This is a genomic window from Verrucomicrobiota bacterium, from assembly GCA_038744685.1.
GTDB lineage: Bacteria > Verrucomicrobiota > Verrucomicrobiia > Opitutales > Puniceicoccaceae > Puniceicoccus.
The window spans coordinates 115,344-230,686 of sequence record JBCDMB010000004.1; the positions used below are offsets into that span (position 1 = coordinate 115,344).

General features: G+C 51.0%; 82 protein-coding genes and 2 tRNA genes (2 of these 84 cut by a window edge). 45 read left to right on the forward strand and 39 right to left on the reverse strand.

Features of this window, described 5'->3' with window-relative positions:
* Positions 1 to 341: the 3' portion of a PEP-CTERM sorting domain-containing protein gene (locus tag AAGJ81_04115; protein MEM0965325.1), read on the forward strand. Its footprint begins 187 nt before the window's first position; the window shows 341 of its 528 coding nt (coding positions 188-528); its start codon lies off the left edge, out of view; the stop codon is at positions 339 to 341.
* A gap of 224 nt (positions 342 to 565) precedes the next feature.
* On the opposite strand, the gene AAGJ81_04120 is transcribed toward AAGJ81_04115, so the two are convergent.
* Entirely contained in the window at positions 566 to 1,858 is a 1,293-nt protein-coding gene (locus AAGJ81_04120) for a hypothetical protein (protein MEM0965326.1), read from the reverse strand.
* 325 nt (positions 1,859 to 2,183) lie between these two features.
* On the opposite strand from AAGJ81_04120, the gene AAGJ81_04125 reads away from it, so the two are divergent.
* Both AAGJ81_04125 and AAGJ81_04130 read left to right on the forward strand, forming a co-directional pair.
* Positions 2,184 to 3,032: an SDR family NAD(P)-dependent oxidoreductase gene (locus tag AAGJ81_04125; protein ID MEM0965327.1), complete on the forward strand. Its 849-nt coding sequence runs from the start codon at positions 2,184 to 2,186 to the stop codon at positions 3,030 to 3,032.
* 264 nt (positions 3,033 to 3,296) lie between these two features.
* The gene (locus tag AAGJ81_04130) at positions 3,297 to 3,761 is read left to right on the forward strand and encodes a hypothetical protein (GenBank protein ID MEM0965328.1); all 465 of its coding nucleotides are present in this window, start codon (positions 3,297 to 3,299) and stop codon (positions 3,759 to 3,761) included.
* A 95-nt stretch (positions 3,762 to 3,856) separates the two neighbouring features.
* Here the strand turns inward: AAGJ81_04130 and AAGJ81_04135 are convergent, their stop codons facing one another.
* Together AAGJ81_04135 and AAGJ81_04140 are read right to left on the reverse strand one after the other, a co-directional pair.
* Positions 3,857 to 5,026: a nucleoside recognition domain-containing protein gene (locus tag AAGJ81_04135; GenBank protein ID MEM0965329.1), complete on the reverse strand. Its 1,170-nt coding sequence runs from the start codon at positions 5,024 to 5,026 to the stop codon at positions 3,857 to 3,859.
* On the reverse strand, positions 5,023 to 6,168 hold the full coding sequence (locus AAGJ81_04140; GenBank protein ID MEM0965330.1) for an NAD(P)/FAD-dependent oxidoreductase: 1,146 nt from the start codon (positions 6,166 to 6,168) through the stop codon (positions 5,023 to 5,025). Before AAGJ81_04140 ends, AAGJ81_04135 begins: the two co-directional genes overlap by 4 nt.
* Before the next feature lie 339 nt (positions 6,169 to 6,507).
* Between AAGJ81_04140 and AAGJ81_04145 the strand changes: the two genes are divergently transcribed.
* A complete protein-coding gene (locus tag AAGJ81_04145; protein ID MEM0965331.1) occupies positions 6,508 to 10,584 on the forward strand; it encodes a DUF3857 domain-containing protein in 4,077 nt (1,358 codons plus the stop codon).
* A 393-nt stretch (positions 10,585 to 10,977) separates the two neighbouring features.
* On the opposite strand, the gene ppk2 is transcribed toward AAGJ81_04145, so the two are convergent.
* Entirely contained in the window at positions 10,978 to 11,973 is a 996-nt protein-coding gene (gene ppk2, locus AAGJ81_04150) for a polyphosphate kinase 2 (GenBank protein MEM0965332.1), read from the reverse strand.
* A gap of 507 nt (positions 11,974 to 12,480) precedes the next feature.
* On the opposite strand from ppk2, the gene AAGJ81_04155 reads away from it, so the two are divergent.
* From AAGJ81_04155 to AAGJ81_04165, 3 genes are read left to right on the forward strand one after another with little or no spacing between them, the layout of a single operon-like run.
* Complete coding sequence (locus AAGJ81_04155) at positions 12,481 to 13,083, forward strand: hypothetical protein (GenBank protein MEM0965333.1); 603 nt, start codon at positions 12,481 to 12,483, stop codon at positions 13,081 to 13,083.
* On the forward strand, positions 13,004 to 14,560 hold the full coding sequence (locus tag AAGJ81_04160) for a DNA polymerase Y family protein (protein ID MEM0965334.1): 1,557 nt from the start codon (positions 13,004 to 13,006) through the stop codon (positions 14,558 to 14,560). The genes AAGJ81_04155 and AAGJ81_04160 overlap by 80 nt, the downstream gene beginning before the upstream one ends.
* A complete protein-coding gene (locus tag AAGJ81_04165; GenBank protein MEM0965335.1) occupies positions 14,529 to 17,645 on the forward strand; it encodes an error-prone DNA polymerase in 3,117 nt (1,038 codons plus the stop codon). Before AAGJ81_04160 ends, AAGJ81_04165 begins: the two co-directional genes overlap by 32 nt.
* Before the next feature lie 220 nt (positions 17,646 to 17,865).
* On the opposite strand, the gene AAGJ81_04170 is transcribed toward AAGJ81_04165, so the two are convergent.
* The 4 genes from AAGJ81_04170 to AAGJ81_04185 all read right to left on the reverse strand — a co-directional run bounded on the left by AAGJ81_04170 (position 17,866) and on the right by AAGJ81_04185 (position 21,860).
* Positions 17,866 to 18,459 (reverse strand): peroxiredoxin-like family protein, encoded by a 594-nt coding sequence (locus tag AAGJ81_04170; GenBank protein MEM0965336.1) that lies wholly within the window; start codon positions 18,457 to 18,459, stop codon positions 17,866 to 17,868.
* Between the two features lie 14 nt (positions 18,460 to 18,473).
* Positions 18,474 to 19,070 (reverse strand): NAD(P)H-dependent oxidoreductase, encoded by a 597-nt coding sequence (locus AAGJ81_04175; GenBank protein MEM0965337.1) that lies wholly within the window; start codon positions 19,068 to 19,070, stop codon positions 18,474 to 18,476.
* Between the two features lie 108 nt (positions 19,071 to 19,178).
* Positions 19,179 to 19,733, reverse strand: a complete 555-nt coding sequence (locus tag AAGJ81_04180) for a TetR/AcrR family transcriptional regulator (protein MEM0965338.1) — start codon at positions 19,731 to 19,733, stop codon at positions 19,179 to 19,181.
* A gap of 438 nt (positions 19,734 to 20,171) precedes the next feature.
* Complete coding sequence (locus AAGJ81_04185; GenBank protein ID MEM0965339.1) at positions 20,172 to 21,860, reverse strand: thiamine pyrophosphate-binding protein; 1,689 nt, start codon at positions 21,858 to 21,860, stop codon at positions 20,172 to 20,174.
* A 251-nt stretch (positions 21,861 to 22,111) separates the two neighbouring features.
* Here AAGJ81_04185 and AAGJ81_04190 point away from each other — a divergent pair, with 251 nt between their 5' ends.
* On the forward strand, positions 22,112 to 22,342 hold the full coding sequence (locus AAGJ81_04190; protein ID MEM0965340.1) for a hypothetical protein: 231 nt from the start codon (positions 22,112 to 22,114) through the stop codon (positions 22,340 to 22,342).
* Complete coding sequence (locus AAGJ81_04195) at positions 22,335 to 22,916, forward strand: hypothetical protein (protein MEM0965341.1); 582 nt, start codon at positions 22,335 to 22,337, stop codon at positions 22,914 to 22,916. The genes AAGJ81_04190 and AAGJ81_04195 overlap by 8 nt, the downstream gene beginning before the upstream one ends.
* A 293-nt stretch (positions 22,917 to 23,209) precedes the next feature.
* Here the strand turns inward: AAGJ81_04195 and AAGJ81_04200 are convergent, their stop codons facing one another.
* A complete protein-coding gene (locus AAGJ81_04200) occupies positions 23,210 to 23,509 on the reverse strand; it encodes a type II toxin-antitoxin system RelE/ParE family toxin (GenBank protein ID MEM0965342.1) in 300 nt (99 codons plus the stop codon).
* On the reverse strand, positions 23,509 to 23,754 hold the full coding sequence (locus AAGJ81_04205; GenBank protein ID MEM0965343.1) for a hypothetical protein: 246 nt from the start codon (positions 23,752 to 23,754) through the stop codon (positions 23,509 to 23,511). Before AAGJ81_04205 ends, AAGJ81_04200 begins: the two co-directional genes overlap by 1 nt.
* Before the next feature lie 116 nt (positions 23,755 to 23,870).
* On the opposite strand from AAGJ81_04205, the gene AAGJ81_04210 reads away from it, so the two are divergent.
* From AAGJ81_04210 to AAGJ81_04280, 15 genes are all read left to right on the forward strand, one after another.
* Positions 23,871 to 24,128: a hypothetical protein gene (locus AAGJ81_04210; protein MEM0965344.1), complete on the forward strand. Its 258-nt coding sequence runs from the start codon at positions 23,871 to 23,873 to the stop codon at positions 24,126 to 24,128.
* A 76-nt stretch (positions 24,129 to 24,204) separates the two neighbouring features.
* Positions 24,205 to 24,879: a hypothetical protein gene (locus AAGJ81_04215; protein MEM0965345.1), complete on the forward strand. Its 675-nt coding sequence runs from the start codon at positions 24,205 to 24,207 to the stop codon at positions 24,877 to 24,879.
* Between the two features lie 700 nt (positions 24,880 to 25,579).
* On the forward strand, positions 25,580 to 26,275 hold the full coding sequence (locus AAGJ81_04220) for a hypothetical protein (GenBank protein ID MEM0965346.1): 696 nt from the start codon (positions 25,580 to 25,582) through the stop codon (positions 26,273 to 26,275).
* A 456-nt stretch (positions 26,276 to 26,731) separates the two neighbouring features.
* Positions 26,732 to 28,162 carry a sulfatase gene (locus AAGJ81_04225; protein MEM0965347.1) on the forward strand — a complete coding sequence of 477 codons (1,431 nt, stop codon included), beginning with the start codon at positions 26,732 to 26,734 and terminating at the stop codon, positions 28,160 to 28,162.
* Positions 28,163 to 28,512: 350 nt separating this feature from the next.
* Positions 28,513 to 29,187, forward strand: a complete 675-nt coding sequence (locus tag AAGJ81_04230; protein ID MEM0965348.1) for a type II secretion system protein — start codon at positions 28,513 to 28,515, stop codon at positions 29,185 to 29,187.
* Positions 29,188 to 29,459: 272 nt separating this feature from the next.
* Positions 29,460 to 35,207, forward strand: coding sequence for a sulfatase-like hydrolase/transferase (locus AAGJ81_04235; protein ID MEM0965349.1), 5,748 nt, complete (start codon positions 29,460 to 29,462; stop codon positions 35,205 to 35,207).
* A gap of 128 nt (positions 35,208 to 35,335) precedes the next feature.
* Positions 35,336 to 37,654: a hypothetical protein gene (locus AAGJ81_04240; GenBank protein ID MEM0965350.1), complete on the forward strand. Its 2,319-nt coding sequence runs from the start codon at positions 35,336 to 35,338 to the stop codon at positions 37,652 to 37,654.
* A 13-nt stretch (positions 37,655 to 37,667) separates the two neighbouring features.
* Positions 37,668 to 40,088 carry a sulfatase gene (locus AAGJ81_04245; protein MEM0965351.1) on the forward strand — a complete coding sequence of 807 codons (2,421 nt, stop codon included), beginning with the start codon at positions 37,668 to 37,670 and terminating at the stop codon, positions 40,086 to 40,088.
* Positions 40,089 to 40,310: 222 nt separating this feature from the next.
* Positions 40,311 to 41,771 carry an MFS transporter gene (locus AAGJ81_04250; GenBank protein ID MEM0965352.1) on the forward strand — a complete coding sequence of 487 codons (1,461 nt, stop codon included), beginning with the start codon at positions 40,311 to 40,313 and terminating at the stop codon, positions 41,769 to 41,771.
* On the forward strand, positions 41,771 to 43,177 hold the full coding sequence (locus tag AAGJ81_04255) for a sulfatase (GenBank protein ID MEM0965353.1): 1,407 nt from the start codon (positions 41,771 to 41,773) through the stop codon (positions 43,175 to 43,177). The genes AAGJ81_04250 and AAGJ81_04255 overlap by 1 nt, the downstream gene beginning before the upstream one ends.
* A 36-nt stretch (positions 43,178 to 43,213) precedes the next feature.
* The gene (locus AAGJ81_04260; GenBank protein MEM0965354.1) at positions 43,214 to 46,183 is read left to right on the forward strand and encodes a glycosyl hydrolase; all 2,970 of its coding nucleotides are present in this window, start codon (positions 43,214 to 43,216) and stop codon (positions 46,181 to 46,183) included.
* Between the two features lie 31 nt (positions 46,184 to 46,214).
* Positions 46,215 to 47,621, forward strand: coding sequence for a sulfatase-like hydrolase/transferase (locus tag AAGJ81_04265; protein ID MEM0965355.1), 1,407 nt, complete (start codon positions 46,215 to 46,217; stop codon positions 47,619 to 47,621).
* Positions 47,622 to 48,114: 493 nt separating this feature from the next.
* Entirely contained in the window at positions 48,115 to 51,690 is a 3,576-nt protein-coding gene (locus tag AAGJ81_04270) for a hypothetical protein (GenBank protein ID MEM0965356.1), read from the forward strand.
* Complete coding sequence (locus tag AAGJ81_04275; protein ID MEM0965357.1) at positions 51,691 to 52,374, forward strand: hypothetical protein; 684 nt, start codon at positions 51,691 to 51,693, stop codon at positions 52,372 to 52,374.
* 141 nt (positions 52,375 to 52,515) lie between these two features.
* The gene (locus AAGJ81_04280; GenBank protein ID MEM0965358.1) at positions 52,516 to 53,721 is read left to right on the forward strand and encodes a glycoside hydrolase family 99-like domain-containing protein; all 1,206 of its coding nucleotides are present in this window, start codon (positions 52,516 to 52,518) and stop codon (positions 53,719 to 53,721) included.
* Here AAGJ81_04280 and AAGJ81_04285 read toward each other — a convergent pair.
* From AAGJ81_04285 to AAGJ81_04310, 6 genes are all read right to left on the reverse strand, one after another.
* Entirely contained in the window at positions 53,714 to 54,622 is a 909-nt protein-coding gene (locus AAGJ81_04285) for a helix-turn-helix domain-containing protein (GenBank protein ID MEM0965359.1), read from the reverse strand. The two genes, AAGJ81_04280 and AAGJ81_04285, sit on opposite strands and share 8 nt — an antisense overlap.
* 393 nt (positions 54,623 to 55,015) lie before the next feature.
* Positions 55,016 to 55,090, reverse strand: a tRNA-Arg gene (locus AAGJ81_04290).
* Between the two features lie 66 nt (positions 55,091 to 55,156).
* A complete protein-coding gene (locus AAGJ81_04295; GenBank protein MEM0965360.1) occupies positions 55,157 to 56,752 on the reverse strand; it encodes an ATP-dependent DNA ligase in 1,596 nt (531 codons plus the stop codon).
* A 23-nt stretch (positions 56,753 to 56,775) separates the two neighbouring features.
* Positions 56,776 to 57,774 carry an L-threonylcarbamoyladenylate synthase gene (locus tag AAGJ81_04300; protein ID MEM0965361.1) on the reverse strand — a complete coding sequence of 333 codons (999 nt, stop codon included), beginning with the start codon at positions 57,772 to 57,774 and terminating at the stop codon, positions 56,776 to 56,778.
* Positions 57,775 to 57,808: 34 nt separating this feature from the next.
* Positions 57,809 to 58,006 carry a 30S ribosomal protein S18 gene (rpsR, locus tag AAGJ81_04305; GenBank protein ID MEM0965362.1) on the reverse strand — a complete coding sequence of 66 codons (198 nt, stop codon included), beginning with the start codon at positions 58,004 to 58,006 and terminating at the stop codon, positions 57,809 to 57,811.
* 242 nt (positions 58,007 to 58,248) lie between these two features.
* Entirely contained in the window at positions 58,249 to 60,246 is a 1,998-nt protein-coding gene (locus tag AAGJ81_04310) for an ATP-dependent helicase (protein MEM0965363.1), read from the reverse strand.
* Positions 60,247 to 60,355: 109 nt separating this feature from the next.
* On the opposite strand from AAGJ81_04310, the gene AAGJ81_04315 reads away from it, so the two are divergent.
* The 5 genes from AAGJ81_04315 (at position 60,356) to AAGJ81_04335 (ending at position 66,948) form a co-directional block, all read left to right on the forward strand.
* Positions 60,356 to 60,431, forward strand: a tRNA-Lys gene (locus AAGJ81_04315).
* A 220-nt stretch (positions 60,432 to 60,651) separates the two neighbouring features.
* Positions 60,652 to 62,184: a family 16 glycoside hydrolase gene (locus AAGJ81_04320; GenBank protein MEM0965364.1), complete on the forward strand. Its 1,533-nt coding sequence runs from the start codon at positions 60,652 to 60,654 to the stop codon at positions 62,182 to 62,184.
* 160 nt (positions 62,185 to 62,344) lie between these two features.
* Complete coding sequence (locus AAGJ81_04325; protein ID MEM0965365.1) at positions 62,345 to 63,163, forward strand: methyltransferase domain-containing protein; 819 nt, start codon at positions 62,345 to 62,347, stop codon at positions 63,161 to 63,163.
* Positions 63,164 to 63,240: 77 nt separating this feature from the next.
* The gene (locus AAGJ81_04330; protein MEM0965366.1) at positions 63,241 to 65,529 is read left to right on the forward strand and encodes a DUF1800 family protein; all 2,289 of its coding nucleotides are present in this window, start codon (positions 63,241 to 63,243) and stop codon (positions 65,527 to 65,529) included.
* A gap of 18 nt (positions 65,530 to 65,547) precedes the next feature.
* Entirely contained in the window at positions 65,548 to 66,948 is a 1,401-nt protein-coding gene (locus tag AAGJ81_04335) for a DUF1501 domain-containing protein (protein ID MEM0965367.1), read from the forward strand.
* A gap of 236 nt (positions 66,949 to 67,184) precedes the next feature.
* Here AAGJ81_04335 and AAGJ81_04340 read toward each other — a convergent pair whose 3' ends face one another.
* From AAGJ81_04340 to AAGJ81_04360, 5 genes are all read right to left on the reverse strand, one after another.
* Positions 67,185 to 67,397 (reverse strand): hypothetical protein, encoded by a 213-nt coding sequence (locus AAGJ81_04340; protein MEM0965368.1) that lies wholly within the window; start codon positions 67,395 to 67,397, stop codon positions 67,185 to 67,187.
* 3 nt (positions 67,398 to 67,400) lie between these two features.
* Positions 67,401 to 68,720 (reverse strand): arginine/agmatine antiporter, encoded by a 1,320-nt coding sequence (gene adiC, locus AAGJ81_04345; protein ID MEM0965369.1) that lies wholly within the window; start codon positions 68,718 to 68,720, stop codon positions 67,401 to 67,403.
* A 56-nt stretch (positions 68,721 to 68,776) separates the two neighbouring features.
* Positions 68,777 to 71,071 (reverse strand): Orn/Lys/Arg decarboxylase N-terminal domain-containing protein, encoded by a 2,295-nt coding sequence (locus AAGJ81_04350; protein MEM0965370.1) that lies wholly within the window; start codon positions 71,069 to 71,071, stop codon positions 68,777 to 68,779.
* Between the two features lie 82 nt (positions 71,072 to 71,153).
* On the reverse strand, positions 71,154 to 73,400 hold the full coding sequence (locus tag AAGJ81_04355; protein ID MEM0965371.1) for an Orn/Lys/Arg decarboxylase N-terminal domain-containing protein: 2,247 nt from the start codon (positions 73,398 to 73,400) through the stop codon (positions 71,154 to 71,156).
* A 252-nt stretch (positions 73,401 to 73,652) separates the two neighbouring features.
* Entirely contained in the window at positions 73,653 to 74,483 is an 831-nt protein-coding gene (locus tag AAGJ81_04360) for an alpha/beta hydrolase (GenBank protein MEM0965372.1), read from the reverse strand.
* A gap of 106 nt (positions 74,484 to 74,589) precedes the next feature.
* On the opposite strand from AAGJ81_04360, the gene AAGJ81_04365 reads away from it, so the two are divergent.
* A complete protein-coding gene (locus AAGJ81_04365; protein MEM0965373.1) occupies positions 74,590 to 75,786 on the forward strand; it encodes a glycosyltransferase in 1,197 nt (398 codons plus the stop codon).
* Between the two features lie 71 nt (positions 75,787 to 75,857).
* Here AAGJ81_04365 and AAGJ81_04370 read toward each other — a convergent pair whose 3' ends face one another.
* Positions 75,858 to 76,535 carry a hypothetical protein gene (locus AAGJ81_04370; GenBank protein ID MEM0965374.1) on the reverse strand — a complete coding sequence of 226 codons (678 nt, stop codon included), beginning with the start codon at positions 76,533 to 76,535 and terminating at the stop codon, positions 75,858 to 75,860.
* Between the two features lie 269 nt (positions 76,536 to 76,804).
* On the opposite strand from AAGJ81_04370, the gene AAGJ81_04375 reads away from it, so the two are divergent.
* Positions 76,805 to 77,644 carry a hypothetical protein gene (locus tag AAGJ81_04375; protein MEM0965375.1) on the forward strand — a complete coding sequence of 280 codons (840 nt, stop codon included), beginning with the start codon at positions 76,805 to 76,807 and terminating at the stop codon, positions 77,642 to 77,644.
* On the opposite strand, the gene AAGJ81_04380 is transcribed toward AAGJ81_04375, so the two are convergent.
* The 4 genes from AAGJ81_04380 to AAGJ81_04395 are packed head-to-tail and all read right to left on the reverse strand — an operon-like array spanning position 77,641 to position 83,208.
* Positions 77,641 to 78,684, reverse strand: coding sequence for a Gfo/Idh/MocA family oxidoreductase (locus AAGJ81_04380; GenBank protein MEM0965376.1), 1,044 nt, complete (start codon positions 78,682 to 78,684; stop codon positions 77,641 to 77,643). The genes AAGJ81_04375 and AAGJ81_04380 overlap by 4 nt on opposite strands.
* A gap of 7 nt (positions 78,685 to 78,691) precedes the next feature.
* Positions 78,692 to 80,329, reverse strand: coding sequence for a divalent metal cation transporter (locus tag AAGJ81_04385; protein ID MEM0965377.1), 1,638 nt, complete (start codon positions 80,327 to 80,329; stop codon positions 78,692 to 78,694).
* A gap of 41 nt (positions 80,330 to 80,370) precedes the next feature.
* Positions 80,371 to 81,720 (reverse strand): DUF1080 domain-containing protein, encoded by a 1,350-nt coding sequence (locus AAGJ81_04390; GenBank protein MEM0965378.1) that lies wholly within the window; start codon positions 81,718 to 81,720, stop codon positions 80,371 to 80,373.
* Between the two features lie 24 nt (positions 81,721 to 81,744).
* A complete protein-coding gene (locus AAGJ81_04395) occupies positions 81,745 to 83,208 on the reverse strand; it encodes a Gfo/Idh/MocA family oxidoreductase (GenBank protein ID MEM0965379.1) in 1,464 nt (487 codons plus the stop codon).
* A gap of 576 nt (positions 83,209 to 83,784) precedes the next feature.
* On the opposite strand from AAGJ81_04395, the gene AAGJ81_04400 reads away from it, so the two are divergent.
* Positions 83,785 to 84,057 carry a metal-sensitive transcriptional regulator gene (locus AAGJ81_04400; GenBank protein ID MEM0965380.1) on the forward strand — a complete coding sequence of 91 codons (273 nt, stop codon included), beginning with the start codon at positions 83,785 to 83,787 and terminating at the stop codon, positions 84,055 to 84,057.
* Between the two features lie 31 nt (positions 84,058 to 84,088).
* Positions 84,089 to 84,871 (forward strand): ZIP family metal transporter, encoded by a 783-nt coding sequence (locus tag AAGJ81_04405; GenBank protein MEM0965381.1) that lies wholly within the window; start codon positions 84,089 to 84,091, stop codon positions 84,869 to 84,871.
* A 93-nt stretch (positions 84,872 to 84,964) separates the two neighbouring features.
* Here the strand turns inward: AAGJ81_04405 and AAGJ81_04410 are convergent, their stop codons facing one another.
* The 6 genes from AAGJ81_04410 to AAGJ81_04435 all read right to left on the reverse strand — a co-directional run bounded on the left by AAGJ81_04410 (position 84,965) and on the right by AAGJ81_04435 (position 90,034).
* Complete coding sequence (locus AAGJ81_04410) at positions 84,965 to 86,014, reverse strand: class I fructose-bisphosphate aldolase (GenBank protein MEM0965382.1); 1,050 nt, start codon at positions 86,012 to 86,014, stop codon at positions 84,965 to 84,967.
* Positions 86,015 to 86,274: 260 nt separating this feature from the next.
* On the reverse strand, positions 86,275 to 87,225 hold the full coding sequence (locus AAGJ81_04415; GenBank protein MEM0965383.1) for a DUF2314 domain-containing protein: 951 nt from the start codon (positions 87,223 to 87,225) through the stop codon (positions 86,275 to 86,277).
* A 60-nt stretch (positions 87,226 to 87,285) separates the two neighbouring features.
* On the reverse strand, positions 87,286 to 87,630 hold the full coding sequence (locus AAGJ81_04420; GenBank protein ID MEM0965384.1) for a hypothetical protein: 345 nt from the start codon (positions 87,628 to 87,630) through the stop codon (positions 87,286 to 87,288).
* A gap of 79 nt (positions 87,631 to 87,709) precedes the next feature.
* Complete coding sequence (locus AAGJ81_04425; protein MEM0965385.1) at positions 87,710 to 88,072, reverse strand: hypothetical protein; 363 nt, start codon at positions 88,070 to 88,072, stop codon at positions 87,710 to 87,712.
* Between the two features lie 14 nt (positions 88,073 to 88,086).
* Entirely contained in the window at positions 88,087 to 89,280 is a 1,194-nt protein-coding gene (locus AAGJ81_04430; GenBank protein ID MEM0965386.1) for a peptidylprolyl isomerase, read from the reverse strand.
* Positions 89,281 to 89,605: 325 nt separating this feature from the next.
* The gene (locus AAGJ81_04435) at positions 89,606 to 90,034 is read right to left on the reverse strand and encodes a GNAT family N-acetyltransferase (protein ID MEM0965387.1); all 429 of its coding nucleotides are present in this window, start codon (positions 90,032 to 90,034) and stop codon (positions 89,606 to 89,608) included.
* Between the two features lie 970 nt (positions 90,035 to 91,004).
* On the opposite strand from AAGJ81_04435, the gene AAGJ81_04440 reads away from it, so the two are divergent.
* On the forward strand, positions 91,005 to 93,746 hold the full coding sequence (locus AAGJ81_04440) for a 2-oxoglutarate dehydrogenase E1 component (GenBank protein ID MEM0965388.1): 2,742 nt from the start codon (positions 91,005 to 91,007) through the stop codon (positions 93,744 to 93,746).
* Positions 93,747 to 93,777: 31 nt separating this feature from the next.
* Positions 93,778 to 95,007, forward strand: a complete 1,230-nt coding sequence (gene odhB / locus AAGJ81_04445) for a 2-oxoglutarate dehydrogenase complex dihydrolipoyllysine-residue succinyltransferase (GenBank protein ID MEM0965389.1) — start codon at positions 93,778 to 93,780, stop codon at positions 95,005 to 95,007.
* Between the two features lie 137 nt (positions 95,008 to 95,144).
* Here the strand turns inward: odhB and AAGJ81_04450 are convergent, their stop codons facing one another.
* Positions 95,145 to 95,765, reverse strand: a complete 621-nt coding sequence (locus AAGJ81_04450) for a hypothetical protein (GenBank protein MEM0965390.1) — start codon at positions 95,763 to 95,765, stop codon at positions 95,145 to 95,147.
* A gap of 206 nt (positions 95,766 to 95,971) precedes the next feature.
* Here AAGJ81_04450 and AAGJ81_04455 point away from each other — a divergent pair, with 206 nt between their 5' ends.
* The 3 genes from AAGJ81_04455 to AAGJ81_04465 are packed head-to-tail and all read left to right on the forward strand — an operon-like array spanning position 95,972 to position 101,334.
* Positions 95,972 to 99,922, forward strand: coding sequence for a vitamin B12 dependent-methionine synthase activation domain-containing protein (locus AAGJ81_04455; protein MEM0965391.1), 3,951 nt, complete (start codon positions 95,972 to 95,974; stop codon positions 99,920 to 99,922).
* A gap of 24 nt (positions 99,923 to 99,946) precedes the next feature.
* On the forward strand, positions 99,947 to 100,294 hold the full coding sequence (locus tag AAGJ81_04460; GenBank protein MEM0965392.1) for a hypothetical protein: 348 nt from the start codon (positions 99,947 to 99,949) through the stop codon (positions 100,292 to 100,294).
* A gap of 56 nt (positions 100,295 to 100,350) precedes the next feature.
* Positions 100,351 to 101,334 (forward strand): Solitary outer membrane autotransporter beta-barrel domain, encoded by a 984-nt coding sequence (locus tag AAGJ81_04465; protein ID MEM0965393.1) that lies wholly within the window; start codon positions 100,351 to 100,353, stop codon positions 101,332 to 101,334.
* 261 nt (positions 101,335 to 101,595) lie between these two features.
* Here the strand turns inward: AAGJ81_04465 and AAGJ81_04470 are convergent, their stop codons facing one another.
* On the reverse strand, positions 101,596 to 103,143 hold the full coding sequence (locus tag AAGJ81_04470; protein MEM0965394.1) for a M20/M25/M40 family metallo-hydrolase: 1,548 nt from the start codon (positions 103,141 to 103,143) through the stop codon (positions 101,596 to 101,598).
* Positions 103,144 to 103,173: 30 nt separating this feature from the next.
* Complete coding sequence (locus AAGJ81_04475; GenBank protein ID MEM0965395.1) at positions 103,174 to 104,157, reverse strand: alpha/beta fold hydrolase; 984 nt, start codon at positions 104,155 to 104,157, stop codon at positions 103,174 to 103,176.
* A gap of 193 nt (positions 104,158 to 104,350) precedes the next feature.
* On the opposite strand from AAGJ81_04475, the gene tyrS reads away from it, so the two are divergent.
* A complete protein-coding gene (gene tyrS, locus AAGJ81_04480; GenBank protein ID MEM0965396.1) occupies positions 104,351 to 105,526 on the forward strand; it encodes a tyrosine--tRNA ligase in 1,176 nt (391 codons plus the stop codon).
* An 8-nt stretch (positions 105,527 to 105,534) separates the two neighbouring features.
* On the opposite strand, the gene AAGJ81_04485 is transcribed toward tyrS, so the two are convergent.
* The 4 genes from AAGJ81_04485 to AAGJ81_04500 all read right to left on the reverse strand — a co-directional run bounded on the left by AAGJ81_04485 (position 105,535) and on the right by AAGJ81_04500 (position 110,681).
* Positions 105,535 to 107,526 carry a glycosyltransferase gene (locus tag AAGJ81_04485; GenBank protein MEM0965397.1) on the reverse strand — a complete coding sequence of 664 codons (1,992 nt, stop codon included), beginning with the start codon at positions 107,524 to 107,526 and terminating at the stop codon, positions 105,535 to 105,537.
* A 44-nt stretch (positions 107,527 to 107,570) separates the two neighbouring features.
* Positions 107,571 to 109,121, reverse strand: a complete 1,551-nt coding sequence (locus AAGJ81_04490; GenBank protein ID MEM0965398.1) for a glycosyltransferase — start codon at positions 109,119 to 109,121, stop codon at positions 107,571 to 107,573.
* A gap of 3 nt (positions 109,122 to 109,124) precedes the next feature.
* Positions 109,125 to 110,216, reverse strand: coding sequence for a 3-dehydroquinate synthase (gene aroB / locus AAGJ81_04495; protein MEM0965399.1), 1,092 nt, complete (start codon positions 110,214 to 110,216; stop codon positions 109,125 to 109,127).
* Between the two features lie 138 nt (positions 110,217 to 110,354).
* Positions 110,355 to 110,681 carry a cupin domain-containing protein gene (locus AAGJ81_04500; GenBank protein MEM0965400.1) on the reverse strand — a complete coding sequence of 109 codons (327 nt, stop codon included), beginning with the start codon at positions 110,679 to 110,681 and terminating at the stop codon, positions 110,355 to 110,357.
* A gap of 93 nt (positions 110,682 to 110,774) precedes the next feature.
* On the opposite strand from AAGJ81_04500, the gene aspS reads away from it, so the two are divergent.
* The 6 genes from aspS to atpA all read left to right on the forward strand — a co-directional run.
* The gene (gene aspS, locus AAGJ81_04505) at positions 110,775 to 112,577 is read left to right on the forward strand and encodes an aspartate--tRNA ligase (GenBank protein ID MEM0965401.1); all 1,803 of its coding nucleotides are present in this window, start codon (positions 110,775 to 110,777) and stop codon (positions 112,575 to 112,577) included.
* A gap of 115 nt (positions 112,578 to 112,692) precedes the next feature.
* Positions 112,693 to 113,652 carry a F0F1 ATP synthase subunit A gene (locus tag AAGJ81_04510; GenBank protein ID MEM0965402.1) on the forward strand — a complete coding sequence of 320 codons (960 nt, stop codon included), beginning with the start codon at positions 112,693 to 112,695 and terminating at the stop codon, positions 113,650 to 113,652.
* A 104-nt stretch (positions 113,653 to 113,756) separates the two neighbouring features.
* Positions 113,757 to 113,981: an ATP synthase F0 subunit C gene (locus tag AAGJ81_04515; GenBank protein ID MEM0965403.1), complete on the forward strand. Its 225-nt coding sequence runs from the start codon at positions 113,757 to 113,759 to the stop codon at positions 113,979 to 113,981.
* Positions 113,982 to 114,055: 74 nt separating this feature from the next.
* Entirely contained in the window at positions 114,056 to 114,634 is a 579-nt protein-coding gene (atpF, locus tag AAGJ81_04520) for a F0F1 ATP synthase subunit B (GenBank protein MEM0965404.1), read from the forward strand.
* 9 nt (positions 114,635 to 114,643) lie between these two features.
* Positions 114,644 to 115,042 carry a F0F1 ATP synthase subunit delta gene (locus tag AAGJ81_04525; GenBank protein ID MEM0965405.1) on the forward strand — a complete coding sequence of 133 codons (399 nt, stop codon included), beginning with the start codon at positions 114,644 to 114,646 and terminating at the stop codon, positions 115,040 to 115,042.
* A gap of 25 nt (positions 115,043 to 115,067) precedes the next feature.
* Positions 115,068 to 115,343: the start of a F0F1 ATP synthase subunit alpha gene (atpA, locus tag AAGJ81_04530; protein ID MEM0965406.1), read on the forward strand. The gene runs 1,257 nt beyond the window's last position; the window shows 276 of its 1,533 coding nt (coding positions 1-276); the start codon lies at positions 115,068 to 115,070; the stop codon falls past the right edge of the window.

The window sequence follows — 115,343 nt, forward strand, 5'->3', positions numbered from 1 at the left end:
GTGTGACGCAGTCCGCCAATGGCTTTCCTTTAGGGTCGGTTAGTGGAGGCGATTATACCATTGGGCAGCCCACTGCCGGATTTGTTTGGGATGGTTCCATGGTTACCCAGTGGTTTCGGCGTAGTGGCGGTTCTACCAACGGGACAAATCTCTTTCAAACGGCTGACAATGTCTTGTTCTATGCGTTCAACGTCGGCCAATACGAACTGAGGAATGCCTTAAGTGGCGTGCCAATCGACAGTGCTTCGACGCTTTCGCTCACCGCGGTACCCGAACCTGCCAACTTCGTCGCTATTCTTGGATTGGTCGCACTTGGTTTTGTTTCGAGGCGTAAACGGTAGCCCAGGCTAAGAGGTTTCTTAGGCCAGGAAAGGGCAGATTTTGAGGGGTAAAGAAACCCATTTATAGGAATGGCCGCTCTTGCGCTCCGACAGCGATACGGGGATAGGCAACGCACTTCAACCCGCATGAACTTGTCCCGGGGGGAGTGCGCACCACGTCGCTCAGCTTCGTTGGAGGCACAGATTCAGGGTGCCCTAATGGTTTAACCTAAGAGCAAAGTGATCTAGTCCGGCAGTTTTACCCCAAGTCGTTTCGCCATGTCCTTGGCACTGTGCCAACGAGGGGTTCGCTCTTTAAGAAGATTTGCTCCTATTGGGGGCGTGGTTTCGATCGAGATAGTTCGAATTTTCAGGTAAGTGATCATCTCCGGAAGATGCCCGCTAACGCGTAGGAAGAACCACTCTCCCGGAACCAGAGTAACCATTCCGTCAGATTTGTACTGGTCGTTTGTTGGTGCCTCAAGTGCGGCCTCAAAATCCGTCCCCGTCTCTGGATACACAACACCGAAAAAGCGATTGTAACGATGCTTGCGCAGCGCGGGAGTTGTTCCCGTCTGCAAACTAGTGCGATCGCTGCCCGGGGCAGCGATCGTTTGGACAAACAAATAGTCGGAGCCGATGATCGAGTGTCGCCCGTTATGTGTAGCGGTCACTATTTCGCGCATGACGTCGCCACTCAACAGGTCCCTCTGTTGGACGCTGTTCCAGACGACTTCGAATGTGATATAGCGTTTCTTGTAGAGGACCAACGTGTTGCCACCCGAATGGCTGTTCGTTACGAACTCTCCATCCTTGTATGTTATGCTCAACCGTTGAGGAGCGTAGCCCTCTGCCTCAAGGTAGAGCGTGTAGTTGTCTGGCTCAAGATGGCTCAGGTCCATCCCCCAAGGACCAGGTGTGATCACCGCTAAATCATAAGGGGTGCCATTTGGGCCATTCAATGTTGCAATAATTTCTACGGAGCGACCGTCTTCTGTCTCGATCGAGAAATCTTCCAGTGACTGCTGCTGAGTGGTCCGCAAAGCCGGGCTGGTGGAGGTGCGTTTTTCTGGACGGTCTCTCTCCACTTCAGTCTCGTCCTTTAAATGCCTGGCTGCTTGAAGTTCATTTTCGAGACTCTTTCGTTTCAGATAACTGTCGGCGAAGCTTGTTTTTAATTCATCTACGCTTTCAAAAACGATAATCCTCTCGCCGTCGACAAGCCAATCTGCGCCAGCTGCCCTGATGAGGTGAGGCAGAGCCTTTGAGAAGGAATAGTTTCTAAGGCTGATGTTTAGGAGATTATCCTTCACGCTCGGAGCAATCAGAAGGGAATATCCGCGTTCTTCGGCGAAGTTCGACAACTCTTCGAATCTGACGCTTCTAAAACTAAAGTCCTCTACGGGTTCCTCTTCAGTAACCGGTCGAATTGAATATTGAAGAAGTTCCGATTCAAGTGCCGAGATCTCATTCTCTCCATTCAGCAACAATGGGGATGAGAAAAGTAAAGTGACAACAAGTAGTGAGCAGGATTTCATTTCGACCATCTTCCTACGCTTTGACGAATAGCCAATAACGCCTACTGAAATGATCAAAGAGACTGCAGAAGAGTTCGAGCCAAATTTTCGTTGTGTGAGATAGCAGTAATCAAGCACTACACCTCTTGACCCGTAGGCCGTCATGCTCTCAACAAACCTTTTCTACAGTTCGATGATCTCTTATTGCCTCTCCCACTGCTTCCGATTGCAGCTTCCGATTGTGTTTTCCTGCTTGTGTGGCTACCCGGACTGAGGGTGTTTAATAGGCAGCCTTAATTTCTTTCTAGACTATCCGGCCTTTTATGGGGAAGTAAGTAATATTGAGATGCGGAAAGTAGTCATGACAGGCGTTACCTCTGGTCTAGGAGTTGAGTGGCTGTATGAACTAGACCGGACTTTGGAGGCTGAATTTTTCCTTCTAGCGAGGAGCGAAAACAAATTCCATGAGCTAATCTCGAATCGGCCCCTAGCGAATGAATTTCACTTGATCCGGTGTGATTTTGCATCGTTCGAAGATATTGATCTGGCAGCCAAGATGATCGAAGAGACTACGGACTCTGTAGATATTTTGATCAATAACGCTGGCGTATGGGCACCTGAAACGATGCATAGAACTGTTGACGGCGTAGAGTTGACCTTCGCCGTTAACCACCTGGCTCCCTATATTCTTACGGGAAAATTGATTCTCCTGCTCAACAAGCAAAGAGGTGCAAGGATCATAAACACCGCTTCGTTCAGGCATAAGGATGCTGAAATCGATAAGGAGGATATACAAGCGGAGAAGGAATACGATGCGGAGCAGTCTTACTGTAACAGTAAGCTTTTCTCTGTCTTGTTTACCAGAAGCCTATCAAGATTATTGGATAATGGTAAGGTAACGGCAAACTGCTTTGATCCGGGAATAGTGGATACGCCAATGTTCTTCCAAGGGTTTCCCAAGTCAGTGAAGTTCTTGTATCCGGTAGTCCGAAAGATTATCTCAAGAACTCCATTGAAGGGCGCCGAGACCGGGGTTTTTCTCTCTACTTCCTCAAGCGTTGAGAGTAAGTCCGGGCGATATTATAAGAACTGTAAGGAAACCAAAAGTAGTAGGCTGTCCAATGACCCGGATATGGCCAAATGGCTCTGGACGGAAAGTGAAAAGCTGACTGGATTTTGTTACCCAAAGCTCTAAAAGAGTTCTTCGAGGAGGGTTCCTTGAGACAAGGACCACATTCGATGTGTAACGAATTGTGCGACTGTGAATAGGCATTGATGGCGGTTTCTCGATTTGGAGAGAGACCGAGGTGGTGAGCGAAAGATTACGAGTTGTGATCCTGATTTCCATGGGTGTGTGCTCTTGTTTACTTCAACGAGAGAGGGGTTGTGTCCTGACTTGATTCCTGATGTCTTCTCAGACACCTCTTGTTCCCAATTCACCCTAAATGGAGATTTCCCTATGAAGCTGTTTTTCACTGTACTTTTCGCATCCGTATTTTTCCTTTCGGTTCACGCCGAAACGGATCTCATCAAGATTTCGATACGAGTCGAGGAGGGGGGAGGGATCTTGAGCTCACCCAGGTTGACGATGAAGTCAGGAAAGGAAGGGCGAATGGAAGTCACGCAGGAATTTCATCAGGATGCTCAATTGAGTTTGCCTGTCGGAGTCATTGCCGACATGTTTGCGGTCCTGAAGGAGAATAAGATCTCCTATTCTGTGCTCCTTGTTTTACGTGAACATGTTTCGAGTGAAGGAAACGTGACGGAGCAGGCAGTCACTTCATTTAAGACCAGAGAGTTTATGTTGTCCGGTGTCACCCGTTCCGGAGACGAGGTGGAGGTAAGAGTTGATCCGGAGACTGTCGTAACGATGTATCTAGAGAAGGTTTCGCCTCCAGAAAAGAAGCCGCGAGTGGCTCAATAGTCTCGCTGCTTGGGATTTGCTGGGCTCTGCGTTTTGGAATGATTTAGAGCCTTGTTTTAGGCTAGTGTTTTCAACTCGGAAGATCCCGTCTCATCTTAGGGAGAAACCGTAACCAGAAGCCTACCGATCCAGGCGATTCCCACGGAAAAAAGTGCGGCGAAGAAAGCTTGTCGTCCTACCATGCGGATCGCGAATTTAGGGGTCATTTCCTTTGCGACCGTCACCACTGTTACGAGGCACGGTAAAAGAACGCCGGCGAGGTAGACCGCGGTGAGAATTTGCACGGAAGAATCCAAGGGAACTTTTAGCGAGTTCCAGTCTGCATCGAGAAGCCCAATCGCCAGACCATCTTTACGTACTGATCCGAGAACTACGGCAACCGCTGCCTGGGGCGGAAGGTTAAACAGTGCCATTACGGGGGCCAACAGTCGAGTGAACCACTCAAGGACGCCCGACCACTGCAGTAGACCGGCTGCGACACAGATTCCGATGAAAATCGGTAGAGCTACAAAAGTAAAATCGCGAAAACACTGAATCGACTCGCCCGTCACGATTTTCCATTCCGGCCAGCGCAGCGGGCCGGACACTAGCGTGTGCGAGTTGCCGACTGCTTTCCGGACGACCGATGGTGTAGTAATGCGGAGATACACCAAGGTCGTAATGGCAAGGACAGCTAGATAGACTGGACCCATCCAGAGGTATCCCGAGGCCGCAAAAACGGCAAGGGTTGCAGGGAGCTGGTAGGAACAGGCAGATCCAAACGAGATCGCAGAGACGCAGGTGCCTCTCGAACAGCTCGAACAGGATCGGGTGGCGACTACTGCTGGGACATTGCAGCCAAAGCCCATGACGACCCGAACGAGATCATGCCCACTAAGCCCAAATGGTTGAAGCCACCGCTGTAGAGCGAACGATAGTCGGTTGATCAGACCGGAGGATTTGTAGCACTCGATTAAAACGGTGAATATGATGATCGTTGGAAGGGCGTAAAGCACGAGGAAGGGCATCATTGCAACCACTCCGTAGTCGCCGGCAAGAACCGCTGCGATCGGTCCAGGAGCCGCGTTTAGCCAGACCAACAACGGCGAAACGGACGCTTCCACAACTCCATAGAAGCGGTCGGCGAGTGCATTTGCCTGCATGACCGCGAACCAGGCAGGTCCGAATAACAAGACGATACTGATCGGAGCAAACCCGAGGGCTCGTTCAAGCCAATGATTCCGTTGTGGGGTCTGGCGTGATTCTGTGCCAGACTCCGAGTTCATGCATGGGACTCGACTGGTTTGGCTTCCGATTCAACCGCGCATTCGCAGTTTGTGCAGCATTCCAAATCGTCGACGAGAAAACCCCTCTTTTCATCGTCTGTCAGATCCGGCTCCGGGTAACCGAGTCGTCGGGCGATTGATCGGGCAACCACACCGAAACGAGCCCGGTATTTATAGATGAAGCAAAATTTCGAGTTCTTTTGGATCAATGAGGGGCCCGTGTAATAGAGACCGGGATGCAGGGTGGATTCGTCTTCTTCTGTAAATAAAGGAGTTGAACCCTCCCATCCAAACAAATGCTTGATGGGAGTCAGGGCGGAATGAAATCCCACTGCGGCGATCGGACGGTGTTTTGAATCAAAGACTTCGCCGTCTGTGGTTTCTACTACGTAGCGTCCGGAAAGGAGGGTTACGGAAGCCACCTCAGAATCCCCGCGAAGGATCATTTGGCCAGGATGCGCTTTCAGAGTCCTTACCAGGCGATCGCGTGTGTAGGGGCTTAAGACTTCGCTGGGGTCAGGGTCATCGACCTGCCATGGTTTCCCGCTTGAGAGGAGAATGACTTTTTTACCGAGCTCGACCAAATTGAAGGCCGCATCGATACCGCTTTCGTAACCCCCAATGATGAGAGCGGTTCCTCCCTGAAAATCTTCCCAGTTGCGGAATACACTGGAGTGCGCACAGTGCTCGGCACCTGGAAAGTCGGCGACTTTCGGATGTGAAAACTCACCCCCAGCCCAGACGACAACCTTCCCCCGATAAGTCCTGTTCTCGGTCTGGACGGCGAACGTTTCCTCCCCGGGCGTCAATCGAGAGACTTTTTCACCCTCTTGAACGTTCAGGTCGAAATGGCTGACAACCGCCGAGAGGTAGTTAGCATATTCTTCACCGCTCAAATGCTCTTTTTGAAAGTAGTCTGCGGGGCTTGTATCAGGCGTAATCGAGTTCAAATCCGTCTGGAAAAACGGATTCCCGTGAAAGGAAGGAGTGATCAGCCGCATCTGCTCGGGCCAACGGCGAAAAGACGCACCGACCTCGTCCGCCTCGAGAACCAGGACTTGATCGACGCCGGCTCGCTGGAGAGCCAAGCCGCAGCCGACTCCTGCAGGTCCCGCACCGACAATAATCACCTCGAAATCCATGACTAACAGATGAAAGTCACTATCATTAAGTCAAGAAAGGAAGGGGTTTGGGCTGCAGATCCTCGGATGAATACGGAGTCAAAATCACAGCCATGATCAGAGATGGAAAAGTTGGATTGGTGGAGACCTCCCGGATATGGTCTTGTGAAGTAGGGCGCCTCTAACCGGGCATACTGCTCAACTATCTGCCCAATTTTTTGTCGATGGCTGACCATCCGAGATATAGAGGAGGGTACGAGAAATTGTTTTAGGAGAAGGCGCTGGGGCGCGCCAATTCTGAAAGCTAAGTTCTATCTTCACTCTCGCAATAAATTGGTTTTTGTTGTCTTTGAATAACCTATGAGTGGAGGAAGCTCACCGGAGGAGATCGGATTCTTGGTCGGACAGTTGGTTTGGCCTACAGTAGCGCTGTTTATTATTGGGTTTCAATTGTACCGATTTCGAGAGTCGGGAAGGAGCAAATTTGCGTCCTTGGGCTTGGTTTTTTGGGCAGGGGCTCTCCTAATTTTAAGCTGCATATCGATTTTTGAACGGTGGGTTTCCGGAAATGAACTTAGCATCGTTGCGATTCTCACCGGCTTCATTGCAATCATTTTGGTCATTGGGAGCTGGGTGACAACTGGGATTGGCTATTTTGAAACGCTTCGAGCGGAGAATCGCCGGCGAGGCCTCAACCTTGCGGTCTGGTCTACGATTCTAAACCTAGGCGTTTTTGTGGTTATCGGGCTTGTGATTGTATCCCGATCTGGTGGGGTCGATTCTGGAAGGGGTGATCGTGCTTTTGGCCAGGCTTTTTATGCTGAAGTTCCCGACCTCAACTTTGCTGTGGAAATCGAGGAGCCGGGATGGATTAAGATTCCCCATGAGAAAGTGAATCCCGCACTTTCTTTGTTTGTGAGAAATAATCGCAAGCAGACCGGACTCATGGTAATCGCCGAACCGCTGGGAATGGAAATGGACGATCTGTCGATTTTCGAGGCTATGATCGAAGGAGGTGCAAAGGGTGCCATGCAAAACGTAAAGTTCTCTGATTTCAGCGACGAAGTAGTTGCAGGACGTGCAGTTCGGCAAGCTAAAGCATCTGCCATGCTTGGAATCAAGAAGATCGAGTACGTCTACCACCTTTTCTTTGAGAATGGGGTTCTTTACCAGGTAATTGTCGCTTCTGAGGGTCCGGAAGGCATTGAAGAGGGGAGTGCCGAGGTCGACGAATTGGTGGGCAGTTTTCGTATTTTGAATGACCGTTTTATTCCCGGGCTCGATGATGGTGATCTGGTCAGTTCGGTCGAAGTTCCAGCTTATGGAATTTCAATCCCTCTAAACGAGTTAGGATGGATTGGTGGAGCTGACTTTCTAGAAGATTCCCCGCATTGGGTTGGTGGTGCGGGGAATTTAGCCGGAAGTGTTTTAGGAGTAATGGCGATCCGCGATCTTCTCGAAAACGAGTCTCTAGAGGTAATCGCCTTTTCATTCTTTCATGCCATGGATTGGGATCTTGATACTCTCGACCACGAGCTGATTCGGGATGTTCGATTAGGGGAACTTCCAGCGCTCAAGTATCGTTTTTTAAGCGAAATTGACGGCTCGATTTATCAGTGCGAGTTGGTTGTAGCAAGGTCGGGAAGTTCTGGGATCGGCGTGATCGGAAGTTGGCTGGAATCAGAGAATGGCACGAGTGTCATCAAGGCTCTCGAGAGCGTTGTAGTCGATTTGGATATCCTTGAATTGGGTTCTGAGAGAGGTGCTTTGTCTGAAGACGTGGAGGCAGACATGCTAAACGCAGCAGGATTGGCGCACTACAACAACTCTCGATATGGAAAGGCAATGGTCTACTTTAAGTTGGCTTACGAGAAAGATCCAGAGATGCGGGTTGCGCTCCACAACGTCGCTCAGGCAGCGACTTACATGGGCGAACACGATGCTGCGATCGACTTTATCGAATCCCGAATTGACGCAGAAAAAGACTCTTTGGAGGTCCGCATTGCTTTTGTGCAGTTGCTTGCAAATGATAGCCGCTGGGATGATGCAGTATCACTTGCTCTACCCATTTATAGTGAGGGTTACGTAAACGATGACCTTCTCCTTACTTTGATCAATGGTCTGATAGAAATGGACGATTATGATCACGCAATTGAATTGAGTAAGGCAGCTGCCGAAGCGACGCCGGGTCTAAAACGGGAGACTTGGGTGGTTTCGGTTCTACGGTTATCTGGAGATCTGGAGTCAGCTGAGCTGTTGTTGAATGAACTGATGGAGAAGAACGGTCCAGATGCCCTGGTTTTGGAAGAACAGGCGAATTTGTTGATTGCTCGAGGCGAGTTCGAGAATGCACTCGATTTGATCGACTTGTGGGTTGAAGAGCACGGTGAGTCTTATGATGCTTACGACGTAAAGATTACGGCACAAGTCGAGTTGAATTGGCTCGGGGATGCAAAGCAGACCGTATCCCTTGCTCTCGAAGCATTTCCAGGAGATGAGAATTTTCTAGAGTCGCAGCGCTGGCTTCTTGCGCAGGTTGGAGAGGATGATCTGAACTTAATCAATGATCCGATCGAACCGGTTGAGTTACTTCCACAAGTTGCTGAACTCATGAAACTTGCAGTTAACCGGGAAGGTCGAGATCAATGGGATCAGGCAGATGCGGTCTACGATTACCGGGTAACCTCGTTTGCCTTCAACTTTGGGCAGCCATTACGTCGAACCGACCGATCCAGAGTGACCCTTCAGCAAAGGTCTGCGATGGAAGATTTCTCAACCCTGGAGTTCGAGTTCGATCGTTCTTACGAGACCTTTTACGTGAACTACATCCGCGTTCTTGACGCAGACGGGGAAATGGTTTGGGAGCATAAGCGCGACTCTTTCTATGTCTCAGAGAATTCGGATGAGACTCTCGCTACCGATAGCGTTTCGGTGTATGCACCAGTTGGTTCGTTATCGGTCGGGTCAGTGTTGGAATGGGAAGCGACCTGGGAGTCGGACGAAAGTAGTTTCCCTTTCAGAGAGATCCTCTTTGCTTCTGGAAAACCAAGGAAAGAGCGGATTGTTTCTGTTTCAGGTGATATCGAACAGGTTTCGTTTGAATCTACCGCTGTTGATTCGATTGAGATGAAATCCAAGGAATCTCTCGCATGGCACCTATCGGATGCGGATGGATTTATATGGGAGAACGGGATGCCGGAACTCTCCAGTTTTATTCCGACGTTGCGTCTCTCCGCCGCTGGGGAAACCTGGGAATCACTCGTGAATGATTATTACGCAAAGATCGTGGACAAGCTCCTTCCCGATGAGAAAATCCAGCAGTTGGCTGTTTCGGAAGGTTTGTCGGGCGAGACGCCTATCGAAACCGTGAAGAGAGTGGTCGGAATGGCTCAGGATCGGGTAGTTTACAAGGCACTCGAGTTTGGAAGTCGCGGAATTATCCCAATGGACGCTCGAACAACTTGGGAGAATAGTTATGGAGACTGTAAGGATCAGACCGTTTTGTTGATTCAGATGTTAGAAGGTGCCGGTATTGAGGCGTTTCCTTTTCTCATCTCGACTGATAGCGCCTTCGTTTCGGAAATGCCATCTCTGGATCAATTCAATCACATGATCCTCTATATTCCTGCACTCGGCGAACAGCCCTTCGTCGACGTGGTGGACACTCATTTTGACACAGGCTACGGACCACCCGCCGGTCTCGGCGGCCGTTTTGGAGTGCGGATTGATCCAGATGGAGGAGAGATTTTGAGGGTTCCGGATTACCCCCATTCGATCGAAGAACCAGTCGCTCTGGTCGAGGTAACTGTGGAAAAGCATGAAGAGTCCCCGGACACGCTCGTTTTTTCCGAAAAGCTCTCCCTTAATGGGTACTATGCGATTTGGACAAGGCGGGAGTTCATCGATTTGGGGCCCGATCACTATGAGTGGGAAGTCAAAGATCTGGTTAGCCGTTATCTTCCTGACGAAGCGACAATAAAGACAGGGAACATTTCAAATCTAAATGATCTATCGAAGCCTTTTGAACTTTCGATTGATTATGAGATGCCGTTATCGGAGTCGGAGAACTTGGACTTCCGTCCTGCGTGGGAGCAGTATTACTTTGATCACGAGCCATCATCCCGCAGGACAAAACCCTATGAGATCTACTATCCTTTTTCCCTCAGATCCTCTGTTTTAGTACAGGATCCGAATCTCGAACTTGGATTTGCTGAAAGTCTTGAATCCCGCAGATCACTCAACTCGGAGGTAGTCGAGCTTCAGTTTGAGACTGCCACCGAAGAAACCGAGTTGGCTCAGTCAGGTGCTTTTGGAAAGAACTCCTTCAGCCTTGGGTGGCCGTCGTTGGTCCTGTCTTCTGATCAATACCAGCGGTTCTACGACGACATTGATGCTGCAGAAAAGCTTGGTGTGCGGTCAATCCACTGGAAAAAATAGGAAGGGGTCATAACAAATGTCGGAGGGATTAGTATTCGAGCCGGAGACTGTGCAATTTATTCTGAGAAGTCGTTCGCTACTCTGGCAGTCCGTCTATTCCTAAATCACTCGGTAAGGGTGGTCACCCGTGAGAATGCGAAAACTGCCAGTGCCTAGTCTTCGTCATCGGCGAAGGCCAGGCGAGCGATGCTTCCCTAACGCGTTGGAATTATGGGATGGATGGCTATGGGAGTAGTCGAACAATGACCACTATCATGATGACCTAGACTAGGGTAAACCCTGTTATGACCTGCAAAACAGAAGAAAAAACCTGAGTTGGGCAGCGCACATCACTGCACTTGGTGGCGGGGGATGGCCACATTCGACGTTAGAAAAGGTTAACCCATCTGGCTTCTATCCCTTGTTCGCTACTTTTTCGTCGGCTTCGTAGATATGCTTGGCGGATCCGATGATGAGTGGGTCGACTTCTAGGAGGGAGTCGATTCGGCCTTCGTAGGGAACCGAGCTGAGAAGATATTTGATCGCATTGAGCCTTGCGCGCTTCTTGTCGTCTGACCGGACGATCGTCCAAGGTGCGTCTTTCGTATCGGTGTAGAAAAGCATGGACTCCTTCGCCTTGGTGTAGGCATCCCAGCGCCCCAGTGATTCAACGTCCATCGGGCTCAACTTCCACTGCTTGAGAGGATCTTTAGCTCGACCAAGGAAGCGGCGAAGCTGTTCTTCACGACTCACCGAAAACCAGAACTTGAAGAAGCGGATTCCACTTCGGGTAATCATTCGTTCAAACTCCGGCGCTTGCCGCATGAACTCGAGGTAATCCTTGGGCGTGCAGAATCCCATGACCCGCTCGACTCCGGCCCGGTTGTACCAAGAACGGTCAAAGAGCACAAACTCTCCACTGGTAGGAAGGTTTCTGATGTAGCGTTGGAAGTACCATTGCCCGAATTCCGTTTCGGAAGGTTTCGCCAATGCGATCACGTGCGCGCCTCGTGGATTTAGGTATTCGGTAAATCTCTTGATGGTTCCCCCTTTACCTGCGGCGTCCCGTCCTTCGAAGAGGGCGGCGATCCGCTCGCCACTTTTTCCGAGCCAGACCTGCATTTTGACTAGCTCGATATGGAGTTTATAAATTTCTTTTTCGTATTCCTTGGTCGGCATCATCCGCTCGTAAGGATATACGGTACCCACGATCTGCTTCTTGTCCTTGGTCTGTTTCACCCGATCAACGATTTCCGCAGGTATATTTTTGTTAACCGTCTCGTCGATCGCGCTGGCCATTGGAAATGCTTTTTCGAGAACTTGTTCCGCCTTTTTCTGCTGAGCTTTGCGGGATGAGGTCTTTTTCTGCGTTTTGCGGGTAGCTTTCTTCGGACTGGTTTTGGTGGGCATAGTGTTGTTGGTCTGGAAGTTATCGGTGGTGAGAGATCTTTGCTAGGGAAGGAAGGCAAAGAGCACGAAGCAGGCCAACTGCATGTGATTGACCGAGAGGAATCAGAAGCATCGATTGGAAGAAATTTGTAGAGTCCCGCCGGCCAGGTGGATGATAGCGTCCGTTGAGAAATTGAGAGGTCATTCTGAGTCATCGGTCTTAGGACCGATGCTACGCTTACTGCTGAAGAAACTCCTTGAGCGGCAAGTGGTCCGAACGGAGTCGGACCCTCCCCGAAGAATGAGTTCAGTCGATGTATGACTACCGAATTTGCGGAGGTTTGACATAGCTGCAAGGTGCTCTTCTTCCAAAAATTCACGGGTTTGGCTTGCAATCGTTCAGTAGTCAAAATAGTGAACATAATTACACTATTTATCGTGAATATTTCCTTTCCACAACCGACTTCTACCAGTGATTCCGATTGGTTGAAAACTTGTCGTAGCCTGGGAGTTTTTTCGGGTTCAGAAGTGGAGCGACGGGAAGAGGAGAGGCATCCTTCGGGCGTTTCGGCAATGGATGAGGCCTTGGGGGGAGGGTTTCCCATGCGGGCGATTTCCGAAGTGGTCGCTCCTGAGCGGAGTTGTGGGGCTTCTCTCCTGCTTCATCGGTTGCTGCGGACGGCGCGGATAAAGAATAGCTACGTGGCGATTGTGGATGCCGATGATCGTTTTGCACCAGAAATGGTCGAGGAAGAAGATGATTTGGCCTACTGCTACTGGGTTCGTTGCCGTGGGGTGGAGGAGGCACTTGTGGTGGGCGATATTCTCTCCTCGGATGAGAATTTTGGTCTTCTCTTGATCGATTTGTGCGGAGCAAGTGCCTCTGCATTAACCCGTATTCCAGGAAATCGCTGGTTTCGTCTGCAGCGGGCCGTTCGTAAGCATGGGCTTACCTGCGTGGTTTTCACTCCGGTGCCCACGGTGTCGGCGGCGACGGTCCGTCTGAGATTACTCAACCGATTTTGCCTTGCAGACATTACCGGGGATGTCGATGCCCTCGCAGAGACTTTCTCTTTTGAGTGGATGCGCACTGGGCGCTCGCAACGGTTGGAAGAGCTGCGGTCGGCTTAAAGTTCTCTTTCCGGGGATGTATGCGGTCATCGAGATTCCTTTGGTTGCCTTGCAGGCGGTCCAGCGTTGGAAGAAGTCGCAGAAGCGGGGGTCGATTGCGGTGCTCGATGAGACGAGGGAGAAATCGATTGTTTGCGAGGTGAACGCAATGGCTGCGCGGGAAGGGGTGGAGGTAGGCATGAACCCGGCTCAGGCCCAGGCCCGGTCGCCGGAGGTTCAACTGATTGCCCGCTCCACGGTTGCAGAGGATAATCTTGGAAGGGTCCTACTGTTACTGGCCCAGACTCTCTCGCCGCGGGTGGAGCATACGAATCCGGGAATTGCGACGATTGATCTTCGGGGAGTCATGATGGAGGGACTTCGCGCGGATGCTGAAGCGTTGATTGATCGTTTTTCCGTTCATGGGGTAAAGGTGCGTATCGGAATATCCATTACGCCGGAGCATGCCCGATGGAGTGCCCTGTTTGCCAAGCCCATTCTCTGGGTGAGCTCGGTGGAGGCGTTTCTGCGAAAGATTCCCCTTACCGTGAGTGGGGCGGATGAGGATTTGATCGAGATCCTCCTGCAATACGGCGTTCGGAGTATGGCGGATTTGGTCAACATCCCGCGTGACGATATCGGTAAACGTTTGGGGAAACGAGGGATCATTCTCTGGGATACGGTTTCCGGAAGAACTCCTAGGTTGCTCAACTGTATCCGACCAGCCGCCCGTTTTGTGCGAAAGATTGCGCTCGAAGATCGTCTGGAGTCACTGGAGGCGCTTCTTTTTCTGCTGAACCGCTTCCTTGGGGAGTTGGTTCTTGAGCTGGAATCGGCGCAAATGGCCGCTTACGAGATGGAGCTTGTTCTGCAATTGGAGAACAAGACGCTCCAGAGGCAGGTAATCAGTATGCCGGAACCCAGCGGAAGGCAGGAGACTCTCTTTCGCGTATTGGAAACTGCACTGGAGCAGTTGCGGACCCAGGATGCGGTGATCGAGGTGAAGTTGTCTCTGCGGGTTCATCCGGCTCAGGGGAATCAAGGAGATCTTTTTGCGGTAACCCTCAAGGATACGGTGGCCTTTGCCGAGATTGCCGACCGGATCGCTGCAATCGTGGGATCCGAACGCAGCGGGTTTCCCCGGCTGATCGATTCATGGAAGCCCGACCATTTTTGCCTGGAACCCCTTCACGGATGTGGCCATTCACGAGCCTCGCCATTGCAGAAGGGAGACCTGCGGTCTTCCTTGCCGCTTTCCCGTTTTCGTCCGCCCCGGCGGATTTTTTTATCTTTGCGCGATGGTTATCCGGATCGTGTGCAGGGAAATCATTGTTCGGGAATTGTTCGCGAAGCAGTAGGGCCTTGGCGCGCCTCGGGGACTTGGTGGAGTCTTTCTTTCTGGAAGCGGGAAGAGTGGGACATCGAGATCGAGGGGGGTGAACTCTACCGCATCTTCAAAGAATCGGATGACTGGTTCGTGGAGGGCGCCTATGGGTGATTATGTCGAGCTTCATGCTGCGAGTGCTTTTAGTTTTTTGCGGGGCGCTTCTCAGCCACAGGATCTGGTGGATACTGCTGCGTCGCTGGGTCTCGAAGCGCTCTCGCTGACTGACCGGGAAGGAGTTTATGGGGCACCCCGTTTTCATCAACGTGCCCGTGAATGTGGCCTGCGGGCAATCATTGGAGCGGAATTGACTCTGGCGGGAGGAGGGGTGATTCCCGTTTTGGCCATCTCGCGACGAGGTTATCAGAATCTTTGCCAACTGATCACCCGTACCCAACTGGCTTCGCCCAAAGGAGAGGCTTCCTTTTCATGGGATGAGATCGTCGAATATAGCGAAGGTCTCGTCGCTCTGACGGGTGATGCCGATGAGGGGATCTTTGTGGGGCAACCCCGTAGCCGTTGGTTGGAAATTCTCGATGACCTACGGCGCGCTTTTCCCGAGGAAGGGCAGGTCTATGTGGAGTTGAACCATCACCTTCGCCGTGTCGATCCCGGCCACCGGGCCGCTCTTTGCGATTTGGCGGAAGCCAACCACCTTCCGGTGCTGGCAACCAATGCTGCTCGTTACGCGACTCCGGCTGAACGATGCGTTGCCGATGTGTTTACCTGTTTGCGGCACCACACGGATCTGGACGAGGCAGGTCGATTGCTGTCTCAAAACGCAGAACGGCATTTGAAACCACCGGAAACGATGAAGCAGATCTTTCGGGATTATCCGGAAGCGGTTCGCAACACGGTTCGGTTGGCAGATCGGATCGATTTTTCGCTCGAGGATCTTGGGTATGAGTTTCCCCGCTACAAAGTTCCGGCCGGTGAGACGATGGATAGTTTTCTCCGCAAGCTCACGTGGTTTGGTGCCGAGCAACGGTATGGCAGTCTTTCTAAAAAGGTTCGTCGCCAATTGGAGCACGAGCTGGGAATCATCGCGCGGCTGGGTTTTTCCGGTTACTTCCTGATTGTCTGGGACATCGTCAACTACTGTCGGGAGACAAGGGTGATGGTGCAGGGGAGAGGTAGCGCAGCCAATAGTGCGGTTTGCTACAGTTTGGGAATTACCGCGGTAGACCCGATTGGAGGTGGTCTTCTCTTTGAGCGATTTCTCAGTGAGGGCCGGTCCGGCTGGCCTGATATTGATCTGGATCTCCCGAGCGGGGATCGGAGAGAGAGTGTGATTCAGGAGGTTTATCGTCGATACGGGAAACATGGCTCTGCGATGACGGCCAACGTGATCACTTATCGGGGCAAAAGTGCGATTCGTGAGATTGGGAAGGTGCTTGGATTTCCGACCGCGTTAATCAATCGGTTTTCCAACCTCTACCCTCACAGTGAACACAAGGAAAAGGATGACCTGAAGACGCGTTTGAAGAATTCGGGGATTGAGGCCGATCATCCCCGTGCAAAAGCCTTACGGGGTCTCTACCAGCGTATTTATGGGCTTCCGAGACATCTGGGTCAGCATTCGGGTGGAATGATCGTTTGCGAAGGAACCCTCTCGAAGGTAGTGCCTTTGGAAAACGCTTCGATGCCGGGGAGAGTCGTGGCCCAATGGGATAAGGACGATTGCGAAGGTCTGGGTATCGTCAAAGTGGACCTGCTGGGTCTAGGGATGATGGCGGCAATGCAAGATGCCATCGAACTCACGGCCGAACGGGGCACTCCGGTCGATCTTGCCCACCTTCCCAAGGACGATCCGGCGACCTTCAAATGTATGCAGAAGGCGGATACGATTGGGGTCTTTCAAATCGAAAGTCGGGCGCAGCAGGCCACCCTTCCGAGAATGAAGCCGGAGTGCTTCTATGATCTGGCGATCGAGATCGCGATTATCCGACCCGGGCCGATTCAAGGCGATCTCCTGCATCCCTATTTGGCTAGAAGACAGGGGTTGGCTCCGGTCGATTACATTGATGACAGCCTCGAACCGGTTTTAAAGCGTACCCTCGGCATACCGCTCTTTCAGGAGCAGATGTTGCGCGTTGCGATGATCATGGCGGATTTCTCAGCGAGTGAGGCGGATGAATTGCGTCGAGCGTTGAATTTTACCCGCGATCATGAGCGGCTGAAAAAAGTGCAGGGGAAAATGTGTGACGCTATGCGGCGGAAAGGAGTGGAGCCCGCCAAGATCGAGCAGATCCTCCAGGCGACTAGTTCATTTGCCCTTTATGGTTTTCCTGAGTCCCACGCGATCAGCTTTGCGTTACTGGCCTATGGCAGCACCTACCTGAAAGTCCATTATCCGGCGGAATTTTATTGTGCCTTGTTGAACAATCAACCGATGGGATTCTACTCGCCGGCGACCTTGGTGCAGGATGCGAAGAGGAGGGGAGTGCGGTTCAAGCCTCCGTGCGTGAGGTATTCCGCAATCGCTTGCACCATCGCAGATGATCAGGCTATCCGACTCGGATTGAAATGGATCAAGAACGTTGCCGTGGGAAAGCACGATCAGCTACTGGCAGAGCGCCAGTTGCGTCCGTTTTCAGGAGTCGCCGATTTTCGCGCCCGTACTGCTTATGACAAAGATGAGCTTCGGTGGTTGGGGGTGAGTGGAGCGCTCAATTGTTTCTCGGGCGACCGGCGTTCTGCTCTTTGGGAGGTGAGTGAGATCCGGGAGAATGATTTACTCGGCGAAGTGATTTCCCCGCAAGTAGAGAAGGTCCCGTTGCAGGCGATGTCGCTTTTGGAAAGGCTTCAGGCGGACTATGAAAGCGTAGGTCTTACGGTTGGATCGCATCCGATGAAGCAGATCCGAAATCGCCATCCTGAGCTGTGGCGTGCGAGTGATTTGCCAAAGGGTAAGGATGGTCAGCGTCTAGCGGTGGGCGGAGCAGTCATCTGTCGACAGCGTCCTGGGACGGCGAAGGGATTTGTTTTCGTCAGTCTGGAGGATGAAACCGGAATCATTAACGCGATTCTACGGCCGGACTTTTTTGAGAAGTATCGCTTCGTCGTTTCGCAGGAAGCTTTCCTGCAAGTGGAAGGGTTGCTTCAGAATCGGCAGGGAGTGATTCACATTATGGCGGAGAAAGTCTCTCCTCTGGAAGGAGAAGAGTTACCGGCGGGGGCTTCTCATGATTTCCATTAATCGAGGGAATTCGGTGAACCACGGATTACACGGATCGACACGGATTACCTGGGGGTTCCTGTTGTATTCAAGATGCAAAGGCCCACGAGGCCGCGGGCTCTCTATGGTGAGACTGTTCCGAATTGAGTGACCGGAAGAGCGTACATCCTTCAAGGCGTTCACTCATCAGACATAGGGATTACGATCACGAGTACGATTATGATTATGATTAGGATTGGAGCTAGCGCGTTTGATTGATTCGACTCAGTTCGCGGATGATTTCAGAACCGGTTGCCCGTTGGGTATAATCCCGTTTTGCGTGCTTGTAGAGGATTTGGCCGGTTCCTGAATCGACAATGTAGGTCGCGGGGACATTAAGCTCACTGGTGTCATAGTAACCCTCGATGGGCTCATCGATACCGAGATCGTTGTAGATGCGAGTCATCTCTTCTGTCGCATAGTAGGTCATTCCGAGATCCTTGCCGAATGAGTTGGTCATATCCGTTACAAGGGTGAGTTCTTCGGATTCAAAGGTTGAGTCCTCCGGCTCCTCCCGGCTGATGACCACAATCTCGCAGCCAATCTCCTTAAAGGTGGTTGCCATACCCTTCAGCATTTCGAGCTGTGCGCGGCAGTAAGGACACCATGAGGCTCGCATGAAGGCCAAAAGGAGAGGTTTCTCGCTGAAGAACTTTTTAAGCAGCAAGTCTTCTCCGGCAAAGGTCTTTACCGTTACTGCGGGGAGTTTCTCACCGACGGGAATAATCTTTCGTTCGATGCGCTCGTTCAAAACCTCGATTGCGCGTAGTTTGAGGTGTTCGGTTTTGGTGATCATGACCGGTCCGGTGGTTAAGCAACAGGCGGGAAGTTCTGCTTGAGATGGACCTCAAAGCGTTCGAGGTCATCCTCGATACTGGGGTTCTTCATCACGTCGTAGCAGGCAAACGTTTCCATCGGCTCCATATCGAAGAAACGGAAATTGAGGTGCATGGGTTGGAAAAGATCATCCGGACTCATCCCTCGGAAGAAGACCTGATCTGGATCATTAAAAGACTCCTTGGGAGCGTTGAATGTCAGGGAGATCAAGTACTTCTTCCCTGTGAGACGACCACCCTGACCGTACTGAATTGAAGGGTCCTTGCGGGTCCGGCCATCCCCGTCGCACAGGCGACCATCCATTCCATACGAATAGATCTGGTCCATATACTTTTTGAAGGACCACGGGACACCCATCCAGTTGACCGGACTCTGAAGAAAGACGGCGTCTGCCCAGACGTGCTTACCGATTTCCTCTTCAATATCGTAGTCATCCTTCATGGTGGTGACCTTCACCTCATAGCCGTTGGATTCGAGATGTGCTTTCGCCTTCTCCGTGAGCGTTGCGTTGAGTTCTCCTTTTGAGAAGGGATACTCCTGGTGCGCGTTGATGAGGAAAACGTTCTTCATGGTGTTTGTAGTTTATTTGTTTGTTTGGTTGCTGAGTTGAGAAATTTGGTGGACGGTCGTGTTGGGGGATTGGATAGCTACAGAAGGCCTCCTGGGTGCTTCGATCAATCAGCACTCAATGGTTTTGATGTAGGATTCGACGGAGGTGTTGAAAATCTTGACGTCATCACTATAACGGGCGAGATGTTGAAGTCCCTGAAGCAGGGCGAGAAATGTCTGGGCAGCATCGGTGGCGGTTCCTTTAAAAGAAAGGCTTCGTTCTTCGCGCCCTTGCTCAAAAATGGCGCTGATGGTTTGAACAGCTGCTTGGGCGGTGGCCCGCAGTTCCTTTTGTAACTTACGGGAAAGGGTGGTTTGGCTGCTGCCCAGTGCTCCAAGAAGACAAAGCCGATGATTGCGAAGACCGTTGTCGAAACTGGCGGCAATCTGTCGCAGTTTATCGGACGCAGTGTGATCCGTGTCCCGGATCAGCGAATACTCCTCTCCGTATTTACTTCGGCAGCGTTCAATGAGACCAAGGGCGAGTGCTTCGCTGTTGGGAAAGTGGTGAAAGACACTGGCTTTACTGAGACCCACAGCGTCGGCAAGTTGCTGGAAGCTGATGGCAGCGAGTCCTTTGTCCTGCACTACTTTTTCAGCGTGGTCTAGTAACGCCTCTTTCATCAAGCTGCAGGTAAACGACCGACCGATCGGTTGGCAAGAAGAATGATGCTGGTCGGAGCTACAGAGTCACCGACAGTCACTTCTCATGACATCCATTGAGTGGGTGATTACACTACTAATCGTGGGCGGGTCGCACACGCTCCACTGGGATTGTGGGTGACCCGGCCCCCAGGGCAAGGAATCGGTGTTTTAAGGGGTAGTAGCACCGTTTGCACTTTAACCGTAACTGTAGGATGCGGTTCTTTAGCTTCGTGGCTCGCCGAGCGAAGTTGCCTTACGCCTCAATAAGATTGTCGATTTATGAACTGGCCCATCGAGGGGTGAACCCTCTTCCTGCGGGCGCGTCTTCGTAGGATGAGGCTTAACGCCTCGATAATCTTTTCTGTGTTGTGGTTTGGTTGATCGAGGGATGAACCCTCTTCCTACGGGGAGGTGGTCCTAATCCGCAAACTTGGGTGGCGCGCCGTTGATGTGGGCGACTCGGCTTCCCCATTCGAGGAGTTCCTTAGAGCAATCGTCCTTGTCGATGGTGACTTCGATCAGGCTAGGGCCTTTACAGGCTAACGCCCCTTTGATGGCATCCGCCAGCTCTCCTTCGGTATCCACTTTCGCATTAAAGGCTTCGCCGCCGCCACGCTTGAAACAGTCGACCAAGCCAGCGTAATCCCAATTCTGAATCTCGTTGTAGGGACCGTCGTGAATTTCTACTTCAATGGTGTACCCGCCGTTGTTGATCAGGAAGATGATCGGGTTCACCCCGTAGCGGATCATGGTCGACACCTCTTGGGCGGTGAGCTGGAAGGAACCATCCCCGATCAGCGCAATCAATCGCTTGAGTCCCTTGGTCGCCAAAGCGTAACCGAGGGTCGCGCCGACGGACCAACCAATCGAACCGTACTGCATCTGAATTTCGTAGCCTGCACCGTCAGGAAGCCTGAGTTTGGTTCCGTTGAACCAACTGTCGCCGGTTTCAGCTATGACCACGTTCTCGGAGCTGAGAAGCTCCTCAATACGAGCCATGAGCCGCCGCGTCATGACGGGTTTATCAGCCTCATATGGCTCGGGCGCCTCCGGGTTCGGTTTTATGCGTTCGTAGGCGGAAAGTGACGCAGGGTTGGGGGTTAGTTGTTCTGCGAGTCTCTTGAGAAACAAAGCAAGCGGGACATTGTTGTAGGTATGCCCGGGTAGCTTGACCCTTTCCGGGTTGGCTTGAATCAGTTTGCCGGGTTGGATCAGGGTAGTGTAGCCAACCGTGGTGTAATCGGTAAATGTGGGTCCCGCAAAAAGGTAGGCATCGCTGCTCTCCACAATTTCTGCACATCCTGGGCTACTTACGGGCCCCCAATAGGTGCCGATGTACTGTGGATGATTTTCTGGAAAAAACCCTTTGGCGTTGGGCATCATCGCCGTTGCATAGCCGCTGGCTTCTGCCAGATCCCGAAATGAATCTACCGCATCCCATGGGCGAAGTTTGACGCCGCCAACGAGCACCGGTTTCACAGCGCTGCCAAGCATCTTAGCTGCATGATCCACAGCTGCATCAAGGGCACTTTCATCCACGGGGACTGGAGCTGTCAGTCTCTGGTTCGGGGCTGCCGGGACATGAAGTCCCGCAAGATTACAGGCGATTTCGATGTACACTGGCTTGCGTCGTCGAAGAGCCATGTTGATCGCGTGGTCAATCAATTCAGGAGCATCATCGAGGTGCTCGATTGCGACTGCTTCGGCCGTTACCTGTTTGAACATATCCAGCTGGTAGCGGTAACGAACCTCGCCGAGAGTGTGGTGGAGTGGACGGTTTTCCGGCCATGCATTGGTGTTGGGTGCGCCGGAGACAAAAACAATCGGCAGGTCCTCGGCGTAGGCACCAGCAACGGCATTGATCGCACTAAGGCCTCCTACCGAGAATGTGACAAAACCAGCCGCCACGCCACGAGCCCTTGCGTAACCGTCACAGGCATAGCCGAGGTTCAGCTCATTGCAGCAGCTGATCATTTGCATCGACTTTTGCTTGAGCATCTGGTCCAGCAGGACGAGGTTGTAGTCTCCGGGAACCACAAAGTAATCCCTGATTCCCACCTGCTCCAGCCTAGCGGCCAGATAAGATCCGACAGTCGTCTCCGCCATGAATCAAACCATACAGGTTTGAGGCTTCGAGGGAAGCTGCTTTTGAGGAGGGGAGTCTACAATTCAAATCGGGAGAGAAGTATATGCTCCACAAGATCCAAATGATCCCGAACAATTAACGTCGTTTGTCGAAACAGAGGTAATTAGAAGGCCAATCGAAGGTCGTTGGTTTTTCGGCTATATACAAGTCCCTCGCGAATCGTATTGGAATACTCTCTCACGACACGTTTCATGCTAACGTCGAGAGCGGTTTGCCACAGGATTCTGACAACCACCGTCTTCCCGATCCTTTTTGGGAGACTAATAATTTGGATCCCGATAACGAGTTTAGTGCTTCCGAAGACACTCCTTTTGTTGGATTCTTGGATAATGAAATTTACGCTGCTGGTCCGATTGAAGAAGCTGCCATCTCAAATGCGGACACGTCGGAAGATTGGGCCAATCCAGGATCGAATTTCGGCTCTGAGAGAAACGATGAATAGACCCATATTTGGTATCGTTTTACTTGTCTCTGTATTAGCCACGGAGGTTATCGCGAACCGTGCGCTTCCAAGAAGTATTGAAGAAATGCACGAACAGAGTTTGTTTGTTGCAGATGGGGTCGTTCTAGAAAGCACCGTTGTGAATGAAGAGGTAATTGAAGTGCCAAATGCGCCTCCGGTTGTTCTAGAAAATTTTGAAAGTCGATTCTTGATCCAAGACGTCCTAAAGGTCGATCCTCTCTATACTGAGAAGTTTCGGGGAGGTCGTGAAGTTTTGCTCTCATATCAACGGACGAATGATTCCCGATTTCGGGGTGACAATCCTTCATTGCTTAGAGAAGGCGACAGATTTCGGTTTTACGGGCACAGGCCTTCTTCTTCGGATGGCGAGGAGCTCGTTTTTCAGGTGCTTACTGCCAATAGTATACGCCCCGAAGCTTATGAGATAGAGAAACGGCAGGCGACAGATTCTGTAGAAGACGAGAAGGTTTCACAGCCTCGCTGGTGGATCATTGTGATCCTACTTCTATTCATCGCAGGACTGCTTGCTGTATTTTTCCGGAGGCGTAAATAAAGGGCAGCCAATCGTGCTGTTGTCCTCCAAAGCACCTTTCCCGCACCAAAGCTTTCCTTAGTACTCCCGCCGGGATTCGAACTCTCAAAATCCGTTCATTTATTTTCATCCAAATTCACTTCATGTTGTTTATAAACACCTTAAGGAAAAGAGGAGATGCAGGTAAATGCGGATAAATGCCGTAATATTACTTTAATTCCGCAAATAATCTGCAAATTCGGTGAGTGAGATCTTGATCGTGAAAGCCGGGAATCCCGAAGCTAAAGACCAAGCCTCCGAAAACAGGCACTAAATCAAACGTCTTTAATCTGTTGGACTAGATCCATGCGTTCATGCAGGACGCGAACAATAACAACTGGATTTTGGTTTCTCAGATAGAAAATATAATGGTGTCCGCACCGCACAAAGAACAAATTTTTGTTCGTGCCATTCAAAGAGCGGTCTACGATTTTACCCGCTGCGATTTGCTCAAAGCACTCGATCAAAGACGCGATATACCTGTCGTTTTGATCTTTACCCCATTTTTTGAGGGTATAGCGGACAATTGCCTCAATGTCCTTATCAGCACTGGGTGCGAGCTTGTAGCCGGGCATTATTTCGCATCAAGCTCTTGATATACGTCTTTGACTATATCCTGAACCGAACGAGGGGAAAATTCCCCGCGTTCTGCTTGCTCAATACTTGGCTGCAAATGAGCCTCTAAGTCTTTGATCGCGTCTGACTGATCCACGCCGGACTTTATGAAATCCACGGCGACTTGCTCGACTGAAACACCGTCTTGAGCTGCAATGTGCTCAAGCTTACCTGCTATCTCTGCATCGGTGATCTCGATCAGCATTATTCCACGGTGCCGTATTTGGACATTTTTGTCAATGTTTGGGACATTGCGATGCTTGTCTATCCAAGCTTTTCATCCACTAAACACCGACCAAGGATTAGAATAAGTGATTCTCTATGATTATTCTCGCATCATTAGATGGTTTAATTAATTTTATTGCCGTGAAAAAGCCAGGTTTTGCTCTCTTTACTCCATTGGTCATCCTTGCGCAAAATGACGATGAGATTCTTGAGGAAGCGTCAACGCCGCTTCTCCGGACAGTCGATCTTGAAAGCACTGTCGAGAGCTACAGGAGTAAGGCATTCGTAGAGATAGCTTTCCGCGGAGAGAGACACACCAGTCCTTTTCTGATTTGGAACCAAATCGAGGCTTAATTTTGCCTATAATTACTTCATCCGCTACGTTGGCTCTATGTGTGGTGTGGTGGTTTGTCGACAGGGGCGCAGATAGATGAAGGTAGTCCCATTATTTGTTTCTCTAATTCTCTCAGCTCATTTCGTCCACGGTGTTTCAGTCGTCGAGCAGACAGGACAGTTCACTGGCTTTTTGCCCTTGGATACAGGGGTTGCTGACGACTTTGAGCTATCGGAGCGTTCAAGCATCGAAGGAATAGGAGTTTGGGTCGTTGACATTGCCTCTGATGTGCAGGACGGCGTAATTGACGGATGGTCTGGTCTGGGTTGGGGCATTTTTGAGAATGACCGAGGACGGCCGGGTGACATAGTTACAAGCGGCTTCTCTCCTAATCCGTCGTTATCACTTACAGGAACCTTCGAGAATGGAGGCATTACCTACGAAACATTTTATGTTGAAGCGGTGATTGTTGGTCCAGTAGTTTTGGAGAGTGGCGATTTCTGGCTCTCTATTCGAGAGGGTGAATGGAACACCGAAGATAATGCGAACTCCTCAATCGGTTGGCTTCTCTCAGATGGTAGAGGAATTTCAGGCTTTGTTCCTATCGAAGCGGATACTCTGATTAACCCTGAGTTTTGGGATAGGGTTCCTGAAAAGGCGACGAATTTTCAATTGACCGGAAGCATTGTTCCTGAGGTTTCCAACTATGCACTCTGGTTTGGTTTTCTGGCTTTCGTGCCAGTGCTCCTTTGGAGGCGAGTTAGGCCCTAAAGAAAAACTGGTACTCCCGCCGGGATTCGAACCCTCTCAGTTCGTTCATCTATATTCATCTAAGTTCATTTCATGTTATATATAAGCGACTTATGAATTAGAAGAGTTGCAGAGAAATGCAGATAAGTGACGCAAAACTACTTTAGTTCTGCAAGTAATCTGCAAATTCCAAATTCGAACCCGAGCAAAAGTGGTGAGTTGACGATGTGTCGTCTGCTTGAAAAGTCTCTCTGCCGGCATGGAGTTAAACGTGCAATTGAATTATCCAAATTGAGTTCCGGAGTGTCTGCAGGTTCTGATCCACTGTTGTAAGAGAAGACCACCAGAATCTGAATCAACATATCTTCCAAGAGATTATTTCAAAAAAGGCGCCGAAGCCTCCACGGAAGATGATCGTGGTGACCCGTTCGGCGATCGTATGAGACTCAATTGTTTTTAAAGTTGCAGGCTACTGCATATGTATATTTCGACATTATTCTTACGAGGTCCTGGAGATGCTTGCACAATCGCGACTCGATTACAACGCCATCGCAAAACACCTAACGGGCTCCTTGATAATCACTACTCGACTGCATCTTCTCGCGATAGGAGCGAGTCCGTTGGAGATGGCATAATTATGCGGGTTTATGGCACGCATGTTAAGGACGAAGAATATATCGTGTGATAAGTTTCTGTTGTTAACACGTTTACTAACCCAATTATGAATCACTACCCTAAAATCTCTACACTCGTTCTTTCCGTCGGTTCTGTCCTCTTCATTCAAGCGGCAAGCGCTTCTACGTTGATCTTTACTGAGGGGTTTAATTCAGGCTTTTCTAGTCCTTACTCCGATGGTTTTGGAATTCGATATGGGATTACTGCTCCAGGCATCGTTTTAAGCCCCAATAGCGGCACGGTTGCAACTGAAGGCGACGCGTTTGCAGGTATGAACTCGAGCCAGACGAACACTACCCCCACAGTCATTTCAGGCATGGATATAGACCTTGGAACGGTCACTGAAGAAGGAACGACTTACATTTTCACAGGGGAGTTTGGATGGCGCTTCGGTTCGGTGGCGGCAGCCAGCGATTTGGCCTTTAATAATGGCCAGACCGGCTTCCGTATTGGCACCGATACGAAGAAGGATGGCGTCGTGGCCGTGAACTTTGGAGAGGATTTCACAGCAGGCGTGTTCAACCAGGTGTCGTTTTCCTACACGACCGTCATCGGCGATGTGGGTCAGGATCTGGGTCTTCGGATCAGGCTCCAAGACAATGGCGCTGTGTCGGGACTGACACAATTGCTTACAGATAACTGGCAAGTGACTTCGATTCCTGAGCCCTCGGCTGGCGGCGCCCTCATCGGCATTGGCTCGTTGGCACTCTTGACCTTACGGAGGCACAGGATCAGGACGTAGCAGCCGAACCCCTCGCTTGACGACAAATCTTTGGATGCCGGTTGAATCGTTCGATATTTGTCGGTTTGTCGTCAAAGCGGGTGGTGTTGGAGTTGATCCTGATCTCAATCATCTTCGATATCGGCCGACGGTCTTGTCTGCGGAGCCACTTTGCCTTGTGCTTCTGCACAAACCTGAGCTTCGCTACCTTTTAATTAATGGTGTCGTTTGATTCTTGCCGAGAACGAGCTGATCCTGACAACAGGGGTTCTTCGAACGTTCTTGTCGGTTTTACGACTTCGTGCTACCCGCATTGCAGTGCCGCCCAGGCTCTTCAACGTCTTATCTACTGATTCAAGGTTCTGGATAACGTCTCTCATCACTGACTCTAAGACGACCGTGCCAGATCACTAAGTGTTAATTCTCAACGGAGCTATGATTCTGCAGAGATTTGTTCGGTTTCAATTTTGATCTAAGATGAGATTTGCTCCCAGCATTTTCCTGGTCTTCGGAGTTTTTGTGGACGCCGTTGTCTGTTTTGCAGACGAGCGGCCACCGAACATTCTCTTTGTCATGGTCGATGACCTGGGTGCACGAGACTTGGGATGTTACGGAAGTGACTATTATCGCACACCAAATTTGGATGATCTGGCTGCGGAAGGGATACGCTTCACGCGGGCGTACTCGGCTGCGAGTGTGTGTTCACCGACGCGCGCTTCAGTTCTTACAGGACGCTATCCGCATCGTATTCATCTAACGGATGCCTTGCCTTGGGATCGCTTACACGAAAATCCAAAGATGGTGCCGCCGAATCATATCAAGGAGCTGCCACAGGAACTGCCGACTTTTGCGAACGCTTTGCAGGAAGCTGGTTATCGAACTGCGTTGTTTGGTAAGTGGCACTTGGGGAACGAATGGCAGTTTTTCTCCGAAGGTAAGCACCTTGAGTATGGTTTCGACGTTGCGGCGGATTGCTCGGGAAGGGAGAAGATGCGTGACAAGGGGGTAGATGAACTGACCCGTTTTGCTGTCGAGTTTATCCAGGAAAACAAAGACAATCCATTCCTGCTATGCTTGATGCATCATGTTCCTCATGTGCCGGTGGCCAGCCCTCCAGAAGCGGAGGCGATATACGATGGTGTTGTGAAGGGGCGCTTCCAGAAAAATCAAGGATACGCTGGTATGGTTTCGCATCTGGACCAGTCGATCCAAACTCTTCTGGATGAGCTGGTCGCACTAGGATTGGAAGATGATACTATGGTAGTGTTCACCTCCGACAATGGTGGCCTGATGAATCTAACCAGTAACCAGCCGTGGCGTGGAGGTAAGGGTAATTTGTACGAGGGTGGACTGAGAGTCCCTTTAATTATCCGTTGGCCCGGGAACGTTTCGCCCGGGAGCGTTAGTGAATCGATGGTGATGAGCTCTGATTTTTTCCCAACTTTTCGTGAGGTGGCTGGGTTGCCGCCTATGCCGGATGCGCATGTGGATGGTTCCAGTCTTATGCCAATTTTGAGGGGGGATAGCGTGCCACCTCGGACTTTGTATTGGCACTTTCCTCATCGCAACGGGCCGTCGTCCGCTATGATTGAAGGTGACTGGAAATTGGTGCATAAGATCGTTTCGGATCAATATGAGTTATTCGACTTGGAGGCCGATCCAGCAGAGAGTAATAATGTTGCTCGGACTCATCCAGAGGAAGTAGAGCGGTTGGCAAATAGGCTCCAAGGTCACTTGCAATCATCTTCGGCACAGCTCATGCGGCCTAATCCAGATTGGGATCCTGATCTTCCGATTGGAAAGGTTAGGAATTTTGGGATTTTCTATCCAGCGGGGGGGGGAACTTATCAAGTGGTCGATGAGCCGCTTCCCAAATGGTTTGATCCTCCAAACGAACCGGATGAATAGGGAACAAGATTCACCAAAACTCGAAGATATCACTATCTTTACTGTCCCCGTTTTGCTCTGTGTCAGCAGCTTCAAGATCTTTCTACAGACCATCAAGGGCCGTGCCGTCCTAACAGACAAGGTTCGGTTCATTCAAATTCAGAGGGCCCGCTGATGATTGGGAGAACGCCTGCGTCTGCGTTTGAGCCAATCTACTCGGGGTAAGTAACCTCTCTCCCACATACTGAAAGCGTGTGGAATTTTTTGGCACAGCGATGCTAGATTTTGGCATGTAGGTGCGGGCAAAAAGTAGCTCGATATGGTAGATTTTCCTGCGCTGTTGCGTTATATTTTCATAGTACTCCGGAAGAATGAAAGCCCCGAATAAAAAAGCATTTACTGTCATCGAGCTCCTAACAGTGATAGCCGTGATCGCGGTTATCGGTGCGATCCTTATCCCTATTGTTGGTCGTTCCCGTGACTCCGCGAATCAGGCAAAGAGTGTTGCCAACCTCAGGCAAATTGGACTGGCAATACAAAGCTACGTAAATGACAATGGTGGGAAGTACCCCGAAGCGTGGCACTACGGAGACAAAGGCAAGCCGTGGTGCCGGGCAATTGAACCTTACGTTGGAATGGAAAGCGATGGCACGAAGCCCAACAACCTGTTTCGTTGTCCAGCGCTTGAAGAGGATCAGCACCATGGCTGGTCTGACTATGGTTACAATGAGAATCTTGGAGTGGGTAAGCCCGATGATCGTGGCGTATCGGCGAGCGCCGCGAATATTCTAGAGCCGTCAAAGACCGTTTTAGTTGGTGATGCCGCGAATTTGGAAACCGGACAAGGCGCGTGGGTCTACCAAGCCTTGCAGTATGCTCGTGGTTGGCAAACAACCAACAATGTGCCTCATTTCCGTCATAACGGGATGGCAAATTTCGTGTTTCTCGACAACCATGCAGAGAGCTTGACGCAAGAGGAAGTTGAGCTCCGCAGGGAAGAAATGTTTGGCACCGATCGTTTCTACGGCCCTGGGATCGGATTCTAGCCTGGTTTATTCAGCGGCTCTGCTAAAGCGGGAGTGTCTGTGTCTGAGGGCGATCAGAACAGAAGGGTTCATCCTTTCGCTGGCTTTAATCTAATTATCGCTTCGAGCGCTGTTTTTTGGCAGGTTTTTGCTGTTTTCTGGCACGGGTGTTCTAGCTGCTACCGAAATGGTGAGTATATTAGGCTAGAGGCAATAACGGAGTTCAACAATCGATGAAGCATGTTCTTCGCTGGCCAAGAGACTGCCACCCAATAACCCGACGAAAACAAATCGTGTCTAAAGTATTTGCCCACTTCTTTGGTACTTGGAAAAGCTGGATCTCCTGCCGTCTCTTTCTAGTGCTTAGCTGCCTCTTTGTGGCAAGCACTCTTCAAGCAGTTAACTGGCTTGGTCTGGAGGATAGTTCATGGGACAATAATGCGAACTGGCAGGGTGACGTGCCAGCATCCACAGCTGAGAGCGCATTTATTCAATTGACGGCTAACGACCCGGTAATTAGCAGCGGCAATCAGGTGTGTAATGACATTTTACTGCCGGCTGGGTGGCAGGGTGAAGGTGCGGCTTCGCTCACGATTACTGGAGGCTCACTCAATGCGCGTAACATTTTCTGCGGGTCAACCAGCCCGGTTGCGCACACTGGGGTCTTAGTCGTTACTGGCGGTTCGGTCAATCTAACTAGAGAGCTGTTTGTCGGTCATACGAGTGAGGGTGGTATTTTGGAAGTTTCAGGTGGAGATGTCACCATTGCATCGGGTTTAAGAATCGCTTTCACGGACAGTGCTTATGGTCAGGTTACCCTGACTGGCGGCAGTGTTACGTGTTCTATCTTGACGATTGGTGCGAATGGTCTGCTGGACATTGCTGGCGGGCAGTTGACGATCACTAATCTCTCAGCGCGTATGGCGGTGCGGCTGCTGGTGGATCAGGGGAAAATCACTGCTTATGGCGGGCAGGGGAGATTGGTGTTCGGCAGCTCGGGAACGGACCTGGTATTGACAGCATACCGCATGGACGAGCTGGCACATGCGCCCAGTCCGGCAGATCTGGCTACGCAAATTGCCTCCGGTTTTTCTGCGCAGCTCTCGTGGACTCCGAGCGGCAGTGCTCTCAGTCACGACATCTACTTCAGTGCGGTTGCTGATGAGGTGATTGAGGGAGATCAGAACTCGCCGGCGTTCCAGGGTAACCAGCAGGAAACGACTTTTGATACGCCGGTATTGGAACCCAATACCGTTTATTATTGGCGGGTTGATGAGGTGACTGCCTCGAATACGAATCCGGGAGAGGTGTGGAGTTTTCGCACGGATAACCCCGGTATAATCCGCCCGACCATTGGCGTCATTCGTTGGGATATGTATTCCGGTATGGCAGCGACGCAGCAGCAGGAGCTGGGCTACCTTCCCGGAGGTCAAGGATTTCTAGCCCCGGAAAAATGGAATTGGCGTGCACCGTTTTTCTGTCGCTACGTGGAGGATGTGCCGGAGATCGACCACGTTGCCAATGGTGCAACCGGACCGCTTTGGTTTAATTCGGAGGAGGACTTTTCACTCACGCGGGAGGTTACGGATCAGGAGATTGCTTTTGCGGGAACTGCCGGTGCTGGGCTCGATTACTGGATTTTTGGAACTGCACCCGCATCGGCCGGGGGTAATGGCTGGGGCCTCCACTGGAACCTCGATGCGTTGCTGCAGAGCGAGCGCCGCCAGGAAATCAATTATGCGATGATGTATCGGCTCGATCCGATCGATGACGTGCCGGAACTCGAAATGGCGATCGCAGAATTCGTCTGGCATGCAAAGCAATCGAATTATCAGACCGTGCTAAACGGTCGGCCTATTTTCTACTTTCTGAATTATAAGGATTTATCTCAGACATTTGGTGATCCAGCGGACGGCTCCAGCGTCGACGGACTCGCAATGGCTCTGCAGACCATTCGTGATCGGTTTGCTGCCGCCGGTCTTCCCAACCCTTACCTGGTAGCAAGTGCGGTACCAGCACATGCGCGAACTGAAGGGAATTGGATTGATGGCGGAGGATTCGATGCGGGGAATGATTACCGTGGTGCTTACGGCGGTACGACTGCTCCAGGCACATCTTTTGACGAATTAGGTGGCAATATTGAGCCATTTTGGAATTTGAATGGAACTGGCCTTTCTGCTGCGCTGGTTCCAGCAGCACCCTGTGGTGGAAACAACCTGCCTCGCTGGGAAAAAGGAACGGGTGGTGATTTTCATTATCAGGAGCCTGAGCCGGGAGATTTGACGAATTTGATGAACCGCGTGATGAATTACATCGTCGAGAATCAAGTCGAGTGTGAAGCCAACACCTTTACGATGTACTCATGGAACGAGCACTCGGAAGGTGGCTTTCTTTGTCCATTAATTGGCGAACCACCCGAGTACATCCCGGTCACGTGGCGGTTAGATGAAGTAGGTGCTGCAGTTAACGCATATGAACCTCCTTCAGAGCCAGCGCTAGTGATGGTGCGGGCAGACGGAGTAGTGTTTTATACGGGAACCAGCACTTTCGAGCCCGTCTTGGCACTCGATCTAACCTCGGGTAGTGAGCTGGTGGTTGCTGCTGCTGCGGATGATCGTTATGTCTATGCATTGCTGGATAACGGTGATGTGGTGCGAGCCAACCTGCTCAATGGATATTTTAAAAATACACGGGTGCTTGGCTCCTTCAGTAGCGTTACTACCGAGCTGGTAGGGTTAGATGTGAAAAATGGCGTAGTGACGGTCGTGGATGTTGAGGGCAATGTATACCAGGACTTCGATCCAGTTCCTTTTGCTGTATTAACCGGTTCAAGCTTTCGGGATTTTGCGATGCAGTCACCTACGGCATTCAGAGCGCTTTATGCTAGTGACGGGACTCGTGCGTGGACGAGAGATGAATCTGATACATTCGTCAACTTCAGCAATAACAGCATCGGTACCGCGATTAGTAGTGAGGCCGGCAGTGGTTATTATCTCATTAGATCCGATGGTTTAGCTTATGGTCCTGATAGTGGCTCCGTATACCAGGGTAACTTTGAGGGCGCCACAACCGATCTAACGGTTTTGGATTCTGGTGACATATATGCCATAGGCCAAGACGGACTGGTCATGCGACCACTGAGTGCTGGGAGTGTTACACCTTCGGAATGGTTTTTAGAGGTTGATGGATTGGTAGTGATGGAGGCGGAGCATTTCTCTAGCCAGAATCCGGGCACCAATGCCGCATCCGGCAGCACATGGACCACGACCACGTCCGAGGCTGGTTTTTCAGGCGACGCGGCGCTTGAAGTTACACCTAATGCCCAGGTCAATGTTCTAGATAGCGATGACGGCCCGCGGCTGGACTATGCCATTAATTTTCAGACGGCAGGCACCTATTATGTTTGGATTCGCACTTTAGGTCCTTCCGCACAAGACAATTCGCTCCATGCTGGCCTGGATGGTGTGATTGCTTCTACTGGTGGCAACGGACTGGTTTCGAGTCGCCGCTGGGAATGGGTTAACGCTGTCAAAGCTAACTCCCTTACGCTGCAGGTTGATGCTCCCGGAGTTCACACCTTCAATGTGTGGATGCGCGAAGACGGCACGCTCTTCGATAAGGCGATCTTGACTACGGATCCTAATTTTACACCGAGTTCGCAAGGACCGCCCGAAAGTGTTTTGCAGGATAGTAATATCGGGCAGGAAGAGAATGCGGGCGAGAAAGCGACCACTACGTTCGGGATAGCAGATTCAGGATCTTCCAGCTTTGTCGCGATTGATTGGCTCAATGTCACGGCGTATGATGCCTTTGCGACACGTCCAAATATAATTGTCATACTCACAGATGACCATGGATATACCGACTTGGGTGTGCACGGTATCGATGCCAACGTCGATACACCGGCAATGGATACGTTAATCAATAACGGTGCGTTGATGAGGCAGGGCTATTCCTCATCACCACAGTGTTCACCATCGCGGGCAGGTTTATTGACTGGGCGTTATCAGAATCGTTTCGGACTCCGCACTAATAACGATCTTCCTTTGCCACTCACCGAAACGCTAAATGCCGAGCGAATTGGAGCAGCGGGTTACGTTACAGGGTTTGTAGGCAAGTGGCATGTGAGTGAGCCGGAAACGATTTATCCTCGACCAGACTCAGCATATGAACCCTCGCAACGCGGGTTTGAGGACTATTGGATCGGTAAGCGCAATCCGTATACGGCTAACTTTAATCTATCCGGGCAAAGCGTTGCACACCAGGTCATTAATGATTCACGAAACCGAGTTATTGTGCAGGGTGAAGCAGCAGAAGCATTTATTGAACGGAACGCCACGGATCCGTTTTATCTGCATTTGGCATTCTTTGGTCCACATGTTCCCAGAATTGATCTTACCGATCCATATTACACAAACTTCCCTGAGTTAGACTACCCCAACTATAGCGACGAACTCGACGATGTGCGGCGACAGGGTTTGGCAATGATTAAGGCGATAGATGATGCTGTCGATGGTATTATGCAAAAGCTCCGTGAACTGGGCATTGAGGAGGACACGTTAATTCTCTTTGCCAGTGATAATGGAGGTAATCCTAAGTTCTTTGATGCAATACCAGGAACCGAGACGATCGAGAAGTGGACAGGATCTGAAAATATCCCTCGTCGGGGTGAAAAGGGCACCCTCTGGGAGGGGGGTATTAACGTGCCGATGTGGGCATATTGGAAAGGCGTGATTCCGGCTGGACAAGTGATCAATGAACCGGTGATAACGCTCGATTTTGCAACAACAGCCCTGAAGCTGGCTGGTGGAGTTGTTCCATCAAGTTACGATGGGGTAGATCTGATGCCACGCTTGTCGGGCCAGGTGCCATCTATTGCCCGCAGCGAACCGCTTTTCTGGGATTTCGGAAATGAAGGTGATGGTGAGCTTGCCATTCGCAAGGGTGACTGGAAGATGAGACGTTCCGGTGCGGGAGACTTTCTGTTCAACATCACCGAGGATCCCAATGAGTTAACCAACCTAGTCCATCTTCATCCGGAGATTCAGGCAGAACTTGAGGGTGATTTGGTTGCCTGGCAAGGTTCATTGCCTGCCGAAGGCCGTGCCTTTATGGGCGATACCCTCGGTGATTTGAATTACATCACCGGAGCGCCGGACGGGGCGAATGTTGATACACGTTATCTTTTGCCGTCTCAGGCATATCCGGCGGCGATTGCTTCGCCCGGTGCTCCGGATAGTAGTGATTCCGATGGGGATGGTATGAAGGACGTAGATGAGCTTGCATCCGGACGAAATCCTAACCATGCGGGTGATTTGGCCTTTCAGTTCAACCAACCAGGGGACTTCAGATATTATTCCGAGGGTGATTTTGAGGGCTGGAAGCCCTCTGGTGTTACAGATCCAGCGGTTGTGAATGGTACTCTTACAGGACAGGCAGAATCAGACAGTCGTTTAATTCATAGCAGTCTTGGGTTCTCGGCCGATGAGGTATCCTATCTTGTGGTGCGCATTCGCTCTCCCCAAGCGACTGCATTCCGACTCTATTGGGCGCACTTGGGAGATGATACGTTTGCAGGCTCCCGATTATTTTATACGACGTATAATAGCGGTCGGACAGAAACCATTGTCATTCCGATGGCAGGCCATGCAGAATGGGATGGGCAGACGATTACTCAACTCAGGATCAATCCGGTGGATGTTACCACCGAATTTGAAATTGATTATATTGCGGCTTCTGACGGGGACCTGGATGGCGACGGTTGGAGCGATACTGAAGAAGCAACTGCAGGCACCGATGCAGGCCGTGCCGATTCTGTGTTTACACTGGTGCCTTCGGCATCGGAATCTCCATCTAGTGCTTTTCAATGGCAGGGAAGAGCTGGGCGAAGTTATATAATCTGGTATTCGACTACATTGAGTCCTACGGATTGGAGTGTGTATGAGACCATTGAAGCATTAGCGAATGATCAAATTCTCGAGTTACCGATTTTGCCATCTGAGCCGAGGGCATTCTTCCGCGTTGAAGTAAGGTATCCCTAAACGTTTACGCTTCTTTTTGGCATTAACGTGCTACTTTATGGCAGCAAAGGAATGGCAGCCAGACTTTAAAGTTGGTAGTATCTAATGCCGACCGTTTCCCTTTAACCTCATCAATTAACTCATCTACTTTGGCCCCACTTCTACGTCATTGGCGCTCGATTAGTCTCTTGGCGCTCATCGCATTCACGTCGGTCTACTTCGGTGGTTTGTTTGCTGTGCAATCGCTGTTAGATGCGGAAGATGGTAAGGTGACGGAGTCGGCAAGCTCGGTGCAGGTTCCAGTGATATCAGAGGCGGGACCTGACCTCGCAGACGACACGTTCAGAAATCCGCCGAATGAATTCCGGATAACTCAATATCAACTGACGCCAGGCACCTTGAAAAAGTATCCGCGGTATGGAATCGGGGGCGTAATGGGATTTTTCTACAGCATGATTTATCCAGAGTCTAACCGGGGTAACTTCCGTTTGGGCAAAGATGGACCCTCAATCATCGGGGATTTAGTGAAAGCAGCGCAAGAAATTGATTACAAGGTATGGCTTGCGGATGATTGGGGATACCCAAGTGGCATGGCCGGTGGTCGCGTCGTGGAAGAAAACCCGGACTTCGAAGTGAAGGGACTAACGATGCTAACACTATCGGGTCGTGATCAAAAACCAATCAATTACGAGTTGCCCGAAGATTTGCATGATATCGTGGCCGCCACATTGTATCCGGTCACCGGAGGCAGGATTGATTTAAGTGAAGGTAAACCAGTAGAGTGTACTGGGAGAGAGATTCGTACAAGAGGCTTGAATGGTGAATGGGAGCTGCGGATTTTCGCGCGTTACGTGCGGTCCGTTGATGTCCAGGCGCAATCGACTATGGCGCAGTTTGGGCATTCGGGTCGCTACCCTGACCTCATGAATCGAGAGGCCATGGGGCGTTTTATCGCAAATATGCACGAACCGATCTTGGCTCAGATCGAGGATCCGGCAATCCAAGTCGAAGGATTTTACGCGAATGAGCCGAACCTAATGCAGACTCATTGGACGCGGGACTATGATTCAAGTTATGCTTGTGTTCCTTGGAGTGACGGTATGGCAGAACAGTTCGAACGGATGCATGGCTATGAACTCAATTCAATTCTGCCGGCCCTATTCGAGGGAGATGATGATATGTCGCGGCGCAGTCGGATACATTATCGTCAGGCAGTTGCAGAGTTGTTGACCGATAGTTTTGCGAGGCAGGTTCGCGAGTGGTGCAATGAGCGGGGCATAAAATCAAGCGGTCACTTTTTGCTCAACGATTATCTTTCAATGCACGTGCAGGGCTATGGCGACCTAATGAAGTTTGTATCGGAATTTGACGTGCCTGCTTTAGACATCCCAATCCCCAATCCGGATGAATTCCAAACGTTTCCCTATCAGCAGACCCGCTTTTTTAGCTCTGTGGCTTCGTGGAAAGAGCGGGACTCCACTATTGTCCTCCTTGACCCGATCATCGGAGGTTACGGTCTCTCAAGGCTCTCTCCAGGTTTACCACTGCTGATCAACTCAGTGAATATGGCCTGCTTTCATGGGGCTGATCACTTTACCGCATACCTGCCACTTGACCCTCAAGCTAGCAAGGATGCCAAAGGAAGAGATAAGTCTGCTGAGGGCTACACCGAGGAAGAATATACATTCCTCAACGAGTATACGGGGCGTTTGACGCAGGTATTACGCGGAGCACAGCGAGAAGCGGGCGTAGGGTTGTATTATCCTATTGCTGTGTTTCAGGCGGATCTGCTCGCATCGGACGAATTTTGGCCGGATATAGTTGGGTTACATAGAGATTCTCAACGGGCATGGGATCGCACGGAAAAAGCCCTCATTGAAGGTGACATCGAGTACATGATCGTTCATCCCGAAGCTGTCGCTGAGGCATCCATTTCAGATGGTCATATTCAGATTGGCTTTGGTTCGTATCACACATTGGTGATGCCTCAGCTCGATTTCATTCCTTTGGTAGTTGCCGAAAAGTTGAAGAGTTTTGAACGTTCAGGGGGGGCTCTGATTTGGGTCGATCAGGTGCCACATGGTGCTGAGCATGTCGAGAACGACCGACTTGCTCTGAAGAGTTTGAAAGATGCCGAGGCGATTTCTGTAGAGGAAATAGCCGCTATGATACCAGAGTCTTTCTCGCCTGAGTTCGACTTACGTTTTACGCCGGGCACCGATCAGCTCACGGTCGGGCGCTTTAATAAGGACGGCAGGCAAGTATACCTTTTGATTAACCGCACTCAGCGGGCTTTGGATGTTGAGGTAAAGGGAGATCGGGTCGGGGACGTTCCTATGGGGAGAGTGCTCGATCCGTCGACTGGACTAGTGCAACGGATGCAACTACCAGTATCCTTACAGTTGCAGGCGAACCGTAGCGTGCTGCTGATTCCTGATAGCGAGTATCTCGCGCAGGATCTTCGTTGAGAACTAGTTTCTAATGAACGCAAAACTTAGTGGATTTTTTGTCACACTCGCCGTGCCCTTTTTTATTGCTACGGGACTGTATGCGGGCGTTCGGCAACCCAATGTGGTCGTGATCTTGATTGACGACATGGGATGGGCCGACAGCTCGACCTATGGATCGACTTACTACGAAACCCCGAATCTTACTCGTTTGGCTGAGGAGGGTATGGTGTTCACGAATGCCTATGCCGCGAGTCCTTTGTGCTCGCCAACACGTGCGAGTATAATGTCAGGGCAGCATCCTTCACGATTGCGGATGACACAGGCAGTCACTCCTAAGGACGTTTTTGAACCGGTGGCTTTACCGCCTGCGAACAAAGCGTATTGCGGGGTAGTGGAGAATCGCAATCACCTGCCTCTTGATATAGTCACTCTACCGGAAGCTTTGAAGGAAAAGGACTATCTGACTGCACATATTGGAAAATGGCATCTTGTTCCTTTGATCAATGGCTGGAAAGATTACGACGAGAGGTACAGCGCGGAGGAGCACGGATTTGATTTTGTGATCGGTGGTCAACAGCTTCCGGGACCTCCAGACTACTATTCACCCTATCAGAACGGAATCAAGAATCTGAGCCCTGGAGCGGAGGGAGAGTATCTCAACGAGCGTTTGGCTGAAGAGTCGATCAATTGGATTCGTTCGGTTGAGAATAGTGATCAGCCGTTTTTCCTGAATCTGTGGCATTATGCAGTGCATGGTCCAATTATTCCGAATAAGGCCCTATTGCCCAAATACGAGGCTCTCCGAGATCCCAATGCGAACCAACGGTTGCCGGAAATGGGGACTATGCTCGAGAGTCTGGATAACAGTCTTGGCATCTTGCTAGACTGGCTCGACTTACCAGAAAACCTTGAGTTAAAGGAGAATACGGTGATCTTCTTGACCTCCGATAACGGTGGAGTGACTCACAGAGACTTGGAAGGGGATCCATGGACTTCAAATCGCCCTTTGCGAGGCGGTAAAGCGAGTACTTACGAAGGCGGTGTTCGCGTGCCTTGGATCGTTAGTTGGCCTGGACATATTGAACCAGGCACAGTTTGTGACACTCCTGTTCAGTCGGTTGACATCTATCCGACGGTATTGGAACTCGCTAACGTTAGTCTGGATAGGAGCCAGCCAATAGACGGTCAGAGCATTGTGCCATTGTTGAATGGAGATTCGATGGATCGCCAACCGGTCTTTACTCATTTTCCTCATTTATTTGGACATCTAAGCGCACCGTCGACTTCGGTACGCTTGGATGACTGGAAATTGATACGCTTTCATCATGCCGGAGCCAACGCCGCGTCCGATGCGTTTGAGTTATTCAACCTGAAGCTGGACCCCTATGAGGCAATTGAACTTTCGACTTATTATCCTGAAAAAGTCTTGGAGTTGAATCTCTTGATTGATGAGCATTTGCAAGCGACTGATGCTTTGTTGCCGATACGAAACAACAACTTTCAAGGTAACCCACGAAAATCGCGCACCAACCCAAAAAAAGCACCGAGACGTCCGAAAAAATTGTATCTCGCTGAGTCCGCAATCCAGACTAACGAAGCTGGTGAGCGACAAGTGCAGTTATTAGACGAGTATGGACAGCCGAGAAAAACAAATGCACTTGTCCTTGAAGGGGATGACTGGGTGCGCGTCGAGAGTCGGACGGACGGTGTTGTAAATATCACTTGGGACACTCCGCCTGCTGATGCATCAGCAAGAGTTCTGTTTGGTTGGAAAGGGGGTGCTACTTCGTGGGAAATCAACGACTGGACGATGGCTCCCTCTGAGTTGCTACTCGGCCCTTCGGTTGAACCAGTTGTTTCTGACCACAAACCAGCTCAGCAAGCGGCGTTTAATGAAAGTCAGCCCTTGCGTTGGTCGGAGGGATTCAATTCTGATTTTTCAAACCCGTATGTTACGGGGAGTTTCGGCCACCAGTTTGGAGTACGGTCTCCGGGTGTTATTACGGATGGTAGTCTAATGGGCGTAGAGGGAGATGGCTTTGCTGCGTTGAACACCAGGAGAATGGACATAGATGGAGCTCCTATGCAAATTGGAGGCATGGATCTAAATCTCGGCACCGTTAGAGCGGCCGACGTGACTTACATATTTACAGGAAAGTTTGGCTGGCGCTATGGTCCGGTCTCCGCCGCTAGGGACTTAGTTATATTTGACCGTTTGACCGGCTTTTTGATTGATGGGGAGAGGGCTCCTTCGATGGAAGTGCCTGCTTTCAATTTCGGTGACGCTAGGCAGAGCCGATTGGATTCCTTCAGCTTTAAATACACAACTACTGAAGGAGACGTTGGCAAACGTATTGGGTTGCGCCTGCGCTTGGCCGATTTGAACAAAGAGAGTGGTTTGACGCAGTTGTTAGCGGATGACTGGGTAGTTTTAGCGACGACTGAACGATGAAGAGCGGAGCGTCTTTAACGTGAACAAAACACAGGTTTTGGCTCTCGCGAATACCATTCTTGTCAATCAAGGGAAGTAGATGGTCAATCGGCGAAATTAGTAGTAAACGATGAAGAATCCGTTCCACATGGCAGGAGAGGGTCCAGGTCTGTTTCTATTTGTGCCGAGTCAATGTATGGATTCGATACCCGTAGTATGAACCGAGTGAATAAAAGGGTTCCGATGAAAGAAAAGCTTTCTTGGGGCCTCGGTGGTTTCAGTGAACAGATTGCGGTGAACGGTTTGAACAACTTGTTCATGCCAGTTTTCAATATCGGTTTAGGGCTCGATTCCAAGTTGATTGGCTGGGCCATGACTATACCGCGGTTTTTCGACATGATCTCAGATCCTCTTGTTGGCAATTTGTCGGATAATTGCCGCAGTCGTTTCGGGCGTCGTCGGCCATTCATTTTGACGGGTGGCATACTAATGGCGTTGATATTTGGAGTGACTTACATGGTTCCGCCTGCGATGGAACAATGGGCGATGTTTGGTTATGCGACTGTGTCCTGCGTTTTGTTTTATTTAGCCTATACCGTATATTCTGTTCCATACACTGCTCTCGGTCTGGAGCTTACGGATGACTACGATGAGCGCGCGCACATCCAAAAATATCGCAGCATCTTCAATTCAATGTCTGCTTTTGCGCTGCCGTGGATATACAAGATGTGTTTAGTCGTTGGGAACTACTCTCGTGATTTAATCGAACAGCCGGAGGTGGCTTGGTATCAAAAACCGTTAATGGTTTTTGCTGAAATGGCTGCGGATACCTCGATCAACGTGGAGGTTTTGGGGGCGCGGTATGTTGCTTGGGGCTGCGCCCTGTTCATTGTATGTGCGATTCTCCCAGTATCGTTCTTTGTCAGAGAGCGCGTTCGGCACGAGAGTCAGGGAACGATCAAGCTTTTCGAGTCTGTAAAACTGGTAACAAAGAATAAGTCCTTCCTCTTACTGTGCGGAATGATTTTGCTGGTTATTACGGGGATGTTTTTCGTCAACCCGCTTTTGATGTACCTCAATATCTTTTATGTGCATGGAGGTAACAAAGCAGCGGGTGCAACGCTTTCCGGCATGAACGGCAGCGTGCTTGCTGTTGCAATGCTCGGAAGTGCTTTCATCGTTCCGCTTCTGGTTCAAGTCTTGGACAAAAAAAAGGTGCTTTTGATTGGGCTCCTAGTTGGATCTGTAGCGAATCTTCTAAATCTATTTTTGGTAAATCCGAGCTTCCCGTATCTGCAGTTGATTACTGCTGCGATGCTTGGTTTTGGACTTAATTGCTGCTGGCTGCTGAATGGTGCATTTCTCGCTGATATCTGTGATCAGGATGAGCTAGACTTTGGCTATCGTCGGGAGGGCATGTTTGCCGCAGCCTTCGGGTTCATTGTTAAGTTGGCATTTACCGTTATAGGTGTTGCTCTAGGCTATCTGCTTGCAATTGCCGGTTACGAGGCTGGTTCGGATGCAATGTCGGCAGAGACCATAACACGGTTACGTTTCTTTCTGACCTTTTTCCCTATGGGATGTCTGCTGATCGCAGCCGCCATTTTTAAGTTCTATCCGCTGACACGCGAACGTATCTGGGAAATTCAGAATGAACTAGAAGTGCGTCATAAAGGCTCTGGAGATTCAGGGACCGTTGGGTGATGATAAAACCAAATATTTTATACATATTAACTGACCAAATGCGCTCGACTGCGATGGGGTGCGCGGGCGTGGAAAAGATAAAGACGCCGTACTTAGACCAGATTGCATCAGAAGGTACGCGTTTTACGAATGCCGTTTGCAACACGCCGTCTTGCGCGCCGTCGCGCGGAACAATTTTTACTGGCCTGCACGCTTTGGACCACGGGGTCGTAAACAATGAACTGCGAGTGATGAACGACGGACCGAGCTTCGCAGGCGCTTTAAGAGATGAGGGTTATAAGTGTGGGTATATCGGCAAGTGGCACTTGGACGGTGGACCTCGCACAGGGTTCACGCCGCCCGGACCGAGGCGTCTTGGTTTTGATGATTACTGGGCGGCGGCTAACTGCACGCACAACTATATGGATGGGTTTTATTATAACGACGAGCCAGAGCCAGTGTTTATTGAGGGCTATGAGCCGATTCATCAGACGGATTTAGCGATCAACTACATCTTGGAGAAAGGGCAGGACAAGGATCCCTTTTTTCTAGTGCTTTCGATCGGTTCACCACACGACCCGTATCGAGAAATGCCGGAAAATTTGTTGGATCGGTTTCCTTCGGAAGCTGTCGAATTGATGGAGACTAACAGCGTGTATGTCCCGAACGAGATCCTGCAGGCAAAGAAGGAGGCACTGGCGGGATACTATGCCCACATTGAGAGCCTTGATGAGCAGATAGCACGCCTCGAAGGAGTGCTTAAAGAGCAAGGACTATACGAAAATACGATCGTCGTCTTTACATCGGATCACGGTGACATGCTGGGCAATCATGAACAGTATTACAAGAGCCAGCCTTGGCGGGAGTCTGTTGGTATCCCGTTGTTGATGCGCTGGCCTGGCCACATTCCAGCCGGCCGTGTGACAGATGCTCCGATTAGCTTGATTGAGTTGACCAGTTCTTTGATAGCATTAGCAGGGTGTGAAATTCCTGAATCAATGCAGGGTGATGAACTGTCGGATTTGATCCTCGGTGATGAATCGGCTGCTCCCGATTCGGTCTTTATCAATTTTCCGGTCAACGTACATTGCATTCCATCACCCCCTTTTCGTGGAGTCGTTACCCGCACTCATACCTACGCTGAAACGGTGGAAGGACCTTGGTTGCTCTTTGATGACAAAGCCGATCCATTTCAGAAAAATAACTTAATCACATGGATAAATCGCGATGATGCGGAAGTAGTTGCTTTGCAAAAAGCAATGCATGAGAAGCTCCGATTTTGGTTGGGGCGCACAGGTGATACATTTGAAGATGGCGATACCATAAACGACCGCTTTCAACCTGGGCACGTAGGTGGCGTTTTGCCTCTGGCACCTAGGCCTGACTATTTCCCTGAAGGTAGAGGTGGACCCACCGCTGGGGTATGAAGTTCTGAAGAAGGCTGCAAGTCTCGATACCGTTTCATGAAGTTTGAAAACCTAGATACTCTTTTTCAGCAGTGGTTGGATCCCTCAGTAGAATTTCGGGGTAAGCCCTTCTGGAGCTGGAACGGTAAGTTGGAGAAAGAGGAGTTATGCTACCAGATCGATGTGATGAAGGAAATGGGTATGGGGGGCTTTTTCATGCACGCTCGTACCGGTCTCGAAACAGAGTATCTTGGTCAGGAATGGTTTGATCTGATCAACACCTGTGCGGAATATGCAAAAGGTCTTGGTCTCGAGGCGTGGATTTACGACGAGGATCGGTGGCCTTCAGGGCTTGCGGGCGGAATCGTATCAAAGCACCCCGAGTTTCGACAGAAGGCTATTCTACTAGAGGTTGATCCTGAGGGAGAGGGTGAACAGGTTATTGCCGAGTTTGATTGTGATCTCGATGGAGCGGTTTGCACTAATTTAGGTTCCGGTAATAAGACGATCCGCTTCTCGGTGGTCGAACAGGGTAAGTCGGGTTTTTATAATGGCTTCACTTACGTAGATACAATGAACCGCGAGGCGACTGAAGCCTTTCTGCACTGCACTCACGAGAGGTACGCGAAGGAGTGTGGCAGGCTGCTCGGGAAGTCCATTAAGGGAGTTTTTACTGACGAACCTCATCGTGGTGCGCTGCTGGATGGGTTCTCAATGTATATGGAGAATGGCGGAATGACCGTTCCTTACACGCAGAAGCTGTTTCAAGAGTTTAAAGCACGTTTTGGTTATGACCTTATCCCGAAGTTACCTGAGCTGTTTCTGCAGGTAAATGGTAAGCGGATTTCACCAGTGAAGTGGAATTTTGTTGAATTACTGCAGCAGCTTTTTCTGGAGAATTTCGCAATTCCTTGCGGTGAGTGGTGCGAAAAGCACAATCTTGTTTTAACTGGGCACGTTTTACATGAAGACAATCTCACAGCCCAGACTGCAATGTCAGGATCGGTGATGCGCTATTACGAGTATATGGGCGCACCAGGAGTAGATATTTTAGGTAAGGACAACCTAAATTACTGGGTCGTAAAACAACTTAGATCGGCGGCACGTCAAACCGGTAAGACACATCTTCTCTCTGAGCTTTACGGGTGCACGGGTTGGGAATTACCGTTTTCTGGCCACAAAGCGATAGGGGATTGGCAGACACTACTAGGCATCAATTTTCGCTGTCATCATCTGTCGTGGTATACGATGCGAGGCGAGGCTAAGCGTGATTATCCAGCTAGTATCTTGCACCAATCGCCATGGTATAGAGAATATTCTCACGTCGAAGACTATTTTGCCCGTTTCGGATTAATGATGACTCAGGGTGATCCGATCTGTGATCTACTTGTACTTAATCCCGTCGAGAGTTTTTGGGCACAGATTCATCTTGGCTGGTCCAAAGAATTGGAGTTGCAGAACTCGCATATGAGAGCTTTGGAAAGGAACTACCAAACTCTTTCTACTTGGTTACTGGAATCTCAAATTGATTTCGACTATGGAGATGAATCGATGCTCTCGAAAATGGGCAGAGTAGAGGATGGCGCACTAGAAGTTGGGCTTGCCAGATATAAGGTAGTTCTGATTTCAGGTGTCGAAACGATCCGCTCGTCCACTGTTGCATTGTTAGATCAATTTGTTGCCGCCGGTGGTAGTGTAGTCATTGCTGGAGACGCACCCACACATGTAGACGCTTGTGAATCATCAGTTTTCCAGTCGAATCTCGGTGGCTACAAGCACGTTGCCTTCACGAAGTCAGACGTTTTGGCCGTTGTGCCGAAAGCCCTTGCGACTGTCGCTGCGCCCAACGTTTTCGGCCAACTGCGTGCGGTGAATAGTGGTCTAATATTTGCCGCTTTGAGTGTGAACCGGGAGGACCGACTTAAGCAGGTAACCGTTCGCATCCAGACGGATTTACCAATATCAGAATGGGATTGCACAAGCGGTGAAGTAGCAAGAGTGGACTCGACAAAAGAGGAAGGCTGGCAGGTCTTTAAGACCGACTTCCCGGTTGGGGGTCAGAAACTTTGGGTAGCTCACTCTTATGAACCGCCTGTGGCGAGGTGTTCTTTGCAGCCTCTTCGTGACGATGCATTTGATGCGACCGTTGACGGTCCTTTTGACTATTCTCTGATGGAGCCAAATATTTGTGTGCTCGATTTCGCTTCCTACCGGATCGATGGTAAGGATTCGCTAGACGAGACTGAAGTTCTCAAAATTGACCAGCAGGTCCGCGATGCGCATTCCGTTATGCGACGAGGCGGAGCGATGCTTCAACCTTGGTATGTCGCTCAGAAACCGATTAAGGAGTTGTGTCATCTGAATCTGAGTTACTCTTTTGAGATCGACGTAATGCCTGAATGGGTAGACTTGGTTATCGAAGAACCTGAAAGATTTAAGGTCGAAGTTAATGATCAAATTCTTGATCTCTCCAATTCGAAGCGATGGATCGATATCGCATTTCACCGTTTCCGTATACCCGCTCGTGCTCTGCGGGTGGGCGAAAATTCGATTGTTTTGAGGACACGCTACACTGAAAATAGTAACGTGGAGGCAGTGTACTTGCTTGGTGATTTTGCCGTTCAACTTGAGGGTGTCAAAAGACGTTTGTCATCAATCCCTAAGAGAATCAGCGTCGGGGACTTATGCATTCAGGGTTTTCCGTTTTATTCCGGCTCGATCAGATATAGGTTTCCACTTCCGGAAGGGACGAGTCATATTCGCTTGCCGGAGTTTGGTGGTGCTTGTGCGAAGATTAATGGCCAAGTGGTTGGTTGGGACCCCTATGAAGCAGAGGTGTCAGGAGCGACTGTCGAAGTGGAGGTTGTTGTTGATCGGCATAATACTTTCGGACCTTTGCACGATAGGGAGCAGAATCGTTACTGGAACTCTCCGGCTCTATGGGTTACCGAGGGTGACGAGTTCGATCCTAGTCCTGTGCTGCATCCAAGTGGCCTGCTTGCTGCTCCAATGATTGCGTGTAAGTAGGAGTCAATTTTGAATAGAACGAATGTGTTCCATGAATACGCGTCCGAATATCTTGTTCATTAACCTAGATCAGCTGCGTTATGATTCTCTTGGGTTTACGGGGCATCCTTTTGTAAAAACACCTAACATCGACAAGTTAGCGTCCGGTGGTATACAGTTTGATTCAGCATACACGCCACTACCGAGTTGTTGTCCTTCGAGACAGTGTTTGATTACTGGTGTAATGCCCGAGCAGCACGGTGGTATGTGGAATTACGGAGGAGGTGGTTCGCTGCCTATCCCTTCAATAGATCCGAACCGCGATATGTGGTTGCGTCTACTGCAAGGGGCTGGTTATCGCACCGCATATTTTGGAAAGTGGCACGTGCATCCTGACCTCGATCCGACAGCTTTCGGCTTCGATAGTTTCGAAGATCCTCCGAATGATAACTATGAAACGCCACACAAGGCGGTAAAGCATGTCATTGAGAACAATCCATGGCCTGAGTTTCCTATCGGGTATTACGAGACTCTGCCGTTTGAAGAGTGTCATACACATGTTCTGGCAAGAGATTGTATAGAAACGATAAAGACACTTTCAGACGATGGAGCACCTTGGCATATTCGGTTGGACTTTTCGGAGCCACATCTGCCATGCGTGCCAGCTGAGCCTTTTGCTTCGATGTATCCGCCTGAGACGATACCTCCATGGGAAAATTTCGATGAGAGTTTTGATGGCAAGCCATACATTCAGAAGCAGCAGTTACGAAACTGGAAACTGGAAGATTGGAGTTGGAAAGAGTGGTCAGTTTATCTCTCCGGCTACCTTGGTATTATTTCTCAAGTGGATGATGCAATTGGAAGGGTCGTAGAAACTCTAGAGAATCATGATTTGCGAAAGGATACTTTGATCATCTTTACCACGGACCACGGTGATGCCGCGGGCAGTCATCGGCAGATTGACAAGCACTACGTTATGTACGAAGAGGAGACGCATGTTCCTCTGGTTCTCAACTGGGATGGTGTCATAAATCCTAATACAACGTGTAATGACTTCCTGAGTCATTTTTTAGATCTACCAGTCACTTTGCTTGATCTTCTAGAGTTGCCGGTGCCGAGGTCTTTCCAAGGTCGAAGTTTTCTACCCCAACTGTGCGGAAAGAAGGCTAAGAATCCTCGCCGTTTTGCCTTTAGCACTTACAACGGTCAGCAGTTTGGCTTGTTTTGCCAACGTATGATCCGCGATCAGAACTATAAATATGTTTGGAATGCGACGGACGTGGACGAATGCTATGACCTCGTAAAGGATCCATTCGAAATGAACAATCTTGCAGCAGAGAATGAAGATTCGGAGCTCTGTCGATGCTATCGAAGGAACCTTTATGAAGTGTTTTCTGATTTGAATGATCCATTGGTGACGGGCTTCTGGAACAAGCGGTACCTTACGAGTCAGCCCTAGTTTGATTGATCTAGGGATTATTGCTTTACTGACGCTCACGGGGCCGAAGTTTGCACGGAAGACTACAATCGCACTACTCCAGAATACCTTGTTACTCTTTGCCTATCTCGAAAGCGGATGCATTCGTTCATGGCTCTAGTTCGCAGGGCGTTAGCAATTTTGACCGTTGGCAAGATCCTGCTTATCTTTGGCATGAATTGTAAGGTTTTGGCATCAGAGCAAATTGTATTCTGTTGAGGGTGGGCGGTTCGAAACGCTCCGCACAGTATGACCCAACTAACACGCCTAAAGGCATACAGTTGCCCGGGAGTAATTTGAGAAAAATCCCTAACTAACTACCCAATGCTCTCAATACAGACCCAAGCCTTAGATAATGAGAACCTCAGATAAACAAGAGTTCGAAGGAGGAATATGTATTCATGCCGTTTCTGAAACTGAATCAAACGGACTGGAGGCTTCACCGCCCAGAAAGCCATCGCGAAGGTTTCAAGTTATGTCGGTAGAACAGGAGTCGAATCGACATGGGTTTGCTCTCGTAATTGCGCTAAGCTTGATGGCGTTGATACTTCTGCTCTTAGTTTCACTAACCACTCTTGTAAGTATTGAAGCTCAAGCATATCAATCAGAAGCGGTAACACTGGAAGCTCACAATCAATCCTTGATGGGTCTGTCCATTGCACTTGGTGAGCTTCAGAGATTCGCTGGTCCTGATCAGCGGGTAACAACGAACGCAACAGTTAATGCGGAGCTCAATGCAACGAGCCAAGCCGGCGCTCGACATTGGACAGGGGTTTGGGGAAACGCTAACAGCCCAAACGCCGCAGTAAGTGCTCCGGTATTGTTGAATTGGCTCATTAGTGGAAATCAACGGCAGCCCTTAGCAGTGAGTAACGATGGGAGTGTAACGGGAACAAGTGTTTCATTTGCTCCGGATGATCCGATTGTCTTTAATGGTGATAATACCACGGTGAATAGCCAGCGTGCCTCGGTACTTGTCGGTGGAGGGACTGTTGATAACGTTGCGGACTCAGTTGTCGTCCCGATTGTTCCAATCTCTGGAGACAATGGCAATCCTGTTGGAGGCTACGCTTATTGGGTAGGTGATGAAGGAATCAAAGCTAACGTGAGTTTAACCGAAGGTGCTAACTTGAGAGTTAACGCGGATAGCTCCCCCTTAGGCACAACAGCCGTCAGACGCGTTCAGGCGAGCCAGGGTAGTGATACCGCTGCTCAACTAATAGAGACATCGGTAGATGGAGGGAGTGAATGGGGAACGGGGTATGATCTGAATGATCCAGGGTTCTTAAGCAGCCTCGATAGGCTCGGAGATTTCCCTGATCTAAGTTTGATCGCGTCAACTCCGCAAGAGTTACTCGGCAATCGATTTCATGATATTACCGTTCAAAGTAGGGGAGTTCTTGCGGATTCCTTGTCGGGTGGCCTCAAAACAGATCTTTCTCTGGCCTTTGAAATGCCGGAAACTGATTTCGACCAAACGAATATGGTCCAACAGAGTCCCGATGGTCATGTTGTCTCATTTCAGGGTGTTTACGGACCTAAATGGAAGGTGTTTCGCGACTATTATCGTCTGTATAAGTCGGTCGAAACCCCCAACGAGACGCCTTTGCTGGAAACCCAGTTAGTGACTCCGTTGCCGCCTGAAGATCCTGACCTTGGAATTCCTTATCTTTTCGGTGGTTCTGACGGTGATCAGCTTCGTGACCGTACTACCGAAAACACAACGATACCGGGGTATCCCAATGCTCATAACCTCCCTCCTGCGGTACGTGATGTTATTTTTCCCGAGAGGATGAAGGTTTCACCTGTATTGGCTGACTTGAAATTCCTGATTTCTGTCGATACGGAGCTTCTCGCGAGCCAGAGGCAAGTCATGATTGGTTCTGCTGGAAGCAGCATCCTTGCAGACCGCAAAATGCGTTTGGTGATCGATCCCATCGTCAAGTTGTGGAACCCTTACAATGTCCGTCTAAAATTTGATGCATTTACAATAAGAACCAGCCATTTGCCACTGGGCTTCAAATGGGATATTCAATACCCGAACGTTGTGGGTGGTGGATCTGAAAACTACATCACTCAGCAGACACACTTGAGAGCATTCCTGAATAAATATTACGGGAGTGGTTTCGGCAATTTTGGGAATTGGCTTGATTCCATTGTCGTATCCGTTGGAGATCCGGAAGGAGTAGTGCTGGAGCCCGGCGAGGTAAAGATCTTCTCATCGGGTGAGGTATCACCGATACCGTTTCCTGACCGCACTACAGATCACATGGATTTAGTTGCAGGGTGGGAAGACCAAGGAGGCTACCAGCTGGATGTAATCGACCCCTCGAATACTAGCACAAACTCCCAAATAATGGCCGATGAGGAGACGGAGTTCTCCGTGGAAATGACAAGTCGTTCACCTGAGTCTGGTTGGAATTTTTTTATGATCAGCACATATCTCTTTAGCGAGGGACAATACGAGATACGACATGATGTAAAAGAATCTAGTTCAGCTGACTTCTACAACACGGCATTTTATAGGATCAGATCAAATGCCATACCATTTACTGTCTCCGGCGCTCTCGGGGGAGATACTATCCGAAGTCCTTCTGGCGTTCAACGATGGCCACTGCCTGCACCTGGGGATAAACAGTACCTTATGACTATTGAGTTGAATCTGAAGGCGGAGGACGAGCTCGAAAACCCAGTACCGTTTGCTCAATTCTCTCCCACAGCATATGTCAACAGCTACGAACAAAATTCGGTCAGTAACTTGAGAGTGGGACCTGCGAATACCATTCGTTATCGAAAAATCAATAATCAGGCCGATGCTGATATCCAGTATGATGCCACAACAAATCGGGGATACTATGGTTCGAGTCATAGTGTCAGTGGCCAAACGCATGTGCCTCTCCTTGACATTCCCCACTATCCTCTCTTCTCGATTGGACAATTACAGAATGCAGATACGTCCTTATATGCAGTAGATCCCTTACTAGCGGTAGGCAACTCGTTTGCTTCGCCCCAACTGCCTGCAAGCGAGTTGGCGGGTATTCAGGTTAACCGCTCCCGTATTGATACTGCCTACTTGCTCAACAGAACACTTTGGGATAAGTACTTTTTTTCGACGCTAGCGCCCCAAGATACAGAGCTTTTCAGAGAGGATCGCAGTATCCGTGATGTTGTTGAAGCTGTGTTTGAAGAAGGCCAGATTGCATTAAATCCCAACTTCAAGAGATTCGAATCAAATTCTTCTTCTGCTGAATCTACGTTGCTTGTTGGCGAAAGAATCGCTCTTGATGCTCCTGAACGATCAGCAGCGTTTCTTCTGCAAGACGGACAGTTCAATGTAAACTCAACTTCTAAAGAGGCGTGGAGAAGCTTTCTGGGCAGTCGTTACCGAGGTGAGATACCCATACTCGAACGAGAAACGGGATCAGTTTTACCCAGACAGGATCAAGGCGTGCCGGTAAGCAGGTTTAGTCTGCCAATTAGCGGCAATGATGCCGGTAATTTGTGGGAAGGTTATCGTAGTCTGAGTGAAGGAGAACTGGATTCGTTGACTGATGCTGTGATTGATGAAATCCGCGACCGTGGACCTTTTCTTACTCTGGGTGATTTCGTCAATCGTGATTTGGCCGACGGTGGTAAACGAGGACTACTGGACCGCGCAATCGAAGCAGCAGACGTAAATCAAATCTACACCAAAGTAGTTGAATCCAGTGATTTGAATTATTTACCCTCAGATGCTCGTGCAAGCGTTGAAGGGTCGAGGGCTCAGGGAGCAGCAAAATTTGTTCTTCAGGGAGATATACTCAGCCAGGTTGGGCATCGTATGGCGACGCGATCTGATACTTTTCGAATACGTGCGTATGGAGAAGTTGTTAGTCCAAACACAAGAGAAGTTATCGGCCAATCATGGGTTGAAGCGCTTGTCCAAAGAGTACCTGACTATGTCGATTCTGTTACAGATCTTCCTTGGGAAGATCCTAGCGGAATGAATCAGAGTTTCGGTCGCCGTTTCGTAATAACTTCACTTCGTTTTCTACGGGAGGAACAGATCTAGATGATAATCGAGACCACAGTTCGTCTCAGATCTATCCTGATACTTGCGATATGTGGCCTTTTCGTAGCTGGTTCACATGGTGAGGAGGAGTCCGAAGTAAGTTTTTCCTTCAGGACCCTTTTTCTTGATTCACCGAGTCGAGAATTTACTTTTTTGAGTGAGGGCGAGATTCGCCCATTTCCAATTGGATTCGACCTCTTATCAAAGCGAGCAAGTTATCGTGGTGACGGAAGTTTGATGATTTTCTCTCAAGAACCAAACCTTGAGAAAGATCTAGAAGATCAGGCTGTTGCCACAGTTTCCTTCGTTAGAACAGATTCCATGGTAACTTTGATCTGTTTTGATACCGGTGATAAACTGGAGTGTTTAAAAGTCGACAGTGATTTCGGGGTTTTCCCAAAAGGGACTTTCTGCTTTATCAATGCAACGGCCGATCAGGTTGTGGGGCTTTTGGGAGAAGAGAGGATTTCAATCAGCCCCGGAAGTCTATTCAAGGCCAAGGCTGAGGATTTTGATACAAGAAGAGTCCCTATCAAAATGGCCTACTTGGATGATGCTGGAGAGTGGCGTGTCTTTTATTCATCGAAGTGGACGATGCTAGGAGAGAAGCGTTCCTTCATAATAATCTATTGGGACGAACAGAGCAGGAGATTGCGTGCAAGGGGAGTGAATTTCAGTGACTAGCGACTCAGAGGAGGAGTTTTCCCTTCATCGCTTGGCCCTTTTTTCATTTTTGCGAGACCATCAGTAGCGCTGGCACAGCCGTGCTAACTAATGGCACGTGAGTTATGGTTTGGTCTTTTGTTCGTGTGTATTCTTATCTGAATGAGTGGAAGAAGCGTTGAGGTAGCGGTTTATTATTTCCCAAACTTTCACTCTGACCCACGTAATCGTGCGCTGCACGGCGAGAATTGGACGGAATGGGAATTGGTCCGCCGTGCGGAGCCTCGTTTTGATGGGCATATGTTGCCAAATTTGCCGGCATGGGGCGAAACTGATGAGGCCGATCCGCGGCAAATGGAGCAAAAAATCGGTGCGGCCGCAGATCATGGAATTGATACGTTTATCTTCGATTGGTACTGGTATGATGATGGCCCATTTCTAGAACGCGGACTTGATTCGGGTTTTATGAATTCTCGTAACAATGACCGCTTAAAGTTTGCTCTCATGTGGGCTAACCACGACTGGATCGACATCCACCCGATGAAGGCTTGTCACAATGCGCTCGAAAACGCCGATGTTCTTCATCGCGGAGCAGTTACGCCAAATACTTTCGCCGCGATTATAGATGTTTGTATCGAGCGCTACTTTATTCATCCGTCCTATTGGTTAATCGATGGTTGCCCGTATTTTTCAGTCTACGAGTTGAATAAGTTGATTGAGGGACTTGGGAGCGTTGAGAGGACCCGCGAGTTTCTCGATCTTTTTCGGCAAAGGGTCAAGGCTGCAGGTTTCAAGGATTTGCACTTAAACGCAATCGTTTGGAATAACCCAATCCTTCCTGGGGAAACAGCTCCAACAGATATTAAATCGCTACTGGATTTTCTCGGTTTCGACAGCGTTAACTCTTATGTTTGGATTCATCACCACGCTACCGATGATTTTCCCAAAGTTGAGTATAACGACATATGTGATGCTTATTTTGATTATTGGGATGAAGCTGCTAGTAAATTCACACAACCATACTACCCAAATGTGACGATGGGTTGGGATGCTTCACCCAGGACGGTCCAATCAGACGCGTACGAAAACCGTGGTTACCCTTTCATGTACACAATCGCTAACAACACCCCGAAAAACTTCAGGAGGGCTCTGGAACGGGTGAAAGCAAAACTTGAATCAAATTCAATGCCAGCTCCGTTTTTGACGATCAATGCTTGGAACGAATGGACCGAGGGTAGCTATCTGGAGCCGGATCTTAGAAACGGCATGAAGTACCTAGAGGCTGTCCGTGATGTTTTTTCAGATAAGGGCTTGGAAGGTTTCGGCAGAAGTGCGAAGGGCGAGGCGGCTACCTTCGGTGTCAAATAGATTGGCTTTTCGTCGCTGACGTAGTCGGGTGGGTTCTATAGGCGCGCGGGGTAATGCCCATAATTCTGCGGAATTGCCTGGAAAAGTAATTGCTATCCTCGAAGCCACACTCAAAGGCAGTCTCCGTAACGTTTTTGTCTGTAGTTTGCAGCAAGTGAGCGGCTTGTGCGATTCGTAAATTCAGCAGATATGACATTGGTGTGTTTCCAGTCAAATCGCTAAAAGCGCGATAGAAGCTCCTCCTCGACATACCGGACCGCTTGGTAAGTTCATTGATATCGAAAGGCTCAGTATAGTGAGTTTCTAGATAGCTGAGCACTTTGCCTATTTTGTGGGTTCTGTCGGGTGTTTTTGTAGGTTTTCCTGCATACCAGCGAGAGAGCGTACCAACTAGTGTCATAAAGTGGCCTAGTGCGATTAAACGGCTACCCTCGTCAATCGGATGCATCTCTACGTTAGCGTCTTCTTTTCGGTTGCCGAAAGCGACAGCTTTCCTGCTTCTGGATGATGAGTTCAACTCGATCTCCATCTCATTGGTTAGAGCGCGGACTCTCGTTAATTGTGAAAAGTCGAGCTGAAGATGACGCTCAAAGTCGCCGAACTCCAGCAGTGCTGGTTCCACTTCGAATAATGCCTGGTAGCCCTTAAGTTTTGATATTTCCAGCTGGTGAACGTCCAGCAAGCTACGATCAAAGATGACGTTGACCAATGACAACTCTTTGGTGTCTCGCAAACCATGAGGCCGATTTCCATGAAGGACAAAAACGTCTCCAGCTCCTATGGAAAAACTCTCTTTGTTGATAACGTTTATCGCGGTGCCGCCAAGCACTACAACAATCTCTGAAAAATTGTGAACATGCAGTGGGTAATCTGGGTGATTGTGCCATGTGGCAACGTTCAATGGAAAGTCACCATCTCGAAAGACGAGTCGGCGTTCAAACTCGAGATGCGGGTGCATAGTTGACGGCAAAAGGGGCGTATGTTTTTGTTTTTTCCTACTACAAATAAACAGCACTGAACTTAAGCGAAATAGTGCGACTGTTGCAAACCGGAGTTTGCGTAAACACTAGTATTGCAACCTAATAAAAACTTAGCGATTATGATTGGGCGATGTTCCCGAAAGATTCTGTGATTTGATAGGTTTCAAAAAGCTAGTCTTCCGGTTCGTAGAGATAAATCGAGACGAACCCGATCATGCACTCTGCGATTTTTCGAGCGGAGAGCCTTTGTCAGATTGGCTATCATCCTGTGAGCCAGAAGAGGAGGTAACTCCGCCGAGGATTCGTAAGACTTTTGGTACTCCCGCCGGGATTCGAACCCAGATCTACGGCTCCGGAGGCCATTGTTCTATCCATTGAACTACGGGAGCGAAAGGCGAAGAGTAAGCGCGGAAGAGTTTAATCTGACAAGGGCAAAGATCGCATTTGATTTGGCATTACAGAAGATTCTTTACCGTTTCCAAGGTATCGATGTCTTTCGGGAGTTTGTCCCGTCGCCATCGGGAAATGCGTGGAAAGCGCAAAGCGAAGCCGGCTTTGTGGCGTTTGGACTCGCGTATGGAATCAAATGCGAGCTCGAAGACTTTCTCTGCCGGAACGGAACGGACAGGGCCAAATTTTTCTCGCGTGTTCTTCTTGATCCACCCGTCGAGTTCCTTGATTTCCTTATCCGAAAGTCCGGAGTAGGCTTTCGCGATCGGAACCAGTTGATCACCGTCCCTTACCGAGAAAGTGTAGTCCGTAAAGAGTCCGGACCGCCTTCCATGGCCGGCTTGCGCGTAGACCAGAACCGCGTCGATTCGCAGCGGCTCGACTTTCCATTTCCACCAAGTGCGCTTCACTCGACCAGCCCGGTAAACGCTTGTCCTGTCTTTTAGCATGACACCTTCGATGTGTCGCTCCCGTGCGGATTGAACTATGGATTTTACCTCATTCCAGTCCTCTGCGGGGAAGAGGGGTGAGAGATGGATCTGGCCCTGCGCTTGGATTAAAATCTCCTCTAAAAGTCGACGCCGACTTGAAGTCACTTCTTCCCGCAAGTCGGCGTGTTCGAATTCGAGAATGTCATAGGCAAGGAAACGAACCGGTAGTTCACTGACCATTTTTTGCGAAACCTTTTTCCTCCCAAGACGTTTCTGAAGTTCCCCGAAAGACTCAGGGTAACTCTCTTTCTCTTTCCAAACAAGGATCTCCCCGTCCAGGACCGTTCCATCTGCGAGGTGCTTAGCGGACTCTGTAATCTCAGGGAAGCTTTCCCCGACCGACTCCTCACCACGGCTCCAGAGAAAAGTCTGGCCGGAACGCCGGATTAGCTGGGCCCGGATTCCGTCCCATTTGGGTTCAATTTGCCATCGAGAAGCCTCGCCGAGGGAGGCGAAGTCTGGCTGTTCAACCGGATAGGCCAGGCAAAATGGGTAGGGCAACGAAGGTTCGCCTTTCTCGGCAACTGGTTTCCTTAATCTCCGGAACCATTCGGGTGTCGGCCGCCATTTTCCCATCATGCGATGAGCGATGACAGCGGGATCGATTTTATAGAGGTTGCCTAAAGCATTTTGGACCGTTTTTCGCTGAACACCGATCCGAAGTCCACCGGTCAGCAGCTTGTGAAAGACGAGTTTTTCGGCGGAACTCAGGATGTTCCATGTCGATTGAATCAACTCCTTTTGCTCTACCTCGGTTTGGCTGGAAAGAGGGAGTAGCCTGGACTCGATAAACTGCGCAAGAGGCTCTGGAGAAGAGGATTCTGACTCCTGTGCTGAACCAAGGACAAGAGCAGCGGTTTCTGCAAGATCTCCAACATGACTGTAGCACTCTTCGAATAGCCAGGTTGGCATGGAAGCACGCTCTGCGGACCATTCGCGAAGCAATCGGGTGGAGATCAGCCTCTTCACTCTAGAACCGCTCAGAAAATACACAGCCCATGCACCGTCGGCTTCCGAGACCTTAGCAAAGTACTCCTCCAATAGAGTTTTCTTTTCGTTGGTCCGATTCGTTTGCTCGAGATCGGTATAGAGCTGGGCGAATTTTTGAATGGGTAAACGTCGGTTGTTGGCAACTACCCTAACGGAGCAGCGGCTCTCTGCAACCGATCACGGACAGCGGACAACACCCCCTCGTTTCCACTCGGAAATTCAACAGCGATCTTACGCACGCGGGGATCGTTATCGATTTTTCGCAAGGTGTGGAAGAGATTGTGCGCGATCTCACGTCCGCTACCGTCTTCGCTCAACCAGAACGCCAAGTCGGTAAATTCGGGAGGTTTGCGAAGATAGACAAAGGCGGTTTGCGGATCGCCTGAAGGAGGATCCGAGTTTTCGGGGAAAAGGATTAGTCCTTTGGAGGGGCGATAGTGGCTCTTCATCATCCCTGGGGCAGGGTGGGCTCTCCTAGCGTCCGACTCTCCGTCGCGCGAGTCGTTATAAAGTTTCACATTGGGGGCAAACTTTGCGAGGTCTGCTTGAGTAATCGGGCCTGGGCGTAGAATGGTGACCTCTTCACGATCGTCCACTTGGACAATGGTTGACTCGATTCCGTGCTGGCATGGTCCGCCATCCAACAGTGCATCTATGCGGTCGCCCATCGTCTGTTCGACGTGCTCTGGCCGGGTAGGGCTGATGTAGCCAAAAGGGTTGGCGCTTGGAGCGGCCAGAAAAAGTTGACCTTCTTCCAGCAGACTTCGAAGAGACGGGTGACCCGGCATGCGAAGAGCGAGCGTGGGATGGCCTGAGGATACCAAAGTGGGAATCATCCGGGAGGATAATCGGGGCAACACGATCGTCAGTGGGCCTGGCCAGAAAGTCTCCATTAGCAGGCGGGCGATCACAGGAAGATGGCATACTTGCTCGGCCTGACCACGGTCAGCAATGTGCACAATCAGCGGGTCATTCTGCGGCCGACCCTTCGCTTCAAAGATGGTAGATACTGCCGAAGAGTTTGTGGCATCCGCAGCCAAACCGTAAACGGTTTCGGTCGGAACCGCTACGAGTCCACCCGATCGGAGGATTTGGATCGCTTCAGAGCGATCCGCTGCGTCGGAACCTTGCAGCCGTCTCATGGGAAACGGATGTTCCGAGAGATAGCCAGATGCCTTACTTCATCAACAGCATCGACCGCGACTGCTTGATCGTGCGGGAGATGTGACGCTGCTGTTTCGCCGTTAGACCCGTGTATTTGCGCGGGAGAATTTTTCCCGTGTCAGTTACAAAGCGGGTGAGTTCCGTAGTATCGCGAAAGGTAAGCTCGGAGGGATTTTTTCTAGGTGTTTCTGTGCCTTCTGTTTCAGACATAAGGGAAGGAGGATGCCTGCCAGTAAAGGTGCCGCAAGCCCAAATTGAGGAAAAAAATAGAGTTGGGAGCTCTTTTCGACACGCACAGAATTGGAGATTTTTCGCTCCGAGAAATGCCTTGTGGCTGGAATGGAGGGGCTGCTTAAGCTTCCGATTGGGCCGAACTCTAGGAAATCAGGGAGATTTTGAGGCCGTCTGCTCGGCGGCTGAAGTCGCCGCTCCTCCATTAGTCCGATTTATCGCTACCAAGCGCTCCGGTATCTCACGTTTTCGTAGTAGTCGGGGCGTATTGAGCCGAGAAAGCGACTGGGTTGTAGTCTTCTGGGCGGGCCTCCCTGCGAATGGACCATTGGGTAGGACAGAAATAGCTGATCCTGAGCACGAGTCACCGAGACGTAAAACAGACGCATTTCCTCATCGAGATTCCCTTCTTCGATGGCGCGGTTTAGGGGGAACATACCGTCGGCAAGACCGAGAACAAAGACGACCGGAAACTCGAGGCCTTTTGCCTGATGAATCGTAGTCAGACGGACTGCATTCTCGCTGGGATCGATGGATCGGTCACTGGACTCCGAGTTGAGAAGGATGAGTTGAGCGAGAAGCTCGCTCAGCTCTTCGAACCTAGACGCGAATCCGATAACCCCGATTAGATCATCCTCACGGGATTTCCAGTTAGTAAATAACGTTCTCAGGTAGGTGCCGTACCACCCATCGATTGCCAGGCGGACCACCTCTTCCGGGTCTTCCTCTCCGCTTGCTTGGCGGCAAGATTGAAGGGTAGTCGCTAGAGACTCCCAATCATCTCTTGCAGCAGCGGGAATCTTTGCAAGCACTGCCTTATCCGTGAGGATATCGAAGAGATTTTTCTCATTTTTTTGCGCATAATCGACGATGAATGCGTAGATCTTTTCTGCGGTTTTCGGGCCAACTTTGGGGAGAAGTCCGGCGAATCGATAAAATGCTGTAGCGTCTCTTGGATTCGCAACGAAGCGAATCTGCGACACCAAGTCCTTTACGTGAGCCTGTTCGAAAAACCGGACTCCACTTGTGATTTGAAAGGGGATTCCAGAACGGGAAAGCTCCATCTGAAGATCCATTGCCTGAAAATGCGCGCGGTAGAGAATGGCTATGTCTCCGAAAGCCCGCCCCTGATCAACGAGCTGAGTGACTGTTCGGATGACAAATTCTGCCTGCTGTCGGGTGTCTACGGTCGAGACGAGAACAGGTAGGTCGGAGTCTGGACGAACCGGGCGCAATTCCTTGCGAAACCCTCCGCCCGAATGCCCGTCGAGGATACCATTTGCGAAATGAAGAATCTGCGGGGTGCTCCGATAATTGGTTTCGATTTTGAATATCTCTCCTCCAACGTGGCGATCGGGGAAAGTCATGATGTTGTCAAACTCCGCGCCTCTCCAAGTGTAGATGCACTGAGAATCATCACCGACCGCCATCACTTGGTGGTGCCCGGCAACTGCATCGACAATCCCAGCCTGGAGCCGGTTGGTATCCTGATACTCGTCGACAAGAACCTGCTCGAACTGTTGGTTACAATATTCTCGAAACCCTGGATCAGTTTCCAAGAGCCGCAGCCAGAGTTCGAGAAGATCATCGTAGTCGGCAACTTCCTGCTTCCGTTTCGCCTTTTCGTAGGCTACGGCAAAATCAGCGATTTTCTCAGAAAGCCCTTGAGGGTAGGGGTAGCGTTCTGAGGCGAGCGATCCTACCGCCTGAAGGGTGTTGCGGGCATAGCTGATTAACCCTGCAACTACCCGGGGTTTCGGGTTGTTTCGGTCTTTTAGAAATCCTGAATCAATCTTACGAATAACGTCTCCCAGGAGTGACTCGGAGTCGCCCTGATCGAGTATATTGAACCCCGGTGCAATGCCTACAGGAGCACCATGGCGCCGAAGAAGTCGCTGACCAATGTGGTGAAACGTGCCTCCCCAGAACAAACGGGAAGACACTCCGGTCAGCTCCTCTACCCGCGAGAGCATTTCCCTAGCAGCCTTATTGGTGAACGTGAGCAGGAGGATGCTACTGGGATGCACACCCTGCTCGAGAAGCCACGCAACTCGGTAGGTGAGAGTGCGTGTTTTTCCGGATCCCGCTCCCGCGAGAACGAGGGAGGGACCGAACGGAGCGGTGACTGCTTCCAACTGTTCGGCGTTCAGTTCCGTCTGAAAATCGATACCCGAGCTAGACAATGCGTTGGCTTGATCTGATGCCTCAAAGAAATCCACACCGGTAGATTTGGTGAGTCCGGGGGACGGCGCAAACGCGAAACCGAGGGAAATTCACGAGAATTCACTTGCCTTACCAGTCCGAAACATCGAAGACATTGGCCTATGGGCCTGACTAGCTCAATTGGTAGAGCAGTTGACTCTTAATCAATTGGTTCGGGGTTCGAGTCCCCGGTCAGGTACCATTTCTGTTTTGTAGCAATCCAGCAATTTTCCGGCGCACCGGCCAACGTTGTTTGTCGACATTCAATTCCTTGCGGTTATGGTCAAAGGTCTACAGCTGCCTAGTCGAAGTCATCAACAACTCTCAGTTCACCCGGTAAGTCTGCACTGTGGAGATCAATGGGGAAGAGTGGAGTTTCAGTGAGGCGACCAGTGGCTCGCTCTACTCCTTTGTTTCGTTTTATGAAGAAAAGTAACCTTCCTACCTTCGTTTCGATCCTTTGTTTTGGAGCTTTGATCTCATCTGGAAACGAGTTTGTTCCACTCTTCGATGGGGAGACGATCGACGGATGGGAGGGTGACCCGAAGTTTTGGCGAATTGAGGACGGTGTAATCGTTGGTGAAACGACGAAAGAGAACCCGACTAAGCACAATACCTTTCTAATCTGGGATGGAGGCGAAGTCGCAGACTTTGAACTGAAGGTCGAATTCAAGCTCACTAATCACAATAGCGGAGTTCAGTACCGGAGTTTTCCATTGAAAGATCGGCCTTGGGGACTTGGAGGTTATCAGGCAGATATCGCGGATGATCCGAAATGGATGGGTGCTGCTTACGGAGAACAATACAAGAGACTACTCGCTTCTCGTGGGGAAAAGACCGTGGTAGGGAAATTCGGTGACGAAAGAACCGTAATCGCCCAGATTGGCGACCCGGACGAAATCCTATCGCACATCGATCCAAACGGTTGGAACGAGTACCACATCACTGCAGTTGGCAATCAGATCATTCAGAGAATCAATGGTGTTACTACCGCGGAGTTTTCCGAGTCGACGCCGGAGAGACTCGAAAAGGGATTGATTGGTCTTCAGTTGCACGCTGGGCCACCAATGAAAGTGAGTTTTCGAAATATTCGCCTACGTGAATTGAACGAGGGGGACGTGAAAAAGGTTCTCTTTTTAGCGGGTCCGAAGAGTCACGGCTACGGCGCCCACGAGCACAAGGCTGGAAGTCATTTGCTGGCTCGTGCTTTGAACGAGAGTGACATTGGGGTGATTGCTCAGGTGGTTGAAGAAGGCAAATGGCCAGCGTCATGGATGGGATATAACAACCCAAGTGCAATCGTCATTTACAGTGACGGATACGAATGGCATCTAGCCAAGGACCATCAAGATGAGATTCAGAAGTTAGTCGACGAGGGAGTGGGAGTTGCGTGTTTGCATTTCGCTGTTGAGGTTGAACCGGCTGAGCTTGGGCCGACGTTTTTAAACTGGATCGGCGGTTTCTTCGAAGTTGGATGGTCGGTCAATCCCAAGTGGGATGCTTCGTTTGAGGATCTCCCAAGTCACCCCGTCACGCGGGGTGTTGCGCCATTCTCAATCTACGACGAATGGTACTACCACATGCGATTTCGTCCAGATATGGAAGGAATTACGCCAATCCTGTCTGCGCATCCGCCGGTAGAAACCTTGATCAAACCAAGGGAAAGACATCAGGAGAGAATTACAAATCCTACGGTCCGAGCTTCGGTGGACGCTGGAGAGATTCAACATGTCGCTTGGGCATATGAACGACCGGATGGAGGGCTCGGGTTCGGTTTCACTGGTGGGGATTTTCACACGAACTGGATGAACGATGATTTTAGAAAGATCGTTCTGAACGCGATCGTTTGGACAGCAAAAATACCCGTTCCCGAGGAAGGAGTAGTCTCTCGAACACCCAGCGTTTTCGACATTGAAATGAATCAGGATTATCCGAAACCAGCGAAAAAGCGATGATTCCTTCTCCGGCAACATCGAATGTGCAGCCTGAGGGAGTGCTGGTAGAATCGCCCATCATAGAACCTGCAAATGAAAGGATCATCAAGTAAGCCCAGTCGCAAAGACTGAATGATGAGCGTTTTCAAAATCTCCCTGTATGTTCAAGCGTCTCTAGGATATGGATGAGGAATATCTAGCAAGCGGTTTTGCAAAGGTCGATGAAGCACGCGATCCGGATGCTTACGGGAGATGCCTTTCGCTCATCCATTCGCTCCCTTTTTATCAGAGGTGTAAAGAAGAGTCTTTTGTTCTTCTGGATATCAAGCGGGGAGACCGGATTCTCGATGCAGGTTGCGGTCTTGGTGAGGACGTGTTTCAGATGGCGGAACGTGTGGGTGAAGGAGGCGTTGTTGTCGGATTCGACGCTAGCGAAAAATTGATCAGCGATGCGCGAACGGATTCAAGGGTCTCCCGATTGCCGGTTCAGTTTAAAGTTGGCGATCTTCACGATACGGGCTTTCCAGACAACTCCTTTGACAAGATCAGAATCGACAGGGTTCTTCAGCATATCACTAAGCCGCAGCTAGTGATTCAGGAACTCTACCGCATACTGAAGTGCGGGGGGTCTCTTCTGGTCTACGACAATGATTGGAGCACTTTCAAAATTAGATCACACAATGGAGCTTTTACCCGAATGGTAGAGACGGAGTGGGCGGAATCGTTTCGCTCCGGGTTCGTAGGTCGTCACGCAAAGAAGTTCATGGGTGAGGTTGGGATCAGCGACATTGAAGTGATTGCCAAAGAGTCGACACTGAAAGATTTCGGAGTAGCCGATGAACTCTATAACCTCCATCAAACTGCCCGGAAACTTGTAATGGCTGGGACAATTTCCTCAATTGGTTGTGAGAGTTGGATTGAGGAACTGAAGCTCCAGTCGGATGAGAAGAGCTTTGTGGTGACCCTCACTTCATTTCTCGTCATAGGTAGGAAACCGTGATTGAGCTAGCGAGAAAGACTGGGGAAGTTCAGGCGGCTTTCCAATAAAACCGGTCTTTGAAGCGTTGTCTTGGGTAGATGCTCAGGACCCCAGCGCAAACCTTTCTTCTTCTACCACTAGTCTTTCTCTACGCTGCCGCGCAGGTGCCCTCTGCGATTGGAGGGTCTGGTCTCGACCTCGATGGAGACGGAATGAGTGACCTCTGGGAGGCTCAATTTCAGGCAAGAGGGTTGTTGCCAAATGGTGATGATGATGGTGACGGAAAAACAAATCTTTTTGAGAGTCAGAGCGGCACAGATCCGTTCGATCCGCAGAGCCAACTCGTCGTCGATGTGTCAAGGGTTGACCGGATAAACCGTGTGATGGACCTAACGTTTGATGATGTGGTTGGCAAACGATATCAAGTTCGTGGTAGCCAGGATTTGGAGAGTTGGCAGGACTTGGAAGGACCGTTCACTGGTTCTGGCGTCAGGAATATCAACTCCTATTCTTCCCCCACGGTCATGCCGAAAACCTTTTTTGCAAGGGTTGATGTTCAGGAGATGGACGTCGACGGCGACGGTTTGACTGCCTACGAGGAGTTGCTTCTTGGGTTCTCGGATTCGAATCCTTACTCAGTCAGTTCAAGCTCGCAGAACGACTACGCTAGGGCGGTCGAACAATTCAGCAACGGTCAGAGTTTTACGTTGGAGGGAAGGACGGTTTCCGGTCAGCTGCCAACGCCCGAGGAGGCATCACGATTTCTCCTTCAGGCCGGGATGGGTGCCGACTATGAGCTGATCCAACAAGTTGCTCAGACGGGTTTCTCCTCGTGGATCGAGAACGAATTCGTTCAACCTCCGAATTACCATCTGCCACGGGTGCTCAGTTTTCTGTATACCGTTCAGGACGATAATGGAGAAACCTTGTCGATCTCCAACTTTCTCTGGAGTTGGTGGGATATCAATATGCGTGGTCAAGACATGCTTCGCCAGAGAACTGCCTACGCCTTAAGCCAAATTTTTGTAGCTTCCATGGTGGGTAGTGATGAGCTGGAGGATAGTCCGTGGGGTTTGGCGGACTACTACGATGTTCTGGTCCGCAATTCCTTTGGGAACTTCGAAAACCTTCTCTACGAAGTTACATATCATCCAGTGATGGGGCTGTACCTGAGTCACGTGAGGAATCGAAAGGCTAATCCGGTCACAAACCGTTTTCCGGATGAAAATTATGCGCGGGAGATTCTTCAGCTCTTCTCGATTGGCCTCTATGAACTGAATCAGGATGGAACTCGTCGAAAAGACCCATCAGGAAACGATATTCCGACTTACTCGAACGCGGACATTCGCGAGTTTGCTCGGATATTCACGGGTCTAACCTACGACGGCTCAAACGTGGCAGGAATTCCGTACGGACTGGATCCGGGTGACGATGCCACGATTCTCAACGAGGCAGAGTTTTTGGAAGCTGATCCCTATTTCAACAACCCTATGCAGGTGTTTGAGCCCGCTCACGACACTGGGTCAAAGCAACTACTCAGCTACACAACGGTAAATGGGGTGTTTGTGAATGGTCTTGTGCCAGGAGGGCTAACGACGGATCAAGATATCCAGGCAGCTCTACAGAATATCTTTAACCACCCGAATGTCGGACCGTTTATTGGGAAGCAGTTGATTCAACGCCTAGTGAAGAGCAACCCGAGTCCCGCCTACATCCGCCGGGTTGCTATGGCCTTCAATGACAATGGGCAGGGGGTGCGTGGTGACATGAAGTCGGTAATTCGTGCCATCCTTCTTGATCCGGAAGCGCGGAATCGTGGTTTTCTGAACGATCCGACCAATGGAAGACTACGGGAACCGTATATGCGCTACCTCCATTTGTGCCGGGCGTTCAATCTTTCGAGTTCGAGTGGATTTTATCGAAACCTGGGAATCGAAGCCCGCATGGCCTTTCAGCAGCAGCCACTCGCGGCGCCCAGTGTATTCAACTTTTACCTTCCCAACCATTCACCGCTTGGACCGTTGAATGCTGCGGGTTTGGTTGCGCCAGAGTTTCAGATCACGACAGCCTCGACGACAATCGCTACAATGAATTTCTGGCTGGGTGCTACCTTCTACGGTGAGGCAATTCAGTTTGACGAAGATCTTGGGCAATACGAATCGGTTTTTGACCTAGAGACGGAATATGAGATTGCGGATTCAGACCATGCGGCACTGGTCGACCGATTTGATCTTATTCTTACGTATGGCTCTATGAGCAGCTCTGCAAAAAACCTCTTGGTGTCGCTTTTGGATCAGGCGCAATCGCAAGGGTTCGATTCATGGGATCGAGTCCACCTTCTCTTGTATCTCTTCGTCAATTCTCCGGAATTCTCCGTCCTCCGCTAACCTCAACCCCAACCGATCATGAGTAGCCCCATATCTCGAAGGAAGTTTCTCGGAGAGGCAGCGTGCGCAGCAGTGACCGCAACGCCTTTGATCTCCACGCTTCTCAACCTTTCGATGACCAACGCGATGGCATCGGGGACAGGAGCATTGGGTGCGGGCAACGACTATCGGGCCTTGGTTTGCATCCTCCTCGCTGGGGGGAACGACTCTTTCAACATGTTGGTGCCTCGCGGGGCCACCGAATACGCCGATTATCAAGGGGTTCGTTCCAATCTAGCGCTATCGCAGGCGAGTCTACTACCGATCAACGGTGTCTATCAGGGCAAGACTTTTGGCCTTCATCCGGGGATGCCGGAACTGGCCAGTCTGTTCAACAGTGGCGACGCGGCTTTCGTAGCGAACGTGGGCACACTGGTCGAACCGACCACTCTGGGTTCCTACGAATCGGGATCTGCTCGATTACCCTTGGGATTGTACTCACACTCCGATCAGATCATGCATTGGCAGACCAGTGTCCCCGATTCCCGATCCGCAAGAGGGTGGGGAGGTCGGGTCGCCGACATCCTGCAGAGTGCGAATACCAATTCGAGGATCTCGATGAATATCTCGCTGGCAGGCACCAACACGTTTCAATCCGGCGACCAAACGGTGAGCTACGAGATTCTTCCAGACGGAAACGGGGCCGTCCTGCCTGATTTTCTGTCAGGTGAATCGCCCGGATTGTCCGCAATCGCACAGACGGGAGTGCGGAGTATGATGGATCTGCAGTATCGTAACTTGTTTCAAGAAACCTTTGCGCAGAGAAATCGGAGTGCGATTGATGCGAGCAATGAGTTCGCTACCGCACTTAGTGGGCAGGCCCTGGCGACCACTTTTTCGAATACCGAGTTGTCGAGCGCTCTGAGAATGGTGGCCCGCACCATCGCAGCCCGCGATACACTTGGAATGAAACGGCAGACTTTTTTCGTGATGATGGGGGGTTACGATCACCACGATGAATTGTTGAACAACCATGCAGCGATGCTTCCGGTCGTCAGTCGGGCTCTCTTCGAGTTCAACGCAGCGATGAAGGAGCTCAACGTTCACGATTGTGTCACCACGTTTACGGCGTCTGATTTTGCGCGAACGCTCACGTCAAACGGCCGTGGCTCGGACCACGGATGGGGAGGGAATCAGATTGTGATGGGTGGAGCGGTGAACGGTGGTTCGATCCACGGAATGTATCCAGATCTTGGTCTTGGGAATTCGCTCGACACCGGGCGGGGGCGACTGATTCCGACCCTTTCGACCGACGAGTATTTCGCTGAGCTGGCCCAATGGTTCGGTGTGAGTTCTGGTCAGCTGAACGATATTTTTCCTAACTTGAACCGATTCTACAGTGGTGGAGCGAGCTTCCCAATCGGCTTCCTTGCCTCATGACATCTGCCGCGCCGGTAACTGCTTCTGCGGATCAATCAGGCTCTCCAGGATGTCGTTTAGCCCGCCCGGCATCCTCACCCGGGCGGAGTCGGTGGTAAGTATTTCGCGATCGGTCAGAGACTCTTACGGATCTAGAAGGGCGAGCCCAAGAACAGTGATGAGGGACAGTTCTGTTTTGGGAGAGCGTGCTTCAAAGTGGACAAGGTTGCTGACGGGTCCGGGATAGTGGCAGCGCTCTAGAAGGTAGCCGTCGTTCCACCAAGGACCCGATGGTGGGGGTGAGGATTGGTCTGCCGAATTTGGAGTGCGGATTCACCCGGATCAGCTGGAAGTTTTCCTCGGTGGTACCGGGTGTGGCCATCGGGATCGTGATGACTTTCCGGCCAAACTTCTCGGCCGATAGCTATCCCGATAATCACTAGGAGGAGAAGAACGAGAAAGGCACGCATGGATCAGTCCCTCGTTTTCGGTGTAGCCGATCGTTCTTGAGAGAGCTCATTCCAGCTGTAGAGAGCGGCGCTGATCAGTAAGATGACTGCTAGCCAGGCGACTTGTTTAGGATCGGATCCGACGACCGCCCACGAGCAATAGGCGAGGGAAATTACGATGAAGACAGCGGTGAGAATCCGGTTTTTCGCTTGCTTCAGATAAAGAATCAAAGCGCCGGTCACGTACAGGTAGGCGACAACCGTCATCAAGACGGCGATAGAGGATATAACCCCGAATTCCTTGGCTGCCGTCGGTGATATAGTGAGCAGTTGTGCAATCGTCATTAAAACAGCCACTACCAACAAACCAGCAACGGGCACGCCCTTGTGATTAGCCCTTCCGAAGATTCTTGGGAAGAGACCGTCGTCTGCCGCGGCCTTACCGCTTTGTGCAGTAGCGAGAATCCAGCCTCCGAGAGATCCGAGGCAGCCAACCGCTGCACAGAAGGAAACAACGGCTCCACCGGTTTCACCAAGGGCAATTTTCGCAGCGTCGGCAAAAGGTGCTTGGGATTTGATCAGCTGGTCGTTCGGTATCGCCCCCATGATGGCAGTGCAGGAGAGCACGTAGGTCACTGCTGCGATGACCACTCCGCCGATTGTCGCAATGGGTACATTCTTTTTTGGATTCTTAACGACCGCTGCGGCAACCGAGGCCGTTTCGACTCCGATAAAAGACCAGAGAGTCACGTTGAGCACCCCTTGGATTGCCCCGAAAGAATCTTTTCCGCTCACGTTCCAAGCATCCATGTATGTATCGAGGCTGAAGCTGAACCAACCGATGATTGCGACTCCGACAATAGCGATAAGAGCAAGAATCGTTGTTACTGTTTGGACCTTTGCCACGAGATTCGGGCCGATGATATTGATTAAAGTGAACAGCCACATAAGTGCTACACAGCTAAGACCAAGCACCCATGGCTCATCAAAAATCGGAAAGAAGTAGGAAAGATAACCCACACCAACCACTGCCAAGGCAACGTTACCAATCCAACCTGCTAACCAGTAGAGAAGATTCGTTTGGTAGCCTACGAATGGTCCGAAAGCTTTCTTTGCGTAGGCGTAGGACCCGCCCGGACTATCGTCGATCGAAGACATCCGGGCATAGACCATGGCCAGACCGATAGCTCCGGTGATGGTTACCAACCACCCAAAAATGGCTATGCCACCAGTGGACGCGAGATTGGCCGGGAGCATGAAAACGCCGGATCCCATAATGTTGCCGGCCACCATGATGGTCGCAGCGACCACACCGACTTTGTGTTTTTCAGATACTTCGCTCATTCCGGTCAGAGAGTGGGATTCATGCTCGAATTGAAAGGTTTTCGTTTACGGTGTCCTCAACGCAGGCACCAAACGTTGTATTTGCCATCTCTGATCTCAGCACCTTCGACGACTTTTTCGAATCCAGGGAAAGATCTGCCGGACTCCTCGAGGGCGAGTAGATAAGAGATCCACGGTCCATCGGCCTCACCAAGATTTTCGCCCGGCATAACGATGGGGATACCCGGAGGATAGGGAATCAGGCCGACTCCGGCTGTTCGCCCCGCAGCCTCAGCCAACGGCAATAGATCAGCTGCGCCTTCCTGCAACTGAAAATAAGCTTCCCGAGGCGCCAGGTCAGGACGAGGCAGTGAGGCAAATGCTTCTGCCTGCCAACGATCAATTCGATTCTCCTTCATGTGGGAGAACATTTTCTCGCCAAGGTCACGGAGACCCATTGGTCCATAAACTCCCGGATCAGCGTCGACCAGTTTCGGAAGCACGTGTTCGAGGCGGAGGTTCGCGTCGTAGTCTTCTTTGAAGTTGAGGAGCGCATTGACCAGTGAACCCCATTTTCCTTTTGTCACTCCGATCGAAAAGAGTGGCAGGATCATAAAGTCAGTTGTTCGCGAAGGGATGATTCCGCGGGCTTCGAGATAGGAAGAAACCACAGCTGCGGGAACACCTTTCGCCGCCATGCGTCCATCCATATTCATTCCAGGGCTAAGGATACCGGGCTTCACAGGATCGAGAAGACACCAGTCTTCCGGTAAGCCTTTGAAACCGTGCCATTCTTCTTCTGGTTTCAATGTCCAGCAAGAGGGTTCGGTAGCGAGCAGCTCATCGGGGGCCTCGGTGAAAGGGTATTCTTTGCCCGACCTGGGGTCTTTCACAATTGGTGCATTCCAAGGCTCGAAAAACCAATCCCCATTCTTCGCAAAAGTAGCGTGCGCCCGACCAAGAGCTTTGCGGAAGTGAATGGCTTCAAGAATTACCTCATCCAAAAGTGCCTTTCCGGCTGGGCCGTCCATCATGGCAGCCCCCATTTCGTTTGAAGCAGCCATTGCATAAAGGGGAGAGGTAGTAGCCTGCGCACAGTAGGCCTCGTTGAATCGACTGTGTTCGATCGGGTTGCGGCCATTGCGAACGTGGATAAACGAGGACTGCGAAAGAGCGGCGAGGAGTTTGTGGGTGGAGTGAGTCGCAAAAACGGTCGGCGCATCTGAAGGATGATCGGCAGGTGCGCCTCTCATTGCGTGGCGATTCTCATAGAGTGGATGGAAACGGGCATAAGCGAACCACGCTTCGTCGAAGTGAATCCGGTCGGTGCTCGCCGCAAGCAGTTCCTGCACGTTTGCGGCATGGACGCACATGCCGTCATAGGTGCAGTTGGTCACTACAGCATAGTCAGGAGACTCCGTGCGGAAGAGATTCTTGAGCGGGTGAGTAGCGAGTTTTGCCTTTATTTCTTTCGAATCGTATTCCACCGGAGGGATAGGCCCGATGATGCCATATCGATTACGGGTGGGGAGGAGGAAGGTCGGGATGGCTCCAGATTGGATTAGCCCCTGCTCGATTGATTTGTGGCAGTTTCTATCACAAAGAGCGATGGAACCATCACGCAGAACGGCCGTCATGATGGTCCGGTTGGAGGCAGACGTTCCGTTGAGGACATTGTAGGTGCGATGGGCTCCGAAAACCTGTGCAGCGTACGTTTCGGCCTCGCCGAGCGGTCCCTCATGGTCAAGGAGCGAACCGAGCGGAGAACGTTCTATCCCGGAATCGGTCCGAAAGAGGTTTTCTCCAAAAAAGTCGTAGAAAACCCGACCCGGCGCACTCTTCGTGAATGCGACGCCTCCCTGATGGCCCGGGGCGGCCCAGGAGTATTCCTCGACCTCCATATATTTCAGAAGGGCCCGGTTGAACGGAGGAAGCAGGTTATCCCGATAACGCTTGACCGCTGCCACTACCCGCCCGGCGAGGAAGGGGGCGGAATCCTGGAGGAGCCAGAAAAACTCGTTCGCCTGCGAAAGATCGTTCACCTCGATCTGATGGTCCTGAGCGCGATCCGCCATGAGAACCACAGGCAGGCGAAGATTTCGTCGACGGATGGCTGAGAGCAGTTTGCGCGCTTCGCCGGCGTTTTCATGGTCCGCTGTCCAATCGACTAGCACCGCAGAGAGAGAGGCGTCATTTTCGACAACGACTTGACCATCGGCGAAACTGAGTGCCTCGACCACCTCCAGATCGAGAGCCTCGATCTCTTCGACCAGTGAGCGGATCGCTCGACCTCGGATAGTGCGGGTAGAATCGAGTAGCTCGTTGACGACTAAGACTCGAAGACGGTTAATAGTGTTGGTGCGTTCAATCATGGGATGCGGTTTTTATCAGAGGGGTTGGCGTCAATGAACGTTTCGGTCTCAAAACTAGTAAGCGGAGGTCAATGTAGGTCTGCTACTCCTTTAGGACCATCAGTTGATAGTTTCCGTCCACTGCTTCAATGCCGTGGATATCATGAGCAAATCCAGGGAAGAAGCGATCCCATTCCTCAAGTGCGGTCAGGTAGGCCAGAAAAGGATCATCGTTACTGCCGAGATTTTCACCGGGCATCACCAAAGGGATTCCGGGAGGGTAGGGAACGAGTCCAGTGGCCGCTATCCGGCCAGCTGCTGATTTCAGAGTTATCGTCTCTACGTCATTGTTAACTAGGTGCTGATAGGCCTCCGCCGGGTTCATCTTTTGCACGGGCAAGACAGAAAAGGCCTCGGATTGCAGGCTGAGCTGTTGGCTTTGAATAAGATGGCGCATCATTGTACGCGCTAGATCGCGAAGGCCATGACCCGGATAGTGGGTGGCAAGATGGGGAATCGTGTCAGCAAGCGGGCGGTTGTTGTCGACGTCCCGTTTGAAAGCGAGTAGCGCGTGAACGAGGGTGCTCCACTTGGCGTTCGTGACACCGATCGAAAAGAGAAAGAGGATGGTAAAGTCCGTTGTCTTTTCCACGATGATTCCCCTTTCGTCCAGGTAGGCGGTTAGAAGAGCAGCGGGTATTCCTTCCTCGTCGAGGCTACCGTCGTCGCCCACCCCGGGGGTGAGAAGTGATACCTTGATCGGATCCAACATGCAGTATTCGTCCTCCAGATCGAAGCCATGCCAGGCTTCACCGGGGCGTAACACCCAATGGGAAGGATCGTTTTCGAGAGCCGCCGGATCGGCTTCGTCGAATGGAATAGTGCCGCCTTTACCGTCGGATACCTCCGACGGGTTCCAAGTGCGAAGAAACCAATCGTTGCGTTCCCGATGGGCGCGCCAGATGCGCATCACAGTCTGGCGGAAAGCAACCGCTTCAAGAATGGACTCACCAACCAAAGTTTCTCCCCCTTTGCCATCCATCATTGAGCAGGTCACGTCGTTTGAGGCGATGATCGGATAGAACGGTGAGGTAGATCCGTGCATCATGAAGGACTCGTTGAATCGTGCGTGGTCAACCGGATTTCTTCCGTCGCGGATATGGATGAATGATGCTTGAGAGAAGGCTGCTAAAAGCTTGTGGGTAGAGTGGGTGGCGAAAAGAGTTGGGCCGTCATCCGGATGGCTATCGGGGTTTCCGCGCATGGTAAATCTTCCAGCGTAGATGGAATGGAAACGAGCATAGCCATACCATGCTTCATCGAAGTGTATACGGTCGACGCTCTGTCCCAGTAATTCAACTACGCGGTCAACATTATAAGTTAGCCCGTCGTAGGTGGAATTCGTAATGATTGAGTAAACGGGCCCATCAACACTGGCAAGTTTGTCTGGGGTCAGACGTTCAGGAGGAATAGGGCCGATAATCCCATAGCGGTTTCGCGTAGGGAGCAGGTAATGGGGTGCACCTCCAGTGAGGGTGAGGCCCTGCTCGGTCGACTTGTGGCAGTTGCGGTCGACAAGGACGGGTTTGTCGCGACCAACACAGGCCATCCAAATGATTCGATTCGAGGTAGAGCTTCCGTTGGTGACCGTGTAGGATCGGTGCGCTCCAAACACTTGCGCGGCGTATTTTTCTCCCTCTCCGATCGGCCCCGAATGGTCCAGAAGAGATCCCAGCTCACCGACGCTGATGGATATGTCGGATCGAAAGAGTTGTTCGCCAAAGTAATCGAAAAACTGGCGGCCAGCAGGCGATTTCTGAAAGGCAGTGCCTCCAGTGTGTCCTGGGGTATGCCATGAATACTCATGGATGAGATCGAATTCGATCAGGGCCGAGGCCATAGGACCGAGAATTGAACGTGAGTATTTGCGGGCGGCCGCAAGTATGCGTCCCACGACAAAAGAGGTGCTGTCTTCCAGAAGCCACACCATTTCCGACACTAAAGTGAGAAGATCCTCTGAGAGAACCGGCCCTTCGGCATTATCTGCGAGAAGGAAAATGGGAATAGACGCATTTCGAGACCGAGCAAGACTGATAAGCTCAAATGCACTTCGGTTCCCTGTATCTCCTCCACCAAGCTCCCAGGGAACCAGCAATCCATGGAAGGAGGGGTCCGATAACATTGAGGCCTGCCCGTCTACAAGTCCGTCGGCCAAAATGACGGTAGCCCGATTCGCCCGCAACTCTTCGGCTAGCTGTTGGGATGCGCGACTGGCTGCGCGGCCCTGATGTTCGCGATCGACTACGAGAAGCACGTGCAGCTCGGGGATTTTGTTGGTTCTTTCAATCATATCCGACCTGATTTTGACAGATGAGAGGCAGACACCATAAACAATTTCGAAACGACAATTAAACAACCTCCCATGATACAAATCGGTCGCATTACTTCTCGTTGCAAAGATGTTTATCGAAAATGGACGCTACTCACGAGTGAACTGCCTCTTCGACGAACAGAACAAATCACCTACTCGCGATTGTGACAGAATCGTAAGACTGCACAGTTCTATCTCCGTCGGCGAACCCCTAATTCCCAATCATTTCTGTCACTTACTCTGTTGGACAATTAGACTTTGTAGGATGTCGTTTAGCCCCGCTGGCATCGTCACCTGGGCAGAGTGGCTGGTTGGCAGCTCGAAATATTTCCAATCGCCGCGGTCGAAGTCGATCTTGCGAACCATGATTTCGGTGACGGATAAGAAGTCGCTCTCGGTGCAGCGTATGTAAGACCTATCAAGTCGTTCAAGAGCCTCGGGATTGTAGGAGATCTTTTCTACGTAGGCGGAAGGCGTTCCTTCGATTACCTTCTCTGGCTCGAAGCCGGCCAATCCGAGAATGTCGAAAAGAGACTGTCCCGGATCGGGAACATTCGCTTCGAGGTAGACCATTTGGCGGATACGTTCCGGCACTTGGGCAGCAATACCCGTGATGACCATCCCTCCGTAACTGTGACCAACAAGCACGATGCCATGGAGGTCTTCCTGGGAAATAATGTCACAGACCTGGTTCACATGTTCAGTGAGGCTGTGGGAATACTCGTCCAGTAGATCTGGGGCGTAGACGCTGTGTCCGGCGTTTAGAAGGAGAGTTTCTGTTAACCGCCAGCAAGATCCTCCTAACCGCTCGCCTTTGGGATAGTCATTGGAGTGCGTCAGTTGGTTCCATGTTGCGGAGTCCATGTATCCCCCATGAACCAAGACGAAGGTAGCCATGCCAGTAGCGTCGTTGGAGGGGCCTGCTATCGCAAGCTTTGAAACGGTAGCGCCGTTGGGCACCAACGGCACGCAGGACCAGAAAGGTGAACGTCCATCTGCGGGCTCTAACCAACCACCGTTTGCCGATTGAGGCCAATCCGCGCTACCATGGTTTGCGCTCAATCGGTTTCATATGTGACGAAATCGTTAGATAGCTGAGGGCAAATTCGGTGGACGATACTTCTTCGTTAGAGCAACCTGTAGAGGTCGGTGGGTTGCCTTTGCTTTTATGCGGATCAGTATTTTCTCGGATAGTTTCCATCCCTACATATCGGGAGTTTCAATTGCGATCCTTCAACAGGCGAATGCTCTTACTTCAGCTGGCCATGAAGTGTCCATCGTTCGTCCCCGCCCGTCGCGGAGCGGGGTCCGCGAGGCGGTTCCCGGATTGGATCCATCCATTCGAGTCTTCGATACTCCGCTCACGATTCCTCATCGCGCTTTTGCGTACTTGCGACTGGCCTGTCCGACGTTTTTTGCAACCTGGCGAAAGCTAAGAAAGATCGATCCCGAAGTAATCCATGTGCATACGGAATTTGGCACAGGATGGGAGGGGTTAGCCATGGCACGGTTACGTCGGGTACCTCTTGTAGGAACCTTCCACACGTTTTTTGCTGAGCCGGAGTATTTAAAACACTTTCCTGTGCCGAACTGTAAGATCACCCGTGAGATGCTCTGGCGTTACTCTGTGGGCTTTTTCAATCGATGTCACACGGTTCTCACTCCATCAAAAGCGGTTCATGATAGTTTGGCTGGACGAGGTGCGAGGTGTCGCCTTGAGAAGGTCTCGAATGGAATTCTTCCGCCACAATTTTTGCCGGCTCAGCAGATGGCTCTTCGCCGCAAGGAAATGGGTTTGGAAGGGTTTACTTTCGTGTATGTGGGTCGAGTTTCTCACGAGAAATCAATCGACTTGGTGATTCGTGCCTTCGATACGGTATGGAAGGCTCATCCAGAAGCCCGGTTACTGATTGTGGGCGGGGGACCGCAAGAAAATGAGCTTAGGGAGCTGGCTACCAATTCTGATTCAGGGAAGGCAATTCAGTTCACGGGACCAATCCCTAATCATCAACTGATCCGGGAAAACTACTACCGGTTGGGGGATGTGTTTGTAACGGCGAGCACAACTGAGAATCAGCCAGTGAGTATTTTGGAGGCACTTTCTTTCGGGCTACCTTTAATAGGCCCTCGTTCAAAAGGACTTCCCGAGTTGATTCTTGATGACTTGAACGGGCGACTGGTTGAGCCGAAGAGTGCTGAGAGTCTTGCGACAGCGATGAGTGAGATTTTAACCAATCATGAACTACAAGAATCGTGGGCGGCTGGCGCTTTGCGGTGTGCAAAAGAACATGATCTTACCCTGATTACGGATCGTTTGGTGACCCTCTACGAAGAAGCAATCAGTGACTGTGGGCCTAAGGAATAGACCGTCTTTCTTGCTCGTTTTTTTTGAACCAGACCCGAGAACGGAGGAGCTTTGGAGATAAACATTCTCTTCTATGGATAGTCTGTCAGGCCGGCCTTTTCTCGAAGTCTTTGGATAGGTGGTAAAGAGTTGATCTTTGCCTTTAGAGCGAGGTCTTTTTCGGTGTGCGTTCGTGGGGGTTGGACTGTTTTCGTCCGGATTCTGGCGCTTCCATCGTCAGATCCCCACTTCCACCTAAAATTCTCTGGGGTTTCGTAGGAACGGGTCCCGACTGTCTTTTCAGACCCGAGAAAGTTGAAGATACGAACGGTTTGTTCTTCAGGTTGCTCCATTAGAGCTTCGTAACGGGTGAGGATCGACATGGAAGGACGAGCTTCGTGAGTCTCTAAAAGTGACTGAGTGACGGGAGCCCAGTAACGAAGAGCGATCCATCTGTAGCCCCAGGCACCAGGGAGGCGGTCAAATGAACGGCCGATAAGCATACGTCCGACAGATCGAACGGTTTCATAGGCGTCTCGGATTAGAACGATGCACCGGACCGGCGGAAGGTCCGGAATCCTTGGGTAAGTCTTTGTCTCATTGAACCAGCAGGGCCGTTTTAGCAGGAGGATTGGTTCGCTTGCAGTCCTCTCGAGCTCATGTAGGCATTTAGGCTGTATCAGGGTTTTCTGAAAATCAATTTCAGGCAGATGCGCGACATCATCTGCTGTTGCGAGAAGGGCCTTCAAAAGGGTTGAGCCACTCCTCATTGTGCTTAACAGCACAGCGTAAGTGCGTTGGGTAGGCTGGTGTTCTTTTTTAGTAATCTGGTTCGGTCTAGTTTCTCTAAAAGCTCAGGAGGGTTCGAGTTTCAAAGGCGCATGGTCTTCAGGATAAGCTAGGGCTCAAGCCTGTTGCAGCGTGTGTCAAAACTGTCACTTTATTTTTGGTACACGAGTCGAGGAATTAGAAAGTGCATTGGCTCCTAGCCTTTGTCTGACTTCTGCTTCTCTTCGTTCTCGATAACTGTGATTTCACCATGCACGTTGCTCTCTTAACTGACATTCCCGTTTGGGTGAGGCCATTGGCCAATGCTCTTGAAAAAGTTGGTGCTACGGTTTCCATAGTCGAAGAGAGGGGCTGGGAAGAAGGTGCTGACGTGGTGGTGAATCGACTGTCTACCGCAGTGATTCGGAGGGCGCCAGAATATGCCAATGAACTTTTTGAGTTTCTCCTCAAGAACGAAAAGGTGGGATCTCGGGTGATCAATGGATCGCTCTGCCTTGAAATTGGGTGGAGTAAGTTTCGACAGCATCAACTCTTTGAGTCGATGGAGGTTAGGACTCCGAGGACTGCACTGATTGAAAACGGTGAGCGAAGTTTTCCGGAAATTCCGGTTCTTCTCAAGCCTCCGGCGGGAGGTTTTGGAAAAGGTATCGAGGAGTTGGGAGTCGGTGATCCAATCCGACCTGAACTGGTTGGAAAAGGATGGATCGAACAGGAGAAGATCGTTGCCGTAGATAATGCGGTTCACCGAGTTGAGCTTCTAGGGGACCGGATTCTCTACGAGGCCGTTTCGCCACTGGATGAGGGGAACTTCAACTACTGTCTTGCTAAGGCAACTGACGAGACGTCAGTCCTCCAAGAGGAGCAAGTCTCAGTGAGAGTCAAAGAACCTATTTTACGAATAGCGCGTGAGATGGGTATGGAGATTGGTGCTATTGAATATATGCTCAATCAAGAGGAACGACCCGTTTTTATAGACATAAACCCCGTATCGAGTTTGCACCCGGATTCCAAAAAGGTCTTGGGCTCGGAACCGCTTGATCTGGTTGCTCGTTACATAGTCGAGAGGAAAGTTGAGGCACAACCATGCTAGAGTTCGATTTTTCTGCCACCTTCTCGAGCGGATTGGTAAATTGCCTGAATAAGCTCAACACTTTTTCGGGCTTCCTCTGGAGAGGTGACTGGTGGCACACCACGCTTGATCGAAGTAATGACTTCCTCAAAGTTTCTTTGATGTTGCCCGTAACCAATGGCCTTTGGATCCGCGGCGCCCATTGCGGGACCCGCACTAGTTGAGTGCTGATTCCGTATCCTCTCGTCGTCCTCGGTTTCCTCAAGAAATTCCCAGACCTCAAAAGACTCGTCGGCCATGAAAACTGAGCCGTGCGTTCCGGCCAGCTGTATACGGGCAGGGTGTCCGGACTTTGACCATGCACAGGTACTACCCTCAATCACACCATGAGCACCGTTTTTGAAAACAAGGAGAGCGGCAGCAGTGTCTTCCACCTCGATTCCGGTGTGGGCCATACAATCGGTGCTCGCCTGCACTGATTTCACAGGGCCAGCCAGATGAAGAAGGGCGTCAATAGTATGAATTCCCTGGTTCATGAGTGCTCCGCCACCGTCAAGTGCCCAAGTGCCCCGCCAGCCCGCAGAATCGTAGTAGTCCTGGCTTCGATACCACTTGATGTAGGCAGAGGCTGAGGTAAGGGTCCCAAACCGGCCACTTTTTACAGCCGATTTTAGGAGGTCCATTGCGGGATGGAAGCGTCGGTTCAATATAGCGGCGAGGGTCACGCCATGTTCCTTAGCGGCAGTAGTCATTTCGTCGATACGCTCTGTGGTAATCTCGAGAGGTTTCTCGACAATGACGTGTTTCCCTGCACGGATTGCTTCCCTCGCAGGTTCGAGGTGTGCACCGGATGGAGTGGCTATCGTGACTATATCTATTTTAGGATCTTTGAGCATTTCTCCCAAAGTGGGGTAGGAACGAGCACCGAATTTTTCACCAAGAGCAGATGCCTTTTCTGTTCTGTGGTTGAAAAATCCAAGCAGAGAGGCATCCGGGATTGCTTGAATCGCCTGGGCGTGAAACTCGCTGATCATACCAGCGCCAATAATTCCAAAATTCATCTTGAAGTCACTTTGATAGGGTTCCGGAAAACCCGCTTTGTTTCCTTACGAAACCGGCGATACCGATAATCGCGAGGACAACTAGTCCGGCTAGTCCCACCCACCCAAACGGACCACGATTGATGAGTAACCACGTCGAAGCAAAACAGGCCACTCCAGCCGAAAGCACCATTAAGAGATTTACTAAAAGTGAGGGTCTGTCCTTTTCCAAGAGAACCGACCTACTGTTGATCAACAAAAGGATGGCCAGATACGCAATAGGGAGAAAAACGGTTGCGATCACCGCTGCTGGAATCAGGAGGGCTGTCTTCGAACCACCTGTCCACGCGAGCGGAGCAAATATCGCGAGTATTGCAGGCATGGCTGCGCCAACAATAAAGGGTAGGGGGGCACCCAGCTTTCCGACTGCCTGCGAGATCGCAAAACCATTCATCAGCATATGGACCATCATGGTAGAAAGGGCCATCGACAGGATTCCCACACCAAAGACCAGATTGGCAGCTCTACTTCCCATAAGAGGACTTAGGGTAGCAGCGAGCTGCTTGGCATCACGATTGGTAAGCGCTGCCGCCAGCTGCCGCTCAGTCAGAGGCAATTGATTGGCAAGGAGGCGCTGTTCGGTTGTCGATTCCGAAACTATCCCTTCACTTTCAAGGCGGGCATCAAGGATCTTGTAATAGCCGGCTTCAAGGCTGGGAAGCGGGTTGCCTTCTTCATCCAGCACCCCGTTGTCGTTTGCGTGGAAAGCAGATGCCGACGAAATGACTAAAAGTGCGGTGGCAATCGAGAAAGGGAAGAAGAGGGCAAGGACCAGGTCAAAGCGGGACAGTCGACGGTGGGCCTTCGTCCAACCCCTTTTGATAATCGTGTAGGGGAGCAGAAATACCATGTTGATGCCTACAGCAGTCCCGAAAGCAGCTATTACACGGTCTCTCTGCTGATCGATCACATACTGATTCCAGAAGGTCGCAGCTTCACCAGTCGCGGCGATCATCTCATCGAGTGAGCCGGCGGGTCGAAACAAAGCACTCGGATTTGGGATGAATCCCTGAAAAAGAGCCGTGAGATCGATCCTTCCGTTAAAAAGAAGAACGCCGGCAGAAGCGGCAAAAGAGATCATCACCATAGCTACAAGAATCTTCAGGATTAACTCGAGCTTTGCCATCGCCGAGCTCCCCAGCGCGTAGAGAGTTGCGGAAGAGAAGGCAATCAATGAGAGCGCGGCTGTGATGATATACGGGTTGACCCCAGCCAGCCCAAGATTCTGACGGAGGGTAGCGACTCCCAGGGATGCTTGGGCCGTGCAAAAGACAATATCTGCGAGGACGGTAGCTAGTAGCCAACCCCAGGCAAGAACCGGAGATATGTGACGATTTACACTGTCAAAGGGGGTGTTGCTACTGCTGAGGGTAACGTGCGCCAACGCCCCGAGCATGATCACGCCGCAGAGCATTGCAAGCGGTTGAAGCCACATAAGCGAGTAGCCGGCAATAACCCCGAGGTAGAGAGCTCCTGCGAGCGATCCGCCCCCGAGAGTGACCGCGGCTTGCAGCCAGCCTGGGCCACTCAGTTTTGCATAACCGGCAAGTTGGCCGAGAAAATTTCGGCTCTCAATCTCCCTCAATTGATCTGTCTCACTTGTCATGGCAGAGACGGGTCGAAGTACGGGTTTTCGTTCCTTTAAGACTAGATCTCACGAACGAGAACATTGCGAAACCATACGGAATCCATGTGATCCTGAAGAAGGATGGGCCCGGTCCAAGTTCCAAAGCCATCGTTTTTCCTGAACTTGCTGTCCTGAAGGCGTTCATTCCAATCTTCTGAACCAATTTGGATGGAAACGACTTTCCTCCCGTTTAGCCAGTGCTCGACGTGATTCTCTCGTGCCAAAATTCTGCTGTGGTTCCACTCACCAGCCGGGTTAAGGCTCTTCCCTTCTCCCGGTCCGACCAAGTCGTAGAGACTTCCCGCTTCGTGAAGTGGGTTTTTTCCATCTTTGTGACGGAGGTCATCCAAGATTTGATATTCCATACCTACACGGCCGCGAGTCCGATACTTGATCCCGCTATTTCCTCCTTCGGAGATTTTCCAGTCCGCCAGAAGTTCGAAGTTCTTGTACTCCTTCTTCGTCACAATACCTCCTGGAAGAAAACCGGATCGATGGATGACGCCGTCTTCCAGACTCCAGCCAACCGAGACCGGATCACCGTTCACCCGCGACCAAAGGGAAAAGTCGCCAGCTCCAAAAAGATCTTTCCACTCTGAAAGATTTTTGGCCACTTCGCTGGGCAGTTCTTTCACCTTAATGTTTCGGAATTCGATCTGTCCCTGTCTTCCTGAATGGACCTGTAGTCCAAAAAACCCCTCCAGATACTCTTCGTTCTCCCAGTTGGCTGCCGGAACTCCGTTGATCCATGTTTTCACGTTGGACCCGATGGCTTGAATGGTTACCCGGTTCCAACCTTCGGCATCGATTGCGTTACGAGCCTCGCTATGGGCTTCGAGCCAAAGAGGGTAAAACCAGCCACCAGCGCCCTCTCCAAAAATCCCTCCTGACCATCTACGTTGGCCAGTCGTCCCCTCCATTTCACACTGCGGACCAAATACCCGCTCTCCTCCGTCAACCTCTTTGGATCGGGCACGAAACATGATGCCGGAGTTTCCTTCCACAATCCATTTTAGTTCGACTGAAAAAATGAAGTTGGAGTAATCACTCCTAGTGGTGCAGAGGAAAGTATTGGGGGATCCTTGAACGGTCGTTCCTACAATGGCTTCTCCCTTAGGTTCAAAGGTGCAGAATCCGCCGCGGGACACCCAGCCATCGAGATTCTCTCCATTGTATAAATCTACGAAACCCTCATCCAGACTTGGCTCCGGGTCGGTGTTGATCAGCATCTCAGCGGGCTCGGGAACATTTTTTTGTTTCGCATACCGCTTGACATACTGCTGCTGGTCTTCCGACACCGTCCCGCCGAAGTGAAGATTGGGAACGGCAAACGCCGGGAGGAGTGATAGGAAAAGTAGACGTGCTTTCATTTGAGATCCGGTTAGAGGCTTTTCTTACATGGAATAATACTGCTCCCACCCTTTACGAGGTGCCGGGTCAAGAAGTGCGCTAGCTACAGGGTCATTAACAATCTCCTTCTTCTCGCGATTAAAGGTGATCTCCTTTCCAAGGCGCTGGCTGATTACTCCGAGGCAAAAGAGCTGGCAAAGAGGACCGGAAACTTGGAACGGTGACCGCGCCTCTTCTTCTCCCTTACACGCTAGAAGAAAATTGGTGTAGTGATTGGAATTCTTTTGAGAGAACTGTGGCAGCTCGGAGCGCATGGAGATCATCTTCTCCTCAGGAACAATCCGTAGTACACTTCCATGGCTATTTCCCTGAAAAACCACGTCATTTCCGTAAAGAACCTTCCCTGGGCGATTCAGAGTCTCTGGCTCCCCGCTGTTCGTGTGCTCCTTTTCCAGGCTAGGCTTGTTCTTGACTCCGTCATACCATGTGACCTCACAGGCCGGAAGGCCGGGGCCGCGAGCAGGGAAGTCCATGCGAATCGTCGAAGCCTCGGGATAAACGAGATTAGACGGGTTCACTCCCCCCAACTCAATCGGGGTTACTTTCTCGGGAAGACCGAGCTTGAGAAAGTGATGGCACGAATCAAGGAGGTGCGGTCCCCAGTCTCCGAAGCAACCCCCTCCGAAATCATACCAGCTGCGCCATTCCTGCGGGTGAAGTCGCTTGCTGAAGGGTGCGTTGACGGCAACACAATCGAGCCATAGTTCCCAATCCAGTCCCGGTGGTTTTGGGTCGGTAGGGAAGGTGGTAGTGGCAGGTCCCCAACCGTGCCACCTTCTGGGATTGTTCATGTGGGCGGTGATCCGGGTAATATCGCGAATGATACCCGCTTCGTACCACGCCTTGAACTGAAAATAGTTTCCGCCGGAAAAACCCTGGTTTCCCATCTGCGTAACTACTTTCGGGTGGTTCTCAGCATTTTGGATCAACCGTTCACATTGACCGAAGGTATGAGCCAAAGGCTTCTCCACGAAGACATGGATTCCCATTTGGATGGCCTGAACGGCTGCAGGAAAATGGGAGTGATCCGGGGTGGCCACAAGAACCGCATCGATCTCGCCGCCCATGTCGTCAAACATTCGGCGAAAGTCAGTAAATCCGCGGGCTTTTTGAGGACTTTTCCTTAGAGGCTCTTGGTCGCCTGTTACCTCGGGTGGTTTTTCAGTAAGACCGAAGATATAGCGGGCTTCGTGAGTGTGCCTGCCCTCCATGTCCACGTCGCAAAGTGCAACCACATTGCAAAGCCCTGAATTGTAGAGCGTCATCAGATCGCGTCCACCCTGATTCCCGATTCCAATAGCAGCGAGGTTGATCTTTTCGTTTGGGCCGACACCAGCCTTAGATCGGCTGCCAAGAACAACGGAAGACGGTAGAAATGTAAATGCTCCCAATGCGGCGGTACTTTTGAGGAATGAACGGCGAGTCAGTGGTGGCAGATTTTTGGGCATGGTGAGCGGTAAGGGTTTTCGCAGCGTCGTGGAGATCGATTGTAAGGACGGAGTGACAAGAAAGACCTCGATGATCCCACCGGCAAGGGATCAGGGTCAAATCGTAACTTCCAAATCCAGGGTGTTTTCCAGTTTTGCTTACCATCTAGTCCTAATTCACCCGATGTCCTGTAGCCGTTACCTCGTGGTCTCGGAGGGCTGGCTCACAAAAAAACCCGCGTCGTCAATTTCTTGAGAACGCGGGTTGATTCAGAGAATAAGATGTCTGTTCGTTAGCCTTCCTTTTTGGCCATAGGCTGATCGCAGCACGAGAATTCACTCGGGCTGCAGTCGCTGCAGTCAGGCTCGCAGGTGCAACCCTTCTGGACAACGATCTCAAATCCGCACGAGGCACAGACATATTCTTCATTTGGTTCCATTTCGTGACAACTTGGCATGTTATTCCTTGGTTTAAGATTCAATGTCAATATACCCCTATAGGGTATATGTTTCAAGAGGGAAAAGCGAATTTTTTACCGCAAGGAAATTCTGTTCCTGCACTTGCTCTGTTGAGTTCGATCAGGGTATTTTCTGTCTATGTCAGAGGACAGTCCAGACTATCAAAATCAGCTTTCCCGTGTCCGACGGATTGCCGGTCAGGTGAGGGGAATTGAACGTATGATTGGCGAACAGGAGGAGTGCACCGCCATTTTGACCCAAGTCATTGCAGCGAGAGGGGCTCTCAAGTCTTTGGCGGAGGTTCTCATTTCGGAACACGTATCGCATTGTGTAGAAGGAGCATCGAGCGCAGAGGATTCCGAACGCCACCTGAAGGAATTACTCACGGTGTTGAAGCGTTATGTTTCCTGATGGGCGAACTTTTTGATCGATTTTCTAGGGTATGACTGGCTTCGATGTTTTATCCATAGTCCTGATACTCGGCATGACTTTGGGCTGCGGCTCTCTTCCGGTTTTTTTCGGGAAGACAGCTGCAGGACGGTTTCAACTGGGTTCGGCTTTTGCAGCGGGAGTCTTTCTTGCTCTGTCACTCCTGATCATGCTTCCGAACGGGATGGGTTTGTTCCAGAAATCCTTACCCAACCTAAACTACCCGCTAGCATCCTTTGTTGCGCTGCTTGCGTTTGTCCTGCTCCTCCTCCTTGAACACTTTGGTCGTCGAGGAAATCCAGTTGATTCTGAGGATTCGCCCTCTCCAGCGCTCTTTCCAATCGTGATGACGATCATGATTGGTATCCCTTCTTTTTTACTGGGGACGGCACTGGGAATCAGCGATATACCCGAGGCGGTGATCATTCTGGTCGCGATCCTAGCTCATAAGGGATCGGCTGGGTTCGCCCTCGCTCTGGCGATGATGCGGAGCACGATGAAGTTTTGGCAGGTGTTAGTCGCTTACATCGCGTTTGCCTGTGCAACTCCTCTCGGAATTGTTTTAGGCGATCAACTTCACTTGTACCTGACGGGCGAGAGCGCTAATGCAGTGAAAGCGTTTGTACTCTCTCTGGCTGCTGGAGTCTTTCTCTTCATGGGAACTTTGCATGAGCAAAAGCACTCTCCATTGATCATCAACTGCTGCACTCCCGGTGGTTTCGCCGTCATGATGTTCGGTTTGCTGATAACCGCCTTCGTTAGGTGGCTGCTGGACCTAGCCAATCACATTCACTAGTTTTGCGAATCCTCTGAGTTTTTTCGCCAGCTGATAAGCGATCCTCGCATCTCCTCCTACGGTGCTGTATCTTCGCAGGAAAAATCGAGCTATCTATGCGACGGTCACTTCGTTTTCGAGGTAGACGTCCTGAATTGCATGGAGAAGGGCGACGCCTTCTGCCATGGGTTTTTGGAAAGCTTTTCTTCCCGAGATTAAGCCCATACCGCCAGCCCTCTTGTTGATGACTGCTGTCCGAACGGCTTGTTGTAAATCGTTCTCGCCACTTCCCCCTCCGGAATTGATCAATCCCATCCGTCCCATGTAGCAATTCACTACCTGATACCTCGTCAGATCAATCGGATGGTCGGTGGTGAGTCGCTCGTAGACGAAAGGATGTGTCTTTCCGAACTGAAGGGCAGTGTAGCCACCATTGCACGTGGGCTGCTTCTGCTTGATGATATCAGCTCCTATCGAGACCCCCAAATGATTGGCTTGGCTCGTCAAATCGGAGGCCACGTGATAGTCGACTCCGTCCTTCTTGAAAGCACTATTCCGCAAATAGCACCAGAGAACCGTAAACATTCCCAACTCATGAGCACGACTGAAGGCCCGGGAAACTTCTTCGATCTGTCGATTGGATTCATCAGATCCAAAGTAGATGGTTGCTCCGACCGCGGCTGCCCCCATGTCGCTGGCTTGTTCAGCGGAGGCGAACATGCGCTGGTCAAATGTGTTGGGGTAGGTCAGCAACTCATTGTGATTCAGCTTCACGAGAAACGGAATTTTGTGAGCATATTTCCTCGAGACTGATCCTAGGACCCCTAACGTCGAAGCTACCGCATTGCAGCCTCCTTCTATCGCCAACTTAACGATATTCTCGGAATCAAAATATATCGGATTTGGGGCAAAAGAGGCACCCGCGGAATGTTCGATCCCTTGGTCGACGGGAAGTATCGATAGGTATCCGGTGCCCGCAAGACGGCCGTGATCGAAAACCGATTGAAGGTTTCTTAAAACATTCTCGGATCGGTCGCTATGGATAAGGATGCGGTCAATAAAGTCAGGTCCGGGGAGATGAAGACTTTCTTTTCCAACAGTAGTGCATGTGTGCTCCAACAGTGTTGTCGCTTCATCGCCTAGTAACGAGGTGATTTCTGTAATCATGACGGGTTCTGATTGAGGTTTCGGATTGTTTCGGGGTGGGGGAAGAGTGAGGAAGGATTGGCAACTGGAGAGAGGTTTTTTCGAGCTTCTTGTAGACCTAATAGTGGTCGGTAGTTAGTTTCTAATCACTGGAAGGGATTTCCGCCAGCTTGAAGAGAAACGAATCGCCCCCGAGAAACCCCTCTCCCCGCCGTTGGTGAAGAGCGTGGGCAGCGAGTAGACAAGGGTGGAGCAAAGTGATTAGGAGGGAAAAAGATTCATGGTTGGGTTTGAGGTAGGGGCGCCAGAATGGATTCATAAAACTCCGCTTCCTCAGGTGGCATACCCGGAAGCATAACCCGTATGGTGTAGTTTCCGTGCATCTTTCCGTCAATGATGTAGAGCCAATCGGAGAGATCGTTACCTTCTGCAGTTACCTTATCTCCGAAGGATACGTTGGAAACGATCTGTGGTTCGTTATCAAGGGTCCCTTTGAATCCAGTTCCTTGGATCTCTACATCAACCAGCCAGAAGTATTCGATATTGTCGCCATCCCGGATGGCTACTTTGATTGAGTACAACTCTCCTTCACCGTCACGAAACGCAGATCGAAAGGTATCCAGTGACGATCTGGCAGAACTCATAGCATCTTCCATTTGCGAATCATCATAATCTCCTCGAAAAAGAGTGTCCGGATTGTTGGATGATTCATTTCTCGCTAACGCCTCTATAATTCCTTTGAGGGCGCCCACTGCCTCCCGCGCCTGGGGTTCAGACTCTCTTCCATCTTCAATCTGAACGGTGATCGTGAGGAGTAGGTTGTCTGCGTAGACCGCATAATGACGGTAGTTCCAGTCTATTCCATCGGGAGATGAGTCGCTACTGTTTCTGAAGGTGAACCAGTTTTCGCCCTGTTGGTACACATCTCTAGTCTCATTTACCGTTTTAAGCAGGTCTTTCGCTTCGGGTTCACTCAGACCATTTTCTTCCAAGTCCTTAAGCATCGTAATCCGTATTGACGCAGGTCCTTCTGGGTCGTCTTTTCGGGGCATTAGGAAAAGAGTATCCTCCGACTCTTGGATGAAATAGAACTGTGTAGGAATCTCGGTCTCGGCATGATGGTCTGAACCGATGCCGACGGTAATGCCTCCTCTACTCGCGCCGCTGATTCCGATGCAGATGAAGGCGATGAATGTGATTCTCCAAGTGGTTGATCTTGCTGGGGTCATTTGTGCGTTAGAGGTGGTGTTTTGAGTGAGAATAATACCCGACTCAGTGACATTTAATCGCTATTGTTCGGAGTTCGCGGAAACGACTGCAATAGCCAATATAAGTGAAAGCGAAAGCATCGAACCAAATACTACAGCTCCTGCAGAATGTTGTATGCTCATATTGAATTTCTTGTGCCACACGTTAGCGAGTCCTCCTAGGACTAAGACCAATATAGTGATGATCCACTTGAGTGGAATGACTTCTATGTTTGCTGCCAAACTGAAGGCGTATAGGCCCTTGTAGATCGAAATTGAAAGAACGAAACTAAGGATTGCTAGCCGACGAGCACTTCTCTTTCGGGCTTGGTCCGAAGCCTCTCTTTTGAGTCTTCTCTCACGCTTTTCAGAGAGTGTCGATGTCATCCGCTTTCTTGAGTGCGGTTTCTCGATTCAACCTAAATGGGATATTCCAACGAAAAACCGGGATTGCTTTTTCGAGTGTTTATCGGATCCAGTATCCGCCGACTTTGCCATCTTTCATACTTAGTGTAGCAAGCGCATCATCGCCTTTTGAGAACTTCAGTTTCCAGAGAGTCACAGCAAAACCTTGCTGGTCAAGGGTTCCCAGATAAGTGACCTCAAATCCGTCTTTCATTCTCGGTTCAAGTTGGGCCACCACTGAGTCAAAGTCCTTTTTTGTGATTGTTTGAAAAGCAGGTTGGCTGATTTCCAGGAACAGTTTGTAGTCTCCCGTCTCGATTGACCGGAGGAGCCGAGCCGATTCCTCCTCGGCCCCGGGAGGAGCAGCGGCTAAGGCGACAGTCGCGCTTGCTAGGAGTGTGAGTAGGACGGCTATTCGTTTCATCGGTTAGTTGGCTTTTAGCGTGTGAGAGTGAAAGTGCCTCTACTGGGGAAGCTTCCGTTATTGGCGAAAATTGTTCCAGTATAACGACCGGCAATGGTACTCGTATTGAAGTTATCAAGCCCCAGTCGAAAACGGATAGGAACTATTCCGTTGGTAAAGACTAGCAGACTGCCGCCATAACCATCCGGCGTGTAGGTATAGGATGTGATGTTTCCCGAACCCAAATCACTTGAGGTGTAGGTGCCCGTCCCAACATCATCAAAGCTGTATGAAATGGTCCCTAGGCTCGTGTTTGAACCATCATCTACAATCAACGTTAGACTTAGGTTCCGGTTATCCAGTGACTGGGAAAAGACGGCATCGGGCGGGTAGGTTGCCACGCTTGTGCGGAAAAAGTATCTGGATTGTCCGTTTGTCAGCACTGTGAAGTCCATGGATACCGCGGCAGATGCTTCCGCATCCAGAAACCGTTCCGAAGGAGTCCAGTTCTCTAAATCCGGGGAGTGGTATACGTTCGCTGTGCTGCGAGGAGACTGTAGAAATTCAAGGGCGGCTCCTGTGCCGTCGTGTTGAACAGTCGCGGAAGAAGCTTCAACGGTGGGGAGTGCGACCAGAGTTTCGTCGAAAGATACCCCTCCTTCTTTACGAACGGTAATGGAGTTGATGACGACAGGGGTGAGGGGCTTGTCGGAACTGTCCGTTGCCACCGCGTTGATCGCATCACAAACCGATTGGCCGGCTGTGACCGTTCCAAAGACCGTGTGCTTTCCATCCAGTCCCGGCTGGGCCGACGCTGTGATAAAGATCTGGGACCCGTTGGTATTCGGACCCGAATTGGCCATCGATACGATATAAGCGGCGTTATGGGTCAGCCCATTGTCCACCTCATCCCGGAAGTTGTAGCCGGGCCCGTCAGTCCCCTGACCGTTCCGGGAGCCTACTTGACTGACAAAGCCGGCAATCACCCGGTGGAATACAATGCCCGTGTAGTAGGGAACCCCTATATTCACTGCTCCAGTCTCTTCATCGAGCCATGGAATGGTGCCCTCCGATAGACGAACGAAATTGGCGACAGCGAGTGGCGCGTTTCCATGGTCGAGCTGGATGGTAAAATCGCCTAAGGTGGTGGAGACATCGGCAAAGACTTGCCCTCGGCTTTGGCTAGCTGCAAGTAGACAGAGGAAAATAGAAACGCCGATAAATTTCATCGCGAAATTGCTAGCAGAAATGTGAAACGGGGTAAAGGTTCGCTGAAACGTGAGTTGCACCAGCCTAGCAGTTTTTCATCGTATTCCGTAGCGTCCAGAGGGAGTTTGGCTGATTGGATGCCACATGAATCCTGATTGAGACGATGGGGTCCCGAACTCACCAGCGGCGCTATACTCAAAACCTCCTCAGTATACCCTCAAAATACTCTGATTCGTAGCTACCTATCCCCTTCGAAGTATCGAGAAGTTTGAGGTCTTTCCCAATCGTGACCGACGGGAGTGTCTCTCGATTCGCCGAAGACTGAGCAATACTCATTGGGAATGGTTAGATCTTTTTGCTCATCCGGATATGGTCAATTCCTACCCGGCTGAACCGTTCGCCTTCTGCTTGATAACCCTGTTTGTCATAAAATGCTTCTGCCATAACACGAGCGTCCATCACGATCCTCTGGTATCCTCTCTCCACCATCTCCTTCTCCACTAATGTGAGTAGAAGCGCTCCGACACCTCTTCCTTGTCGAGTTGTCTTTACAGCCATTTGTCGGAATTGAACGCAGAACCTATTTAGAGGATCTACCGAGATGGAGGCAATCATCTCGAGTTCATCCAAAAGGCAGAAATGAAACTGTTCTGAATCTCTGGCTTTATCGCTTTCACTCAGTTTTAAGCCGAGGGGAATTCTAAGGCATTCCTCGCGAAGTCGAAGTGAATCCCTGTAGAGGTCATCGCCTACACTGTACTCTTTGAATTTCACTTCTTCGATGGACTGTATAACGACTTCGTTTGCAGAAAGATCGCTTCGATACTCAGATCAACTCTTGGCACTTGTATTTCCTTCGGTCGATTTTCTCTGGGATCTAGGAGTCTTTTTCAACCGTTCCCATTCCAGCATCATTTTTGTCCTCGAGACGCCTGGATTGGAATTGGAAAAGGATTTCATGAAGGCGTTTAGCTCGTTTTGCGCTAGCGGCGGCTGTGGTTTTCCCTTGGTTTGCCGGTAACACTCTACGGCTTCAGCTAGACTCCTTCCTACCTGTGTATGGATGAAATGCCTAACGTTATGATTAAACCTGAAAGAAGGACCACAATGTTCCCTAAAGAACGCTCCTAATTTAGGATTACACTTCCAACCCTCTTCGATCAGTGTTTCCAAGCGAAGTTCAGAAGGGAGCTTTTCGCCTGCTTTCGGTCTCGTGGGATCTGGCAGAGGTTTTCTTGCTAAGAATGCCGCAATCCGTAACTCCAATTCTGGCTTCAAACCGCTGGAAGGAATCGAATGGGCTTTGCAGAAAGTGATTAACTCCTCCTTTTTCCAATACCAATCTTTGAACTCTTCGACCGGAAGGTCGCTTGTAAGCTTAGGGCGCATTTGAACCTGATCAGTTGGAGAGTGGACGACACCAAAAAGCAACACAGGATTCACATCTCCAGAAGGGGTCCTCTGGATCGTTGAGAAGAGCGACGGTTGGTCGCTCTTTTGAGTCACGACACTTGGGATTTCCCGTGCTGAGAAGAGATCTAAAGACTCTGATGCGAAATTCTGGGTGGTCTTCTTTCGGGATGTTTTTAGTCTTTCATCCTGTTGGAACAAACGGCTTTTCGCCATATCCCGACAAAAGGGGAGCTCCCCAAAAAATAATATCTTTATATCAAGGTAAAAGGCTGTACGGGGCTTGACTACAGGGGTTACGGGGGCGTACGGTTCGGTTTTCGTATCCTCCAACATGAACCACCTTTCCTTCGCTTCGCGGTCGAACAGTGATATTATCGACGACCGTTTTATCTTGTGGCGTGAATCTCCCGAATTGGTCGATCCTGAATGGAGGGCCTTTTTTGAAGGGTTTGAGCTTGCGATGCAGACCGCGAATGGCGGTGGGTCTTTGGCGGCAGACAACGAAACGGTTGTCTCGCAGATCCAAACGCGGGTTGTAGGGGCTATCTATGCCTACCGGTCGATTGGCCATACCGAGGCGGACTTCAATCCACTGATCAAGGAACTGGTTCCCAATCCACGGCTCTCGCTGACCCGGTTGGGTCTCGAGGAATCTGACCTCGATATGCAGTGTGATTCAGGCAATTTTCAAGGGGTGGATCGCTTGACGGTCCGCGAATTGATTGAGCGACTGCGCAAAGTCTACTGCGGAAAGATCGGTATTGAGTACCTCCACGTGCAGGAGACTCCGAAAAGGAGGTGGATTCAGTCGAAAATTGAACCGACTTGCTTCGATCCCGGTTACTCTGACGAGATCAAGGAGCAGATATACCGCCAGATTGCGATAGCGGAAGACTTCGAGCAAATGCTTCACTCCCGGTTCGTCGGACAAAAGCGTTTTTCTCTTGAAGGTGGCGAGACTTTGATCACGGCTCTGGATCGGATCCTCGAGAGGATGCCAGAGCTCAATGTAAAAGAGATGGTCATGGGAATGGCCCATCGGGGAAGGCTCAACGTTCTCGGGAACGTGGTTGGCAAATCACACGCCTACATTTTTCGGGAATTTTCTCCAGACTTCATTCCGGACAAAGATGGCGATCCATCAGGCGACGTGAAATACCATCTCGGTTACGAAAACCGCGTAACGACCGAAAGCGGCGAGTCAGTAGAAGTGAGGCTGGCGGCCAATCCTAGTCACCTGGAGGCAGTCAATTCGGTCGTGGAAGGAAAGGCGCGGGCACGGCAGAGAATTATTGGAGATACAGAGCGGAAACAGGTGCTTCCAGTCCTGATCCACGGCGATGCCGCAATCGCAGGACAGGGAGTGGTGGCCGAGGTCTGCAACTTCTCCAAGCTGAAGGGTTATCGGACTGGAGGCACGATTCATATTGTGGTAAACAATCAGATTGGCTTCACCACCGATCCTGAGGATGCGCGGTCGAGTCGTTACTGCACGGATGTGGCCAAGATGATCGAAGCTCCAATCCTCCACGTAAACGGAAACGACCCGCTCTCCGTAGCCTATGCGGCCGAGATTGCGCTCGAGTATCGCCAGGCCTTTCAGGAAGATATTTTTCTCGATATCTACTGCTACCGGAAGCACGGGCACAACGAGTCAGACGAACCTGCATTCACTCATCCATTGCTCTACAAGAGGATTAGCGAAATGAAATCGCCTCGCGAAGAGCTACGTGAGAAGCTTGTTGGAGAAGGTGTGCTTTCCGAGGAAAAAGCCGATTCCATCGACGAAGCGATCCGGGACGATTTCGAAAAATCATTCGGAGAGGCCAAGTCAGGGGTGAAACCGAAAAGCGGGCAAAATCCGTTTGAGGGTTCGAATGCGGTGTTTCAACCAGGCTATAATTTTGACTCGATTCAGACCAAGGTCTCCGACGAGGAACTCAGCGTTGTAGCTAGTGTGCTTACGACCCTTCCCGAAAACTTCGCTATCAATCGGAAGATTCAGCGGCAGTTGAAGACGAAGTGGAAAGCGTTTGAAGACGACAAAGGTGTCGATTGGGCATTTGGGGAAGCTTTGGCGTTTGGCACTCTACTCCGCGAGGGAACCCCCGTTCGCCTATCAGGACAGGACAGCGAACGGGGAACGTTCAGCCAGCGCCACGCAGCGTTCTACGACATGGAGACCCGGGAAAGATACGTGCCGTTCAATCACATGGCTGAGGATCAGGCGCAGTTTTGCGTTCACAATTCTCTCCTTTCAGAAGCTGCGGTGCTCGGTTTTGACTACGGGTATTCGCTTGAGTACCCGGAGATGCTGAGTTTGTGGGAGGCCCAGTTCGGAGATTTTGCGAACGGAGCGCAGGTAGTTATCGACCAGTTTATTTTTTCCAGCGAATCGAAATGGCAGCGAATCAGCGGGATCGTGCTTTTGCTTCCCCATGGATACGAGGGTCAGGGACCGGAGCATTCCTCTGCTCGTCCTGAGCGTTTTCTACAGAACTGTGCAGAGAATAATATTCAGGTCTGTAACCTGACGACTCCGGCTCAGTACTTCCATGTCCTGCGACGGCAGATGAAAAGGAAGTTCAGCAAGCCTTTGATCATTCTGACGCCCAAAAGCCTTTTACGGCACAAGATGGCGGTCTCTAAACGGGCGGAGTTTACTGGCGAGTGTTTTAATTCGATCCTCGATGATCCAACGTCGACAAAGAAGGAGACTACCTTGGTTTTGTGCTCGGGTAAGGTATACTATGATCTCCTAGAGGCTCGAAAACAATTGGGGCTCGATAGCGTTTCGATTATCCGGGTTGAACAATACTTCCCGTTCAACACCAAGTTCATGAAACGTGTGGCTGGAGCATACGAGGACGTGAAGCGAGTGGTCTGGTGCCAAGAGGAGCCTGCGAACATGGGTGCCTGGACTTTTCTCATGACTCGTCTGGAAGAGGTCTTCGGTTTCCGTCCGGAATATGCGGGCCGTTTGTCCAGCGCCAGCCCGGCGACCGGATTTTTGCCCCGGCACCTGGAAGAGCAGGAGGCTCTCGTGAAAAAAGCGCTGACTGGGGAAGAATAGCTTTCCTGCCAGTCCAAAAACCGAAATAAATATGGCAATAGAGGTAAAAGTTCCCGCATTGGGTGAATCGATCACATCCGGCATTTTGGCAAGCTGGCAGGTCAAAGACGGTGACATCGTCGAAAAGGATCAGGTTCTCTACGAGTTGGAGACAGACAAGATCACCTCCGAGGGCGCGGCTGAAGCGTCAGGGGTCGTGTCCTTGAAAGCCGCGGAAGGTGATGAGGTCGAGATCGGTCAGGTCATCGCGGTAATCGAAGAAGGTGCAACAAGTGCAGGCTCGACTGTTGAGACGGAAAAAACACCGGAAGAATCATCTTCAAAACAAGAGGAGAAAGCGGACTCTCCACCCGTCTCGCCCGCAGTTCGGCGAATCGCTGCTGAGGAGGGACTGGATCCATCTACCGTAGATGGGAGCGGGAAGGGCGGTCGCGTGACTAAAGGCGATATGCTCGCCGCTTTGGGAGAATCGAAGGTGGCAAAGGAGGTCGAGCCAGCTTCATCTGCCGTTAAGGAGGTGAGCGCGGCTCCGAAGGCTCCACCCGCCGGACCAACAGGAGAACGCGGCGAAACTCGGAAGAAGATGACTCCACTGCGGAGGAGTATCGCCCAACGATTGGTAGCGGTTCAAAATGAGTCGGCAATCCTGACCACTTTCAACGAGGTCGACATGAGCGCGGTGATGGGATTGCGGAAGAAATACCAGGACCAGTTTGTAAAGCGCCACGGAATCAAGCTCGGATTTATGTCCTTCTTTGTGAAGGCCGTTGTTGAGGCATTGAAGGAAGTTCCCGGACTCAACAGCCGCTTAGAGGGAGAGGAGCTGATTCAGAACCACTTTTACGATATCGGTGTCGCGGTAAGCACAGAAAAAGGACTGATGGTTCCGGTTCTTCGGGATTGCGATGCGATGTCTTTCGCGCAGACCGAAAGCTCTCTAATGGAATACGCGAAGAAAGCCCGTGATGGAAAGATCCAGATCGAAGATCTTCAAGGTGGTGTTTTCTCGATCACCAATGGCGGTGTCTTTGGATCGCTCTTGTCGACCCCGATCATCAATCCGCCGCAAAGTGGTATTCTTGGGATGCATACGATTCAACAGCGCCCGGTTGCAGTGAATGGAGAGGTAGTCATTCGACCCATGATGTATTTGGCTCTCTCCTACGATCATCGAATCGTCGACGGCAAGGAAGCGGTTTCGTTTTTAATCTCCATCAAAAACTCGATCGAGGATCCGGCTCGAATGCTCTTTGGGGCGTAACTCCGGATTCGATAGCGGGACCGAAATCGGGACTCGAGTGCTTTCGATAGCGATACCGATTTCGATTTCGATTTTTGTGATCATGCTTTGTATGAGGCGCGGTTTAATACTTACCGTTATCGAATCCAGCGAGGAGACTAATCCGCAAATGGATCGTCTGGGATGTCTACCCCAATACTTTTTAGGAGTGCAATTCGTTCCTCAAGGCGGGCGATATCCCGCTGAACGAGCACGAGCTGTTTTCCCGTGCGATCGCGGGCGCGGAGAGATTCCTGGAAGAGGGGTCGGATCCTAGCTCGCTGTTCAGGAGTTCTCGCACCCGCGAGACTCTGCTGAAGTTGAAAGGTTTGCTGCTGCAATCGTTTCCATTCCCGCGCAAGGAAGCTCTCTTTCTTCCGTAGTTCCCGAAGTTCAATAACGAGTCTCTCTCGCGGTTCAGCATCGAGATACTCTTCGATCACATCAAGCTGACGCCCAGTGACGCCGTCGGCCACTAGAAATTTTGAACCATTTCCGCGGGTATGGAGCGACGAAAGATGCGCAAGGGACGCCTTGGATAGAGACGTGAAGGGATAGAGGAAAATGTGTTTGGAGTCCGGTTTCCTAAAGCAGAGGAACGATCCCTGACGTTCGACCTCCACAACAGAAATGATCTCGGCCTCGATAATCGCTCCGTCCAGATTCTCGAGCTCAACGACTGACTTCGCCTTTCCAAGAAGAATCGCGGGGAGAAAAAGGAGGAGAATTACACCTCTCATTAGAGAAAGGTGGCTATTCTAGGTCTCGAAGGCAAATAGAAGGGATACATAGCGTTTCGAGATGGGATCCGATCAGGTTCTGGGTTGAGCGTCGCGATGGATTCCATTTGGACTCAAAATCCAGCCCCTCAAATAACATATCAACGAATCTTGATTTGTTGATATATAGTCTTGATTTGATCGGTTGAGCGGGTAGCTTTATTCACATGGGTAAGTTGTTCCAGCTGCCTGAATCAGAAGCGTTTGCGCCTCTCCGGAAGATTTTCGGGGAGCGTATTGCGTTCCTTGATGGCGCAATGGGCACGATGATCCAGCGGCACAAGCTGGAGGAGGCTGATTTTCGAAACGACGAGTTAAAGGACGTTCCGGGAGATTTGAAGGGGAACAACGATCTTCTCAGCATTACCCGGCCGGAAATCATAGCGGATATCCATCGGGGGTTTTTTGAGGCGGGTTCGGACATCGTCGAAACGAACACTTTCAGTGCAACCACCATCGCTCAGGCGGATTACGGGCTGGAGGACTGGGTGGACCGCATAAACCGTGAGTCAGTCAGGATCGCACGGGAGGTAGCCGACGAGATTTCCGCCCGAGAGGGCCGCCCGCTTTTTGTAGCGGGTGCCATCGGTCCTACGAATCGCACGGCATCGCTCTCTCCCGATGTAAACCGGCCAGAGTATCGCGCGGTTACCTATGACGAACTGCGAATTGCCTACTACGCGCAGGCAAAGAGTCTGGTCGAAGCCGGTGCGGATCTTCTTCTGCCGGAAACTACTTTTGATACGCTGAATCTGAAGGCAGCCATTCACGCTATCGAGGATCTATTCGAGGAGCGTGGGGAAAGAGTGCCCGTCATTCTCTCGGTCACCATCACCGACCAGTCCGGTCGGACTTTGTCTGGGCAGACCGTCGAGGGTTTTTGGAATTCGGTGCGACATTCCAATCCCTTCTGCGTTGGGTTGAACTGTGCTTTGGGTGCAGACCTGATGAAGCCGTTTCTCGAGGAGCTCTCTCGGGTTGCCGACACTTACGTTCATGTCTACCCGAATGCTGGCTTGCCGAACCCACTGAGTGAAACCGGCTACGATGAGACGCCGGAGCATACTGGAAGCGCTCTGGCAGGTTTTGCGGAGGCAGGTTTGGTCAACTTAGTCGGTGGGTGCTGTGGGACAACGCCAGAGCACCTCGCCTCAACCGTAGAAAAGGTTGGTGATTTCGCCCCTCGGGTTGTTCCGGAAACAAATTCTTGTCTGCGCCTAAGTGGATTGGAGGCTCTCAACTTCGACTCGGTGGAGGATGGATTTCTCCTCGTAGGTGAACGGGCTAACGTCACAGGGTCTCCTCGATTCAAGAAACTCATCAAGAACGGCGACTTCGAGGGTGGTCTTGCCATCGCCCGGTCACAGGTCGAAAAGGGGGCGCACGTTCTCGATATCAATTTCGACGAGGGAATGCTGGACGGCGAGGAGTGCATGAGGACTTTTCTAAACCTAGTCGCTTCGGAACCGGACATATCCCGGGTGCCTTTAATGGTGGATAGCTCCAAATGGAGTGTGATCGAGGAGGGCTTGAAGTGCGTTCAAGGGAAAGTGATCGTAAACTCGATCAGCCTGAAAGAGGGCGAAGACAGTTTTCGGGAGCACGCGAAAAAGGTTCTCCGCTACGGGGCAGCCGTTGTAGTCATGGCCTTCGACGAAGAAGGGCAGGCCGTATCGATTGAAGGTAAGGTTGAGATCGCAAAGCGTTCCTTTCGCATCCTGACGGAAGAGGTGGGCTTTGCACCGGAAGACATCATTTTTGATCTGAACATCCTTACGGTCGCGACCGGAATGGAGGAGCATAACCCCTACGCGGTCAACTTTATCGAAGGTGTTCGCCAGGTGAAGGAGGCTTGTCCCGGTTGTCTAACAAGTGGAGGGCTGTCGAACGTTTCCTTCTCCTTTCGCGGAAACAATCCGGTTCGGGAGGCGATGCATGCGTCCTTCCTTCATCATGCCCGTGCGGCTGGACTGGATATGGCAATCGTCAATCCGGGTTTGCTGATGGATTATGATGCCATTGAAGAGCCGTTGAAGACCTTGGTGGATGACGTCATCCTCAATCGAAATCCAGAGGCGACGGATAAGCTGATTGAGCTCGCCGAAGCCATAAAGTCGGGTGAGGCCACCATCGGAAAGGGGACACCTGAGGAGCGGGTAAGTGCGGCAATGAGCGAAGGGATGAAGCTTTTGCAGCAGCTCTTCGAACGTGCTTCCCGGGAGAAAAATCCGGAGATTCTGGAGAAATTTATCCAAGGGGGTGCAGGAGCGGTTCCGGCGGCCGAGGCAGATAAAAAAAAAGACACTGAAGGGTCCGATTGGCGCACACGCGACCTGAACGGGCGGATCGAGCACGCCCTAGTTCGAGGGATCGGCTCTCATATTGAGGAGGATACGGAAGAAGCCCGACAGCAGATGGACCGTCCTCTTGAGGTAATCGAAGGTCCGCTGATGGACGGCATGAAAGTTGTCGGTCGCCTTTTTGGGGAGGGAAAGATGTTTCTGCCTCAAGTTGTGAAGAGCGCACGGGTGATGAAGAAGGCAGTGGCTTACCTCCTCCCTTACATGGAGGATGAGAAATCGGAGTCGAGCGCTGCAGGGACCTTCCTGATTGCGACCGTGAGAGGAGATGTGCACGATATCGGAAAGAATATCGTGGCGGTTGTTCTGGGTTGCAATGGCTACAAGGTCGTCGACTTAGGGGTCATGTGTGAGCTCGACAAAATTTTGGCGGCCGCCGAAGAGCACAATGCCGATTTCATAGGGATGTCCGGGCTGATTACTCCTTCTCTGGACGAAATGATTGTGAATGTGCAGGAGATGGAAAGGCGCGGGTGGAAGACGCCTGTCCTGATTGGCGGAGCGACTACATCAAAGGCTCATACGGCAATCAAGATCGCGCCTCATTTTTCGGGACCGGTGGTTCACGTCACGGATGCGTCGCTGGTAACAGAGGTTTGCAACCGGCTGGGAAATCCGAAAACGAAGGACGAGTTTCTCGTTGAACTTGAGGACCAACACCAGAAGGCGAGGGAACGACATGCTGCTGGCTCTGCTTCCACGGCCCGCTACCTTCCGCTCGCGGAGGCCCGTGAGCGACGGTTTTCCCCTGACTGGAGCACTTTCGAGGCGAATCTCCCGGAAGAGACAGGAACGCGGGTCCTCGAAAGCGTTCCTGCTGAGGAGGTAGTGGAGTATTTCGATTGGTCACCTTTTTTCCAAGCGTGGCAACTGAAGGGCAGCTTTCCCAAAATCCTGAGCCACCATCAACGCGGAGAAGAGGCAACCAAGCTTTACCACGATGCTCTAGGGATTTTGGAAGAGCTCGTTGGAAACGAACGTGTGAAACTGCGGGCCGCAATGGGTTTGTGGCAGGCCAATTCGATTGGCGATGACGTTGAGGTTTACGGCGGTTCTAGTGCAAACGATCTCTTGGGAACGTTTCACTTTCTCCGCCAACAGAAAGAAAAGAGCTCTTCAACCGATTCCTATCTGTCGCTGGCGGATTTCATTGCGCCGGTTGAATCGGGTAAGCGCGATGTCTTGGGTGCGTTCGTTTGCACCGCGGGTTTTGAAATTGAGGAGTATGCGGCCTCTTTTAAAGAAAAGGGAGACGACTACACTGCGATCCTGATTCAAGCGCTGGCGGATCGCTTTGCCGAGGGACTTGCGGAGTATTGTCACAAAATGATTCGTGATCAAATCAACGCTGCAGGAGCGGAGCCGTTTAGATTCGGCGAAAGACTTCCTGCCAACAGAGGAGAGGTGAATCCAAACGTAGAATGGATGATCAAGGAGAAATACCAGGGCATCCGTCCCGCAGCTGGATACCCTTCATCACCCGATCACACCGAGAAACAATTGATATGGGACCTCCTGCAGGCGGAAGAGCGGACTGGAGTATCGCTCACGAGTAGCTACGCGATGTTCCCTCCGAGTTCGGTTTCTGGTTTGTATTTCAACCATCCCGACGCGAAGTACTTTGCTGTAGGCCGAGTCGCAAAAGACCAGGTGGAAGACTATGCGGCCCGGAAGAGAATATCGGTCGAAGAGTGTGAGCGCTGGCTCCAGTCGGACCTGGCTTATGAGCCTGTGGCTGCTGAGGCGGTTGGAGCGTAGCAAATCCACCTCAATTTCATTTTCATGGACGAAGGAATTCTGAGACGACGCCTTCTTCAGCTTGGTTTGTCGGAGAGCTCCTGCAAAGACTTTGCCGGGCGTTTTGCTCTTCGTTTTGGTGGTTCCGGCGAAATTTGGGATAAGCTGGTTTTGGTGGTTGATGAATCAGATTACGGCTGGCCGGAATGGTTGGAGGCGATTACGCTGCTAGACGAGAAGGTTTCCAAGGCAAACGGTGGTCCAGTTTCACTGACTCGGATGATCGGCTATATTGACTGTGTAGCCGAGGGAGCGCGGAGTGCTCGCTTTCTTGAGCCACTACCGGAGGTGACTATTGACGCTTTCGAATCCTATGGATTTGAAGTGGAGTAGTGGGTAGGCAGCCTGCCCACTTTAGTGCCCTTTAAAAATGCCCTCACCCCCCAACCATGCGGAGTATTTTTCTGTTCTCAGCCACCCTGATGCTTGCGTCGGTTTGTCGTGGAATTGATTTGGGTCTTTCGAATCCTTTTCAGGACTTGATCGACAGCGTTCGCGACTTCGCTCTCGAGCAGGTGGGCCCGGCACAAGTGGGGACTGGCTACGCAGCACTCATTAACTTCGCCAGCAACCCCGATATTGCGACTGCAACCTACTACGTGGATCCGGGGCCAAACGCATCGGCGGAGATCAATGTCTATCGCGTAGGTTTTCGGAAAGACTTTTTTGAAGACGGAGATCGCTGGAGACCATTCCTTCAGGGAGTGATTCCTTACCAGACGATTGATTATCGGCTGGATATTGATTCGGAGGAAGCGGTTCGTGCTGATTGGACGGCCTACGGTTTCATTCTCTCCGGCGGAAACGAATTCGTTCTCAACGAATTTTGGACGTTCGCCCCAACGATCAACTTGGGGTTTGTTCGATTGGAAAGTAACGCAGGCTACCGGGGAGCGATTGCAGAGAATATTCTGGATCCGGCGTTTGAGGGGTCGGTCTTTGACTGGGAAGCAGACGCGATTCTGTCGGGCCTCACCTTCGCCTTCAAGTACGAGCAACCGTTTGACTTCTACACGGCCCGCCTTTCGACAAGCGCGACCTATAACGAGATAACCACTTACCGGACATCCACCGACGACATCGATATATCCGGATCGGCAACCACCATCGATACCGATCTGGAGGCAGTTTTTCCCACCTTCTTCGAGTGGAATCGCTTCCCGGTTTCGGTGGTTCTGACGACTGGCGGAACTGCGTTTTTGGGCGGAAGTCGCCAAGCCCTCGGGTTTAACTCGTTTCTAAGCTACGGAGCCGCAGTCGAGTTGAACATCAAGCGTCTCGATTGGCCCATGCAAAATCTAAGACTGGGAGGGCAGGGGATCGCTGGCGACAATGTCACCGGATGGAGCATTATTTTCAGCTATGGATTCTAGTGAGATGGATTCATCTTTTGGGCACTTCGACTAACCTCCTTTGGACGTGACGAGAGCAATTTTGGATTTGAGCAAGGCGACAGCTCCGCTTGGCGGGCTAGAAGCCCGTCTGCGGAGCCGCAACGCGGCTCAAATCCAAAAGTCCTTCGCCCCTATGGGGTTGCGGCAGCACCGGTTCCGGGCAGCGTTAGCGGAGAGGTCTGAGGGCCTCTGGCCCGCAAACCTCTCCGCAGCCTCACCCGGATTCCGGCGGAGCCGCAATCACGAGCCAAAGGAGGTTAATCGAAGTGCCCCTTTTGCTGCCAGCTCTTCAAACACCTCCGCAAACGCGCTGATTCCATTGCGGAGGATATCCAAATGGAAACTTTCGTCGGGAGCATGAAGATTGTCCTCTGGGGTGAATAAGCCGACCATGATGGTATCGAGCCCGACAATGTCCTTAAGGTCCGCGATAATGGGAACGCTGCCACCTTCCCTCAGGTAGAGCGGCCGCTTACCGAACGACTTTGTGATTGCTGACTCGACTACAGAAAAGCCTTTTTGGATTGCCGAACTTTGATCCGAAGGGGTGTTGGAGTGCCCGGGTGGAACGATCGAGTAAGGATTTCCACGTCCATGCGCTTCTACCTCAAGACGGACTCCCGAAGGTGTTCTTTCCTTTAGGCACTTGATCAGTAGCTCTTCGATATGAGCTGCGTCCTGACCAGCTACCAATCGGCAAGTGATCTTGGCGAAAGCTTTGCTCGGAATCACTGTCTTTTGTCCCTCTCCCTGAAAACCTCCACCAATACCATTGATCTCCAGCGTGGGACCAAAACGAACCGCTTCCAGAGCGGAGTAGCCGGGCGCAGTGAAAAACTCGTCTACTGAGAGAAACTCGGCGTATTCTTCTTCATTGGATGGATGAAGGGAGAGTTCTTCCCGCTCCCATGGCTCGGGCAGTGAGACGCCATCGTAGAATCCAGGTAGATTGACGGAACCATCCTCCTTGTGAAGCGTTGCGAGGAGAGTGGCCAAGGCTTGAATAGGGTTGCGAACCGCTCCTCCGTGAATGCCTGAGTGAAGATCCATTCGAGGCCCGGTGAGTTCTACTTGGAGCGATACAAGTCCCCTAAGAGCGGTTGTAATCACTATTTGGTCAGGCGATGGGCTACCCGTGTCTGAAAGCAGAACAAAATCGGCCTTAGCGAGCCTCTCCTTATATTCCTTCAAAAAACCTCTAAAACTCGGGCTCCCAATCTCCTCTTCGCCTTCGATAAAGTAAGTGATGTTAAGAGGTAGATCTGGATTTTTCTCCAAGGCCTGCTCAAGAGCAGCCATGTGAACGATTTGGGGTCCTTTGTTGTCTGCCGAGCCCCTTCCATAGAGACGGTTGTCACGGACTTCGGCCTCAAAAGGTGGTTTTGTCCACAGTTCCAGAGGTTCGGCCGGCTGCACGTCGTAGTGACCATAGATCAAAATATGAGGCAGTCCTTCACCAACGAACCGCTCTGCGTAGAGAATTGGATGGAGTGGGGTAGGTATTTCTTCGACAGCAAACCCCAGGGTCTGAAGCCGCCTTGACGCAAAATCAATGGCACCTCTCATCCCATCTCTTGCTTTTGGATCAGTGGAGACACTGGGAAAAAAAATGTACTCGCTGAGAAGCTGAATTGGATCAGTCATAAACGGCCACGGTGCTGATTCCCGTGGGAAAAGCAACGCAGAGGTGACGAGTTCTTCGTTATGTTCTGGGAAACCGAGGACGAAGGTGTAACGCGTGAAAGCCAAACGGAAATATAGACGAAGGTCTGGTAAAGACTTAGCCACGCCCGCTCTTTGCAAGGGCGAGATTGACTCTCATTCCTCTGCCTCGGCGACTCCAAAACGCCAGGACTCAATCTCAACCAGGAGATCCTCCTTAGGGTAGTCTCTGAGAAGAAGATGGTGACCTTCAGGGTAGAAGATAACCTCCGTCGGTCCTTCGAGGTCCGTTACCGCTCCGGCGAATTCATCGATACGGGCCGCCGGGATAAAGGCATCCTTTCCTCCATAGGCGATCAGTCGTGGGACACCGCTTATCGATTCGACTAGGGGTTCTGTCGAATTGACCAGCTCAATCGACGAAACGAGGAACCGCAGGGTCACCTCATCGATTCGGTGGGGAGCCTCTTCGAGTGCTTTTTGTTCTTCTGGAAGAGGTGTAATTGGCGGTCTTTCCTCCACGCCTTGCTCGTCCCCGAGATCGACAAGGTTGATTCTTCGGGTAGGAACCAAAGTCAGAAATATTTGGCCCATAAATCTCTGCAGAGCGGTCGCTTCGAGACCAAACTCGACCACAGGAGAGAGCATGACAACCCCTGCAAGCGGAACGGTTTCATTCGGGTCTCGGTAGAGGGACACGATCGTGATCGAGACTCCAAGGCTTTCTCCCACCAAGTAGATCGGAGTTTCCGGATGCTGCTCGGCTACCAACCTCATGAACTCTCCAAGGTCTCTCGGCCACTCGAAAGGAGATTCCACATCTCCTTTCAGGTCCGTATCTACGTCAGGACCCATTCCCCGCAGGTTGATTGCGTAGACAACATCACCCCAATCAGAGGCAGCTTCTGCTAAAGGAGTGAGGTCGCTCGCGGCACCCGCAAACCCGTGCACGAGAATCCACGCTGCCTTTGGTTGTTTGGATTGTTCCCAAACCTGATACGTATGAGTAAATCCATCCGTCGATTGCCAGCGCTTCTCTCCGATAAAGGAGGCCTCGCCTGATCTCTCCAAAGGACGAAGTCCGCAACCGCAGCCCATCGCAATACCAACTATGAGAATAAACCGAATCCAAAAGTGCACCCCGCGAACAAAAAGGAAAAGCGAGTCAGAGCAACTGAGAGGTGAGGCTCAATTAGAAACCGACTGATTCTGGCATTCGAAATCTCCCCGTATGCGATCAAAGTTGTGACCGCACCCAACTCCAACTCGATTAGACTTGTGGATTGAACCCTTGCCAACGGCACAGGCGAAAAACTAGCGTTTGGTTCAGGGTATGACCGCTTTTGACTTTGAGAAAAACACCGAAGACGCAATTGGTGCGGATGAACTCCGAGAGAGGATCGCTCTAGGGAAACGGTTGAAAGTGAAACTGGGGGTCGATCCTACACGTCCCGATCTTACCTTCGGTCATCTCGTGGTCTTCAACAAGTTGCGTGAGTTTCAGGACGCTGGCCACGAGGCGATATTGATCATTGGAGATTACACGGCCATGATTGGGGATCCGAGTGGACGGTCTTCGACCCGGCCCGTTTTGACTGCTGAGGATGTTGAAACAAACTCAAAGACTTACCTAGACCAAGCTTTCCGGGTGCTCGACAGAGAGAGGACTACGGTTCGCTACAACAGTGAATGGTTCAAGGACATGAGTTTTGCAGACTGTCTTGATCTCTCGCGTAAGATGACAGTGGCTCGTATGCTGGAGCGGGACGATTTTTCCAAAAGACATCAGTCGAACACACCGATCAGCATCGTAGAGTTTCTCTATCCGCTGATCCAAGGATACGACTCGTTGATTCTCGACGCAGATGTGGAGCTCGGAGGAAGCGATCAGCTCTTCAACATGCTGGTAGGAAGAGCCCTTCAGAAAGACGCCGGAAAACCTGAGCAGGCAGTATTGACGCTACCTCTTTTGGTGGGTTTGGACGGACATCGCAAAATGTCGAAATCGTTCGACAATTATGTCTCGTTCAACGATTCGCCGTCAGAAATGTTTGGTAAGGTGATGTCAATTCCCGACGAGACCATGTGGGAGTACTGGCGCCTGCTCCTGCTTACTGGGGTTGAGGAGATTGAAGATCTCAAAAAGGGTCATCCCATGGACGCCAAGAAGGGCTTGGCGAAGGAGTTAGTCAGTCGATTTCACTCTCAAGAGAAAGGGGAAGAGTCTTTGCGCAACTTTGAGCAGGTGTTCACCCGCGGAGAGAACCCAGAGCAAATGAACGAAGTTTCGATGGCCGCGTTTGGCTTAACGGCGGAATCCACTTTGGTGGATGCGATGGCGAACTCCGATCTGTTTTCGAGTAAGAAGGAGATTATCCGTCTTATTGGGCAGGGAGCGGTGAAGAGGAATGGGAGTCGGATCGATGACCGTTCTACATCGATCGGAGAAGTGGGTGAGGGACAGGTGATTCAGGCGGGGAAAAGAAAATTCTTCCGACTGGTTTCCTGAATCCGGTATTACTTGCCGTAGTAGCGGCTGTAGAGTGTTTTGGCGCTTTCGGCTTGCTTGCCTACCAGGCCGGCCAGCCGGAACCGAATGACAGTGGCAAAAACGAGGATGAATCTATTGAATCTGGTCCCTCGGCCCCACTTCGCTGTTCCTGCTTTTGTCTCTCGTCCTAGGTAAACAGTCTCTCCCTCTCGCCTCAAAAGCCGACTGAGTTCCACATCTTCCATGAGTGGAAACTTCTCGAGGCTCCTCCAAGCTTTTTCATAACGGCGGCGAAGAAATATTCCCTGATCGCCCCAATAGGATTCGCCGAAGACTGCCCGACCTTCGTTCATAAATTCGACCAGAGTGAGCACGCTGGAGGGGTGGAGAAAGCGCTGACCACAGGCACCTCCCACTACCGAGGTGTCGAGTGACTGGATCTCTGACAAGACGAGGGGTTGAATGATACAATCTGCGTGAACAATCAGTATCCAGTCCGTCTCCATCGCTTCGATACCGGTGAAGATTTGAGATCCACGTCCACGAGGAGAGGAAACCACTTGAATTCCATGCTGGGAGGCAATGTCGAGAGTGTTGTCGGTTGAGCCACCATCTGAAATAATCAATCCGTCTGGGGCTCGTTTTCCCTTCGAGATCGAATCAAGACATTGAGCCAAGGTATCTCCGGCGTTGAGGGTCGGTATGACGACTCCAATCGTCCGTTCATCGTCATTACTCTCTCTGCTGTAACGAACTCTTCTCTGCTGACGCAGACGATTTCCTTCAAAAACTCCCAGAACCAGAAAAGGTCCCCAGATCGTCCATTCTGCCCAGTCTGGCAGCTCCCAGTATCCCGTTTGTTCGAATTGGACCCAAACGAGAAAGTACAAGCTCTGCGATAGGCATAGCCAAATCCAGCTAAGAGAGGGCCTCAGGCAGAGAAAGGGGAGGAACCAGCTGAGGTACCAAAAGTGAAGAATCGGACTGAAAAGAATGAGGGCACCGATGACTCTTCGGATAAGCGTCGAAGGGGAACCTCCTTTCCAAAAAATGAAGAGCAGAGCACAACCGCCCAGAACTCCTCCGATTGGAGAGGCAAGGCTTTCTGAAATCTCAAATTCTCTAAGAAGGAGTGGAATTAATCCCTGAAAGGTAGAGGTTCCTCCAAATTCTTTGAGAGAACTGATCCAGGTTTCCAGAGCTCCTACAAACGGAAGCCAGGTCACTAGGATCAAGAGGGGTAGAATCCACCATCCACGAAAGGCTCTTTGGAGAAGCCAGACGGGGAGAAGAACAAGGCTTACCAATTTGACCTGAGCAGAGATCGCAAGCATCAGCCACGAGAGCCGCACCCACCCCTTCTCTAGAGCTAAGGCTGCTGAAGTAAGAAGAAAAACGAAAAGCGAGTCATAGTGGGCCTCACCTGCGAATGACAGGAGAATAACCGGATTGATCGAGTAAAGAAGCGCGAAATGGCTCGGCAAGGATCGCCGTCTCAGCAAGGAGAAGACAACGAACAGGGTTGCCAGATCGAAAAGCACGAAGACCAGTTTATCAAGAGGTTGAGAGACAACTCCCGAGAGCCACTGAGTGCCTGCGAATACGAATTGTGCAACCGGAGGATAGACTGTGCCCCGATCTTTGTGATTCATTCGCTGCCAGTCTTCGTTTTGAAACTCAGCGAGTGAAGGATCATCAGCCGTTTTTTCGAAGGGATTGATTCCGGAGAGCACAAGGGTTCCTTCCCAGCGGTATCGATAGACATCATCGCTTTCCGGAGTAGGCCAGAGAATCACCCGCAGGGTGATAGACACCAGAACGACCAAGAAAACACTCAAGCGGGAATGCCGATCCCGCAGAGGATAGAAACCCCAGCAAAGGGCCACTCCAGCCGCTTGGAAGAGAAATCCAAACGAGCGCCAGACCGTTGGTTCATCAAACCGAGCAAGAGACGCAAACGGAAGGCAACCAGCGACTAGGAGGAAAAACCCGAGTAAGAAGACAACCCAACGGGTCATGGATCGGATTTTATAAAGGTATTTCGGAGGCTTGAGGCGACAATTCAGCCGACAGTTCGGGCCGTTTGAGATTCTGAGCGCGGAATCTTACGCCTGTTGCTGCGGAGCCTACGAGGATTGAAATCAATGATTTCCCACAGGGAGAGGAAACCAACGAAGAGGTAACCAATAGTGTAGAGAAAAAGGAAAGGAGAGATACCCCAGATTCCGAGGTAGACGTGGAGGATAAACGAAATCATGCAGTAAAACCCGAGGAAAATCTCCGCTCCGACTACCCATGAGGCTTTAGCGCGGTAGGTAACTGCGTTGTTGGATCCCTTCTTTGGAGTGCGGACAAACTCGCTGTCCTTTCCAAAAATACCGCTGATCACTCCTCTACTGTTGGAGACTGAAATCCCCAACCCGATCACCGTAAGAAGAGGCAAAAGGACGACTCGTTTAGGCCAAGTCTCCGGATAGAGGTGGCGTTGGCCGACAAGGTAAAGAGAGTTTGGCCCAAGGGCAGCAACGAGAATCGCGGCGACTCCGAATGACCGGAGAAGAACGTGTAGCTCCTCCGGAAGGATAAAGAGAATCGGAAGACTCAATAGTGCGACCGTGAGCGTTACCGGGTGAATTGCGTAGTGGGTCATGTGTAGAAGGGCCTGTATACGCACCACCAGCGAATGTCCCGATCTCCAAACACGTGGAAAGAGCTTCTTCGCTGTTTGAATGGAGCCTTTGGCCCAGCGAAACTGCTGATTTTTGAAAGCGGTGAAGGTGGAGGGAAGCTCTGCAGGAACAACTGCATCACTTTTGAAAGCAAATCGCCATCCGGCTAGCTGAGCCCGATAGCTAAGGTCCATATCCTCGGTTAAGGTGTCCCCCTCCCAATTTCCACAGTCGTAGATGGTTTCCTTGCGCCAAACCCCTGCAGTTCCGTTGAAATTAAAAAAGAGACCATTGGAAGACCGTGCGGATTGTTCGATCGAGAAGTGGCCATCGATTCCGACGGATTGAGCTCGGCAGAGAATATTCTCCTTGGGATTGAGGTGGCTCCACCTTCCTTGGACGAGTCCTAGACGAAAGTCGTCCAATAAAAGAGGAAGGGTCTTGCGCAGAAAATCTGCCTTGGGCACAAAGTCGCCGTCAAAGATCGAAACAAATTCTCCCTTGGCCTCTTCAAGACCTGCCTTAAGAGCGCCGGCTTTGAATCCCTCCCGGTTTTCCCGCCGAAAAACATCCACCCAATGACCCTCCTCCCTTAGAGCATCAGCGACCCGGTCGATCACCGCACAAGTCTCATCATTGGAATCATCCAACACCTGGATTTGGTGCCTCTCCAAAGGGTAGTCAATCGACGCGACAGCCCTCATGATTCGCTCGGCTACATTGAATTCGTTGTAGAGAGGGATCTGCGTCGTCACCACAGGAAGGGACGATTCATCCCTCCAAAGCTTCTCCTCGACCTCTCGGGCTCGCTGATCCTGTCGCTCGAGGAAAGCGCGTCCGCGCAGAAAAAAGAATACCTGCCAGTAACAGTTTAGCCCGTAAAGAAAAAGCAAGCATCCTGCCAGTAGGTAAACGGATGCTAAGAACCATTCGAAGATATTCATAAGTTACTGGGCTCCCGCTTCTTTCCAGAGTTCCTCCAAGAGGACGGAATCTGCGATTTCCTGAGTCCGTGCTTTCCCGATTTCATCGATTACAACTAGGCGAATTTTTCCTTCCCGGTTCTTTTTGTCTCGACCCATAGCCGCCAGGAGATCGTCAACTGAAAGGGGAGCGGAAAGTGTTGAAGGTAAACCGTTGGCCAGGATGAGGTCACGGATTCTCGTTACCGCAGAAGACTCGAGAAATCCATTCCGTGCGGAAAACTCAGCGGCAAGGATCATACCGATGCTGATCGCCTCTCCGTGAAGATAGGTTTTGTAGGCAGCCACGGCTTCAATCGCATGGCCAAAAGTGTGGCCTAGATTCAGCAGGGCTCTTCCGCCCTCCTGAGCCAGCTCGGTTTCATCCTCTGCGACGATCCGCGCTTTGATTGCGCAGCATCGAAGGACGACACTTTCGAGAATGGGAGAACGGGCATCTAGTCTACCTGTCTTTTCCAAAAGGTGGAATAGATCTTCGTCGGCCAGTATTCCGTATTTGATGACCTCGGCCATTCCTGCAGCGAATTCTCTTTCTGGGAGAGTTTCGAGAAAAGGTAGCCATGCCGCGACTCCGTTCGGCTGGAGAAAAGCCCCGACGAGGTTTTTGCCAGCGACCAGATTTACCCCCGTCTTGCCGCCGACCGAGCTATCCACCATTGAAAGGAGGGTCGTAGGAATCTGGAAGTAATCGACTCCCCGTAAGTACGTTGCGGCGCAAAATCCTGCGAGATCTCCGACTACGCCGCCGCCTACAGCAATGACAAAAGAGCTTCGGTCAAGGTGATTGTCAGCAAGAAACTCGAGGACTTCCTCCGCCTGCGACAATGACTTTGATTCTTCCCCAGCTGGAACTGTGAATTGAGGAATCCCAGGAAACGCTTCTTCAATGAGTCTGCCATGAGTCTCTCTTACGGTCGAGTCGACAACGATTGCGCAGCGACGACCTGCCCGAATCTGTCGATTCAAGTGAGATGCCTCCGTTAGACTCTCAAAGAGTTCAAATCCGATCCGGATCGGGTAGGAGCGTTCCCCCAGTTGAACGGTAAGAGATTCCATTTCTGTGTGTTAGGTGAAACGGGGACGCGAATCCAGTTCTGAATTTTTGGAGAATCTGGAGGTTCGTTCGCGAATAGAAGGATCGGAAAGCTCAATCAACAATCCTGTCAGCTAATCGGATGCCAACTCGGAAATCCATCAAACCAACGGTTCAGCGCAGTGCAGGGCGAGCCAGTGCGCATCGCTCGAAGTTGAGGCAACTCGGTGGCGACAATGGGCGGGAATCACGAGATGGTCGCCGCCCTTCAAAGGGATTAACTCTCCATTTTCTTTTTCGAGAACGGCTGTCCCTTTCAGAAGGACTACCCATTCATCGGTTTCCTGATCATACCAGAACTCTTCGTCGCTGTTGGCTCCGCGGGATACGATGTGCTCGAGTTTTAGAGCGGGGTTTGTCAGCAGGGGGTAAAAGTCCTCGCCGACCCCTTCCGGCTTCTCGAAGAGGTTTCTAACCTTTAATTTCATGAACGGAGGCTGATTGGGGATGAAAGGTCTGGCAATCGGATCCTTTACACTTGTCCCCAACCCGTGAGCAGGCTTTGCTTCATGGTTTTTTTAATGAAGACGCGGACGAATAATTGTGGAGAGTTGCGAAAGGAAGCGGCAGGTCAGTCGGTAGTCTTGGCAGGCTGGATTGACTCGGTTCGGGATCACGGTGGCGTCCTTTTTGTCGATCTGCGGGACCGGGAGGGGATCACTCAAGTCGTTTTCCACCCGGGCGACCAGACCATTGATGAGGCTTTGGCACATTTCAAAACGGAGTCCGTGCTTGAAATCGAAGGAGAGGTGGTTCTTCGCGAGCCGGAAACGATCAATCCACGGATGGCTACCGGTGAGATCGAAGTACAGGCCTCAAGGGTAGAGCTACTTAACCGATCGAAGACTCCGCCGTTTCCAATGGACGATGAGAAAGCGGAAAAGGTGAACGAGGACCTCCGCTTGCGTTATCGTTACATGGACCTCCGCCGCCAGAGGAATCTATCTGTTCTTCAGTTGCGCCATCGGACAAGTCAGGCAGTGAGAAGCTATCTCGACGAGCAGGGATTTTTAGAAGTGGAGACTCCATCGCTCTTCAAGAGCACGCCGGAGGGTGCTCGCGAATTTCTCGTGCCAAGTCGTCTTAATCCGAATGAATTCTACGCTCTGGTCCAGTCTCCCCAGCAGTACAAACAAATGCTAATGGTCGCAGGAGTGGAGCGCTACTTCCAGCTGGCGCGTTGCTTCCGTGATGAAGATTTGCGGGCTGACCGTCAGCCCGAGTTTACTCAAATCGATCTCGAGATGTCGTTTATCGACCGTGAGGATCTCTACGAGCTTGTTGAGGGATTGATGAAGCAAGTGTGGAAGGATGCACTGGATGTCGATATCCAGACTCCCTTTCCCCGATTGTCCTACAAGGAGGCAATGGAGCGCTATGGGAGTGACAAGCCCGATACCCGTTTCGGAATGGAGATTGTCGATTTCTCCGATGTCTTTGCTTCCTCAGGTTTCAAGGTTTTTGCCGGTGCGGTCGCAGTGGGAGGCGTTGTCAAAGCGATCAACGCCAAGGGTTTGGCCGATTTGACCCAAGGTGAATTGAAAGCTCTGGAGGAAGCCGCCCGATCTCTTGGGGCAAAGGGGCTCGCGTTTATCAAGTCGGATAACGGTGAATGGAAGTCTCCTATTTTGAAGTTTCTATCGGAAGAGGAGAAGGAAGATCTCCGCAGCCGTCTCGAGGTTGAGGATGGAGACGTCGTGTTTTTCGCAGCGGGTGAATGGGAGTCGGCGGTAACGATTCTTGGCAGGGTTCGGCTCGATTCGGCAAAACTCCTTGAGAAACGCGGACTACTGCAGCGCGACCCCCGCGATTACCGATTTCTTTGGGTAATTGAGTTCCCGTTGATGCTCTTTGATGAGGAAGCGGGTCGCTACATTGCGGCTCACCACCCATTCACTTCACCGGTTCCCGAGGATGCGGATCTGCTGGACTCAGATCCCAAAGCTGTCCGTGGACAGCATTACGATCTCGTCCTCAACGGGGTTGAACTGGGTGGGGGTAGTATTCGTATTCATCAGCCCGAACTGCAGCGAAAGGTATTCGAGGATGTCCTCGGCCTGCCCAAGGACGTAGTTGAGGAACGATTTGGATATATGCTGGAGGCATTTTCCTACGGGGCACCCCCTCATGGAGGGATTGCCTTTGGATTGGATCGCCTCGTTGCCATTCTTGCGGAACGGTCGAGTATTCGTGACGTGATCGCTTTCCCAAAGACCCAGAAGGGTCAGGACCTGATGTCGAGCGCTCCAACTCCGGTGACGGCCAAGCAACTGGCCGATCTTCACATTAGAAACGTGGAGCCAATCAAAGAGGAGACAGAGTAACTCAAGACCCCATTTTCTTGAAGAAAACGAGTGAAAATGAAAAACTCTCGCTTTGGGAGTTGACCCCTTCAGTAGGTGTTTTCCATAACTATCGGTTTCGCGCTCTGCACAGTTGATGAAATTGAGACACCTTCTCATCGTATTCGGTTTTCTTGCCGGTGGGACTGCCCTTATGGCAGCCGACGATGGCGTGTCACCCTCTGCCTACGTAATCGGTGACGTTTTCGGAATTCCGATTACTAATGCAATGGTCACGAGTTGGGTGATCTCGTTCTTCATCATCTTCATTATCCGCACGTTAGCGGGAAGGATGTCTCTCATTCCGGGAAAAGGTCAGGTGGTTGTTGAGACTTTGGTCATAGGTCTCAGGGACTTGATTGAACCGATTGTGGGTAAGAAAATGGTGCAGCCGACTTTTTGGCTTCTGGGTGGCCTGTTTACGTTTGTGCTGATTACGAATTGGAGCGGGTTGCTACCAGGGGTCGGCACGATCGGGGATGACACCATGAAGGTCCAGTTTTACTCGGCTGAGCAGCAGGATCTATTCAATAGTTACGCTGAAGGTTCTGAAGAGCAGGACGAAATGATTCGGAACCTTCGTAAAGAGGGTAGGGTAAAGGATCACCTCAACTACTTTATCCGCCCCGCGAACGCAGATTTGAACATGACCTTCGCACTTGCTGCTGTTGCGATGATAGCGTGGCTCTACTTCATTTTCGTGTACGTTGGTCCGAGAGGTGTGATTAAAGACATTTTTGGAAACAAGGCAGACAAGGATGAGGTTCCAATGCCGATTTACTATTTGCTGACTCTCATCTTCATCGCAGTTGGATTCATCGAGGTCATCTCGATTATGTTCCGCCCCGTTTCACTTTCGTTCCGCCTGTTTGGAAACATGTTTGGAGGTGAGAATCTGTTGTCCAGTATGCATGGGATTTTTGCCTTTTTACTGCCAGTGCCCTTCTACTTTCTGGAGATGCTGATCGGCTTCGTTCAAGCCCTAGTGTTTACCCTACTCGTGGCCGTTTACATCGGCCTGATTTGCAATCATAGCGATGAGGAACACGAACATTGATTAATCAATTTCCCTGGCGGGACCGGTGCCAGAGGTAACCAATCCTCACCGAGTGCCGGGCGTCGGGAAAACCACTACCAACAACAACATCAAGTCATTAAAAAATGATCGATATAATTGCAGAAATCTCTGGTGACATCGGAGCAGGTTTGACCGCGGGTCTCGGCTGCGCTGCTGCCGCACTCGGTGTAGGACTCATTGGAGTCAAAGCCGTTGAAGCGGTCGGCCGCAATCCGGGTGCCTCCGCCAAAATCCTCGTTCAGAGTATTATTGGGATGGCGCTTGCAGAGGCGGTCGCCTTCTACTCGCTCTTCCTATACGGAGGTTAATCCAGAAAGTCGTTGTTATCTAACTGTCGTCGGACGGATTTCTCTCCGTCCGACGGCTCCTTACTTTACTTCCCATGTTCACCGAATTCCTGACTAAGATTACGATCGCGGCCGCTCCGGCAGGCGAAGAAATCGAGGGACCTGTCCAAACGATCGTAAAGCACTTCGGTTTGGACACGGGCTTCTTCATTGGGCAAACGATCAACTTCGTTGTTGTCGTGGCCCTCCTTTATTTCCTCGCATTCCGTCCGATCCTTCGGACGGTTTCCGAACGCCAACAGAAGATTGAAGATGGACTGCGGTTTTCTGAAGAAATGAAGGCAAAGCTTGCTGATGCTGAAAAGAGCCACGAGGAAACCCTTCGGAAGGCCTCTCTTGAGGCTCAGGAAATCATGAAGGAGGCTAAGGCGCAGGCAACAGCCCTGATTGATGCTAAAACTGAAGAAGCACGTCTGAAAGCCGAAGGGATTATCAAGAGAGGCGAAGAGTCCTTGGCTGCTGAGCGGAAAAAGATGATCGACGAGGTTCGCGGCGAAGTGTCTCGCCTTGTCGTAGAGACAACCCGTCAGGTGCTCGACGAGCAGCTGACAGATGATCAGAAGCAAAGATTTTCTGACAGTGCCGCCGAAAAGCTGGCAGTTTCGTTCAATTAAAATTCTTTGATGCGAAAGAATCCGAAAGCCAGAAAGATTGCTGCCCGTCTTCTCGACTATTGCAGAGACGAGGCAGGTCGCCTATCTGCGGAGACGACTGAGGGAATTTTGGCATCCCTCCGCGAGGATCCACCCAGCGACTACCGCGATATTTTGCGTTACTTGGCTTTCCTGGCGGAACGGGAGATTTCCTCCACGACCGCTACGGTTACGGTAGGAGCATCGATTGGAGCAGAGTCTCAGGAACTGATCCGAAGGAGTTTTTCCAAAGAATACGGCCGTGAGCTCGCTGTCGAAACCAGTGTCGATCCCTCTATGATAGCGGGAACGAAGGTGCAGGTGGGTGACGACGTATTCGAAAATTCAATCCCTTCCCGATTGGCCGGTCTAGGCAACCCAAGCAACTAACCCTTTTTCACTATTTTCATCTACCATGAGCAGCATTGTTGAACAGATCGAACAGGAGATTTCCCGTCTTGGGGCTTCGACCCAGCAGACTAACGTAGGAAACGTCCTTTCCATTGCCGACGGGGTCGCCCGAATAAGCGGCCTCTCCAAGGTCATGTATAACGAGATGATCGAGTTTCCAGGTGGCGTGTTTGGCATCGCCTTGAATTTGGAAGAAGACGAGGTCGGAGCGGTGATTCTGGGAGATCCCGCAAACATCCGTGAAGGAGATGAAGTCAAAACGACTGGAAGACTTCTTTCA

Excerpts from the sequence above, each read along its gene's own strand:
- AAGJ81_04515 (MEM0965403.1), top strand. The coding sequence starts at position 113,757 with ATGATCGATATAATTGCAGAAATCTCTGGTGACATCGGAGCAGGTTTG.
- adiC (MEM0965369.1), bottom strand. The coding sequence starts at position 68,720 with ATGAGCGAAGTATCTGAAAAACACAAAGTCGGTGTGGTCGCTGCGACC.
- AAGJ81_04125 (MEM0965327.1), top strand. The coding sequence starts at position 2,184 with ATGCGGAAAGTAGTCATGACAGGCGTTACCTCTGGTCTAGGAGTTGAG.
- AAGJ81_04350 (MEM0965370.1), bottom strand. The coding sequence starts at position 71,071 with ATGATTGAACGCACCAACACTATTAACCGTCTTCGAGTCTTAGTCGTC.
- AAGJ81_04215 (MEM0965345.1), top strand. The coding sequence starts at position 24,205 with ATGAAGGTAGTCCCATTATTTGTTTCTCTAATTCTCTCAGCTCATTTC.
- AAGJ81_04175 (MEM0965337.1), bottom strand. The coding sequence starts at position 19,070 with ATGAAGAACGTTTTCCTCATCAACGCGCACCAGGAGTATCCCTTCTCA.
- AAGJ81_04425 (MEM0965385.1), bottom strand. The coding sequence starts at position 88,072 with ATGAAACGAATAGCCGTCCTACTCACACTCCTAGCAAGCGCGACTGTC.
- AAGJ81_04265 (MEM0965355.1), top strand. The coding sequence starts at position 46,215 with ATGAATACGCGTCCGAATATCTTGTTCATTAACCTAGATCAGCTGCGT.
- odhB (MEM0965389.1), top strand. The coding sequence starts at position 93,778 with ATGGCAATAGAGGTAAAAGTTCCCGCATTGGGTGAATCGATCACATCC.
- AAGJ81_04135 (MEM0965329.1), bottom strand. The coding sequence starts at position 5,026 with ATGAACTCGGAGTCTGGCACAGAATCACGCCAGACCCCACAACGGAAT.
- AAGJ81_04145 (MEM0965331.1), top strand. The coding sequence starts at position 6,508 with ATGAGTGGAGGAAGCTCACCGGAGGAGATCGGATTCTTGGTCGGACAG.
- AAGJ81_04185 (MEM0965339.1), bottom strand. The coding sequence starts at position 21,860 with ATGGCGGAGACGACTGTCGGATCTTATCTGGCCGCTAGGCTGGAGCAG.
- ppk2 (MEM0965332.1), bottom strand. The coding sequence starts at position 11,973 with ATGCCCACCAAAACCAGTCCGAAGAAAGCTACCCGCAAAACGCAGAAA.
- AAGJ81_04120 (MEM0965326.1), bottom strand. The coding sequence starts at position 1,858 with ATGAAATCCTGCTCACTACTTGTTGTCACTTTACTTTTCTCATCCCCA.
- AAGJ81_04375 (MEM0965375.1), top strand. The coding sequence starts at position 76,805 with ATGCACGTTGCTCTCTTAACTGACATTCCCGTTTGGGTGAGGCCATTG.
- AAGJ81_04405 (MEM0965381.1), top strand. The coding sequence starts at position 84,089 with ATGACTGGCTTCGATGTTTTATCCATAGTCCTGATACTCGGCATGACT.
- AAGJ81_04340 (MEM0965368.1), bottom strand. The coding sequence starts at position 67,397 with ATGCGTGCCTTTCTCGTTCTTCTCCTCCTAGTGATTATCGGGATAGCT.
- AAGJ81_04230 (MEM0965348.1), top strand. The coding sequence starts at position 28,513 with ATGAAAGCCCCGAATAAAAAAGCATTTACTGTCATCGAGCTCCTAACA.
- AAGJ81_04250 (MEM0965352.1), top strand. The coding sequence starts at position 40,311 with ATGAAAGAAAAGCTTTCTTGGGGCCTCGGTGGTTTCAGTGAACAGATT.
- AAGJ81_04465 (MEM0965393.1), top strand. The coding sequence starts at position 100,351 with ATGCGGAGTATTTTTCTGTTCTCAGCCACCCTGATGCTTGCGTCGGTT.
- atpF (MEM0965404.1), top strand. The coding sequence starts at position 114,056 with ATGTTCACCGAATTCCTGACTAAGATTACGATCGCGGCCGCTCCGGCA.
- AAGJ81_04140 (MEM0965330.1), bottom strand. The coding sequence starts at position 6,168 with ATGGATTTCGAGGTGATTATTGTCGGTGCGGGACCTGCAGGAGTCGGC.
- AAGJ81_04165 (MEM0965335.1), top strand. The coding sequence starts at position 14,529 with ATGACTGGTTCGTGGAGGGCGCCTATGGGTGATTATGTCGAGCTTCAT.
- AAGJ81_04225 (MEM0965347.1), top strand. The coding sequence starts at position 26,732 with ATGAGATTTGCTCCCAGCATTTTCCTGGTCTTCGGAGTTTTTGTGGAC.
- aspS (MEM0965401.1), top strand. The coding sequence starts at position 110,775 with ATGAAGACGCGGACGAATAATTGTGGAGAGTTGCGAAAGGAAGCGGCA.
- AAGJ81_04270 (MEM0965356.1), top strand. The coding sequence starts at position 48,115 with ATGTCGGTAGAACAGGAGTCGAATCGACATGGGTTTGCTCTCGTAATT.
- aroB (MEM0965399.1), bottom strand. The coding sequence starts at position 110,216 with ATGGAATCTCTTACCGTTCAACTGGGGGAACGCTCCTACCCGATCCGG.
- AAGJ81_04255 (MEM0965353.1), top strand. The coding sequence starts at position 41,771 with ATGATAAAACCAAATATTTTATACATATTAACTGACCAAATGCGCTCG.
- AAGJ81_04365 (MEM0965373.1), top strand. The coding sequence starts at position 74,590 with ATGCGGATCAGTATTTTCTCGGATAGTTTCCATCCCTACATATCGGGA.
- AAGJ81_04195 (MEM0965341.1), top strand. The coding sequence starts at position 22,335 with ATGAATAGACCCATATTTGGTATCGTTTTACTTGTCTCTGTATTAGCC.
- AAGJ81_04430 (MEM0965386.1), bottom strand. The coding sequence starts at position 89,280 with ATGAAATTTATCGGCGTTTCTATTTTCCTCTGTCTACTTGCAGCTAGC.
- AAGJ81_04355 (MEM0965371.1), bottom strand. The coding sequence starts at position 73,400 with ATGATTGAAAGAACCAACAAAATCCCCGAGCTGCACGTGCTTCTCGTA.
- AAGJ81_04210 (MEM0965344.1), top strand. The coding sequence starts at position 23,871 with ATGATTATTCTCGCATCATTAGATGGTTTAATTAATTTTATTGCCGTG.
- AAGJ81_04280 (MEM0965358.1), top strand. The coding sequence starts at position 52,516 with ATGAGTGGAAGAAGCGTTGAGGTAGCGGTTTATTATTTCCCAAACTTT.
- AAGJ81_04390 (MEM0965378.1), bottom strand. The coding sequence starts at position 81,720 with ATGAAAGCACGTCTACTTTTCCTATCACTCCTCCCGGCGTTTGCCGTT.
- AAGJ81_04180 (MEM0965338.1), bottom strand. The coding sequence starts at position 19,733 with ATGAAAGAGGCGTTACTAGACCACGCTGAAAAAGTAGTGCAGGACAAA.
- AAGJ81_04525 (MEM0965405.1), top strand. The coding sequence starts at position 114,644 with ATGCGAAAGAATCCGAAAGCCAGAAAGATTGCTGCCCGTCTTCTCGAC.
- AAGJ81_04440 (MEM0965388.1), top strand. The coding sequence starts at position 91,005 with ATGAACCACCTTTCCTTCGCTTCGCGGTCGAACAGTGATATTATCGAC.
- AAGJ81_04485 (MEM0965397.1), bottom strand. The coding sequence starts at position 107,526 with ATGACCCGTTGGGTTGTCTTCTTACTCGGGTTTTTCCTCCTAGTCGCT.
- AAGJ81_04300 (MEM0965361.1), bottom strand. The coding sequence starts at position 57,774 with ATGAGACGGCTGCAAGGTTCCGACGCAGCGGATCGCTCTGAAGCGATC.
- AAGJ81_04370 (MEM0965374.1), bottom strand. The coding sequence starts at position 76,535 with ATGAGGAGTGGCTCAACCCTTTTGAAGGCCCTTCTCGCAACAGCAGAT.
- AAGJ81_04200 (MEM0965342.1), bottom strand. The coding sequence starts at position 23,509 with ATGCCCGGCTACAAGCTCGCACCCAGTGCTGATAAGGACATTGAGGCA.
- tyrS (MEM0965396.1), top strand. The coding sequence starts at position 104,351 with ATGACCGCTTTTGACTTTGAGAAAAACACCGAAGACGCAATTGGTGCG.
- AAGJ81_04395 (MEM0965379.1), bottom strand. The coding sequence starts at position 83,208 with ATGCCCAAAAATCTGCCACCACTGACTCGCCGTTCATTCCTCAAAAGT.
- AAGJ81_04455 (MEM0965391.1), top strand. The coding sequence starts at position 95,972 with ATGGGTAAGTTGTTCCAGCTGCCTGAATCAGAAGCGTTTGCGCCTCTC.
- rpsR (MEM0965362.1), bottom strand. The coding sequence starts at position 58,006 with ATGTCTGAAACAGAAGGCACAGAAACACCTAGAAAAAATCCCTCCGAG.
- AAGJ81_04380 (MEM0965376.1), bottom strand. The coding sequence starts at position 78,684 with ATGAATTTTGGAATTATTGGCGCTGGTATGATCAGCGAGTTTCACGCC.
- AAGJ81_04420 (MEM0965384.1), bottom strand. The coding sequence starts at position 87,630 with ATGACATCGACACTCTCTGAAAAGCGTGAGAGAAGACTCAAAAGAGAG.
- AAGJ81_04160 (MEM0965334.1), top strand. The coding sequence starts at position 13,004 with ATGCCCTCGCAGAGACTTTCTCTTTTGAGTGGATGCGCACTGGGCGCT.
- AAGJ81_04330 (MEM0965366.1), top strand. The coding sequence starts at position 63,241 with ATGCTCAGGACCCCAGCGCAAACCTTTCTTCTTCTACCACTAGTCTTT.
- AAGJ81_04170 (MEM0965336.1), bottom strand. The coding sequence starts at position 18,459 with ATGATCACCAAAACCGAACACCTCAAACTACGCGCAATCGAGGTTTTG.
- AAGJ81_04275 (MEM0965357.1), top strand. The coding sequence starts at position 51,691 with ATGATAATCGAGACCACAGTTCGTCTCAGATCTATCCTGATACTTGCG.
- AAGJ81_04260 (MEM0965354.1), top strand. The coding sequence starts at position 43,214 with ATGAAGTTTGAAAACCTAGATACTCTTTTTCAGCAGTGGTTGGATCCC.
- AAGJ81_04130 (MEM0965328.1), top strand. The coding sequence starts at position 3,297 with ATGAAGCTGTTTTTCACTGTACTTTTCGCATCCGTATTTTTCCTTTCG.
- AAGJ81_04220 (MEM0965346.1), top strand. The coding sequence starts at position 25,580 with ATGAATCACTACCCTAAAATCTCTACACTCGTTCTTTCCGTCGGTTCT.
- AAGJ81_04245 (MEM0965351.1), top strand. The coding sequence starts at position 37,668 with ATGAACGCAAAACTTAGTGGATTTTTTGTCACACTCGCCGTGCCCTTT.
- AAGJ81_04325 (MEM0965365.1), top strand. The coding sequence starts at position 62,345 with ATGGATGAGGAATATCTAGCAAGCGGTTTTGCAAAGGTCGATGAAGCA.
- AAGJ81_04415 (MEM0965383.1), bottom strand. The coding sequence starts at position 87,225 with ATGACCCCAGCAAGATCAACCACTTGGAGAATCACATTCATCGCCTTC.
- AAGJ81_04385 (MEM0965377.1), bottom strand. The coding sequence starts at position 80,329 with ATGACAAGTGAGACAGATCAATTGAGGGAGATTGAGAGCCGAAATTTT.
- AAGJ81_04335 (MEM0965367.1), top strand. The coding sequence starts at position 65,548 with ATGAGTAGCCCCATATCTCGAAGGAAGTTTCTCGGAGAGGCAGCGTGC.
- AAGJ81_04320 (MEM0965364.1), top strand. The coding sequence starts at position 60,652 with ATGAAGAAAAGTAACCTTCCTACCTTCGTTTCGATCCTTTGTTTTGGA.
- AAGJ81_04205 (MEM0965343.1), bottom strand. The coding sequence starts at position 23,754 with ATGCTGATCGAGATCACCGATGCAGAGATAGCAGGTAAGCTTGAGCAC.
- AAGJ81_04510 (MEM0965402.1), top strand. The coding sequence starts at position 112,693 with ATGAAATTGAGACACCTTCTCATCGTATTCGGTTTTCTTGCCGGTGGG.
- AAGJ81_04450 (MEM0965390.1), bottom strand. The coding sequence starts at position 95,765 with ATGAGAGGTGTAATTCTCCTCCTTTTTCTCCCCGCGATTCTTCTTGGA.
- AAGJ81_04500 (MEM0965400.1), bottom strand. The coding sequence starts at position 110,681 with ATGAAATTAAAGGTTAGAAACCTCTTCGAGAAGCCGGAAGGGGTCGGC.
- AAGJ81_04460 (MEM0965392.1), top strand. The coding sequence starts at position 99,947 with ATGGACGAAGGAATTCTGAGACGACGCCTTCTTCAGCTTGGTTTGTCG.
- AAGJ81_04490 (MEM0965398.1), bottom strand. The coding sequence starts at position 109,121 with ATGAATATCTTCGAATGGTTCTTAGCATCCGTTTACCTACTGGCAGGA.
- AAGJ81_04400 (MEM0965380.1), top strand. The coding sequence starts at position 83,785 with ATGTCAGAGGACAGTCCAGACTATCAAAATCAGCTTTCCCGTGTCCGA.